This window comes from Pseudomonas sp. 21LCFQ010 (assembly GCF_024129905.1).
Taxonomy (GTDB): Bacteria; Pseudomonadota; Gammaproteobacteria; order Pseudomonadales; family Pseudomonadaceae; genus Aquipseudomonas.
Genome location: NZ_JAMYDZ010000021.1, coordinates 1 through 114,181, shown reverse-complemented (window position 1 = coordinate 114,181; position 114,181 = coordinate 1). Strand labels below are relative to the sequence as shown.

Here is a 114,181-nt window from a genome sequence, read left to right as displayed (position 1 = left end):
TGGAAAAGATCCGTGACCTGACCTGCCTGTCGGACATTCTGCCTACCGGCTTCCACGGTGCGGTGACCGCTGGCGTTGGCCCAGGCAGCACGGTCTATGTCGCCGGCGCCGGCCCTGTGGGTCTGGCTGCTGCCGCTTCGGCGCGACTGCTGGGCGCTGCCGTGGTGATCGTCGGTGACCTGAACCCTGCGCGTCTGGCGCATGCCAAGGCCCAAGGCTTTGAAATCGCCGACCTGTCGACCGACACCCCGCTGCACGAACAGATCGCCGCGCTGCTGGGCGAGCCGGAAGTGGACTGCGCAATCGACGCCGTGGGCTTCGAAGCCCGTGGCCACGGCCATGAAGGTGCCAAGCACGAGGCGCCGGCCACGGTGCTCAACTCGTTGATGCAGGTGACTCGCGTGGCGGGCAAGATCGGTATTCCGGGCCTGTACGTGACCGAAGACCCCGGTGCAGTAGACGCGGCGGCCAAAAACGGCGCCCTGAGCATCCGCTTCGGCCTGGGCTGGGCCAAGTCGCACAGCTTCCACACCGGCCAGACCCCGACCATGAAGTACAACCGCCAGCTGATGCAGGCGATCATGTGGGACCGTCTGAACATCGCTGAAATCGTTGGCGTGCAGGTGATCAGCCTGGATCAGGCACCGGCTGGCTACGGCGAGTTCGATGCAGGCGTGCCGAAGAAATTCGTCATCGATCCGCACAAAACCTTCAGCGCCGCTTGATGTAATTCGCGGCTGAAGCCGCTCCTACAGGAGCGGCTTCAGCCGCGATCCGCTTCATTCACCGCGATCCATTTCCTGCTTCAACTGCGCGATCCGCGCATTCTTCTCGACCCATAGCTGGTTGACCCAGGCCTGGACCTGGCCACGAAATTCAGGATCGTTCTCGTAGTCGCCCTGCCACAGTGCGGGGTCGAGCGCGCGGGTCTGGATATCGACAACCACCTTGGGCACGCTCCCGCACAGCAAATCCCAGAAACCGGGCGGCGGGCTGCCGGGGTAGACCACGGTCACATCGAGGATCGCATCGAGTTGCTCACCCATCGCCGCCAGCACAAAGGCCACGCCACCGGCCTTGGGCTTGAGCAGGTATTGATGCGGCGACTGCTGGGCGGCGTGTTTGGCCTGGGTAAAGCGGGTACCTTCCAGATAATTGACGATGGTTACCGGCTGGCGCTTGAACAGCTCGCAGGCCGCCTTGGTGATTTCCAGATCCTGGCCTTTGAGTTGCGGATTTTTGGCCAGGAAAGCCTTGCTGTAGCGCTTCATGAACGGATAATCCAGCGCCCACCAGGCCAGCCCCAGAAACGGCACCCAAATGAGCTCCTTTTTCAGGAAGAACTTGAAAAATGGCGTGCGGCGGTTCAGCGCTTGAACCAGCGCCGGAATGTCCACCCAAGACTGATGATTGCTGATCACCAGATAGGAAGTATCACGGCGCAGTTGTGCGGCGCCACGAATGTCCCATTGGGTGGGCAGGGTGAGTGCGAAAATGCGTTTATTGATCTCTGCCCAGGTTTCCGCGATCCACATCACGGCCTTGGAGCAGTGGTCGCGCATGTCACCCTGAAAGATCAGCTTGAGCAGGGCAAATGCCAGCAGCGGCCCGATCAGGATCAGGGTGTTGAGCAGCAGCAAGAGGGTGACGAAACAGCCAGTGAGGGCGCGGCGCATAGGCATCTCTGGGATATTGGCGGTCAGTCATGATAAATAGCCCGGCCTGACGCGCCAATGATACAGATGCTGACAAATGTTTCCGGTCGGCGAACCAAGCACGGCGCTGCTGTCTAAAACCGGACGCCAACCGGGCGCCCGATACTCTAAGGAGTCCTCCAAGTGAAGAACACTCTCGTGCTGTTGTCTCTGCTGGCGATGCCGGCTCTGGCGGCCGACCCGACCCTGTACGGCCGCTACGAGCACATCAAGATTGCGCAAGTGGGCGAAACCTTCAAGGCCAAGATGGACACCGGTGCGCTGACCGCTTCGTTATCGGCCAAGGATATCGAGCTGTTCCAGCGCGACGGCGAACAATGGGTGCGTTTTCGTCTGGCCGCTGACGGTGCCAGTAACAAGCTGTTCGAACACAAGGTCGCGCGGGTCAGCAAGATCAAAGGCCGTGCCGACGAAGACGACGAGGACGAAGACCGCATCGACCCGGCCAAGCGCCCGGTGGTCGAGTTGCAACTGTGCCTGGGCAAGCAGCAGCGCACCGTCGAGGTCAATCTGGTAGACCGCAGCCACTTCAACTATCCGCTGTTGATCGGCGCCAAGGCACTGCGTGAGTTTGATGCAGCGGTGGACCCGGCCAAGCGGTATACCGCCAAACAACCGGATTGCTGATCAGGCACCTTTAAAACTACCTACTGGCTGGGCGCCTGTGGCGCTACGCGCGCCAGCGCTGCGTTAAAAACACGCTCGGAATGCTCATGTACTCCAGTACACTCCGCTTCCTCGCTTGTTTTTGCCTTGCGCTGACTGCCTCGCCTACGTTTTAAAGGCACCTGATTGACGAACAGGGTGGGATCGCGCACCTTCTGTCGGTCCCGTTCAATGCCCGAAATCATGCCGCATATCCTGATTGTCGAAGACGAAGTCGCGATTGCCGACACCCTGATCTATGCCCTGCAAGGCGAGGGCTTCACCAGCACCTGGCTGAGCCTCGGCCAGGCCGCAGTGGAGCATCAGCGCCAGACCCCGGCCGACCTGATCATTCTTGATGTCGGCCTGCCGGATATCAGCGGTTTTGAAACCTGCAAACAATTGCGCCGCTTCAGCGATGTGCCGGTGATGTTCCTCACTGCGCGCAATGCCGAGATCGACCGGGTGGTGGGTCTGGAGATTGGCGCTGACGATTATGTGGTCAAGCCGTTCAGCCCCCGTGAGGTGGCGGCGCGGGTCAAGGCGATTCTCAAGCGCATGCTGCCCCGTGAACTGCCGGTGGCCGTGCCGGCGAGCGGCAACGGTCTGTTTCAGGTCGATCTGGAACGCTTCCAGATCAGCTATCGCCAGCAGCCGCTGAGCCTGACCCGTCATGAGTTTCGCCTGTTGCAATGCCTGCTGGAACAGCCCGAGCGGGTATTCAGCCGCGAGCAGTTGCTCGATGCCCTGGGGGTGGTCGCCGATGCCGGCTACGAGCGCAACATCGACAGCCACATCAAGAGCCTGCGCGCCAAGCTGCGGGCGGTCGCCGCCGATGCCGAGCCGATCCAGACCCATCGCGGTATCGGTTACAGCTTCAGCCCGGGCAACAGCTAAATGTCGCTGAGCATCCGGATATTTCTGGTCTACGCGGTATTCATCGCCCTGACCGGCTATTTCGTGCTCAGCACGGTGATGAAGGAAGTTCGCCCCGGCGTGCGTCAGTCAACCGAGGAAACCCTGGTAGACACCGCCAACCTGCTGGCGGAAATCTTCCGCGCTGACGTACGTGATGGCACGCTCGGGCAGAGCCGCTTCAACGAAGTGCTGCAGGATTACGGCGTGCGTCAGCCGCAGGCAACCATCTGGGAACTGCCGAAGGATCAGGTCAGCAACCGTATCTACGTGACCGATGCCAAGGGCGTCGTGTTGCTGGACTCCAGTGGCGAGGCGGTCGGCCAGGACTATTCGCGCTGGAACGACGTGTATCTGACCCTGCGCGGCCAATACGGTGCACGCTCGACTCGCAGCGACCCTGAAGACCCCAACTCGTCGGTGATGCATGTCGGTGCGCCGATTCGTGACCAAGGACAGATTATTGGTGTGGTGACTGTGGCCAAGCCCAATAGCTCGTTGCAGCCCTACATTGAGCGGGCCGAGCGACGTTTGCTGTGGTATGGCGGCGGGTTGATGGTGCTGGGCCTGCTGCTGGGGGCGTTGTTTTCCTGGTGGCTCAGCTCTGCGCTGCGGCGCCTGACCCGTTATGCCCAGGCGGTCAGCGAAGGGCGGCGCGCTGAGCTGCCGCATTACCGGGGCGGCGAGATGGAGCAGTTATCCACAGCGGTGGAGCGCATGCGCATCCAGCTCGAAGGTAAGGCCTATGTCGAGCGTTACGTGCATACCCTGACCCACGAACTGAAAAGCCCGCTGGCGGCGATCCGCGGCGCCGCTGAACTATTGCACGACGATATGCCGACGGCCCAGCGCCAGCGCTTTGCCGGCAATATCGAAGATGAAAGCCAGCGCATGCAGCAGTTGATCGAACGCCTGCTGAACCTGGCGATGGTCGAGCAGCGCCAGGAGCTTGAAGAGCGAGTGGCCTTGCCGCTGGCCGAACTGCTCGATGAACTGCTGCTGGCCCGCAGCCTGGCCGTCGAGCGCCTGGATCTGAAGGTCGAGCGACAGATCAACACCTCGCTGTGCCTGCACGGTGAACGCTTTCTGCTCAGCCAGGCGCTGGCCAACCTGCTGGACAACGCGCTGGACTTCACCCCGACCGGCGGGTTACTGCGCCTGGCGGCCGAACCCCGGGACGGGCGTATTTACCTCTCGCTGTTCAACACCGCCGAACCGATTCCCGACTATGCCTTGCCGCGTTTGTGCGAGCGCTTCTACTCCCTGCCGCGTCCGCATACCGGGCGTAAAAGCACCGGGCTGGGGCTGAACTTCGTCGCCGAGGTGGTGCAGCTGCATGGCGGCGAACTGCGGATCGAGAATGTGGAGGGTGGGGTGTTGGTGAGCCTGTGGCTGGCGTAGGAGCGGATTTATCCGCGAATGATGCTGTTCGCTGCTGAAGCAGCTCCTACGCAGACGATGCCGGTCCGACATGCCATACGTATTCCCACACAATCTCCACACAGCCCCCATCATCACCCCACATAGTCCGCGCAGACTGTCTCCCATAGCAAACAGGGAGAGTCCCCATGAATACAAGCATGAATCGAAGTCTGGCCATGAAGTTGGGCATGATCGCTTTGCTGATCATGCTGTTGTTGATTCCATTGATGATGATCGGCGGGCTGATCAGCGAGCGGCAGGCGCAGCGCGATACGGTGCTTGATGACATTGCGCGCAGTTCCAGTTACAGCCAGCAGATCACCGGCCCGGTGGTCGTGATTCCTTATCGGCGCAGCGTGCAGGTCTGGAAGGTCAAGGCGCAAAGCGATGAGCGCTACCAGGAAACCGAGATTGAACGCGGTTACCTGCACTTTCTGCCCGAGCGTTTCGAGGTGGACGGCAAGGTGCGCACCGAGCTGCGTTCACGCGGCATCTACGAGGCGCGCCTGTACCATGCGCAAAGCCAGATCAGCGGGCATTTCGCGTTGCCGGAAAAGCTTGGCCTGGATGACAGCTTCGAGGAGTACAGCTTCGAGCGGCCTTATCTGGCGGTGGGCCTGAGTGATATCCGCGGCATCGAAAATGCCCTGACCCTGCAGATGAACGGTCAGACGCTGGAGTTCGAGCCGGGCACGCGGCTGAGTCGTCTCGGTGAGGGGGTCAGTGCCACTCTGCCGGCCATTGACGGCAAGCAGCCGACCCGCCTGAGCTTTGCCTTTGACCTGAACCTGCAAGGCACCGGGCAGCTGAACGTCACCCCGGTGGGCAAGTCCAGCACGGTAAAACTGGTCGCTGACTGGCCGCATCCAAGCTTTATCGGCAACTACCTGCCGACCCAGCGGGAAGTCAGCGCAGCAGGGTTCAGCGCGCAATGGCAGACCTCGTTCTTCTCCACCAACCTTGAAGAGGCCTTCGACAAATGCCTGCGCAGCGATCAGTGCGCAGATTTGCACGGCCGCAGTTTCGGTGTGAGCTTCATCGATCCGGTGGATCAATACCTGAAGAGTGACCGAGCGATCAAATATGCCTTGCTGTTCATCGCCCTGACCTTTGCCGGCTTCTTTCTCTTTGAGGTACTCAAGAGCATGGCCGTGCACCCGGTGCAGTACGCTCTGGTGGGCGCGGCGCTGGCGCTGTTCTACCTGATGTTGCTGTCGCTGTCCGAGCATCTGGGCTTTGCCACGGCTTACCTGTTGTCAGCGGCTGGTTGCGTGCTGTTGATCGGCTTCTATGTCAGCCATGTGCTGCGTGGTGTGCGTCAGGGCGTGGGGTTTGCGCTGGGGCTGGCGGCGCTGTATGGCCTGCTGTACGGCTTGCTCAGTGCTGAGGACTACGCATTGTTGATGGGCTCGTTGTTGCTGTTCGGCCTGTTGGGCGTGTTCATGGTCCTGACCCGCAAGCTCGACTGGTACGGCATTGCGCCGGGCATCAGCCATAAACCGGCTGCGGAGCCGGCGCCATGAACGAAGAGTCGCTGTTGCGTCAGGAGCGCCGCCAGGCCAGGCGGCTGCTGGACGGGCTGATCGGTTTGCTGCCCGCAGCGCCGCGGGCAGCCGGGCAGGTGCTCAGGCCGAAGGCTGGGTGGCCTGCATCGAAGGCCGTTGGCTGACGTCGAAATACCAGTTGGCCAGGCGCGGGTAGCTGTTACGCCAGTTCAGGTCGGGCTGGCGGAAATCCAGGTAACCCAGTGCCGCCGCGACACTGATCGAGGCAATGTCGAAGGTGGCGCCCAGTTCGGTCAGCGCCTCTTGCTCGAAGTAGGTCAGGGTGCGTTCGATCTTGCTCTGCTGGTTGTCCAGCCATACCGGCCAGTGCAGCTCCTTGGGGCGCAGCGCGGTTTCGTAGCGGATCAGCAGAGCCGCATCAAGCAGCGCATCGGCCAGCGAGGCCAGGGTCAGGCGTCGCCAGCGCGCCGGGCCGTCACGGGCAATCAATGGCGTGCCGGTGTGCTGGTGGTCCAGGTAGTCGAGGATCACCCGGCTGTCGTGGATCACATTGCCGTCGGCCAGACGCAGCGCCGGGATCTTGCCCGCCGGGTTGTCATGGTTAAGCTCGGCAGAGGGGCTTACCGGAGTCAGGACCGTAGACTGCAATTGAACCTTGTCGAGCTGACCGGTTTCATGAAGCAGGATGACCACCTTGCGGGCAAACGGCGATGCCGGGTTGGTGTACAGGGTCATGGTAGGTGCTGACATGAATGATCCTCGATGGCGACAGAGTCATAGACTAGTCAGCAGCGGGAGGCTCTGCAATTGTTGGCTAGGGGTTGTTGCCGTTTCAGCGGTTGTGATGAAACGGCAACAGCCCCTAAAAGGAATGCGTTTGTATGCGCCTGCGCCACTGGCTCAGGCTTTGCTCCAGGCGGGCCGGGCTGTCGATGCCCTGGCGGCGGGCGTGGCTGAACAGGATCAGCGCCAGCTCGGCGGTCACCAGGGCATCGGCGCTGGCATGGTGACGCTCTTCGGCATGCAGGCCGAAGTGGCGGGTCCAGTCGTCCAGGCCGGCCTTGCGCAGGTTGGCCTGTTCGCAGAGCATCGGGGCAATCTCGGCAACGTCGAAAAAGGTATGCTGCAGGCGGTAGTCGAGGCTTTCCTTCAGGCCCCGGGCCAGCATGTGCTGGTCGAATGGCGCGTGGAACGCCAACACCGGGCTGTCGCCAACAAACTCCATGAAATCCAGCAGCGCTGCGACCGGTTCGCTGCCAGCGGCAATCGCGCTGGGCGCCAGGCCGTGGATCAGCACGGCGGGGCTGAGCTTGTGATCCACGCGTTGAATCGTGCATTCGAATAGCTGGCCCAGATCGATGGCGCCGTCCTCGATGACCACCGCCCCGATTGACAGCACCTGATCGCGGTTCATGTTCAGCCCGCTGGTTTCCAGGTCCAGCACCACCCAGCGCTGCTGGCGCAGCGGCCGCTCATCGAGCACTGCACCGCCCGCCAGTGCGGCCAGGCGCTGTTTCTGGTGTTCATCCAGAGGCGTTTTCTTGACGACGGGGCGTAGCCATTGGAACAGGTTCATAGTTGATAGCGCAGGCTCAGGCTCGATTGCAGGCGTTGAGCCTGACGGAAGGACTCACGCAGGATGCGCCGGTCCAGATGGTTGAGGGTGTCGGGGTCGATGCGGTTGGAGTACGGCAGATTCTGCCGGCTCTGCAACTGATGCTGTTGCATGCGGGTCTGCTGGATGAAGTGGTAGGCCTCTTCGTAGGCAGCGCCATCGAGCGGGTCGATGACCTCACGCTCGACCAGTTGACGCAGGCGCTCCAGGGTATTGATGGCTTCAATATTGTTGACCAGCGCCAGCAGGCGGGCGCCGTCGACGAACGGTGTCAGGCCTTCGGTCTTGAGGTCCAGGGTGTCTTTGTCGCTGCCCTTGCGGGCCAGCACGAAGTCCTTGAAGCGCCCGACCGGCGGACGCTGGCGCAGGGCGTTTTCGGCCAGCATGCGCTGGAACAGTCGGTTATCGGCGACCTGATCGAGAATGCTGCGGCGCAGGTACTCGCCGCCGCTTTCTTCGCCCCACACCACCCGCAGGTCGAAGTAGATACTCGACGCCAGCAGGTTTTCCGGGGTGGCTTCGCGGATGAACGCCGAGAAGCGCCGCGCCCATTCGCTGCGTGACAGGCACAGGTCGGGGTTGCCGGCCATGATGTTGCCTTTACAGAGGCTGAAACCGCACAGGGCCAGGCTCTGGTTGATACGCTCGGCGATCGGCAGCAGCAGGGCACGGATTTCGGCCGCCTGTTTGGCATCGCTGGCTTCAAACAGAATGCCGTTGTCCTGATCGGTGTGCAGGGTCTGCTCGCGACGGCCCTCACTGCCGAAGCACAACCAGCTGAACGGTATGCCGGGGTCGCCTTTTTCTTCCAGGGTCAGTTCGATGACCCGACACACGGTGTGATCGTTGAGCAGGGTAATGATCTGGGTAATCTGCGTGGATGAAGCCCCGTGGGCCAGCATCCGCTCGACCAGTTGCACGATATCGCCACGCAGATGCACCAGCGCTTCGATACGTGGCGCGTTACGGATGGTGCGCGCCAGATGGACCAGGTCGACCCGTTGCAGCGAGAACAGGTCGCGCTCTGAAACCACCCCGCACAGTCGCCCGTCGCGCACCAGACAGACATGGGCAATATGCCGGCCGGTCATGGCAATGGCCGCATCGAAGGCGCTGGCATCCGGGCTCAGGTAAAACGGCGAGGGACTCATGAACTGGCTGATGCCTTCGCTGAAGTCGGCATTTACGTCAGCCACCGCTTCACGTAGATCACGCAGGGTGAAGATGCCCAGCGGTGCCTGCCGTTCATCGACGATCACGATGCTGCCGACCTGTTGGTCATGCATCAGCTTCACCGCTTCGCGCATGGGCATGTCCGGGGCACACATGACCGGGTGACGCATGGCCAGTTCGCCCAGCCGGGTATTGAGCGAGTATTGAGTGCCGAGGGTTTCTGCGGCGCGTTGCTGGACTTGCTGATTGACCTGATCGAGCAGACTGCTGACGCCGCGCAAGGCGAAGTCGCGAAAGCAGGTCGACAATGAGAACAGCTTGATGAACGCCTGCTTGTTCAGTTGCAGACAAAAGGTGTCTTCGGCGGCCAGGTGTTCGGTACGGGTGGCGCGTTCGCCCAACAGCGCGGCGAGCGGGAAGCACTCGCCGCTGGTGATCTCGAAGGTGGTCTCGGTTCCACGCCGGGCCGAATGTGGGCGCTCACCGACCACTTGGCCTTGCTTGACGATATAAAAGTGCTCAACCGGGCCGTCGGCAGGCTTGATGATGCTTTCTCCAGCGCCATAAAAACGCAACTGGCACTGTTCGACCAGATACGCCAGGTGCGCGCTTTCCATCTGGTTGAACGGCGGGAACCGCTGCAGGAACTGCATGGTGCCGTGAATGTTCTGCAACACGGCGGTTTTTCCTGCTTCGGTGAAGGCATCTGCTTTACTCATGACGTGCACCGCTTTTTTTGTTATTCATGACCATGGTCGGTCGCTTGGCGTCCAGTGCCCATTGGACGTAAGTCTTAAGGACCAGACCCCGGCGCCTGCAAGGCGTCACAGGATCGTTATGAACGGCTGGCAGGATAAGCCCAGGCAATGATGAGATTTCCATGTCCGATCACGATATTCTCAGCGACGAAGAGCGCGACGCACTCAACGAAGTGATGTCTGCGCCTCAGTGTGATGTGCCGCAGCGTGTCCTGATCGTCGATGACGACACCGATGCGCGCGAAGTTCTGGCTGAGATTCTCAACCTCAATGACATCAGTTGCCTGACGGCGGCGGGCAGCAGCAGCGCTTTGCAACTATTGCAGAGCCGCGAATCGATCGGCCTGTTGATCACCGACCTGCGCATGGTGCCTTGCGACGGCCTGGAGCTGATCCGCAAAGTGCGCGACTCGGCACGTGCCGAACTGCCGATCATCATCGTCTCGGGCGATGCCAGCGTGCGCGACGCCATCGACGCCATGCACCTGAGCGTGGTCGATTTCCTGTTGAAACCGCTCAATACCAAGCAGTTGGTGAAGGTGGTGAAGCGGGAGTTGGGGATCGCTTGACCAGCAGGAGCGACCTTGGCCGCTCCCTCTTTGGTTGTGACTTGAAATACCGTGGGAACGAGCTTGCTCGTGAAGAGGCCAGTAACGCCGCAGCATCTGCTGTGGCTATCCCGGCCTCTCTGTCGCAATGCCGTCCAGACCAAGGTCGCTCCTACAGAGACCAGCGGTTACTTCTGGCTGGCCTTGAACTCCCGGCGCCGACGATGCAGCACCGGCTCGGTGTAGCCGTTAGGCTGTTTGGTGCCTTCAAGAACCAGCTCCAGCGCCGCCTGGAACGCAATGTTGCTGGCGAAGTCTGGCGCCAGCGGGCGGTACAGCGGGTCATTGGCGTTCTGCCGGTCCACGACAACGGCCATGCGCTCAAGGCTTTCCAGCACCTGCTCGCGGCTGACCACACCGTGGTGCAGCCAGTTGGCAATGTGCTGACTGGAAATACGCAGGGTGGCGCGGTCTTCCATCAGGCCCACGTCGTTGATATCCGGCACCTTGGAGCAGCCCACGCCCTGATCGATCCAGCGCACCACGTAACCGAGAATGCCCTGGGCGTTGTTGTCCAGTTCATTGCGCAGCTCATCGGCCGACCAGCCGGTGTCTTTGGCCAGGGGAATGCTCAGGATGTCATCGACCGAAGCTTGTTCGCGCTTGGCCAGCTCGCCCTGGCGGGCGAACACATCGACCTTGTGGTAGTGCAGGGCATGCAGTACCGCAGCGGTCGGTGAGGGCACCCAGGCGGTGTTGGCGCCGGCCAGCGGGTGGGCAATTTTTTGTTCGAGCATCGCCGCCATCAGGTCAGGCATGGCCCACATGCCCTTGCCGATCTGGGCCCGGCCTGGCAGGCCGCAGCGCAGGCCGATATCGACGTTGGCGTTCTCATAGGCACCGATCCATTTCTCGGCTTTCATCTGCGCCTTGCGCACCATCGGGCCGGCTTCCATGGAGGTGTGGATCTCGTCGCCGGTGCGGTCGAGGAAGCCGGTGTTGATGAACACCACCCGCTCGCTGGCCGCCTGGATGCAGGCCTTGAGGTTCAGCGTGGTGCGTCGTTCTTCATCCATGATCCCGACTTTCAGGGTGTTGCGTGCCAGGCCCAGTACCTGCTCGATGCGGCCGAACAGTTCATTGGTGAACGCCGCCTCTTCGGGGCCGTGCATTTTTGGTTTGACGATGTACACCGAGCCGCTGCGGCTGTTGGCCCGTGTGGTGTCGCCTTTGAGGTTGTGGATGGCGATCAGGCTGGTGATCAGGCCGTCGAGAATGCCTTCCGGCACTTCGTTGCCGTGCTTGTCGAGGATCGCATCGATGGTCATCAGGTGACCGACGTTACGGATGAACAGCAACGAACGACCATGCAGGGTGATTTCGCCGCCGTCCGGCGTGCTGTAGACGCGGTCGGGGTTCATGGTGCGGGTGAAGCTTTCGCCGCCCTTGGTGACCGTTTCGGCCAGGTCGCCTTTCATCAGGCCCAGCCAGTTGCGATAGACCAGGGTCTTGTCGTTGGCGTCCACGGCGGCGATGGAGTCTTCGCAGTCCATGATGGTGGTCAGCGCCGCTTCCATCAGGATGTCTTTGACCCCGGCGGCGTCGGTCTGGCCGATCGGGCTGCTGGCGTCGATCTGCAGTTCCAGGTGCAGGCCGTTGTGCTTGAGCAGGATGGCAATCGGCGCGCTGGCTTCGCCCTGGAAACCGATCAGTTGGGTGGGTTCGGCGAGTAAGGTCTGGCTGCCGTCTTGCAGCGTCACCACCAGCTTGCCGTCGATCAGGCTGTAGGCGGTGGAATCGACATGGGAGCCATTGGCCAGTGGTGTGGCCTGATCCAGCAGCGCGCGGGCAAAGGCGATGACCTTGTCGCCGCGTACCTTGTTGTAGCCCTTGCCGCGTTCGGCGCCGCCGTCTTCGCTGATGGCGTCGGTGCCGTACAGCGCGTCATACAACGAACCCCAGCGGGCGTTGGCGGCATTGAGCGCAAAGCGGGCGTTCATCACCGGCACCACCAGTTGCGGGCCGGCCATGCTGGCGATTTCCTCGTCGACGTTGCTGGTGCTGATTTGCACCGTTGCCGGCTCCGGCAGCAGGTAACCGATATCGCTCAGAAAGGCCTTGTAGGCGGCGGCGTCGTGCGCCTGGCCGGCCTGCTGCCGATGCCAGGCGTCGATTCGGGCCTGCAGCTCGTCGCGCTTGACCAGCAGTGCGCGGTTTTTCGGTGCCAGCTCGTGAATCAGTGCGTCCACCCCACTCCAGAACGCCGCAGTATCGACGCCGGTTCCGGGGACTGCTTCGTTCTGCACGAAGTCGAACAGTACCTTGGCGACCTGCAGGTCGCCGACTTGAACGTATTCAGTCATTGCACTTGCCTCACTTTGCTCAGCGGTATTGCGCCCCTTTGACGAGCACATTGATGATGGGGGACGGTTTATGTAGTGCGCGCTGGCGAATACTACATGATCATTCGCCGGGTGAACATGCGACTAAATACGTCACCAAGCGACTGGATTTTTCTTTCTGGTCACGAATGCTCGCCCCCAAGGTCGAACTGCAAGCCTTGCCTATACTGGCTTGACCATCGCCTGAATGAGGACTCGCCTGTGGATCATCTGGTCATTACCGTGGTTGCCCCTGACCAACCGGGGCAGGTTGAACGCATCGCCCACTGCATCGCCGAGCACGGTGGCAACTGGCTGGAGAGCCGCATGTCACGGCTGGCCGGGCAGTTTGCCGGCATTCTGCGAGTCGGTGTGCCGCCTGAGCAGCACGACGAACTGATCACCGCCCTGCATCAACTGGCCGCCTACGACATCCGCGTACTGCTGGCAGAAAGCATTGTGGAACCGGCTGGTAGCTGCAAACCGATCCAGATGTCGCTGGTCGGCAACGACCGGCCGGGGATCGTGCGCGACATTACCCGCCTGCTGGCCGGGCAAGGCGTCAACGTCGAAAAACTGGTGACTGACGTGCATACCGCACCGATGAGCGGCGAATGGCTATTTCGCGCCGACGCGGTATTGGGCGTGCCGCTGAGCCTGAGCCTGGATGAACTGCAGGCGAAGCTGGAGACCCTGGCGGATGATCTGATGGTGGAGCTGGTGTTGCGCGAGGAGGAGTGAGGCGGTTATTCAGCTTTTTCTTGCATGTGCCTGTGGATAACCTGGGGGTTCCCGGCGCCGGGCCTTGTGTGGCAAGGCTTGCCGAGCTTTGGTTAAAAAACCGGCAATTTCAAAGGCTTGTGCACAATTACATTGAGCGAGGCTGTGGATAAGGTTGGGGTAACCCTTTGCAGGCCTTGTGATTCAAGGTCTGCAAAGAGTTGTGCGTTTTTTGATCAGCGGCGTTTGCGCAAGCTGAGCCAGGCATCGACGCTGTAGATCGCCAGCCCGGCCCAGATAAATGCGAAGGTTACCAATGTGCTGGTGGCCAGATGCTCGCCATACACCAGCACCGCCAGCAGCATGACCAGGGTCGGGCCGATGTATTGCAGAAAGCCCAGGGTGGCAAACGGCAGGTGGCGCGCGGCGGCGTTGAAGCACACCAGCGGCACCAGTGTCACGGGACCTGCGGCGGCCAGCCACCAGATCATCGAACTGTCGATGATCGGCGGTTGCAGGCTGCTGGCGTCGGGGTGCAGCAACAGCCAGCCCAGGGCCAGCGGTACCAGCATCCAGGTTTCCACCACCAGGCCGGGCAGCGCCGCGACCGGGGCTTTCTTGCGGATCAGGCCGTAAAAGCCGAAGGTCAGTGCCAGGCTCAGGGAGATCCACGGCAGGCTGCCGACCTGCCAGACCTGTTGCGCGACACCGGTCGCGGCCAGGCCGACGGCCAGCCATTGCAGGCGGCGCAGGCGCTCACCGAGCAGTAACAGCCCCAGCAGCACGTTGACCAGCGGGTTGATGTAGTAGCCCAGGCTGGCTTCAAGCATACGACCGTTGTTCACCGCCCAGACGTAGATCAGCCAGTTGCTGGCGATCAATGTGCCGCTGAAGGCCAGCACTGCCAGGCGTTGCGGGTTGTCGCGCAGCTCGCGGAACCAGCCGGGGTGTTTCCAGACCATCAACAGCAGCGAGCCGAACAGTGCCGACCACAGTGCCCGGTGAATGATGATTTCCAGGGCCGGAACCGACTGGACGATCTTGAAGTACAGCGGGAACAGACCCCAGATGGTATAGGCCGTCAGACCCAGAATGTAGCCGCGACGCAGGTTGGCAGTTTGCATGATGGTCCTTGGTGCTGCCCTGTTGTGAGGGAGAGCCTGGCGATAAAACAGTGACGTCAAAACAGCTTCAGCGGCTCTTCACGCAACGCCGAGAGCTGTTCGCGCAGGGCCAGAATGTGATCGCCCCAGTACCGTTCGCTGCCGAACCAGGGGAAGCTGCGTGGAAACGCCGGGTCGTCCCAGCGCCGCGCCAGCCAGGCGCTGTAATGCATCAGGCGCAGGGCGCGCAGTGGCTCGATCAGGGCCAACTGGCGCGGGTCGAAGTCGTGGAACTCGCCGTAACCGTCGATCAGCTCCGAGAGTTGCCCCAGGCAGTCCTGGCGGTCGCCGGCCAGCATCATCCAGATGTCCTGCACCGCCGGGCCCATGCGGCAGTCATCCAGGTCGACGATATGAAAGATCTCGTCGCGGCACATCATGTTGCCGGGGTGGCAGTCGCCGTGCATGCGGATGTTGCTGTGGGGCGTTGCGGCGTAGGCGTCTTCGATGCGCTTGAGCAGGTCACGGGCGACGGACTCGTAAGCGGGCAGCAGGTCGCGGGGGATGCAATTGTTATTGAGCAGGTAGTCCAGCGAGTCGCGGCCGAAGTTCTGTACCGCGAGGGTTTCGCGGTGTTCGAAATCACGGGCGGCGCCGACCGCATGCAGGCGGCCGAGCAACTGCCCCAGTCGGTACAGATGATCGAGGTTGCCCGGCTCCGGGGCACGGCCGCCACGGCGCGGGAATAGCGTAAAGCGGAAGTCGCCATGCTTGAACAGGGTCTGGCCGTTATGCTGCAGCGGCGCGACCACCGGGACTTCGACAGCTTCGAGTTCGGCAGTGAAGCGGTGTTCTTCGAGAATCGCCTCGTCGCTCCAGCGCCCTGGGCGGTAGAACTTGGCAATCAGCGGCTGCTGGTCTTCGATACCGACCTGATAGACGCGGTTCTCGTAACTGTTGAGGGCCAGTATCCGGGCGTCGCTGAGAAAACCGATGCTCTCGACTGCGTCGAGAACCAGATCAGGGGTGAGTGCTGCGAAAGGATGGGACATGCGGACTCCTATGCGCAACGAACAGCTGCGTAGACCGCTGATGGTAACGCAGACAACGGCCCGGTAGGAGCGGCTTTAGCCGCGAAAGCTGCCGCCCGGGCAATACATCTTTCGCCTGGCGTGGGGCTATTCGCGGCTGAAGCCGCTCCTACATGTTGGGCGATGCCTCAGGCGCCGATCACACCGCCATCATCACGGGTGATGACCATCACCGAGGAACGCGGTTTGCCGCCCGGCAGGTGCTCGGGGAAGGTCGAGCCGCCATTTTCACCAGGGTGCTGGATGCCCACGAACATCGTTTTGTAGTCCGGCGTGAAGCTGATGCCGGTCACTTCACAGCCGATCGGCCCGACCATGAAGCGGCGGATCTCGCCGCTGGCCGGGTCGGCGCAGAGCATCTGGTTATTGCCCATGCCGGCAAAATCACCTTTGTTGCTGCTGTCGCCGTCGGTCTGAATCCACAACCGGCCCGCCGCGTCGAAGCTCAGCCCGTCAGGGCTGTTGAACATGTTCTGCGGCGTGACATTGCTCGATCCGCCTTGCGGCGTGCCGGCATGGACCGTGGGGTTGCCAGCCACCACGAACAGATCCCAGTCGAACGCCATCGCCGAGGCGTTATCGCCGTTTTCGCGCCAGCGCAGGATTTGCCCGTACTGGTTCTTGGCCCGCGGGTTTGGCCCGCCAACCGGCTGGCCGTCCTCGCCGCGCTTGGCGTTGTTGGTCAGGGTGCAATACACCTGGCCATCCTTGGGGCTGACCACGATCCACTCCGGGCGGTCCATGCGGGTGGCTTTGACCACGCTGGCGGCCAGCCGCGCATGGATCAGGACCTCGGCCTGGCTGTTGAAGCCGGCGGCGGCGTCCAGGCCGTTCTTGCCATGCGTCAGTTCGACCCAGCGGCCTTTGCCTTTGGGATGGTCGGGGTTGTTGTCGCCGTCATCGAACTGCGCGACATACAAGGTGCCGTGGTCGAGCAGGGTGCGGTTGGCCTGCGGATCGTCGTGGTTGATCTTGTCGCGGCTGATGAATTTGTAGATGAACTCACCACGCTCGTCGTCGCCCATGTAGACCACGGCGCGGCCGCCTTTGGTCTGCGCCAGGGCGGCGTTCTCGTGCTTGAAGCGGCCCAGGGCTGTGCGTTTGACCGGCGTGGACTTGGGATCGAACGGATCGATTTCCACCACCCAGCCGTGGCGATTGACCTCGTTGGGGTTCTTGGCCACGTCGAAACGCGGATCGTGCTGATGCCAGTTGATGTCCTTGCTGGCGGCCACTACACCGTAGCGTTTGAGGCCGGCATCGAACTTCTGCTGGGCATCGCTGCTGCCGAAGCAGTCGGTGAAGTTCTCTTCGCAGGTCAGGTAGGTGCCCCATGGGGTCTTGCCGTTGGCGCAGTTCTGGAAGGTGCCCAGCACGTGGCGACCGCTGGCGTCGGCGCTGGTTTTCAGCCAGTCGTGGCCGGCCGCCGGGCCACTGAGGGTGATCGGGCTGTTGCCGTGGATGCGCCGGTTATACGACGAGCCCTGAACGAACTGCCACTGGCCATTGCTACGTTTGATCTCGATGACCGAAACGCCCTCGCTGGCCAGCGCCTTGCGCACTTCTTCGGCAGACTCGGGGTTCTTGCCGTGCTCAAAGAGGTAGCGGTAGTTGGTGTATTCGTTGTTGATCGCCAACAGCGCGCGGTCAGGCTGGCCAGGCATCGGGAACAGGCTCATGCCGTCGTTGTTGTCGCCGAACTGCAGCTCCTGTGCTTCGGCTGTGCCCTTGCCAGTAGGGTCGAAGGCCGGGCCGTCCTTGTGCAGCGGCTGGCCCCAACTGATCAGCACCGACGAGCGGTAGCCAGGCGGCAGGCTGATGCTGTCATCGACACTGGCCTTGATGCTGTCGAACCCCAGCAGTTTGCTGTTGGCTTCGCTGACTCCGATGGCCAGAGCGCTGCGGCTGAGCAGGTCGCCGCCGAGAAACAGCGCGGCACCGGCCAGGGTGCCCGCACCGATAAAACTGCGGCGGGTGAGGCCGACCATTTTTTCGAGGTCGGTAGACTGGTTTTCTTCTAATAATTTCATCATCACGGCTCCCACGAATGTGGCCGTAACATTAAGTATTCAGTATTACTAAATTATGTCGACGGTATGACGCCCGGATGCTTCACACCACAGTGCCCAACAGCACTTGTGAGGGCAAAAACCGGGCCTGCACTGCGCTGCATGGGGCCAACCCCAGTGCCGCAAGCCGCTGCGGCGCAGCCAGGGCACAGAGCGTCTGACCATTGGCCAGGGCGATCCGCACTTCGCTGGGACCGTCGGGCGCATCGAGAATGCTTTGCAGCTGGCCGTGCAAGTTGTTGTAACCGGTTGTCGGCGCCTGTTCAGGGGCCAGCAGTTCGAGCCAGCCGGCCTTGATCAGGGCCATGACTTCGCTGCCGTTTTCCAGTTCCAGGCGCTGGGTGCTGTCATGGGTAATTTGCGCGTCGATGCATTCACCACCGGCCAGGGTCAGGCGCACAACATCATTGATGCCTTGCCGGGTAATGCTCTGGATGCTGCCGAGTAACTGATTGCGGGCGCTGGTGTGCAGGGTCAGACGGCTGAGCAATTGCAGGTCGCTGTCGTGTTCGGCGGCCTCCAGCACCTGAGCCTGCAGGGCTTGCAGGCGCTGATAAAGACGCAGGATACGTGCGCCTTCGACCGACAACCTGGCACCACCACCGCCGCGGCCGCCGACGCTGCGCTCGACCAGCGGCTTTTGCGCAAGATTGTTCAGCTCATCGATCGCATCCCAGGTGGCTTTGTAGCTCAGCCCGGCACTCTTGGCTGCGCGGGTGATCGAGCCTTGCTCGGCAATGTGCTGCAACAGCGCGAGGCGCTGTGGGCGACGCACCATGTATTGGCTCAGGGAAGACGATAGCGGCATGACCAGACGACCAGCAAAGCAGAGATTGCCAGAGTCTATGCCAAAACCTAGGGGCTGTTGCCGTTTCAGTACAGATTGCGTTGCAGCTCCAAATCGTGTCAGGCGAGGCGGAGGACGCAGGAAATGGTCACTCCCTTTTCAAGTCCTCCGACGAAGCATGACGCGATTTGGGGCGCAACCCGTAGGGCCGTGGCTGTTTTGTCGCCCCGTCTCCAACTGAATGAAGATTGTGCAAGCCGACAAAACAGACCTCGGCGCGGCTGTGATGAAACGGCAACAGCCCCTAGTGTTCAGTCCTCGGGCGCGGGTGTTCTGGCCAGGCAATACACATCCACCCGCCGCGCCCCGGCGCCGGTCAGCAGTTGCGCGAGGTTCTGGGCTGTGGTGCCGGTGGTCAGCACGTCATCGACCAGCGCCAGGTGCTTACCCTGTACCCAGTGACTGTCGGTCAGGCTGAAGGCACCTTGCAGATTCTGTTTGCGCGCTTTGGCACTCAGGCCTTGTTGTGAGGGCGTATCGCGGGTGCGCAGCAATTGCCGCGCTTGCACGGGCAGTTGCAACTGTTCACCCAGCCAGTTGGCCAGCATCGCCGACTGATTGAAACCGCGCTGGCGCAAGCGCTGCCTGGCCAGGGGCACCGGCAGTAACGCATCGGGTCTTGGCAGGCCTTCGTCGAAGCGATGTTGCAGGTATTGGCCTTGTAACTCTGCCAACAGCTTGCCCAATGGCCACTGCTGGCGATGCTTGAAGCGGGTGATCAGCCGGTCGACGACAAACTCGTAGGTCCAGGCCGTGATGACCTGGCTGAACGCCGGTGGCCGTTGATCGCACTGCGCGCAACATTCGCCAGCCCCGTAGCCTGATCCTGTCAGCGGCAGCGCGCAACACAGGCAATGATCGCCCAGCCAGGGCAGCTCGGCTTCGCAAGCCACACAGATGGCCAGCGATGTATCGCTGGGCTCATCGCATAACAAACAGAATTGAGTGAAATTTAACCAGATGTAAACCTGTGTTTCTTTGTGTGGTTGACATGGCATGGCCGTTCCCTAATCATTCCGAAAAATCTCGCCGGACAACCGTGTCGTGTCTGTGGTCTTTCGCCCGGGCGCAGAGTCCGTTCAATAAAAGGAGCCGCCGATGAGCGCCAGCACTACAGCTACCCTGCGTCACGACTGGACTTTAGCCGAGGTCAAGGCGCTGTTCGTACAGCCATTCAATGACTTGCTGTTTCAGGCGCAGACCGTGCACCGTGCGCACTTCGATGCCAATCGGGTTCAGGTCTCGACCCTGCTGTCGATCAAGACCGGCGCGTGCCCTGAAGACTGCAAGTACTGCCCGCAGTCCGGCCACTACAACACCGGCCTCGACAAGCAGAAGCTGCTTGAAGTGCAGAAGGTGCTTGAGGAAGCGGCACGGGCCAAGGCGATTGGCTCGACCCGTTTCTGTATGGGCGCGGCCTGGAAACATCCGTCAGCCAAAGACATGCCCTACGTGCTGGAAATGGTCAAAGGCGTAAAGGCCATGGGCCTGGAAACCTGCATGACGCTGGGCAAGCTCGACCGCGAACAGACCGAAGCCCTGGCCGATGCGGGCCTTGACTACTACAACCACAACCTCGACACCTCGCCGGAGTTCTACGGCAGCATCATCACCACCCGCACCTACAGCGAGCGCCTGCAGACCCTGGCCTATGTGCGCGACGCGGGCATGAAAATCTGTTCTGGTGGCATTCTGGGCATGGGCGAGTCGCTGGACGACCGGGCCGGCCTGCTGATCCAGTTGGCCAACCTGCCCGAGCATCCGGAGTCGGTGCCGATCAACATGCTGGTCAAGGTTGCCGGCACACCGCTGGAAAACGCTGAAGACGTCGATCCGTTCGACTTCATCCGCATGCTGGCCGTGGCGCGCATCCTGATGCCCAAATCCCACGTGCGCCTGTCGGCGGGCCGCGAAGCGATGAACGAGCAGATGCAGGCACTGGCGTTCTTTGCCGGGGCCAACTCGATCTTCTACGGCGAGAAACTGCTGACCACCGGCAACCCGCAGGCTGACCGCGACATGCAGTTGTTCGCCCGCCTGGGCATCAAGCCCGAAGAGCGTGAGGAGCATGCCGACGAAGTGCATCAGGCCGCCATCGAGCAGGCACTGGTGGAGCAAAAGAGCAGTTCGATGTTCTACAACGCCGTCTCGGCCTGACCGATATGGGCTTTGACCTAAGTGCCCGCCTGGCGGAGCGGCGCGCCGCGCAGTTGTATCGTCAGCGCCCGCTGCTGCAAAGCCCGCAAGGGCCGCTGGCGGTGGTCGACGGCCAGGCGCTGCTGACCTTTTGCAACAATGACTACCTCGGGTTGGCCAGCCATCCAGAGGTGGTCGCTGCCTGGCAGGCCGGTGCCGAGCGCTGGGGTGTCGGCGGCGGGGCTTCGCATCTGGTGATCGGTCACAGCAGCCCGCATCACGAGCTGGAAGAGGCTCTGGCCGAGTTCACCGGGCGCCCGCGCGCCTTGCTGTTCTCCAATGGCTACATGGCCAATCTGGGGACGGTCACCGCCTTGGTGGGGCAGGGCGACAGTGTGCTCGAAGACCGCCTTAATCATGCGTCCTTGCTCGATGCCGGGCTGCTCAGCGGTGCGCGGTTCAGCCGTTACCTGCACAACGACGCGCAAAGTCTCGCGGCGCGTCTGGACAAGGCCGTGGGTGACAGCCTGGTAGTCAGCGACGGGGTGTTCAGCATGGACGGCGACATTGCCGACCTGCCGGCCCTGGCGCGTACCGCTAAAGCTCGCGGCGCCTGGCTGATGGTTGACGATGCCCATGGCTTTGGCCCGCTGGGGGCCAATGGCGGAGGTTGTGTCGAGCACTTTGGTTTGGGTATCGACGATGTACCGGTGCTGATCGGTACGCTGGGCAAGGCGTTTGGCACCAGCGGGGCGTTTGTTGCGGGCAGTGAAGAGCTGATCGAGACGCTGATTCAGTTTGCCCGGCCATACATCTACACCACCAGCCAGCCGCCGGCGCTGGCCTGTGCCACGCTCAAGAGCCTGCAACTGCTGCGCAGTGAACACTGGCGGCGCGAGCACCTCAATGCCTTGATCGCGCAGTTCCGTCAGGGCGCCGAGCAAATCGGCCTGACCCTGATGGACAGTTTTACACCGATCCAGCCGATCTTGATTGGCGATGCCGGACGGGCCTTGCGCCTGTCGCAGATGTTGCGCGAGCGCGGCCTGCTGGTGACTGCGATCCGCCCGCCCACCGTGCCGGCCGGCAGTGCCCGTTTGCGGGTCACTCTGAGCACGGCCCACACATCCGAGCAGGTGCAGCTATTGTTGCAAGCACTGGCGCAGTGCTGGCCACTGCTGGGTGTGGATGAAACGATGGAGCAGGCTCATGCGTGATCGTCTGGTGTTGTTGCCCGGTTGGGGCTTGGGTGTCTCGCCGCTGGAGCCGCTGGCTGCCGCCTTGCGCGGCCTGGATGAGCACCTGAAAGTCGAGGTCGAGCCGTTGCCGCAAACGGGCAACGCGGATTTATCGGCGTGGCTCGATGAACTGGACGATGGCCTGCCTGACGATGTGTGGCTGGGCGGCTGGTCGCTGGGCGGCATGCTCGCCGCCGAGCTGGCGGCGCGGCGTGGCGAGCGTTGTTGCGGTTTGCTGACCCTGGCCAGCAACGCCTGCTTTGTGCCGCATGGCGCCTGGCCGCATGCGATGACGCCGGCTGACTTTGCGGCGTTTCTCAGCGGTTGTGAACACGACCCCGACGTGACCCTGCGCCGCTTCAGCCTGTTGTGCAGCCAGGGCAGCGCCGACCCGCGCGGCCTGTCGCGGCAGCTCAAGGCCGCGGCGCCCAATGCCTCGAAGCAAGCGTTGCTCGATGGCCTCAGGCTGCTGGAGCGGCTCGATACCCGTGAAGCGTTGCAGAGCTATCGTGGCCCGCAATTACACCTGTTTGCCGGTAACGATGCGTTTGTGCCCGCTGAAGCGGCAAGCGATCTATTGGCCTTGTTGCCAGATGTGGAGGTTGGCGTGATTGAACAGGCCAGCCATGCATTTATTCTGGAAAACCCCCATGGAGTGGCGGCGGCAATCCGGGCCTTTTTACATGAGTCCGATGATGACTGATCTTTGTGCCGTGCGTGGGCTCGGCCTGCCAGACAAACAACAGGTCGCCGCATCATTCTCCAAAGCGGCGGGCAGTTACGACAGTGTGGCCGACTTGCAACGAGCGGTCGGGCAACACCTGTTGAGGGGGATTCCTCAGGCACTGACGCCTGCGCAGTGGCTGGACCTGGGCTGCGGCACCGGGTACTTCAGCCGCGCATTGGCGCAGCGCTTCCCGGCTGCGCAGGGCATGGCGCTGGATATTGCCCAAGGCATGCTGCGCCATGCACAGCCCCAGGGCGGCGCTGCACATTTTGTCGCTGGCGATGCGGAAAATCTGCCGTTGCACGGTGGCCGTTTCGATTTGCTGTTCTCCAGCCTGGCCGTACAGTGGTGCGGCAACTTCGCTGCGGTATTGAGCGAGGCGCGGCGGGTATTGCGGCCCGGTGGGGTGTTTGCATTCTCCAGCCTGTGCGTCGGCACTCTGCATGAGCTGCGCAGCAGTTGGCAGCAAGTGGACGGTCAGGTGCACGTCAATCGCTTTCGTGAGCAGCACGACTACCAGCGCTTGTGTGACGCCAGCGGCTTGCGTATTCGCAGCCTGGAAGTGCTACCCCACGTGCTGCACTACCCGGATGTACGCAGCCTGACCCATGAGTTGAAAGCGCTGGGTGCCCACAACCTCAATCCGGGCCGGCCGACCGGGCTGACCGGGCGGCAACGGATGCAAGGTTTGCTGCAGGCCTACGAAGCGTTTCGCCAGCCACAGGGGCTACCGGCCACCTATCAGGTGCTTTACGCGGTTCTGGAAAACCAGCCATGAGTTCAGCTTTTTTCATTGCTGGCACCGACACCGATGTCGGCAAGACCACCGTGGCGGCCGGCTTGCTGCGTGCGGCGCGGCACGCCGGGTTGAGTACCGTGGCCGGCAAGCCGGTGGCGTCCGGTTGCACGCGCACCGCCGATGGCCTGCGCAACAGCGATGCCTTGGCGTTGCTTGGCGAATGCTCGCTGCCGCTGGACTACGCCGAGGTCAACCCATTGGCCCTGGAACCGGCCATCGCCCCGCATCTGGCCGCGAGGGAAGCAGGGGTGCAGCTTGAGCTGGCCAGTCTATTGCCCGCCATGCAACGCTTGCTCGCGCGCCAGGCCGACTTCACCTTGATCGAAGGCGCTGGCGGCTGGCGGGTGCCGCTCAATGACCGCGAATATTTGTCCGATCTGGCGATGGCCTTGAAGCTGCCGGTGATTCTTGTGGTGGGCGTGCGCCTGGGCTGCATCAACCATGCGGTGCTAAGCGCCGAAGCGATCCTGCGCGACGGCCTGCCATTGGCCGGTTGGGTGGCAAACATTGTCGATCCGGGCACCTCGCGTCTGCATGAAAATCTGCAGACCTTGAGCGAACAATTACCGGCGCCCTGTCTCGGCCAAGTGCCGCGTCTGGAGCAGGCGAACAGCGAAAATGTTGCCAGATATTTACACCTGGATCGCCTTGGGCAAGGCATCTGCCTGATCTAGAAGGACTTTTGCTTTTGCTCAAGATTGAGCCTATTGCCAGGCGTTGTGCCATTAGTCTTTTTATCGGGCCTTTTGCCTTTATTGCTGGTTCAATAGGCTTGTTTGTAACTCTGAGCTGAGGATTGGCTTATGCAAATCTCCTTGAGCAACACGTTTTATCCAGGCTTGACCGCTATTCAGGTCGGGCAGGATCGTGTCGATCAGGCGGCCACCCAGATCGCCAGTAGCGGTATCGAAGTCTCCGGCCGTAGCCAGTCTTCGGATTTCCAGCTGGAAAACCTGCGCTCCGTCGACCGTAGCCAGCGTTCCGATCTGCCCGCCAATATTGTCGAGCTCGCGGCCGGCAAAGCGCAGGTTGAAGCGGGCGCTGCTGCGCAGCGCGCAAGCAATGAAGCGCTGGGCACCCTGATCGACACCTACGCCTGACCCTGGGGCCTGATTTTCAGGCCAGCCCCATCGAGAGGGTGAATATGAAACGCCGTGCCTTTGTGCACGGCGTTTTCGTTTCCGGCCTTTGTCCGGTTCGCCCTGTGTATCGTCCCCGCAACCCCTACTCGCTCAACTAGACTTGAATGCATGTTGCCAGCATCGCTGCGGGCCTTGTCGTGCGTGGTCGATCGTGACGTTAGACCGATGGTGAGTGGCACGCTATTGACAAGGTGCGGGTGTAAACGTAAGTTTCAAACAACTGTTTGATCGGTGGGCGGCCGCGATCATCAGCTGGACAACAATGTTTCCAGCATGACCGGCCAGTCATTCATTCCGGGATTCACCAGCAGAGGTTTTCGCTATGCCAGATTACAAAGCCCCCTTGCGTGATATTCGTTTCGTACGTGATGAACTGCTGGGTTATGCGGCGCACTATCAGAGCCTGCCTGGCTGCGAGGACGCCACGCCCGATACGGTCGACGCCATCCTTGAAGAAGGCGCCAAGTTCTGTGAGCAGGTGCTGGCACCGCTGAATCGGGTCGGTGACACCGAAGGCTGTACCTGGAGCGAGTCTGGCGTGAAAACGCCAACCGGTTTCAAACAGGCTTATCAGCAATTCGTCGAAGGCGGCTGGCCGAGCCTGGCCCATGATGTCGAGCATGGCGGCCAGGGCCTGCCGGAGTCTCTGGGTCTGGCGGTCAGCGAACTGGTGGGGGAAGCCAACTGGTCGTGGGGCATGTACCCCGGTTTGTCGCATGGCGCGATGAATACCCTGTCGGCCCACGGTACGGCTGAACAGCAGCACACCTACCTGACCAAGCTGGTCTCCGGTGAATGGACCGGCACCATGTGCCTGACCGAACCGCACTGCGGCACCGACCTGGGCATGCTGCGCACCAAGGCCGAGCCCCAGGCCGACGGCAGCTACAAGGTCAGCGGCACCAAGATTTTCATTTCGGCCGGTGAACACGACATGGCCGACAACATCGTGCACATCGTGCTGGCCCGCCTGCCGGATGCACCGGCTGGCACCAAAGGCATTTCGCTGTTCATCGTGCCCAAATTCCTGCCTGACGCCCAAGGTGCCATCGGCGCGCGCAATGCCGTCACCTGTGGCTCGCTGGAGCACAAGATGGGCATTCACGGCAACGCCACCTGCGTGATGAACTTCGACGGTGCGACAGGTTTCCTGATCGGCCCGGCGAACAAGGGCCTGAACTGCATGTTCACCTTCATGAACACCGCGCGCCTGGGCACTGCACTGCAGGGCCTGGCGCACGCCGAGGTGGCGTTCCAGGGTGGCCTGAAATACGCCCGCGAGCGTCTGCAGATGCGTTCGCTGACCGGTCCCAAGGCACCAGATAAAGCCGCCGACCCGATCATCGTGCACCCTGATGTACGGCGCATGCTGCTGACCATCAAGGCGTTCGCCGAAGGCAACCGGGCGATGGTGTACTTCACCGCCAAGCTGGTGGACATCGTCAAGTACAGCCAGGACGAGGAGCAACGCAAGTCGGCCGACGCGCTGTTGGCGTTCATGACCCCGATTGCCAAGGCATTCATGACCGAGGTGGGCTTCGAGGCTGCCAACCATGGCGTGCAGATCTATGGCGGTCACGGCTTCATCGCCGAGTGGGGCATGGAGCAGAACGTGCGCGACAGCCGCATTTCGATGCTCTATGAAGGCACCACCGGCATCCAGGCCCTCGACCTGCTCGGTCGCAAGGTACTGATGACCCAGGGCGAGGCGCTCAAGGGCTTCACCAAGATCGTCCACAAGTTCTGCCAGGCCAACGAAGGCAACGAAGCCCTGTCGGCGTACATCGCCCCGCTGGCGGCGTTGAACAAGGAGTGGGGCGAGTTGACCATGAAGGTCGGCATGGCCGCCATGAAAGACCGCGAAGAAGTCGGCGCCGCTTCGGTGGATTACCTGATGTTCTCCGGTTACGTCTGCCTGGCTTACTTCTGGGCCGACATGGCCCGCCTGGCCGCGGAGAAGATTGCCGAGGGTACGGGCGACGAGGCGTTCTACAAAGCCAAACTGCAGACTGCGCGCTTCTATTACCAGCGTATCCTGCCCCGCACCCGCAGCCATGCCGCAGCGATCCTGTCTGGCGCTGCCAACCTGATGGAAATCAGTGAAGAGGACTTCGGTCTGGCTTACTGAGTCCGGATTCGGCTCCGCCCAGCAATACCGGAAACGCCCCCGTTCACACGAGCGGGGGCGTTTTATTTTTTCTGGGCAGATGTCCGGGTAACAACCGCTGTTAGATAACCTTCATATATCCCTGATAAACCTTTTGAGTTTCCTGCCGTTACAGCACTTAGTTAACTAATTGGTTCGGTTGTATGCATTGCTTGCCGAATGTGGGCACAATGACATCATGCTGAGCGATTGCTCGATGCCGAGTAGGAGACATCCCCCTTGTTGCATCCATCTGCTGCACGACTGAGTCACTTCCTGCCCGCCGGCAGCCTGTTCCTGGCTGGGCTGGCAGCGGCCTATGTCAAAGACCTGAGTGTGTTCTTCACCTCACTGTTCAACGTCCTGCCGACCCTGGTGCTGCTGCTGGGCGGTGCCTATTGCGCGGTCTACCGGCGTCAGCGCGAGTTGTCGTTGATGGTGACGGTGTACATTGCCTATTTTCTGCTCGACACCCAGACGGACTTCTACCGTGACAACGGCAGGGTCCGCGAAGATGCGGCGGTGATTTTCCACCTGACCTGCCTGCTACTGCCGGTGATGTATGCGCTGTACGCGGCCTGGGAGGAGCGCACTCACCTGTTTCAGGACATCGTGGCCCGTCTGGCGGTGCTGCTGGTGGTCGGCAGCGTTGCCTTGGGCCTGGAGCAGAGCTATCCGAATGAAGTGCAGAACTGGCTGGCGGACATTCGCTGGCCGGCCTTGCACGGCTCGTGGATGAGCCTGATCCAGCTGTCGTACCTGATGTTTATCATCGGCTTCGGCGTGTTGATCTGGCAGTATCTGAGCAAACCCAGGCCGCTGCATGCCGCGCAACTGGTCGGTTTGCTGGCGCTGTTCTGGGCACTGCCCAAGACCTTCATCCTGCCGTTCACGCTCAATATCATGTGCAGCCAGGTGATGCTGATGATTGCGGCAGGCGTGGCCCATGAGGCGTATCAGATGGCGTTCCGCGACGAGCTGACCGGCTTGCCGGGGCGACGCGCGCTCAATGAGCGGATGCAGCGCCTGGGACGCAACTATGTGCTGGCCATGAGCGACGTGGACCACTTCAAGAAATTCAACGACACCCACGGCCATGATGTGGGCGATCAGGTGCTGCGTCTGGTGGCCAGCAAACTGTCGAAAATCACCAATGGCGGCGGCAAGGCTTACCGCTACGGTGGTGAAGAATTTGCCATTGTGTTTGCCGGCAAGGCGCTGGAAGAGTGCCTGCCGCACCTTGAGGTGATTCGCGAGACCATTGCCCACTACGAGATCCAGTTGCGCAACAAGGAGAACCGGCCGCAGGACGATCAACAGGGGCGGCAGCGGCGCGGTGCTGCGTCGGCCAGCAGCGTGTCGGTCACCGTCAGTATCGGGGTGGCCGAGCGCCAGCCTGAACACCGCACACCTGAAGAAGTACTCAAGGCCGCCGACCAGGCGCTGTATGCCGCCAAGGGCGCCGGACGCAACTGTGTGATTGCGCATGGGCAGACTGCCAAACGCGGAGCGGTGCGCAGCCCTGACCCCGTTGGCTGAACAGCAGCAAAGACAAGTGGACACGGGCCGTGATGGGCGGCGCCGTGTTTTTTTCGGCCTGCCATTTTGCGTGACTGATAAATACCTTGTGGTCACAAACGGACCCTATGTGTCGTAATGGTTGTTCGGCTAAACTCGGGCTTCGAACGCCTTGACCGGTCTGTGGCAGGTCCGGTTTCCAGGCTCAGATCTTTTGCTTCCCGTTTGCGAGGTGTGCCATGGCTGACTACAAAGCGCCGCTGCGTGATATGCGCTTCGTCCTCAATGAGGTCTTTGAGGTTTCCCGACTCTGGGCCAGTTTGCCGGCATTGGCCGACACTGTGGACACCGAAACCGTCGAGGCGATTCTTGAAGAAGCCGGCAAGGTCACCAGCCGCAGCATTGCGCCCCTGAGCCGTAACGGCGACGAAGAGGGCTGCCGCTGGAACGACACCGTGGTCAGTACGCCAACCGGCTTTGTCGATGCCTACCGCACCTATGCCGAGGGCGGCTGGGTGGGCGTGGGTGGCAACCCCGAGTTTGGTGGCATGGGCATGCCCAAGGTGGTGTCGGCGCAGGTCGAAGAAATGCTCAACTCCGCGAGCCTGGCGTTCGGTCTGTACCCGATGCTGACCTCAGGCGCGTGTGTCTCGCTCAATACCCATGCCAGTGAGGCGCTCAAGGCGCAGTACCTGCCCAACATGTACGCCGGTGTCTGGTGTGGCTCGATGTGCCTGACCGAAGCCCACGCCGGGACTGACCTGGGAATCATCCGCACCCGCGCCGAGCCGCAGCCCGACGCCAGCTACCTGATCAGCGGCAGCAAGATTTTCATTACCGGCGGTGAGCACGACCTGACCGAGAACATCATCCATCTGGTCCTGGCCAGGCTGCCCGATGCGCCAGCCGGCCCCAAGGGCATTTCACTGTTTCTGGTGCCCAAGTTTCTGGTCAATGACGACGGCAGCCTGGGGGCGCGCAACCCGGTCAGTTGCGGTTCCATCGAACACAAGATGGGTATCCAGGCTTCTGCCACCTGTGTGATGAATTTCGACCAGGCCCGTGGCTGGCTGGTGGGTGAGCCGCACAAGGGCCTGGCGGCGATGTTCACCATGATGAACTACGAGCGTCTGGGGGTCGGCATCCAGGGCTTGGCATCCGGCGAGCGCTCCTACCAGAACGCCATCGAATATGCCCGTGACCGTCTGCAAAGCCGTGCGCCGACGGGCGCGCAGAACCGCGACAAGGTCGCCGACCCGATCATCGTGCACCCCGACGTGCGGCGCATGCTGCTGACCATGAAAGCCCTCAACGAGGGTGGGCGGGCATTTTCCACTTATGTGGCGGTACAACTGGACATCGCCAAATACAGTGAAGAGCCGCAGCAGCGTGAGCGCGCCGAACAACTGGTGGCGTTGCTGACCCCGGTGGCCAAGGCCTTTCTCACCGATGTCGGTCTGGAAACCACTGTTCACGGCCAGCAAGTGTTCGGCGGCCACGGTTACATTCGCGAGTGGGGCCAGGAGCAACTGGTGCGTGATGTGCGCATCACCCAGATCTACGAAGGCACCAACGGCATCCAGGCGCTGGACCTGGTGGGGCGCAAGATCGTCGGTTCTGACGGTGCCTGGTACCGGGTGTTTTCCGAGGAGGTTCGGCAGTTCATCGACAGCGGCGAAGCGCCTGCGGAATTCGTCAAGCCGCTGGCAAATGCCTTGCAGACCCTCGACGACCTGACTCAATGGATACTTGACCGCGCGCGCAGCAACCCGAATGAAATCGGCGCTGCGTCAGTGGAGTATCTGCATCTGTTCGGCTACACCGCCTATGCCTGGCTGTGGGCGCGCATGGCTCTGGTCGCACAAGCCAAAGAAGCTGAAGATTCGTTCTATGCCGGCAAGCTGGCGACTGCGCGTTTCTATTTTGCTCGCTTGTTGCCGCGTATTCATTCACTCGCCGCTGCGGTACGCGCAGGCAGTGAATCGCTGTACCTGCTGGACGCCGAGCAATTCTGATAATGATTCTCATTGGTGTAAGCCATGGCTTACACAACGTGGCGGCAAATCGCCTCTTTCGATAAAAAGGATCCAAAGTTAAATTAGCCACATGGACGTTGCGCAGGATGCGCACTAGATAACAGGGACACGTAAGGGATACCTGCCAGGATGGCGGGAAGAAAGGGAAGTCAGGGAAACAGTCTGGAAAACCCCGCTGCGGCGGGGTTTTCTTTGTGCACGTGTTTTTGTTCCGGGTCGGGTGATGGCGGTCTGCCAGAAGCTACGGAACCACTGACAGCGGCCAAGGGTCGATTGAATACAGGCCATCAAGGCCCTTCAATCAGGAGCTTACCCATGGACATCATCCGCATTATCATCGCCATTCTGCTGCCTCCACTGGGCGTGTTCCTGCAAGTCGGTTTCGGCGGCGCGTTCTGGCTCAACATCCTGTTGACCCTGCTGGGTTACTTCCCTGGCATCATCCACGCGGTGTACATCATCGCCAGCCGCAAGTAACCTGCCGCGCCGCTTTCAGGCCTGGTCCTGGCCAGGCCCGAAGGCGCTTCAGTGCAGGTCGATCCAGTGCTTCTGGCTGGCTCTCCTGATGAAGTCATCAACGTCGGTACCCGTTTCCGGAAGGTTAGGGAAACGGGTATGCAGAATCTCGATGATCTGCTCGACCGTGTGCCGACCATCAATCAATTCGCCAACCCGTGCCGCGTCATCGTCCAGGCGGATCATGCCGCCGGGACGAAACAGCAGTACATGGCCATGTCGATCAGGAGCCCGCTCCAGGCTGCAGCCTGTGTGCCAGTGCGGGGTGAGTGTGCGATCGGCTTTCATGGAGTGATCCTCTGCTGACAGACACTTTGCTCGTGACCGGCCGGGAGGCCGATCATCAATCCTCACTTGCAGTGTAGTCGCGCAATGCAATGACGGCGGCTCAGTTTTTCAACAGTCGCTCATACAGATCAGGGCGGCGATCAGCGGCGTAATTGTTTAAATCCTTGGCGTTATCGATGCCTGAGCGTTGCAGGTCAGCGATCAGCAACGCTTCGTCCTCGCCTGCCAGCAACGGGCGGCAGCCCTGCGGCCCGTTAAGGCTGCTCAGGCCGCAATAGTGAATTTCGCCCTCGCTACCGCAGTAGTTGGCATACGCCAGGTAGCACTGGTTCTCGAAGGCGCGGGCGCGCACCGTCACCTCACACACGAAGTCATAGGGCGCCATATTGGCGGTGGGCACCACGATCAGGTCGGCACCGGCCAGCGCGAGATGACGCGCCGTCTCCGCAAACTCCACGTCGTAGCAGATCAGCAGCCCCAGCCGCCAACCGTGCAGTTCGACCACCGCACAGTGCGCGGCCCCGGCGCTGAACATGGTTTTATCCAGCTCACCGAACAGGTGGGTCTTGCGATAGTTGACCAGCCGGTTGCCGGCCGCGTCGATCAGTTGCGCGGCGTTATACAGCAGGCCGTCCGCGCCCCGCTCCGGGTAGCCATAGACAATCGCCACACCGCTTTGCCGGGCAATCGTCGCGACCTGTTCGGCCGCCGGGCCGTCTGCGGCTTCGGCCAGGCGTTCGACGGCCTGACGGCCGATGTTGTAACCGCTGAGGAACATCTCCGGGCAGACCAGCAACTGTGCGCCAGCACGGCTGGCGGCCTGTGCCTGGGCGGCCAGCCGCGCCAGATTGGCATCGATGTCCAGGGGCAGGGGCGGGCATTGGTAAATCGCGATCCGCATGCTAAACCTCGGTGTCAGTCGCCCAGCGCAATGGGGCCGATTTCATCGAACACATCGCCTGGGCCGGGGTTGTCGGCGGGGGACTTGCCGCCAAAGTGGTTCATGATGCCCCACACCGCATTGAGCGAGGTCTGCACCGCACCCTCGACCCAGGCCGGGGTCCAGGATATGTCATCACCGGCGAGGAACATGCCGCGGTGTTCGGCGGGCATGTCGTGCTGCATGAAGTGCGCGTACATCCGCTGGTTATAGCGGTAATGGCCGGGCAGTGCGCCTTTGAAGGCACCCAGGAAATGCGGATCGGCCTCCCACGAAACGGTAATCGGGTCGCCGATGATGTGCGCGGCGATATCCACCTTCGGGTAAATCTTCTTCAGCGCATCCAGGGCCAGACGCACGCGCTTGTCGATCGGCTGTGGCAGCATTTTCAGTGCATCGCTCATCCACGAGTAGGACAGGCAGATCACTCCTGGTTTGTCGTCGCCGTTGTCAAACAGGTAGGTGCCACGGGTCAGACGGTCGGTGAGGGTCATGCTCATCAGGTCGCGGCCGGTTTGCGGGTCTTTGTCTTTCCAGAAGGGCCGGTCGACCATCACAAAGGTTTTCGACGACTGCATGTAGCGGGTACGGTCCAGGGCCATCCACATTTTCTGCGAGAACAACGACTCTTCGCATTCGATCTGGGTGGTCAGCAGCCAGCTCTGGCAAGTGGTCAGTACTGCCGGGTACAGACGCGTGTCGCCCCAGTTGTCGGTGATCGCCAACTGGCCGTCGGAGGCGCGGGCGATGCGTTTGACGCCAGGGCGCGGCGCGCCATGGTGCAGTGACGACAGGCTGGTGCCGGCCGGCCAATGGGCGCAGTGCTGCGGCACATGGCGCCAGATGCCCAGCGGCACCTGTTGCACGCCACCGACAATCAAGTGCTGGTCTTCATCGCAGTTGGTCATTACCACGCGGAAAATTTCCAGCATCGAGTTGGGGAAGTCCGAGTCCCAGCCACCGGTGCCGAAACCGACCTGGCCGAACACTTCGCGATGGTAGAACGACAGTTTGGCAAAGGCTTTCGAGGTGGCCACGAAGTCGTAAAAGGTGCGGTCGTCCCACAGCGGTACCAGTTCATTCCACAACGCCTTGAGGCGTGGCACATTGCGTTCGCGGATCGCCTGCTGGATTTCGGAAAACCGCGCGCCGCTCTCCAGGGCGTCGGCCCAGGCGTCGGCCACTTCCTGAAACAGGGCGGGCAGGTCGCTGAGGCTTTGCGCATAGTAGGTATTGCCTTCCAGATCCACCACCGTGCTGCCGGAGGCCGGGGTCAGCGGGTTGGGAAATGGCTGGGTCTGCAGGCCGAGTTTGTCGACATAGTGATAGAACGCCGTGGACGAGGCCGGAAAGCGCATGCCTCCCAGTTCGGCAATGATGCCTTCAGCGCCTTCGAATGGCTGGGAGCGCAGCCGCCCGCCCATCTGCGAAGCCTCGTAGACCACCGGCTTGAGGCCCAGCTTCATCAGCTCATAGGCGGCGACCATGCCGGCGATGCCGGAGCCGATGATCGCCACTTCACGGCCATGATGATGCTCCGGGATGCTGCCCAGCCCGGCGGGGTGGGTGATCCACTCGTCGAAGGCAAAAGGGAAATCCGGACCGAACATAGTGATCGGTTGTTGACCGTCTGCACGATGACGAGGGTGATTCATGGCTGTCCCTTAATGGTGGCGATGGCACGGGTAAGGACAGTCTAGGCAGGCATGAGCACGTTAATAAGACGAAAACTGTCGTCGCTCTGTGCGTCGGTGATGCAATCTGACGACCTGCTTGCGTACTATGACGAAAACGCCATTCAAACCGGCTGGCCGCGGTCGATCTTGCTGCTGAGAATGATCGAGGTGGTGGTCTTTTCCACCCCCTCGACACTGCCGATCAGGTCGAGCAACTGGTCCAGTTGCTCCGGGGATTCAGTGCGTAGCCAGGCAACATAGTCGAACTCGCCACTCACCGCGCACAGTTGCTGGACTTCGCTGAGGGTCGCGAGGCGACGCAGCACGTCCTTGCCGGCTCGCGGCCTGACGGTGATGCCGACGTAGGCCTGCAGGCCGCCATCGACCACTCGCTGACCCAGCCGTACACCGTAGCCGGTGATGACCTTGCTCTTTTCCAGGCGTGCCAGCCGCGACGTCACGGTGGTGCGCGCGATGCCCAGTTGGCGGGCCAGCACGGCCACGCTTTCGCGGGCGTTGAGCTGCAAAGCGGCGATCAACCGGTGGTCAAGATCATCAAGAACGGGCGGGCGGCTGGCGGACAAGGGCGTCTCCTTACAATGCGCCGCATGGTACGGGGTGTTGCCTGCCGGTCACAACTTCCAGCGCCGGGAGGTCTTGGCCAGACGTGCCTGCAATTGATCGAGCGTGTGGCTCAGGCGCTGGCTCATCAGCAGATAACCGGTCAGTTCGGCGGGAACGTCACCGGGCAGCTGCAAGGTTTCAAAGCTGCGGTTGAGGTGTTCGGTCGCGCCGGTCTGCAACGCCCTGGCCATGCCCAGCAGGCGGCGGCGGTTCTGCCGGTAGTCGGCATCCAGTAGCGCCCGGGTGAGCGGGTCAGGGTTGGCCGGGCGGGTATTGGCGAGGATTTCCAGCAGGCTCAGGCACATCCGGAACTGGCTCTGGATGGTGTCCAGCTCGACCATGGAAATCTTCACCTCCTTGGACACCGACGGCAGCAGCGAGCGCAGTTGCAGCATGGTCGCGTTGAGGCTGGCGGTGAGCGTGAGGTGTTCATCGGCGTTGACCGCCTGGCCATGGCTGATCCGCCCATACACCTTGGCGCAGTCACGCAGGCCGCTGGCCAGGTTATAGCGCCAGGAGAACACCGCATACAGCGGCAGGGCAAACGAGAACGCCAGCGCCAGACCGATACCGATCAGAATATCCACCGTGCGCCACAGCCCGTCGCTGATCGGGTTGACCCCATGGCCTGCGACGATGAACAGCGTGATCGCTGACAGGAGCGCGGTATAGCCGCCCTTGCCGATGGCGTGGTAGGCGAAGAATCCGCACATCACTGACATCAGGGTGTAGGTCAGCAGCGGCATTTCCAGATAACCCTGCTGGACCACCACGCACAGCCCAAGGCCTGCGCCGATCAGGGTGCCATAGGCACGTTCCACGGATTTCTTGCGGATATTGCCATGATGCTGCAGGCCGCCGATCACGATCAGCATGGTCACCGAGGCCCATTCGCCATGTGGCAGGTTCAACCCGCTGGTGAGCAGGATCGACACCAGCAGGCCGACCGAGATTCGGGCGGCATGGATCAGCCGGGCGTGTCGGTAGCGGCGATAAGGATCAAGCAACGGGCGTAGTACAGGGCGAAGCCAGGCGGGGATGGAAGCAGTGCGAGGAAAGGGCATGCGGGGGCGTACCATCAACTGAGGTCAGTGGAGTAGGCCATAACCGGTGCAGCGCTGCCAGAGGCTGGCAGCGCTTGTATTGGCGCGATTGTGAAACCGGTCAGACCTTGAAACGGGAAATCATGGTGTTAAGGCCGACCGCCAGGCTCGATAGTTCCTGGCTCGCGGCGCTGGTCTGGTTGGCGCCAGCCGAGGTCTGCATCGACAGGTCGCGGATGTTCACCAGGTTGCGGTCCACTTCGCGGGCCACCTGGGCCTGTTGCTCCGAGGCGCTGGCGATCACCAGATTGCGCTGGTTGATCGAATTGATCGCTTCGGCAATACCCTCCAGCGCCTGGTTGGCGGCCTGGGCCACGTCCAGCGTTGCGGTGGCGCGCTGGCGGCTGCTTTGCATCGCATCCACGGCGCGTTCCGAACCGGTCTGGATACCGCCGATCATTTTCTCGATCTCCTGGGTCGACTCCTGGGTGCGGTGCGCCAGGCCGCGCACCTCATCGGCCACCACGGCAAAGCCGCGTCCGGCCTCGCCGGCCCGGGCGGCTTCGATGGCGGCATTGAGCGCCAGCAGGTTGGTCTGCTCGGCCACCGAGCGGATCACGTCCAGCACCTTGCTGATGTCGTTGACCTGGCTGGCCAGTTGTTCGATTTCCTGGGAGGTGGTCGACACATCGCCGACCAGATGCTCGATCGACTCCAGCGCCTGATTGACCTTCTCGCGGCCCTGGGCGGTGCTCTTGTCCGCGCCTTTGGAGGCTTCGGCGGTGATCACCGCGTTGCTGGCCACTTCCTCGACCGCCGCGGTCATTTCATTCACCGCAGTGGCGGCTTGCTCGATCTCGGCATTCTGCTTGTGCAGGCCGCGGCTGGCGTCTTCGGTTACCGAGTTGAGCTCTTCGGAGGCCGAGGCCAACTGGTTCGACGAGGCGGCGATCTGGGTAATGGTGTCACGCAGGTTGTGCTGCATGATGTTCAGGGCGTTCAGCAACTGTGCCGGTTCGTCGTGGCCCGAGACCTTGATGTCGCGGGTCAGGTCGCCGCTGGCCACCCGGTTGGCGGCGGTCACTGCGTCGGCCAGCGGGCTGACGATGCTGCGGGTCAGTACCCAGGCAATCACCGCCATGGCCAGCAGAATCGCCAGCAAGGCGACGATGATGACGGCAAAGGCTTCATCGAAAACATCACTGCTGAGCTTGGCTGCACTGACGGCACCATCGGCGTTGTAGCGCACCAGTTTCTTCAGGGAGGCCATCATGTTGTCGGCGTACTCGACCAGCGGGCCGTTGATCAGATCCACCGCCTCTTGCTTGCGTCCGTCCTGCAGCGTGGCAAGCACCTTGGTCTGCAACTGGTGATAGCGGTCACTGGTGGCTTTGAAGTCATTGAACAAAGCACGGTCTTCTGGCACCTGAATGGTGTCTTCATAGCTTTTGACAACCTTGGGAATGGCGTCGTTGATACCGCGGATCATGCTGAAGGTCCGCTCGCGCTCGGCGCTGTCGTCTTGCAGGATGGCGCGCAGGGTGAGTGCCCGAACGCGCCCCAGATCAGTGCCGAGGTCTCCCAGGGCAATGACCGCCGGCAACCAGACCTCCCTGACTTCGTCGGTCGCAGTATCCATACGTTTGGCCTGGAACAGAGCGGTCACGCCCATGCCCAGCACCAGCGCCCCGAGCAATAGAAAAATGGCTGCGGCCCGCGTGCCGACTTTCAAGTCCCTCAAGTTCATGTTTAGTCCTTCATGGCAGTTTTAAAGTGTGGCTTGCAAATGATTCTGGGGATCTCAGACGGCGGCCTGGATACAGCCCTGAACTATTCCCGCGTGATCTGTAAGGCAAATAACGGCATGACTGGCCAGATATTTCCTAACGTACGTCACGCGGTTTGGTTGAATCGATTAGCTGGATTTCACCCGGCGCAACCGCCACGCTCAGCGGCTCGCGCATGCGCAGGCAATGAACGCCCACAGACCCGCCAGGGCCTGTCATTGCTCAGGTGTGAAATCATTCGAGACGCCGTGGCTCAAGGCCAGGCTGCTTGATGTTGTTCGTGTTCGAACAAGCAGGTGTGCCGGACGAGCTTTCTTGTATGATCGTTCAATGATGGCCAATTGCTTCTTTCAGTACAAGTAAAAAGATGTTTCTTCGTTGTACTGCAGGCATGCGACTTATGTCGGCTATACATCGGCTTTATTTAGGGTTTTCTACAATAACTAGTTAACGCCTCTATATCGGTGTTTTCCGACGTTACTAGGACGTTAGTGCCAATATTTGTAAGTTATTCCCGGTCTTGCTGGAAAGTCGCTGGCAGCGACAGGCGCTGCGATCAGTACGCCGGGTGGTCAACAAATACCAGCTGCGACTCTTGGGTGTATTGATGGGGGCTTTCCATGTCGACTGATGTGTATTTCACGTTGGTCACTACCAGGCCGATCCTGCCGCCGGGACCGCCCACCGAGAAGACATTGAGGAATACCCGATTGCCCCAACACTCGCGTTGCACTTCTGGGCCGCAATTGCCTGTGTTGTCTTGTTCACCAGCGCTGTACAACGTTCGCGGCTCCCAGCCCTCAAAGGCCACCAGAGAATAGCTGCCGGCTGAACTGCCCTGGCCGGAACCGGCGCCGCCAATGATGAGCACCGACTGACTGCTGCCGTAGTCGTCGAGCAGGCGGATCTTGTTGTATTGCCCGCCGAAGTCTTCAAGCGCTCGCGCCTGCTTGAGGGTCGGGCGCACCAGCAGATAACCGGCCTGAAAATTCCTGCCTGCGTTTTCATAAGATACCGACGCCAGATAAGCCTGCTCGTTGTTCGGCAACGCCACGGGAACCACATTTTCGACTTGCACGCCCATCTGCTGCACTTCAGCAGGCGCCCAGGCGGTGATCTGTTTGGCAGAGGGTGGAGTGGCGCCCAGAATGGGCAATGAAAGGCTCAGGGCAAAGGTGGCAACGATCAGTGTACGCATGACGACTCCCTTGAATGCAGAAATGGTTCCCTGTGTCGCCATGGGCTGGCGCAACAGGGAACATACAAGGGATGAGGAGGTAGGGCCAGTGTCTGCCACTTTGTAGCCGAGATCTCTAGTTTTCGTAGGCAGATACCTGTTCTTGTAGCCGAAGGCTTGTTTCCGAATTCATGCAGTAAACTTGCAGACTACGCGGGGCTGACCTGTGAAGCGGAGGGTTTCCTAATCATGGAATTGGTGACTCGATGGAAAAGACCATGAGCGTTGTGGTGTTTGAGCGAAAGCATCTTGTGTTCAATCAGGCCACCGAGGTTTTTGAAAGCGCTAACGACGCTATGGCCTGGATGTTCAGGCCGACCCGTGCCTTGGCAGGCAAGTCACCTGAAATGCTGTGTGAAACAGACGTCGGCGTCTGTCAGGTCCTACGCCTGCTCAATGCCATTGAGTGGGGCGGCGTCTGTTAAGTCGTTTGCGTACCGCTACAGATCAGCCTCCCCGCACTTGCAATTGATGTGCTTGCTTACCAGTCACTCCCCTGCCCGAGCAACTCCAGCGCATGATGACGCAGCTCCAGTAACCTTGGATCATCCCGCCGACGCGGGTACGGCCGGTCGACCTTGAGTTCGGCCAGCACCCTGGCCGGGCGGGCCGAGAACACCAGCACGCGGTCACACAGCAGCAATGCCTCTTCGACGTCGTGGGTGACCAGCAGCGAGCTATAGCGTTGCTGCTGCCACAGGCGAATCAGCTCGCCCTGCATGGCGATGCGGGTCAGTGAATCAAGCTTGCCCAGCGGCTCGTCGAGCAGCAGCAGGCGCGGTTCGTTGATCAGGGCGCGGGCCAGGGCGGCGCGCTGTGCCATGCCGCCGGAGAGCTGGCGTGGGTAGGCGTCGCGAAATTCCAGCAGTCCGACCTTGCCAAGAGTCTCATCGACCCGGTGCTTCTGGGTCTTGAGCTGGCCTCGGGCTTGCAGGCCGAGCGCAACGTTGTCCCACACGCTGCGCCACGGGTAGAGGGTCGGGTCCTGAAACACCAGCACCCGCGAGTGATGTGGCCCTGGAATCGCCGCGCCGTCGGCCTGCAACTGGCCGCTTTGCAGCGTCTCCAGGCCGGCGACCAGGCGCAACAAGGTCGACTTGCCACAGCCTGACGGCCCCAGCAGACCAACGCTTTCGCCCGGCGCCAGTTGCAGGTCGACCTTGTCGAGCACCGGCAGGCGGCTGTCGCCAAGGTCGAAGGCATGGCTCAGGCCGCGAATATCCAGGGCCATGCCAATGTCCTGGGTCTGAATTGCCGCTGCACTCGCTACCATTGAACCGCTCCTTTCTGCCACGACAACACCCGGTCACGCACCTTGAACAGCAGGGTGATCAACCCCGAGCACAGCAGCGCCATGACGATCAGCGCGGCGTACATGTTGGCGTAAGCGGCCCAGCCCTGCGCCCATTGCAAGTACCAGCCAAGGCCGGCCTTGACGCCCATCATCTCCGCCACTACCAGCACCGAGAACGACGCACCCAGGCCCATGAACAGGCCAACGAATACGTTGGGCAGTGCGGCGGGAATCGCCACGCGCAGGATCAGAAAGCGTGAATTGGCGCCAAGCGTACGGGCCACTTCGTAGTACGCCTTATCGACCCCGGCCACGCCCGACCAGGTCAGCACCGTGACCGGAAACCAGGTTGCCAGAGCAATCAGGAACACGCTGGCGCTCCAGCTGGTGGGGAAGAAGAAAAAGCAGATTGGCAGCAGTGCGGTGGACGGCACCGGGCCGAGGATGCGCAGTACCGGGTGCACCCAATAGCCGATGCGTTGCGACCAGCCGATCGATACTCCGGCGATGAAGCCAGTCACGCCACCCAATACCACGCCGTTGAACAGCAACCACAACGAGTGCAGCAGGCTTTCACCCAAGCGTGGCCAGTCATCGACAAACACCTCGATCAGCGCTTGCGGCGGGGCAAAGAACGGCACCGGCAGCAGAACGATCTTGGCGGTCACCAGCACCCAGACGCCCAGCAGCAACGGCAACACCACCAGCCAGGGACCTGCCGGTTTTAGAACCCTGACCAGCCGCGTGAACACGCCGGGTAACACGACGAACAGGGTCAGCAGCAGGGCGACGGCGCCGGCACCGAGGGCCAGTTCGCGAGTGAAGGGCCAGGGGCGTCCGCCGTCCGGGTACAAGCCGGTGAACAGCGCGAAGGCCAGCCAGGCAGCGGCGGCCAGCAGCCCGCTGCGCCACAGCGCAACGCTTGTGGGCTGGGCGGTTTGGGTCTGCTCAAGCGAATACGTCGGCATGGATACTCTCCGCGAATTGCGCAGGATCGGTACGCGGCTTCAGAACTTCGACCTGCTTGAGGTCGCGGGCGTACACGGCGATTTCCTGCTCGAAGGTCTTGCCCACCGAGTAGTAACCGTGGGTGTGCTCGGTGAGGATGGCGCGCACCTCTTGTTTGTTGGTGTTGAGCGCGAACTTGAGGAATTCATCGGCCACCGCATCGGGGTTTTTGAAGGCCCAGGCATGGGCCTGCAAAATCGAGTGAGTGATCGCAGCGGCAACCGGCTGCTCGTTGCGCGCCAGCTTGCCGCTGACCCCGACCACGCAGCAGCTCATGTTGGCGTATTCCTCAATCATGTTGGTCGCCAGCTCACGGAACGCCGGTTGCTGCTTGACCCGGTACATGATCGGGTCGGAACCGCTGGCGGCCTGAATCTCGCCTTTCTCCAGCGCCACACTGAGCAGGTCGATAGGGTAGACCCGCCAGGTCACGTCACGGATCGGGTCCACCCCATGGCGCTTGAGCATCAGCGAGAAGAAGTTCTTGTCGGCGGCGGCCATGTCGGTCACGCCGATGGTCGTGCCTTTGAGCGAGGCCAGATCCTGTGGGCCATCCTTGAGGGTCAACAGGCGCAGGCAGCCACCGTGGGTGCCGGCAGTCAGCTTGACGTCAAAGCCCTGTTCCAGTGCCTTGAGCCAGCGCAGCGCCATGCCGGTGGCGGCGTCGGCCTTACCGGTGGCCATCGATTCGAGCAGCACTTCGGTGGAATTGCCGAAGTTGACGAACTCAACATCCAGGTTATGCCGTTTGAAGATGCCCTGGCTGTCAGCGACCGCCACCGGGGCCAGGCAGACAGCATTGAGGTTGGTGGCGATCTTGACCTTGCGCGGCTCGGGCAGCACCCAGCGCGTGCTGTCCAGATCCAGCCCGCTGCCTGTTGGCGCAGTGCCGTGCCCGGCATGACCTGCATGGCTGCTGTCAGCAAACCCCAGCCGACTGACCAGCGCCGCCGCCGTGGCGGTGCCGGCCATGGCCAGAAGACGACGGCGATTGATGGACGTGATGCTCATGGAGCCTCCGGTGGCGAATGAAAGGGGCCAGGAGGCGATGCGCATGCCTTATGAAGAAAATCGCCATTCCCTGAATGAATTACACGTTATCGGTAATAATCATCATCAGGGAAATTCAATTTAGGAATAACCTAATATGCAAGTTGTTTTGCCGTGAAGGGCTCCGGGGCGACGCAAAACTGTAGGAGCCGCTTCAGCGGCGAAAGCTGCGGCGCTGAAGCGGGTCGCCGGCCTGCCGTGCTTACCGGGCAATCGCCAGTGCCACGCCTTGCCCGCCGCCAATACACAGTGTCGCCAGGCCCTTCTTCGCATCGCGGCGGATCATTTCGTGCAGCAAGGTCACCAGCACCCGGCAGCCTGAGGCGCCAATCGGGTGGCCCAAAGCGATGGCGCCGCCATTGACGTTGACCTTGCTCGCGTCCCAGCCCAGTTCCTGACCCACCGACAGCGCCTGCGCTGCGAAGGCTTCGTTGGCTTCGATCAGGTCCAGCTCGTTCAGTTGCCAGCCGGCCTTGTCCAGGCAGCGACGGGTTGCCGCCACCGGGCCGATGCCCATGATCGCAGGATCGACCCCGGCGTTGGCGTAGGCTTTGATGCTGGCCAGCACCGGCAGGCCGAGTTCCGCCGCCTTGGCTGCGCTCATCAGCAGCACCGCAGCGGCGCCGTCGTTGAGGCTGGAGGCGTTACCTGCGGTGACGCTGCCGTCCTTGCGAAACGCCGGGCGCAGCTTGGCCAGCGACTCGGCACTGGTCTCGGCGCGGGGTTGTTCGTCGGTGTCGAACAGCCGGGGTTCGCCCTTTTTCTGCGGGATCGAAACCGGGGTGATTTCATCCTTGAAGCGTCCGGCCTCAATAGCTGCGATTGCCTTGTGCTGCGAGGCGGCGGCAAAGGCGTCCTGGGCTTCGCGGCTGATGCCGTACTTTGCCACCAGATTTTCGGCAGTGATGCCCATGTGGTAATCGTTGAAAGCGTCCCACAGACCGTCGGTGATCATGCTGTCGACCATCTGGGCGTGGCCCATGCGCAGCCCGGTGCGCGCCGCTGGCAGCACGTAGGGCGCCAGGCTCATGTTCTCCATGCCGCCCGCGATGATCACTTCGGCATCGCCGCAGCGGATCGCCTGGGCGCCCAGATGAATGGCCTTGAGCCCCGAGCCACAGACCTTGTTCAGGGTCAGCGCCGGTACGCTGTGCGGCAGGCCGGCCAGGATCGATGCCTGACGTGCGGGGTTCTGGCCGCTGCCGGCGGTCAGCACCTGACCGAGGATCACTTCATCGACCTGCGCGGCGTCCAGCCCGGTCTGCTCCAGCAGCCGGCGGATGACCAGCGCGCCCAGCTCCGGCGCGGGAATGCCGGCCAGGGCACCCTGAAAGCTGCCGATGGCGGTGCGGGTCGCCGCAACGATGACCACGTCTTGCATGATGCTTCTCCTGTGCAGAGGCTGCTTTTTGTAGGTATGAGTACCCCAGTGTCGAGCCTGGAAAATGATTTGTTAAATTTGTTTTTCTTCTGAATTGTTTTACAAAGCTGATTAATGCCCCTAAAGCTGAGTAGCGGAAATCAGAAACTGCTGAAACGCCCGCGCCGGTTCGCTGAAGGTCAGGTCGCGGCCCCAGATCAGGCCCAGCTCCATGGGCGGAATATTGCCGGCCACCGGGCGCACCTCGATCTTTTTACCCTCCAGCGACCAGGGACGATAGACCATGTCCGACAGGATGCTGACTCCGAAGCCATGGGCCACCAGGCCGCGCAAGGCTTCGATCGACGAGGTGCGGAACACCACTTTCGGTTGCAGGCCGGCCGCCTGCCAGTAGCGCAGCGCCGAGCTTTCGCCTTCATCCACGGTGGCCATGATGTAGGCATGCCCGGCGATGTCAGCCAGGCTCACCGACTCCACTTGCAGCAGCGGGTGGCCGCTCGGCAGCCACATCTGTCGCCGTGAGCGCATCAGCACATGGCGCTCGAACGGCAGGGCGCTGTCGACGTTGGAAACAATGGTCAGGCCCAGCTCCAGCGAGCCGTCGGCAATGCCCTGCTCGATGCCCGGCGTGTCCATGTCGATCAGATCGATCTCGACTTGTGGATAACTGCGTTTGAAGCGTGCCAGCAGGTTCGGCAGGAAGTAGCCCAGTACCGTGTAAGACGCGCCCACGCGCACTGTGCCTTGCAGGTTATGGCTGAGCAGCAGCGGATGGCTGACCGCATCTTGCAGGGTGTCGAGAATGTGCCGGGCGTGCTGATAAAACTTGTGCCCTTCGGCGGTCAGGCTCACCCCGTGGGCCAGGCGTTCGAACAGTCGCACACCCAGCATGTCTTCCAGCTGGCTGACCGCCGTGGTGATGGCCGACTGCGAAACGTGCACGGTCAGGGCGGCCTGGGAAAACTGCCCGAGTTCGGCGGCGGCGACGAAATAGCGCAATTGGCGCATGGAGATATCGTTTCGGACTGACATGTGTTTTTCAGATACCTCGATGCATTTTTTATAAATTTACGATAGCGGATCGGCGCTTCTAGACTCCAGAAAAACAAGCTCCACCAAACCACTCCAGAACAAACCGGCGGGCCGAACCCTACAGCCTCCCGGATAACAAGAATCGGAGGATTGGCCGTGACCGCATCGCTGACCGTGCTCGACGACAAATACACCCAGACCCAGGGCAAAGCCCTGATGACCGGCATCCAGGCGCTGGTGCGGCTGCCATTGATGCAGCGCCAGCGCGACCTGGCCGCCGGGCTGAACACCGCAGGGTTTATCTCCGGTTACCGTGGCTCGCCGCTGGGCGGCTTCGACCAGGCGTTGTGGAAAGCCCGTGAGCATCTGCAGGCGCAGCACATCAAATTCCAGCCTGGCCTCAACGAAGACCTCGCCGCCACCTCGTTGTGGGGTACTCAACAGGTCAACATGTTCGACGGCGCGCGCTACGACGGTGTATTCGGCATCTGGTACGGCAAGGGGCCGGGTGTTGACCGCTGCGGCGATGTGTTGCGGCATGCCAACGCAGCAGGTTCTTCGGCCTTCGGTGGCGTGCTGGCGATTGCCGGTGATGACCACGGCGCCCGCTCATCGTCGCTGCCGCATCAGACCGAGCACATTTTCAAGGCGGTGATGATGCCGGTGCTGGCGCCTTCCGGCGTGCAGGAGTACCTCGATTTCGGCCTTCACGGTTTCGCCATGTCGCGCTACAGCGGTTGCTGGGTGGCGATGAAGGCGGTGGCCGACACCGTTGAAAGCGGCGCCGTCGTAGACCTGAGCCTGGACCGTGTGCAGCCGGTGCTACCCGACTTCGAACTGCCCGAGGGTGGCCTGAATATCCGCTGGCCTGACCCGCCGCTGGCCCAGGAAAAACGCCTGCTCGAACACAAACTGTACGCCGCCGCCGCTTATGCGCGGGCCAACGGCCTGGACCGGATTGTCATGGATGCGCCCAAGGCGCGGATCGGCATCGTCACCTCGGGCAAATCGTACCTGGACGTTTGCCAGGCGCTGAAGATTCTCGGTATCGATGAGGCGCGCGCCGCGCAGATCGGCCTGCGCATCTACAAGGTCGGCATGGTCTGGCCGATGGATGCCGAAGGCGTACGGCACTTCGCCGATGGCCTGGAAGAGATCGTCGTGGTCGAAGAAAAACGCCAGATGATCGAGTACCAGCTCAAGGAAGAACTCTACAACTGGCGCGAAGACGTGCGCCCGCGCATCGTCGGCAAGTTCGACGACAAGGGCGAGTGGACCCGGCCGCATACCGACTGGCTGCTGCCAGCGATTGGCGACCTGACCCCGTCGCAGATCGCACGGGCGCTGGCGCGGCGTATTTTGCGCCACCACCAGAGCGGCGAGTTGCAGGTGTGCCTGGCGGTGCTTGAAGCGCAACTGTCGACCGGCCAGCGCTTCGCAACCCTGATGGACCGGGCGCCGCATTACTGCTCGGGCTGCCCGCACAACAGTTCGACCAAGGTGCCGGAAGGCAGCCGGGCGCTGGCGGGCATTGGTTGTCACTATATGGCGGCATGGATTTATCCACAGACCCGCACCTTCAGCCAGATGGGCGGCGAGGGCGCCGCGTGGATCGGCCAGGCGCCGTTCACCGACACGCCGCACGTGTTCGCCAACCTGGGCGATGGCACCTATTTCCACTCCGGCCTGCTGGCGATCCGGGCTGCGGTCGCGGCCAACATCAACATTACCTACAAGATTCTGTACAACGACGCCGTGGCGATGACCGGCGGCCAGCCGGTGGACGGTAGCCTCAGTGTGGCGCAGATCTCCCGGCAACTGGCTGCCGAAGGGGTCGGGCGCATCGTGGTGGTGACCGACGACACCGAGCGCTATCGCGATGTCCAGGATCTGGCACCGGGTGTGCCGGTGTGGCGCCGCGACCGCATGGATGAACTGCAAAAAGAACTGCGCGAATTCAGCGGGGTGTCGTCGATCATCTATGACCAGACCTGTGCCGCGGAAAAACGCCGGCGGCGCAAACGCGGCAAATTCCCCGATCCGGCGCGTCGGGTGGTGATCAACCAGGCTGTGTGCGAAGGCTGCGGCGATTGCAGCAGCCAGTCGAACTGCATGTCGGTGACCAGTGTCGAGACCGAGTTCGGCAACAAACGGGAGATCGACCAGTCGTCGTGCAACAAGGACTTCACCTGCCTGGGCGGCTTCTGCCCAAGCTTCGTCACCGTCGAGGGCGGCGCCTTACGCAAGCCCAAAGCGCTGGGCCAGGGCGAGGCTGACCAATGGCCGCTGCCGGCGCCGGTAACGGCATCGCTGCTACAGCCCTACAGCATTCTGATCACCGGGGTAGGTGGCACCGGGGTGGTGACCATCGGCGCGCTGCTGGGCATGGCTGCGTTCATCGAGGGCAAGGGCACCCTGAGCCTGGACATGGCCGGCATGGCGCAGAAGGGCGGCGCAGTGTGGTCGCACCTGCGCATCGCCGACCGCCAGCACGACCTGCATGCACCGCGCATCGCCGAAGGCGAGGCCAGCCTGTTGCTGGGCTGTGATCTGGTGGTCAGTGCCAACCACGAAACCCTGTCGAAAGTCCGCCAGGGTGTGACCCATGCGCTGGTCAATTGTGAAGAAAGCCTGACCGGCGCTTTTGTGCGTAACTTCGCCGCCCAAGCAGAAACCGGCGATTTGCAGCGCCACCCCGACGCGCAGTTCCGTACCCCGGAAATGACCGCGCAGATCCGCGAAGCGGTGGGCGATGAGCAGGCACTGTTCGTCCAGGCCAGCCAGCTGGCGACCGCGCTGATGGGCGATTCCATTGCCACCAACACCTTCATGCTCGGCTTTGCCTGCCAGCAAGGCTGGCTGCCGGTGGGCATCGAAGCCCTGCAGCAGGCCATTGAACTGAACGGCACCGCCGTGCCGTTCAACCTGGCGGCATTCACCTGGGGCCGCCGTGCAGCGGTGGACCTGCCACGGGTACAAGCACTGATCGCCGATCAGCGCGCGCCCAAGCTGGCCAGGACGCTGGACGAGCAAGTGGCGCGTCGTGTGGCGTTTCTTACTGATTACCAAGACGCTGCCCTGGCCGCTCGTTACAAAGATCGGGTGGATGCTTTTGCTGCCGCCGAGACCCGGCTGGCCGGCCAGCCCGGCGCGTTGAGCGAGGCGGTGGCGCGTTATTACTTCAAGGTGCTGGCGATCAAGGATGAGTACGAGGTGGCCCGGCTGTTCACCCAAGGCGACTTTCTCAAGCAGATTGAATCCACCTTTGAAGGCGACTACAGGTTGCACTTTCACCTGGCTGCGCCTTTGCTGAATAAAAGCGCGGCGGGTGTGCAAGGCAAGAAAACCAGTTATGGCCCCTGGATGCTTAAGGCCTTCGGCTGGCTGGCGCGGTTGCGTCGGGTACGCAACACCTGGCTCGACCCCTTCGCCCATACCCATGAGCGCAAGACCGAGCTGGCCTGGCTGCGCAGTTATGAAGCCATACTCGATGAACTGCTCGGCGGCCTGCGCAGCGACAACCTGGCGCTGGCCAGCCAACTGGCGGCGCTGCCCGATGCGGTGCGCGGTTATGGCGCGGTGAAAGAGCGGTATCTGGGCCATGCTCAACTCAAGCGTGAGCGCCTGCTGGATGAATGGCGCAACGGCCCGCAGTTTCATGCTGCAACGCAGGGCCAGGGCGAACGGATTGATACCGTGCAGCTGTAAACGGCACCCAACCCATAATCATAAGAACGGAGACACACCATGATCCCAGGACTGAATTTTTTCCTCGGCGAGGAAATCGACATGCTCCGCGACTCAGTCGCGGCCTTTGCCGCCAAGGAGATCGCCCCGCGTGCCGCAGAGGCTGATCGCAGCGACCAGTTCCCGATGGATCTGTGGCGCAAATTCGGTGACATGGGACTGCTGGGCCTGACCGTCAGCGAAGAGTACGGCGGCACCGGCATGGGCTATCTGGCGCACATGATCGCCATGGAAGAAATCTCCCGCGCCGCAGGCGGCATCGGGCTGTCTTACGGCGCGCACTCGAACCTGTGCGTCAACCAGATCAACCGCAATGGCAGCGATGCGCAGAAGCGCCGCTTCCTGCCCAAATTGATCAGCGGCGAACACATCGGCGCGCTGGCCATGAGCGAACCCAACGCTGGCTCTGACGTGGTGTCGATGAAACTGCGTGCCGACAAAAAGGGCGACCGCTACGTGCTCAACGGCACCAAGATGTGGATCACCAACGGCCCGGATTGCGATGTACTGGTGGTCTACGCCAAGACCGACCTGAGTGCCGGTGCCAAAGGCATGACCGCGTTCATTCTGGAAAAGGGCGCACCGGGGTTCTCGGTGGCGCAGAAGCTCGACAAGCTCGGCATGCGCGGCTCGCACACCGGCGAGTTGGTGTTCCAGGATGTCGAGGTGCCGCAAGAAAACATCCTCGGCGCTGTGGGCGAAGGCACCAAGGTGCTGATGAGCGGCCTGGACTACGAGCGCGCGGTGCTGTCCGGCGGCCCGTTGGGGCTGATGCAGGCGGCCATGGATGTGGTGGTGCCGTACATTCACGACCGCAAGCAGTTCGGCCAGAGCATCGGCGAGTTCCAGCTGATCCAGGGCAAGATCGCTGACATGTACACCACCCAGCAGGCCTGCCGCGCCTACCTGTATGCGGTGGGCAAGCACCTCGACGCGCTGGGCAGCAGCCACGTGCGCCAGGTGCGCAAGGACTGCGCCGGGGTGATTCTCTACACCGCTGAAAAAGCCACCTGGCTGGCCGGTGAGGCGATCCAGATTCTCGGCGGCAACGGCTACATCAACGAGTTTGCGGTGGGCCGGCTGTGGCGCGACGCCAAGCTGTATGAGATCGGTGCTGGCACCAGCGAAATCCGCCGCATGCTGATCGGCCGCGAGCTGTTCAACGAGACGATGTGAGTGAGGCCGTCATGACTATCCTGCAGACGCAAATCAACACCCGTTCACCTGAATACCTCGCCAACCAAGCGGCCATGCAGGGCCAGGTTGAGGCGCTGCATAGCCTGCTGGCCAGCATTCGCGAAGGCGGTGGCGCCAAGGCTCAGCAGCGCCACACATCACGCGGCAAGCTGTTGCCCCGTGAACGCATCGACCGCCTGCTCGACCCCGGTTCGCCGTTTCTGGAAATCGGTCAGTTGGCCGCTTATGAGGTGTATGGCGAAGACGTGCCGGCAGCCGGATTGATCGCCGGTATTGGCCGGGTCGAAGGCGTCGAGTGCATGATCATCGCCAATGATGCCACCGTCAAAGGCGGCAGTTATTACCCGCTGACCGTGAAAAAACACCTGCGCGCCCAGGCCATCGCCCGCGAAAACCGCCTGCCGTGTCTGTACCTGGTTGACTCCGGTGGCGCCAACCTGCCGCGCCAGGACGAAGTGTTCCCGGACCGTGAGCACTTCGGGCGGATCTTCTTCAACCAGGCCAACCTCAGTGCCCAGGGCATCGCGCAGATCGCCGTGGTCATGGGCTCGTGCACCGCAGGTGGTGCCTATGTGCCGGCGATGAGCGACGAGACCATCATGGTCCGCAACCAGGCGACCATCTTTCTGGCCGGCCCGCCGCTGGTCAAAGCCGCCACCGGTGAGGTGGTGAGCGCCGAAGATCTTGGCGGTGCCGATGTGCACTGCAAGACCTCCGGGGTCGCCGACCATTACGCCGAAGACGACGCCCATGCCCTGGCCCTGGCGCGGCGCTGCGTGGCCAACCTCAATTGGCGCAAGCTTGGGGCGTTGCAGGCGCTGGCACCGGTCGCTCCGCGCTATGGCGCCGAGGAGCTGTACGGAATTGTTCCGGCAGACCCGAAACAACCGTTCGACGTGCGCGAAGTGATCGCGCGGATTGTCGATGACTCGCAGCTCGACGAATTCAAGGCACTGTTCGGCGCCACCTTGGTGTGCGGCTTTGCGCGGATCGGCGGCTACCCGGTGGCGGTGCTGGCCAATAACGGCATTTTGTTTGCCGAAGCCGCGCAGAAAGGCGCGCACTTTATCGAACTGGCCTGCCAGCGCGGCATCCCCCTGGTGTTCTTGCAGAACATCACCGGCTTTATGGTCGGCCAGAAATATGAAGCCGCTGGCATCGCCAAGCATGGCGCCAAGCTGGTCACCGCAGTGGCCTGCGCCAGCGTGCCGAAGTTCACGGTGATTATCGGCGGCAGCTTCGGTGCCGGTAACTACGGCATGTGCGGCCGTGCCTTTGACCCGCGCTTTTTGTGGATGTGGCCCAATGCACGAATTGGCGTGATGGGCGCCCAGCAGGCGGCGGGCGTGCTGGTGCAGGTCAAACGTGAGCAGGCCGAGCGTGCCGGCCAGGCGTTTTCCGACGCCGACGAGCAACAGTTGCGCCAGCCGATCGTCGAGCAGTACGAGCGCCAGGCCGCCGCCACTTACTCCAGCGCACGGCTGTGGGACGACGGCGTCATCGACCCGGCGCAGACCCGCGAAGTGCTGGCCCTGGCGATTTCCGCCAGCCTCAATGCACCGATCGAAGCGACCCGCTTCGGCGTGTTCCGCATGTGACGGGAGGAGCGCTGATGAACGCATTCAACACCATCGAGCTGGTTCACGAGCCACGCGGCATCGCGACCCTGTGGCTGAACCGCCCGGACAAGCACAACGCCTTCAACGCCGCGATGATCGACGAACTGATTCAGGCGCTGCGCCAGGTCGGTGATGACGATGACGTGCGGTTTCTGATCCTGCGCGGGCGCGGCAAACACTTCTCGGCCGGTGCCGACCTGGCCTGGATGCAGGCCAGCGCCCGGCTCGACTACGCCGCCAACCTCAAGGATGCCCATCAGCTCGGTGAGTTGATGAACCTGCTGTATCGCCTGCCGTGCCCGACCCTGGCCGTGGTGCAGGGCGCAGCGTTTGGCGGTGCGGTGGGGCTGGTCGCCTGTTGCGACATCGCCATTGGCAGCACGGACGCGCTGTTCAGCCTCTCGGAAGTGCGCATCGGCCTGGCGCCTGCGGTGATCAGCCCGTACGTGGTGCAGGCGCTCGGTGAGCGCGCCAGCCGTCGCTATGCGCTGAGTGCCGAACGCTTCAACGGCGAGCGTGCCCGTGAACTGGGCCTGCTTGCCGAGTGCTACCCCGACGGGCAACTGGACAGTGCGCTGGCGCAGTGGACCGCCAACCTGTTGCTCAACAGCCCGCACGCGATGCGGGTGTGCAAAGCGCTGCTGCACGACGTGGGCAGTGGTGAACTCAGCGATGGCCTGCGTCAGCGTACCGAGAGCGTGATTGCCGGCATTCGTGTCAGCGAAGAAGGCCAGGAAGGGCTGGGCGCCTTTCTCGACAAGCGCAAACCCGCGTGGCAGTGAGCCGCCCGTCAACCGACTGAGCACACCGATATGAACACAACAACAATCAATACCCTGCTGGTTGCCAACCGTGGCGAAATCGCCTGCCGGGTGATGCGCACCGCCAAGGCGCTGGGCATCACCAGCGTGGCCGTGCACAGTGCCATCGACCGCAACGCCCGCCACGTGCGCGAGGCGGATGTGGCCATCGACCTGGGCGGCGCCCGGCCTGGCGAAAGTTACCTGCTGGCCGACAAAATCATTGCAGCGGCCCGTGCCAGCGGCGCCGATGCCGTGCACCCCGGCTATGGTTTTCTGTCTGAGAACGCCGCCTTTGCCAAGCGTCTGGAGGACGCCGGGCTGGTGTTTCTCGGCCCACCGGCCAGCGCCATCGAAGCCATGGGCAGCAAGTCCGCTGCCAAAGCCTTGATGGAAGCCGCCGGGGTGCCGCTGGTGCCGGGCTATCACGGTGAAGACCAGGACCTGGAAACCTTTCGCAGCGCCGCCCAGCGCATCGGTTACCCGGTGCTGCTCAAGGCTACGGCGGGCGGTGGCGGCAAGGGCATGAAAGTGGTCGAGCGCGAAACCGAACTGGCCGAAGCGCTGGCCTCGGCGCGGCGTGAGGCGCAGTCGTCGTTTGGTGACGCACGCATGCTGGTGGAAAAGTACCTGCTGCAACCCCGCCATGTGGAGATCCAGGTGTTTGCCGACCGTCACGGCCACTGCCTGTACCTCAACGAGCGCGACTGTTCGATCCAGCGCCGCCACCAGAAGGTGGTCGAAGAAGCACCGGCACCGGGCCTGACCCCGGCATTGCGCAAGGCGATGGGCGAAGCGGCAGTGCGCGCCGCCCAGGCCATCGGTTATGTCGGCGCCGGGACGGTCGAGTTTCTGCTCGATGCCCGCGGCGAATTCTTCTTCATGGAAATGAACACCCGCCTGCAGGTCGAACACCCGGTGACCGAAGCGATCACCGGCCTGGACCTGGTGGCCTGGCAGATTCGCGTGGCCCGCGGTGAGCCGCTGCCGATCACTCAGGAGCAAGTGCCGCTCAACGGCCATGCGATTGAAGTACGCCTGTATGCCGAAGACCCGGAAGGCGGTTTTCTGCCGGCCAGCGGTCATCTGGCGCTGTATCGCGAAGCCGCACCAGGAGCGGGGCGCCGGGTTGATAGCGGGGTGCAGGAGGGTGATGACATTTCGCCGTTCTACGACCCGATGCTGGCCAAGCTGATTGCCTGGGGCGAGAACCGCGAAGAAGCCCGGCAGCGGCTGCTGGCGATGCTGGCTGAAACCGTGGTGGCCGGGTTCAAGACCAACCTTGTGTTCCTGCAACGTATCCTCGCCCACCCGGCGTTTGCCGCTGCCGAACTGGACACCGGGTTCATCGAGCGGCATCAGGCGCAACTGCTGCCGGCGCCCGCACCCTTGCCCGATGCTTTCTGGCAACAGGCTGGCGCCGCTGTGCTGGCCAGTGAACCGGCCCGGCTGCGAGCAGACGACCCGCATTCACCCTGGGCGGCGCGCAATGCCTGGCGCAGTGGCTTGCCGGCTGTAACCGGTCTGGTCCTGAGCTCTGGCGAAGCGCTGCGGGAGGTGAAAGTCAGCCCGGACACAGCCCCGCCGCGCAGCGTGTTGCGTGAAGGTGACACGCTGTACCTGCGTTGGGGGCTTGAATGGCTGGCGGTCAAACGCTTTGATCCGATTGCCAATGCTGCCGCTGGCCATGAGCAACAGGCAGGGCTGGTCGCGCCGATGAATGGCAGCATCGTCAACGTGCTGGTCGAGGTCGGCCAGCGTGTCGAAGCCGGCACGCAACTGGTGGTGCTTGAAGCAATGAAGATGGAACACAGTATCCGCGCCCCCGAGGCTGGAGTGGTCAAGGCGCTGTATTGCCAGGAAGGTGAATTGATTGCTGAAGGCACTGTGTTGGTGGAGCTGGAAACTCATGATTAGAGAGTCCTGTGTAGGCGGTCACCCGCGGCCTTGTCACCGCTGCGCAGGACCGGGCGGGCGGCGATCCGCTTTAGCCGGGAAGCCTTCGCGGCTAAAGCCGCTCCTACGGGATGCGCCAGGGAGATCATCATGAACCTGCCGCAACACGTTCGGCTGGTCGAAGTCGGCCCCCGCGACGGGCTGCAGAACGAAGCCCGGCCCATTGCCGTGGCTGACAAGGTCCGGCTGGTCGATGACCTGTCGGCGGCCGGGCTGGGGCATATCGAGGTGGGCAGTTTTGTCTCGCCCAAATGGGTGCCACAGATGGCCGGCAGCGCCGAGGTATTTGCCGGTATCCACCCGCGAGCCGGCGTAACGTACAGCGCCCTGACCCCGAACCTGCGCGGCCTTGAAGCCGCCATTGAAGCCGGAGTGCGCGAAGTGGCAGTGTTTGCTGCCGCCTCCGAGTCGTTCTCGCAGCGCAATATCAACTGCTCGATCAGTGACAGCCTTGAGCGCTTCGTACCGGTCATGCAACTGGCCGCGCAGCAGGGTATCCGCGTGCGCGGTTACGTGTCCTGTGTGCTGGGTTGCCCTTACGAGGGTGATATCGCGCCGACCGCCGTGGCGAATGTCAGCAAGGCGCTGCTGGATATGGGCTGCTATGAAATCTCGCTGGGCGACACCATCGGCGTTGGTACGGCCACGGCCACCCGCCGGTTGCTCGACGTGGTGGGGCGGGTGGTGCCACGTGAGCAACTGGCCGGGCATTTTCATGACACCTATGGCCAGGCGCTGACCAATATCTACGCCAGCCTGCTCGAAGGTATGGCGGTGTTCGACAGCTCCGTGGCCGGCCTGGGCGGTTGCCCCTATGCCAAGGGCGCGACCGGCAATGTCGCCAGCGAAGACGTGGTTTATCTGCTTAATGGGCTTGGCATTGAAACCGGCATTGAACTTCGAGCGCTGGCCGAGGCGGGGCAGCGAATCTGTACCTTGCTGGGGCGGGTCAATGGCTCGCGGGTGGCGACGGCGTTGCTGGCGAATAGTTGTTAACGCCAAACAGCGATGCTGTGAGTCAACGTCCAGAGTGCGCACCGGTTCTCGAAGCAAGCGGGCTGGCCTACATGTTTTGCAAAGCGTGACTAGACTGTGAGCAAACGTGCACGTAGCGATGCGGCCGTTTACCACGGCCCTTTGGCTGGGGCGGTCCGTTGCAGACATGGAGGTAGATGTGCCGTTAGCGCAGGATGAGTCGCTGGAAATTCTGGTGGTCGACGACCAGCAAGATATCCGTGAAGAAATGGTCGAGCTGCTGGAAGACCTGGATCGGCCCGTACGCTGCGCCGGTTCCGGGGACGAGGCGCTGGAATGTGTGAGCCGGGGCAACATCGGCCTGGTCCTGATGGATGTCGAGATGCCGCGCATGGGCGGTTTCGAAGCTGCCCGGCGCATGCGCGCCGAGCCGCAAAGCCGTTACACGCCGATCATCTTCATTTCCGGGTTGCGCCAGACCGATGCCGTGCTCAATGAGGGCTATACCTCCGGCGCGGTGGATTTTCTGACCAAGCCGGTACAACCGGCGGTCCTGTTGCACAAGGCCAGGATATTGCTGGAACACGAACAATACCGGCGCAGCCTGCTGCGGCTGACCCAGCAACTGGAACAGGAGCGCGCCTTCAACGCCTCGATCCTCGACAACACCGCCGAGGGTATTCTGGTGGTCGGTGATGACGGCCGGGTGCGTTACGCCAACCCGGCCATCACCCGCATGCTCGGCTGTTCCAGTGAAGAACTGCAAGGCAGCGACCTGCTGTCGTGGGTCGAGTCGCCGCACGAAAACAACTGGCAGACCTCGGTGTTCCATGACTCGCGGCAACGCGGCGATAACCTGCGCCTGCACGACGCCAACCTGCGCGGCCGGGACGGTAGCAACATCCCGGTGGCGATGTCCTGCTCGCCGTTACCGGGCGAGCAACAGAGCATGACCGTGCTGGCAGTGGACATGTCGGTGGTTCGTGACCTGCACCGGCAACTGGAGCTGCAGGCAATCACCGATGCCCTGACCGGCCTGCTCAACCGTCGTGGCTTCATGCAGGCACTGCACGGCGCCGTGTCCCGCACCCAGCGCACCGGCTCGCTGAGCGCCTTGCTGTATCTGGACCTCGATGGCTTCAAACTGATCAACGACACCCTGAGCCATGAAAAGGGCGACGAAGTGCTGCGCTGGGTCAGCGTCCAGATGCAAGCCTGCCTGCGCCCCTATGACCGCCTGGCGCGCATTGGCGGCGATGAGTTCGCGGTGATCGTCGACAGCATGCACACCCCGGCCGACGCGGCGGCCATTGCGCAGAAACTGATCGAACAGGTCACGGTGGATGAGGGACCGTTTCGCCTGGGTGCGAGCATCGGGATTGCATTTATCCCGTCCAGCGGCAACCACGTTGAAGACATCCTGCGTGCGGCCGATGCGGCGATGTACGCTGCCAAGCGCGGGGGCAAGGGCCAGTACCGGTTTCATGAGACGGTAGATAATGTGATTACTTGATTTGGCCCAGCCTCGGTTAGACCGGTGGGAGATTCTATGGTCTAGGGGAAGCCCTTCAGTCTTGTTGTGAATGTTCCACAGCATTCGTCGGCTGAGCCGACTCCCACCGAGTTAGCGTCGTACCTACTACTTGAGCACGGCACACACTCGGTGGGAGCTGGCTTGCCAGCGAAGACGTCGGCACATTCGAAACAGATGCAGTGCCTTCAACGGCCTCTTCGTCGGAGTGCCGCCCAGACCAGGGTTGCTCCTACATACGCTGTGTGATTCGGCACTTCGGAAACGCTGTGCAGCCCCAGAACTGCTCTCCTGCATTCGCGCCGGATTTAACCGCGCGAATCACCAGCGCATTGCCACACTTGGGACACTGCCGCTCAGCCCCCGGATCACTGCGCCGCTTGAGGTTCTGCACATGCTCACGATGAGTGGCCAGGGTCGGCGCGCGGCGACCGGTTTGCAGCCTTTGCAGCATGGCATCGACTTCCACCTCGCTGAACACCGGCTGCCGGAATGATTTGATATAGCGGAAAAAACCGCCGCCCTGCGTCACGTTGGCAGGCATTGGGGTTTTGAAGGTACTGGCGCCGACAAAGGTAATGACCGAATGCAGATGCTCGGGGCCGACCTCAAGGGTGGCCTCCAGCGCTTTCAGATGTTTGTAGTTCTGCCGCAACGGGTTCTGGAATTTGAACGTGCGTTGGTAGATTTTCTGCGTCCACTGCGGCTGGTGCTCACCGCCGAAAATCCAGCCCTTCATGTTCTTGGTCTCCAGCACAAAGATGCCGTAGGCCGAGACAAAGATATGGTCGATTTGTGTAGTGCCGTCGGGTGTGTCGAGCGTGATGTTATGCAGCCGATGGTAGGCTTGCTTGTCCAGTCGCCAGTGGGCAGCCAGACGCACCAGCCACTCGCCAAAATGCCCTTTGGCCCATGGCGACCTGAGCAGAATGACTAATAACGCGAACGGAACAAGCCAGCTCAATGTGCCCCAGAGCTGGGCGATGACAGGGGTGAAGTCCATTTTCTGACCGTTTAATGATCCTTGTGAGGCTGGATCTTAACGGAAGGCTGGGTGATGGCGCGATGATGTTGTAGCGAGCGGCTTGCGGACTATTCAGGCAAGGGCTGCCAACTGTGCCAAGGTCTCGGGATACTGCTGAACCAGTCGGATCAACGTGGTCGCTTGCGCATTCGGCTTGGCCCGACCCTGTTCCCAGTTCTCCAGCGTACGCGGGTTGGTGCGCAGGTACATGGCAAACACCGGGCGGGACATATTCAGTTGCTGGCGGATTTCCACGAGTTCGCCGCTGGTGAGTGCCCGGAGCGTAGGCAGTGGGGTCGGCTTGTGTTGTCGTTCGCGCGCGAGCGCATCAAAGCCTTCGACCAGCTCCGCAAAAATGTCTCGTTTCATTGGCTGTCCTTGCATCGATTTTGGTTTGTAGCAGTAATGCCGATCACTTAAGCGCGCTGCCACTCAGTGGGCTTGCCGGCGAAGGTTGCGGTAAGTCCGCAGCAATCTGATAACGAGTACTACGCCCACCACCCGGCAGCCGCACAAGACAGCCCTTTTCCATCAGGTCACTCAAGTGCCGTGTGGCGGTAGCCTTGGAAACCTTGGCAACGGCCTGGTATTGCGCTGCACTGATGCCCTCTTCAAAGCCCCGCTCACCACCATCGAGCAGGCGGTTAAGCACTTTGATTTGCTCTGCCGACAGGGCCTGATCACGATGCGCCTGCCAGAAGCGGGCCTTGGCCAGTACCCGATCGATCCGGGCCAAGGCTTGTTCCAGGCTGTTCAGCAGCGTGCTCAGGAACCATTGCAGCCACGCGGTGATATCCAGGCTGCCTTTCTGGCTGGCCTCAAGAATGCGGTAGTAACCGGCGCGATCTTCCAGAATGCTCGCCGACATTGCATAAAAGCGGATGGCCTGCTGCTCGCTTTGGGCCAGGGCCAGGTCGGTGATGGTGCGCGTCAGGCGGCCATTGCCGTCATCGAACGGGTGAAGGGTGACAAACCAGAAATGGGCGATACCGGCGCGTAGCAACGGATCAAGCTGGCTATCGCTGCGGCTGTTCTCGAACCACGCAAGAAACGTATCCAGTTGCTGCTCCAGTCCCTCACGAGGTGGCGCCTCAAAGTGCACGGTAGGCCGATCAAGCCGGCCGGAGACAACCTGCATCGGCTCATGGCCGCGCAACGTGCCGATACCGAGCGGGCGAGCTAACAATCCCTCATCAACCGGGAACAGCCAGCGGTGCCAGGCAAACAGCCGCTGCAGATCAAGCGGTTGTGAAGACGTGCCGGTGGCATCCACCAGCAACTCGGCCAACCCTTCAGAGCGAGGCGACACCGGACCTTGCTCGTTAATGCCCAAGCGCCGGGCCAGAGAGGAACGCACCGAGCCAGCATTCAACTGCTCGCCCTCAATGGCTGACGAGGCAATGATATTGCGCAACATGGCATCCAGACGGCTCTGCGCCTCGGCATCCGCACTGACGGCACCGACCATACCGAGCAAACGACCCTGAGCCATCGTGCAGGCACGCAGCAGCGGCGCCAGTGTGTCGGCTTGCCAATTAAAATGCGGCCATTGGGGCTGCTGCCAGATCCAGAAGGGGGCCTGCATAGCATTCTCGCTCATGAGCCGATTAGAGAGCCTATTCGGCTCATCGAATGAGCTGATAGTGCTGGATATTCGGCTCACTGTCTAACGTACATCCGCAACAGCCAACTGCTCACGTATCTCACTAGCCGTTAAACCTCGGGTTTCCACCATCATGCCCGGCGCCCGAATCCTGGCAATCTCCGCATCGGTCAGCCCGAGACTGCGCAAACTGTCCGCCCAACGCTGCAAGCGAGCCGGTGCCGTATGTCGCGCATTCGGCCCTTTGGCGCGCAGGCAGGCTTTGCATGTGTCGTCAGGAGAAGGCCGGTTGGCCCAAGTGCCGGGGCGTCGGTACTCGAACAGACCGCAGTCGCATCGGCATAGCCAGACCGTGCCTTTGCCGGAGCGGCTGGAGCGATACCAGGCGATTGCCGTCAGGGTGCCGCGACGCTTGCCGGTGTGATCGGCGGCGTTGTCGGGGCGGGGTGAGAGGGTGGGTAGATGGTTGAGAGTGATTGGGGATATGTGATGGCTCATGAACTCCTCCTTGGATGGACGATGAGGATGGCTAAGCGCTTTTGATCTTGGGGGCGAGAAGCACAGCCGAGGAATATGCATTAAAAAAACAAAATAGGGTGTATAGACCCGATTGGGGTCAGTATAGGTACTTCTGCTGGATGCGTGCAACCTGTCCAATACTCTCTTTTGCGAGCGGGTAGCATGGAAATTCAGCAGGCCTTTGGCCTTGTTTTCGAGCGGATACGAAAACGGCACGGCGTGACGAAAGAGCAATTCCTCGGCATCGCGAATCCGAAGTACGTACGGACGCTGGAGCAAGGCGTGGTTAACCCAAGCCTGGGCAAGGTTTGGCAGATGAGCGCGAAGCTAGAGGTACCGGCAGAGATTCTGATGGCACTGGCTGCCGGGGAGGCCGCTGGATTGACTGAGGAAGAGTCGATCAGGGTGCTTAAGGAAAATGCGGATAAGTATCTGGCTGATCGACAGGCGATTCTGGCTCGAAAGTGAGGTGTAGATAACGTGTCGCTGTTTTGGATTTTTGGCAACACATTGCCGAGTCATGTCGTTGGCGGCGCTGAGGGACTCGGCTCTGGCTGTGAGAAGTCCGGTGCTGGGTAGCGCCTTCAAGCATTCCATCCGTCGAAACAGGCAACAATATGCATTGTTATACGCATAATATGGCGTATATTGAATGGGCACATCCCAAGCCCATTACGACCTACGAAGATGAATCGAGGTAAAAGCGCATGAGTTCACTCTTAAACCGGGCTGATCAAGCGGTATCCGCTACGGCAATGGTTCGAGGCTTCAGTGCGAAACTCAAGGAGGTTACAAGCGGCGAAGTAACCCACCTGGTAATTTTCAAGGATAACGAGCCAGCGGCAGTCTTGGTGGGTGTTGATGCCTATCAGGCCTTGCAAGATGAGCTCGAAGACCTTCGCTCTGAACGCATCGCCATTGAACGCTTGTCCAGGCTGGACAACCAAAACACAGTGAGCCTTGAGGATATGGAGGCTCTCTTCGAGTAGGCAGCGGTCAATGAATTGGAATGTTCGGTTTCTCGACGAAGTTAAGCAGGACCTGACCCATTTAGGTCATGCAGAAGCAAAAAGGGTCCTCAAGGTAATCCGAGAGCGGATCGCTGAAGGCGAGCCGGATAAGATTGGGAAGCCCCTGAGGGGGGTTCTTGCTGGCTACCGCCGGATTCGCACGGGCGACGTTCGTATCATCTACAGGATCGAGGGCAGTGAAATTGTCCTGGTCTCGTGCGTAGGTGCTCGGCGGGATGATGAAGTGTATGAGGCTGCCAGTAGGCGAATCTGATCCAAACAAACCCGCTTCGGCGGGTTTTTTTATAGCCACTCTGCATGATCCATATGTCATAGATCAGATGATTGCAGGGGAAGGTGCGAAAGAAACGGGGATGAAACGGGGAAAAATAGGGCTTCGAAAACACAAATGGCTTGCGCCTATTCAGCGCAAGCCATTGATTTTCTGGTGGGCCCACACGGACTCGAACCGTGGACCAAAGGATTATGAGTCCTCTGCTCTAACCAACTGAGCTATAGGCCCTTTTGCAGGTCGCGGATTATAACGGTGCTTGGCGGGCGGCACCATCGGCATTTTCCAAAAACCTCGTTACAACACATTTTTCCTGAAAATCCTCCGCCGCCAGCGGGGCGCCGATGAGTGGCCCCTGGAGCTGCCGGCAGCCTTCCGCTTCCAGCACCCGCCGTTGTTCCGGGGTTTCGATGCCTTCGGCGATGACGGTCAGTTGCAGGCTATGGCCCAGGGCGATGATGGCGCGGACGATGGCGGTGTCGTGGCGGTCTTCGGGCAGGCTGCGGATGAAGCTGCGGTCGATTTTCAGGGCGTCCAGCGGCAGGCGTTTAAGGTAGCCCAGTGAGGAATGGCCGGTGCCGAAGTCGTCGATCGCCAGGCGGATGCCCAGGCGTTTGAGGCTGTGCAGCACGCTGAGGGTGTGTTCGGGCTGGTTCATGATGCTTTGTTCGGTGATTTCCAGTTGCAGGCTGGCAGGTTTCAGGCGAAAGGCGCTGAGCAGTTGCAGAATCCGCTCGGGCAGTTGCGGCTGGCGCAGTTGGGCGCTGGTCAGGCTGATGGCCAGCGGGCCGAAGCCGGGTTGTTGTTTTTGCCAGTGCTGCAGTTGTCGGCACGCGGCTTCCATCAGCCATTCGCCGATCTGGCGGCTGCTGCCGCTGGCTTCGGCCAGTGGCATGAAGTGTTCGGGCGTCAGCAGGCCGAGTTGTGGGTGGTTCCAGCGCAGTTGCACGGCGGCGCCGCTCAGGCGCTGGTCGGGCAGGCTGATGCGCGGCTGGAAGCTCAGGCTTAGCTGGTGGTTGTCGATGGCCTGTTGGAGTTGCTGTTCCAGGGCGATGCGCTCGCGGCGGCGTACGCTGAGGTCGTGGCTGTAGCGTTCCACGCAGTTACGGCCTTTGGCTTTGGCGCGGTACATGGCGGCATCGGCGTTCTTGAGCAGGGTGGGACTGTCCAGGCCGTCATCGGGGAACAGGCTGATGCCGATGCTGGCGCCGATCACCAGTTGGTGTTCGCCAGCGGGCAGGGGCGTTTGCAGGCCGGTCAGCAGTTTGTTGGCGATGCTCTGGGCGTCGCTGGCTTGTAGCAGGCCGGGCAACAGAACCACGAATTCGTCGCCGCCCAAGCGGGCCACGGTATCGATGTCACGCAGGTTGTCTTTGAGGCGCTGGGCCAGACTTTTTAGCAGCAGGTCACCGACGGCGTGGCCGAGGGTGTCGTTGACGGGTTTGAAGCGGTCCAGGTCGATGAACAGCACCGCGCCGAGGCTGGCGGAGTCCTGGCTGTGTTGCAGGGCGCTGCTCAGGCGGTTTTCGAACAGGGTGCGGTTGGGCAGACCGGTCAGCGGGTCGTGGTGGGCCTGGTGGTCGAGGCGGGCGGCGGAGCGTTTGAGGTCGGAGATGTCGGCAAACACAGCGATGAAGTGGCTGATAGTGCCGTCGGCGTCGCGTTGGGTGTTGATGCTCAGCCAGCTGGGGTAGGTGTCACCGTTCTGGCGGCGGTTGCAGATTTCGCCTTGCCATTGGCCTTCGGCGTTGAGCTTGTGCCACATGGCAGCGAAGAACGCGCTGTCGTGCTGGCCGGAGGCGAGCAGGCGGGGTGTCTGGTTGAGGGCTTGTTGTTCGCTGTAGCCGGTGATGATGCTGAACGCCGCGTTGACCGCCAGGATGCGCTGGCGGGTGTCGGTGATCATTACCGCAGCGGTACTGTGTTCAAAGGCCGTGGCGGCGAGCTGGAGGCGTTTGTCTGGCTCGTGGGCCAGTGCGGCAGGTAAGGGTGCCGGGGAACTGTCGATTGACGGGCAAGCGTCGAGGTCGAGTATAAGTCCATGCATGAATGCACATCCTTGTTGAAGCGGGCGAGTGAGGCCGGCTACAACAGGGGGCCGGTGCGCACAGGTTTTTTGCCCGTGGCGTACATAGGTGTAGGACATATTTGCCGGGCTTGCCGGGTAAATGATGATTGGTGGGATTGGGGAGGTATGTAAGAGCTGCTTTGCTGCGAAGCTTCGCGGATAAAACGGATCGCCGCCCGGCCGGTCCTACAGGGTTATGGGTAGGGCTCAGAAACGCAAAACCCCCGGCAAGCCGGGGGTTCTGGTGAACGCTGAAGCGCTTACTCGTCCAGGAACGAGCGCAGGTGCTCGCTACGGGTCGGGTGGCGCAGCTTGCGCAGCGCCTTGGCTTCGATCTGACGGATACGCTCACGGGTCACGTCGAATTGCTTGCCGACTTCTTCCAGCGTGTGGTCGGTGTTCATGTCGATACCGAAACGCATACGCAGGACTTTGGCTTCGCGGGCGGTGAGGCCCGACAGCACTTCGCGGGTGGCTTCCTTGAGGCTCTCTACGGTCGCCACGTCAATTGGCGACTGCATGGTGGAGTCCTCGATGAAGTCGCCCAGATGCGAATCTTCGTCGTCACCGATCGGGGTTTCCATGGAGATCGGCTCTTTGGCGATCTTCAGTACCTTGCGGATCTTGTCCTCAGGCATTTCCATGCGCTCGCCCAGCTCTTCCGGGGTCGGTTCACGACCCATTTCCTGCAGCATCTGCCGGGAAATACGGTTGAGCTTGTTGATCGTTTCGATCATGTGCACCGGAATACGGATGGTGCGCGCCTGGTCGGCAATCGACCGGGTGATGGCCTGACGGATCCACCAGGTGGCGTAGGTCGAGAACTTGTAGCCGCGACGGTATTCGAACTTGTCCACCGCCTTCATCAGACCAATGTTGCCTTCCTGGATCAGGTCGAGGAATTGCAGACCACGGTTGGTGTACTTCTTGGCGATGGAGATCACCAGACGCAGGTTCGCCTCGACCATTTCTTTCTTGGCGCGGCGGGCCTTGGCCTCACCGATCGACATGCGACGGTTGATGTCCTTGATTTCAGCAACGGTCAGGCCGGTTTCTTCTTCAAGGTCGCGCAGCTTCTGCTGGCAACGCTTGATGTCAGGCTGGAAGCGCACAATGGCTTCGCCATGCTTGCTCTTGCTGTTGGCCAGCGAGTCGCTCCAGGCCAGGTCAACTTCGTTGCCAGGGAACTGGCGCAGGAAGTCGGCACGTGGCATGCGGGCATCACGCACACACAGTTGCATGATGGCGCGCTCTTGGGCACGCAGGCGCTCCAGAGCACCACGGACGCGTTCGACCAGCACTTCGAATTGCTTCGGCACCAGCTTGATCGGCATGAACAGATCAGCCAGGGCCAGCATTTCAGCGATGGCCTGCTTGTCGTCACGGCCTTTTTTCAGGGCCTTGAGGGCGATTGCCAACTGGTCGGCAACAGCACCGAAACGCTGCTGGGCAACGACCGGGTCCGGACCGCTCTCGGCCTCTTCCTCGTCGTCGCCGCTTTCGGACTCTTCGTCTTCGTCGTCGTCACCTTCGGCAGCCTTGGCGGTCTTTTCGTCCATTGGCGGCGGCACTTCGGCTGGCGGCGCAATGCCGTCATCCGGGTCGATGTAGCCGCTCAGGACGTCGGACAGCCGACCGCCTTCGCTGGTGACGCGAGTGTATTCGGAGAGGATGTATTCGACGGTGCCAGGGAAATGGGAGATAGCGCCCATGACTTCCCGGATACCTTCCTCGATGCGTTTGGCGATTTCGATCTCGCCTTCGCGGGTCAGAAGCTCGACCGTACCCATTTCGCGCATGTACATGCGCACCGGGTCGGTGGTGCGGCCGATGTCGCTTTCTACCGCCGCCAACGCTGCGGCGGCTTCTTCAGCGGCTGCTTCGTCGGTGTCGGCATCGGCCAGCATGAGGGCGTCTGCATCCGGAGCACTCTCGTGGACCGGGATCCCCATGTCGTTGATCATGCGGATGATGTCTTCCACCTGCTCAGGATCTGAAATATCCTCAGGCAAGTGGTCGTTGACCTCTGCGTAAGTCAGATACTTCTGCTCACGACCCAGGGTGATCAACTCTTTAATACGAGACTGCTGTTGCGCTTTTCCGGACATAACACCCTATCCACTGAAGGTCTTGGCGGGCAAAAAACAAGCCGAGGATTATACCCGAGCTAGGACCTCACGCGCCAGTTGAGGTCGGGTTTTGTGTCTGCTCTTTGCGACAAAGCAGACTCAAGAGCTGGATTTTTTCATCTGCAGTCAGCCCGGTCTGCTTTTCCTTGGTGATCAAACGGTCCAGGAGTCGCTCGCGTTGGCGGGCGGTTAACCTAGTTATAGTGTCGAAAAACTGTTGTTCAAGGTTGTCGGCCTCGATCAACCATTCCTTTTCGGCCAGTGCGCGCAGCAAACGGCCCTGTTCGGTGCCGTGCCAGCGGGCTATCAACTGTAACGACCGCAACCCCGGATTCTTTTGCCGGGCTTCGATCAAAGCGACCAGCAGCTGCGCCTGGAAATTGTCTTCATCGGCAAACCGGCTCGCATTGTCGACCTTTTCGGCCAGTTCCGGGTGGTGCAGCAAGGTGCGCAGGGCGGTCTGCATCGGTTGCTCGACCGTAACCGGCGTGCGCGGCTTGCGTTGTTCAAAGTCCTGACCCTGGCCTTTCTTGTTCCAGGGCTTGCCGTCCCATTTTTTCTGATTCTGACGACCGGCACCGCCGCGACCTCTGGGCGGCGTCCACTGCGGCTCCTGATCGTAGGCTTCATAGCCGCCCGCCGGAGCAAAGTCGGCGTAGTCAGGCATGCCGTTGTAGTCAGCATGGCTGTCATGGGCCGGCATGCTCTGCGCCGGGGCATTGTGCGCCATCTGGCTCATGGCCTCGCCGCTGAGCCCGGTAATCTCGCTAAGGCGCTGGCGCATCAGGGTGCGCAGGTTGGCGCCGGGGACTTTTTCGATCAGCGGCGCGGCCAGCGTTACCAGGTGTGCCTTGCCCTCCAGTGAGCGCGGATCGGCCTCATGGGTCAGTTGTTCGAAAAAGTAATCAGCCAGCGGTTGTGCATGCTGGTTGATCCGCGCCTTGAAGGCGTCCGTGCCTTCGGCGCGCACCAAGGTGTCCGGGTCTTCGCCTTCGGGCAGAAACAGAAAGCGTGCCTTGCGCCCGTCCTGCAGGCTCGACAGCGTCGCTTCCAGTGCGCGCCAGGCGGCATTGCGACCGGCCTGGTCGCCGTCGAAGCAAAACAATACGCTGGGCACCACGCGAAACAGCCGCTTGAGGTGTTCTTCGCTGGTGGCGGTGCCCAGCGTGGCGACGGCATTGCGCAAGCCTTGCTGGGCCAGGGCGATGACGTCCATGTAGCCCTCGACGACGATGATTTCGTCGAGGTTGCGATTGAATTTGCGCGCCTCATACAGGCCGTACAGTTCCTGGCCTTTGTGAAACACCGGGGTTTCCGGTGAGTTCAGGTACTTGGGCTTGTCGTCGCCGAGCACCCGGCCACCAAAGGCGATCACCCGACCTCGGCTGTCGCGGATCGGAAACATCACCCGGTCGCGGAAGCGGTCGTAACGCTTGCCGGTCTCGGTGTTTTCGATCAGCAGTCCTGCGTCGATCATCACCTTCTGTTGCAGGCTGTCACTGCTCAGGTGTTTGTAGAGGTTGTCCCAGCCGGGTGGGGCAAAGCCCATGCCGAAGTCGCGGGCGATTTCACCCGACAGGCCGCGGCCTTTGAGGTAATCGACGGCAGCTTTGCGCGCCGGGTGGTTTTTGAGTGCCTGGCGGTAGAACTCGGCGGCGGCTTCCAGCAACGGGTACAGCGGCGAATCGGTTGGCTGGCGCGGTTTCTGGCCGCGCACGCTCTGCTCGCGCGGCACTTCCATGCCGGCGGCCTTGGCCAGTTCTTCGACAGCCTGGGGAAAATCCAGGTTGTCGTGGTCCATGATGAAGCCCAGCGCGTTACCGCCCGCGCCACAACCGAAGCAGTAGTAGAACTGCTTGTCGGGGCTGACGCTGAACGACGGGCTCTTTTCCTTGTGGAACGGGCAGCAGGCCACATGGTTTTTGCCGGCCTTCTTGAGTTGCACGCGCGAACTCACCACGTCGACGATATCGGTGCGGTTCAGGAGGTCGTCAATGAAACTCTGGGGAATCAACCCGGCCATGGCGTTCTCATCAGGCGAAATGCGGTGTTACAGCGCTCGTCATTGTGCGGTATGAATGACGTCAATGCACTCGGCCCTGATACGACAGGGAGCTTTGTTGAGGTGCTTTTTTGAAAGATGCGCTTGAGCCGGCCCTGGTGTGGCCGGTTGAAACGTAGCCCCGTTGGCTTTAAGCGAGAAAAGTCGCGAGGGCATAACGTCTTTGTGCGTTGAAGCGCTTTACAGGAAAACGCATCGCACGGCCTGGAGTCAGGCTGGAAGTGCGCTGACCAAACCCGCTTGCTCAGGCAATGCCTGGTGGGTTTTGTCAGTAAACAACAACTGCCGACAGCCCGGCTTATGGCCGGGCAAGGCAGAAGCTTGCGGCGTCAGTCTGTATTAGTACAGACGAACGGCGCGGCGCTGTTCGCGCTGAACTTTCTTGGCGTGACGCTTTACGGCTGCCGCTGCTTTGCGCTTACGCTCTGCAGTTGGCTTCTCGTAGAATTCACGGCTGCGAACTTCAGCCAGAACACCGGCTTTTTCGCAGGAGCGCTTGAAACGACGCAGAGCTACGTCGAAGGGTTCGTTCTCTTTTACTTTGACGGCTGGCATCCAGAGCTACCTTCATTCATTACCGGGGGGCAACGCTTCGTGCAAACGTTGCACTGAATACGTCGGTTTTTAAGGGTTGCGGATGTTACCCCTTCGTCAGCAGGAATGCAAAGCCTCTGATCGAAAAGCACTGGTCGGCATGCAGGTCGGCGACTATGATGCGCGCCTTCTTGAGGCTGAGCGCTCAGGCTTTTGCGCGGTCTCGTCAAGTTTGCCCCCCTGAAAAGGCGCACCCCATGCTAGTACTGGGATTAGAAACTTCCTGCGATGAAACCGGCGTCGCATTATACGACAGCGAGCGCGGCCTGCTGGCCGACGCGCTATTCAGCCAGATCGACCTGCACCGGGTGTATGGCGGTGTGGTGCCCGAGCTGGCCTCGCGCGATCACGTCAAGCGCATGCTGCCGCTGATTCGTCAGGTGCTGGCCGAAGCCGACTGCGTGGCCACCGATATCGACGCCATTGCCTACACGGCCGGCCCCGGGCTGGTCGGCGCGTTGCTGGTCGGTGCGTCGTGTGCGCAAGCGCTGGCGTTTGCCTGGGACATTCCGGCGCTGGGCGTGCATCACATGGAAGGCCATCTGCTGGCACCGATGCTTGAAGCCCAGCCACCCGAGTTTCCGTTCGTTGCTTTGCTGGTTTCCGGTGGTCACACCCAACTGGTCCGGGTCGATGGCATCGGTGAATACGAACTGATGGGCGAGTCGCTGGATGACGCGGCCGGTGAAGCCTTCGACAAGACCGCCAAGATGATGGGCCTTCGCTACCCTGGCGGCCCGGAAATTGCCCATTTGGCGAGCAAAGGCGTGCCAGGGCGTTTTACTTTTCCGCGGCCGATGACCGATCGTCCGGGCCTGACGTTCAGCTTCAGCGGCCTGAAAACCTCGGCGCTCAACACCTGGCAGCAGTGCCAGGCGTCTGGCGACGACAGCGAACAAACCCGTTGCGACATCTCGCTGGCCTTCCAGCAGGCGGTGGTGGACACTTTGACCATCAAGTGCAAGCGGGCACTCAAACAGGCCGGGCTCAAGAGCCTGGTGATCGCCGGTGGTGTGAGCGCCAACAAGGCGCTGCGTGCGTCGCTGGAGAGCATGCTGGGTGAGATGAACGGCCAGGTTTTCTACGCACGGCCACAGTTCTGTACGGACAACGGCGCGATGATCGCCTATGCCGGCTGCCAGCGGTTGCTGGCCGGGCAGAAGGAAGGGCTTGGGATCAGTGTTCAGGCCCGCTGGCCGATGGAGCAGTTGCCGAGCCTGTGAGCGGGCGACGTGCAGCGGTTTCGGTGCTGATCAATTTTCATACGGGCATTCAAAAATGTCGTTCGCGTCCTTCGAGCAGGTCGCGTAGATTGCCGCGATGACGCCAGACAATCAGCAGGGTCAGGACGCTGACTGGCAGCAGCACTCTGGGTTCCTGCCAGGCCAGCAGTGGCAGGGTCAGGGGCGTGGCGATCAATGCCGCCAGCGAGCTGGTGCGGGTCAGATGAAAGGTCAGTAGCCAGATGAGCGCAGCCAGCAAGGCCGCCGGCGGATACAGCCCGAGCAGCATGCCGGCGGCGGTGGCGACACCCTTGCCACCCTGAAAGCGGAAGTACAGCGGAAACAGATGCCCCAGCACCGCGCAGACACCGATCCAGGCCTGCTCGTTGTGGCTCAGGCCGCAGTAGTCGGCGATCAGCACAGGCAACAGGCCTTTGCAAAGATCGCCCGCCAGCGTCAGGATGGCGAGTTTCTTGCCGGCCAGGCGCAGCATGTTGGTTGCCCCGGCGTTGCCTGAGCCGCTGGCACGTGGGTCCGGGCTGCCAGTGAGGCGGCTGAGCAGGATGGCGAAGGACAGTGAGCCGAGCAGGTAGGCGAATATCGCCAGTAACCAAAACATGCTAACCATTCCGGGCGAGGATGCCCTGATTCTAACGGCGCATCGCGCCCTTGTCGTGCAGTGGAGAGTAGTGCTTGGACAGAGTGTTCATCGAAGGGCTGGAAGTTGACACCGTCATCGGCGCCTACGATTGGGAGCGCAGCATTCGTCAGTGCCTGCGTCTGGACTTGAGTTTCGCCTGGGATAACCGCCCGGCAGCCGAGAACGACGACCTGAGCAAGGCACTGGATTACGCCAGTGTGTCCGAGCGCATCCAGGCTTTTGCTGCGCAGAGCCAGTTCCAGTTGGTCGAGACGTTTGCCGAACGGCTGGCCGAGGTGTTGATGAGTGAGTTCAACATTCCGTGGTTGCACATCAAACTGACCAAGCCCGGCGCCGTTGCCGCCGCCAAGGGTGTGGGCGTGGAGATCGAGCGCGGATGTCGCTGACGCGGATTTTCCTGGGCCTGGGCAGCAATATCGAGCGCGAACGGCACCTGGCAGCCGGGCTTGATGCCCTGGCCGGGTTTCTTACCGACCTGAGTTGCTCGCCCGTGTTCGAAAGCCATGCGGTGGGGATCAAGAGCGGGCCGTTCATCAATCTGGTGGTTTCGGCGCTGACTGATCTGCCGCTGATTGAACTGGACCGCCGGTTGAAATTCATCGAGGCAGATAACGGCCGTTACGCGCCTGATCGCGTCGGTTTGCCGCTGGATATCGACGTGTTGCTGTACGGTGATCTGGTCGGCAATTTCGACGGGCTGATCCTGCCGCGCGCTGAAATTCTCAAAAATGCCTTTGTCTTGTGGCCGTTGTCATTGATCGCCCCGGAGCGTGTGCATCCGGGAACTGGGCAGTCGTTTGTCGAGCTCTGGGCCGGCGCCCAGATCGACCAGCAATTGTGGCCGGTGGCGTTTGAATGGCGGGGGCAGGCTTTGACGCCACCGGAGCTGCTTGAGACCGCTCTGTCGCACGGTAAACACGGCGCATCGCAGGAGCCGCTTTAGCGGCGAAGCCTTCGCGGCTGAAGCCGCTCCTACGGGGGCAGATGTTTACCGCAAGAGCAGCCGGGCGGCGCTCTGTTTCAGCCCTGAAGTCCTTGCTGATACTCGGCCTTGTAGATCTTCAGCCGATCCAGCCTTGCTTCTTTCAGCGCATTGCCCAGTTCCTGGCCTTTGAGGCCTTTTTCCAGTAGCGGTTGTACCGACACGGCGCGTGCGGTTTCGGCGGCGCCCTGCAGGTAGCTTGCCTGTGGATAATCGCGCTGTTCGAACCCCAGCCGGCCGCGAGCGTCCATTTCGCAGGCGCAGATAAACTCCTGGAACCGCTGCGGGCGCCGGTACACGTCGAAGCTCTGCAGCAGCTCCAGCAGGGTCGAGGGCTTGAGTTCCAGTGCCCGGTGGCCAAGGGTATGGTACTGGCCGACCAGCAGCGCCAGTTCCTGGCATTCTCGCGGCGCGCGCAGGCGTTCGTTGAGCGCCTTGATCAGCGGCAGGCCGGTGTGTTCATGGGCGATGTGGCGGGGCCATTCGCTTTCCGGGGTGACGCCTTTGCCCAGGTCATGCAGCAAGCAGGCCCAGCGTACGCTCAGTGGTTGCTGGTGCCGTGCGGTCTGTTGCAAAACGCTCAGTACATGCTCACCGGTGTCGATCTCGGGGTGATGTGCCTCGGGCTGCGGTACGCCAAACAAGGCTTCGACCTCTGGCATCAGTTCTTTGAGCGCGCCGCAGTCGTGCAGCACACGAATGAACACCTCAGGGTGGTCCTCCATCAGGGCGCGGGAGATTTCTTTCCAGCTGCGCTCCGGCGTCAGTGCCTGAAGTTCGCCCGACTCGCTGAGCTGACGCATCAGGTCCATGGTTTCGGGCGCGATGCTGAACCCATGACCGGCGTAACGTGCCGCAAAGCGGGCGACGCGCAGCACGCGCAGCGGATCTTCGGCAAAGGCCGGGGACACATGACGGAGTATGCGGGCTTCAAGGTCGTGCTGGCCGCCGTAGGGGTCGGTCAGGTTGCCGTCCTTGTCTTCGGCCATCGCGTTAATGGTCAGGTCGCGACGGATCAGGTCCTGTTCCAGCGTAACCTCGGGGCTGGCATGAAAGACGAAGCCGCCGTAGCCGACCCCGCTCTTGCGCTCGGTACGCGCCAGGGCATGTTCTTCACCGGTCAGGGGATGGAGGAATACCGGAAAGTCCGTGCCCACCGGGCGATAGCCCTTGATCAGCATTTCGTCGCTGGTCGCGCCCACCACGACCCAGTCGATATCGGTGACGGGTTGCCCCAGCAAGCGGTCGCGCACGGCGCCGCCGACTTTATAGATCTGCATAAGAACCTCCGTAAGCCCGACAGGATAAACCCTGTGTGGGGCTGACGGAGGTTAAAAGTGCATGACGATCTTTCTGAAACCTCCCAAAACGACCTGCTGGCTGCCTCGCTTAGGTTGTTGCAGCCGCCCTTTCAGAGGTGGTGGACCACCGCCAGATCCAGGCGCGGGTATTCGCTTTCGGCACCCTCGCCACGGGGCGGCACGTGATGGGTCTTGACCACCTGGTCGCCCTGCAGGGTTTCCAGATGCACGTCAAAGCCCCACAGGCGATGCAGGTGCTTGAGTACCTCGTCAGTGGACTCGCCCAGCGGCTTGCGGTTGTATTGCTGATGGCGCAGGGTCAGCGAGCGGTCGCCGCGTCGGTCGATGCTATAGATCTGCACATTGGGTTCGCGGTTGCCGAGGTTGTACTGCGCGGCCAGGGTTTCGCGGATGGTGCGGTAACCGTCCTCGTCATGAATGGCCGGCACCAGCAGTTCATCTTTCTGGTCGTCGTCCATGATGCTGAACAGCTTCAGGTCGCGCATGACCTTGGGTGACAGGTACTGGAGGATGAAGCTCTCGTCCTTGAAGCTGCTCATGGCGAACTTGATGGTGCTCAGCCAGTCGCCACCGGCAATGTCCGGGAACCAGCGGCGGTCTTCTTCGGTGGGGTTCTCGCAAATTCGGCGGATATCCTGAAACATCGAGAAGCCCAGGGTGTAGGGATTGATACCGCTGTAATAGGGGCTGTCAAAACCCGGCTGATAGATCACGCTGGTGTGCGATTGGAGGAACTCGAACATGAAGCCGTCGGTGACCAGGCCCTCGTCGTAGAGGTCGTTGATCAGTGTGTAGTGCCAGAAGGTCGCCCAGCCTTCGTTCATCACCTGGGTCTGGCGCTGTGGATAGAAGTACTGCGCGATCTTGCGCACGATGCGCACCACCTCACGCTGCCAGGGCTCCAGCAATGGGGCGTGTTTCTCGATGAAGTAGAGGATGTTTTCCTGCGGCTCGGCCGGGAAGCGGGCGTTGTCTGACTGGCTGTTTTTCCCTGCGTTTTTCGGGATGGTGCGCCACAGGTCGTTGATCTGCCGTTGCAGGTGTTCTTCACGGTCTTTTTGCCGGCGGCGCTCTTCCTCGGCGGAGATCGGATACGGCCGCTTGTAGCGGTCCACGCCGTAGTTCATCAGTGCGTGGCACGAGTCGATCAGGTCTTCGACGGCATCGATACCGTGGCGTTCTTCGCACTGAGTGATGTACTGCTTGGCGAACACCAGATAATCGATGATCGAGCTGGCATCGGTCCAGGTGCGAAACAGGTAGTTGCCCTTGAAGAAACTATTGTGCCCGTAGCAGGCGTGGGCCACCACCAGTGCCTGCATGCAGATGGTGTTCTCTTCCATCAGGTAGGCGATGCACGGGTCGGAGTTGATGACGATCTCGTAGGCCAGGCCCATTTGCCCGCGGGAATAGGATTTCTCGGTGCTCAGGAACTGCTTGCCGTAGGACCAGTGATGGTAGCCCAGCGGCATGCCGACCGAAGCGTAGGCGTCCATCATCTGTTCGGCAGTAATAACCTCGATCTGGTTGGGGTAGGTGTCCAGGGCGTAACGGTCGGCAATACGGCTGATTTCACGGTCGTAGGCCTGGATCAGTTCGAATGTCCACTCTGACCCCGTGGAGAGGGGCTGGCGTTTCTGATCTCTAGCGGTCATGTCACTAACCTGCGCTGGAAGAGTTCACGGAATACCGGGTAGATATCACCGGCGGAAACCAGTTGCTGTTGGGCGAAGGTGTCGGCGAACTCTTCGCCGATGCGTTCGTATTCGAACCACAGTGCCTGGTGCTCGCGCGGGGTGATCTCCACGTAGGTGTAGTACTGCACGAACGGCATGATCTGCTTGGTGAGAATTTCCCGGCAAATGGGCGAGTCGTCGTTCCAGTTGTCGCCATCGGAAGCCTGTGCGGCGTAGATGTTCCACTCGCTGGCCGGGTAGCGCTCGGCCATGATCTCCTGCATCAGTTTCAGAGCGCTGGAAACGATGGTGCCGCCGGTTTCGCGTGAATAGAAAAACTCTTCTTCGTCGACTTCCCGGGCACTGGTGTGGTGACGGATGAACACGACTTCGATCTTGTCGTAGTTACGCTTGAGAAACAGGTACAGCAGGATGAAGAAGCGCTTGGCGACGTCCTTGGTGGCCTGGGTCATGGAGCCGGATACGTCCATCAGGCAGAACATCACGGCCTTGGAGCTGGGGTTGGGTTGCTTGACCAGCAGGTTGTATTTGAGGTCAAAGGTATCCAGGTAAGGAACGCGACGAATACGGCCCTTGAGCCGTTCTATTTCTGTTTCAAGTTCCTGGATATCGCCGAAGTTGTCCGGCTCTTCCAGCTTGATTCGCTCAAGTTCAGCCTGGGCCTGCTTGAGCTTGGCGCGGCTGCTGCCGGACAGCGCAATGCGCCGCGCATGAGCCGAGCGCAGGGTGCGGATGATGTTGATGCGTGAAGGGTTGCCCTCGTTGCTGATCCCTGCACGTACGGTCTTGAAGGTGTCGGTGCCGGTAAGGTTGCGCTTGACCAGATTGGGCAGCTCGAGGTCTTCGAACATGAACTCCAGAAACTCTTCCTGAGTGATCTGGAACACGAACTCGTCCATGCCTTCGCCGCTGTTGCTGGCCTTGCCGGCCCCTTTACCGGCGCCACCGCCTTGCGGCCGGGCGATGCGCTCGCCTGCGGTGAATTCCTTGTTGCCGGGATGCACCACGGTCTGTTTGCCGCCGCGCCCGTGGTGCAGCACTGGCTCGTCGATATCGCGGCCAGGAATGCTGATCTGTTCGCCATGTTCCATATCGGTGATGGAACGACGGCTGACGGCTTCTTCCACCGCCTTCTTGATGTGGTCACGGTAACGCCGCAGGAAACGCTGGCGGTTCACCGTGCTCTTGTTCTTGCCATTGAGGCGTCGGTCGATCACATAGCTCATACGGGCCCCTTAGGGGAGCTGCAAGCTCCAAGCTACAAGCTGCAAGTTAGACTGTCGAAACGCCGGCTTCACGCGACCATCGGTCAGTGCGTCGAACCTGTGAGGACGACGCACTGACGTGCTGGCCACTCGAAGCTTGTCGCTTGTGGCTGTCTTATTGCGATTTGCGTACGCGCAGGTACCACTCGGAGAGTAGCCGTACCTGTTTGTCGGTGTAGCCCCGCTCGACCATTCGAGTGACGAAGTCGTTGTGTTTCTGTTGGTCCTCTTTGCTGGCTTTGGCGTTGAAGCTGATGACCGGCAGCAGGTCTTCGGTGTTGGAGAACATTTTCTTCTCGATCACCACCCGCAGCTTTTCATAGCTCAGCCAGGTCGGATTCTTGCCATTGTTGTTGGCCCGCGCACGCAGGACGAAGTTGACGATTTCGTTACGGAAATCCTTCGGATTGCTGATGCCGGCCGGTTTCTCGATCTTTTCCAGTTCTTCGTTGAGGGCCACGCGATTGAGGATCTCGCCGGTTTCCGGGTCGCGATATTCCTGATCCTGAATCCAGAAGTCCGCATACAGCACGTAGCGGTCAAATATGTTCTGCCCGTATTCGCTGTAGGACTCAAGGTAGGCGGTCTGGATTTCCTTGCCGATGAACTCGATATAGCGCGGTGCCAGGTATTCCTTGATGAAGCGCAGATAACGCTCGCGGGTTTCGGCCGGGTATTGTTCCTGCTCGATCTGCTGTTCGAGCACGTACAGCAGGTGAACCGGGTTGGCAGCCACTTCATGCGGGTCGAAGTTGAACACTTTGGACAGGATCTTGAAGGCGAAACGGGTCGAAAGACCGGTCATGCCCTCATCGACACCGGCGCTGTCGCGGTACTCCTGAATCGACTTGGCCTTGGGGTCGGTGTCCTTGAGGTTTTCGCCGTCGTACACGCGCATCTTGGAGTAGATGTTGGAGTTCTCAGGCTCTTTGAGGCGCGACAGGGTGGTGAACTGCGCCAGCATCTTGAGCGTATCCGGCGCGCAGTGAGCGTTGGCCAGGGAGCTATTGATCAGCAGTTTCTCGTAGATCTTTATTTCATCGCTGACGCGCAGGCAGTACGGCACCTTGACGATGTAGATCCGGTCGATGAATGCCTCGTTGTTCTTGTTGTTACGGAAGCTGTGCCACTCCGACTCGTTGGAGTGAGCCAGCAGGGTGCCGTTGAACGGAATCGCGCCCAGACCTTCGGTGCTGTTGTAGTTACCTTCCTGGGTAGCGGTGAGCAGCGGGTGAAGGACCTTGATCGGCGCCTTGAACATCTCGACGAATTCCATCAGGCCCTGGTTGGCACGGCACAGCGCGCCCGAATAGCTGTAGGCGTCAGCGTCGTTCTGCGGGAATTCTTCAAGCTTGCGAATATCGACCTTGCCCACCAGGGCAGAGATGTCCTGGTTGTTCTCATCCCCCGGCTCGGTCTTGGCGATACCGATCTGGTTGAGAATCGAGGGGTAGAGTTTGACCACCTTGAACTGGCTGATGTCACCGCCGAATTCAGCCAGCCGTTTGGTGGCCCAGGGCGACATGATGGTGCTCAGGTAGCGACGCGGAATGCCGAAGTCCTCTTCGAGAATTTCGCCGTCCTCGGCTGCGTTGAACAGCCCCAGTGGCGACTCGAATACCGGCGAGCCCTTGATCGCATAGAAGGGCACTTTCTGCATCAGTTGTTTGAGTTTCTCGGCCAGGGACGATTTACCGCCGCCCACTGGACCCAGCAGATAGAGAATCTGTTTCTTTTCTTCCAGGCCTTGGGCGGCATGGCGGAAATACGACACGATCTGCTCGATGCACTCTTCCATTCCGTGGAAGTCGGCGAAGGCCGGGTAACGTCTGATGACCTTGTTGGAGAACACCCTCGACAGCCGCGAATTGGTGGAGGTGTCCACCAGTTCAGGTTCCCCAATGGCCATCAGCAGTCGCTCTGCTGCCGAAGCATAGGCGCTGCGATCCCGTTTGCAGAGCTCAAGGTACTCCTGTAATGAGAGCTCTTCCTGCCGTGTGGTTTCGAAGCGTTGTTGGAAGTGGCTAAAAATACTCATGACGTCACCTCGCTCGATACGTTGAGCCGGCGGCGGATCGTCAGTCGATGCTGGCGGCAGCTGAGTCTCCAGATGCCGTTACCCCCCAGAACACCATAAAAGTAACTACCGATGACCCACGCGCCGGTGTACCGGCTCTCCCCGGATTACGGATGGCCTGAGGGTAAGGATAGTTGGGTTTCGCAAAGGTACAGGAGCGATATGCTCACAGGGCCCTCAACCGTTCGTCGGTTTCGGGCCCCAGCCCGCGCAGAATGCGGGGTGAGCCTTATGAAATTTTTTTTCAGTCAGCCTTGCGCGGTTTCGCCCGGATAGGTGCTGCGCCACAGTTCGAAACCGCCGTCCAGGCTGTAGACGTCCGAGAAGCCCTGGCTGACCAGATAGGCCGCTGCACTCTGGCTGGAGTTGCCGTGGTAGCAGACCACGATCACTGGCTGGTCGAGGTCGGCCTTGGCAATGAAGTCGGCCAGCGAGTGGTTGTCCAGATGCCGGGAGCCGGCGATATGGTTGCTGGCGAAGGTTTGCGGGTCGCGGATGTCGACCAGTGCCGCGCCCTGTTCGCGCAGGCCCTGGGCCTGCTCGGGGGCGATACGTTTGAATTCTGTCATGTCGGAGGCTCCTGGGCGTTGATGAGGCGGGCGGGTGTCGGCGTGATCGGGTTGGGGGCGACCGCCCGGCCATTATGATCGCAATCGCAGCGGTGGCGCGCCAGCGTGTCGAGGTTGAGCAAAGTCATGCTGCCGCCCCACACGCAGCCGCTGTCCAGAGCAAAGACGCCAGGCTCGTCGCAGCGGCCCTCGAGCGCCGCCCAGTGGCCGAAGACGATCTTCACCTCACGGGTCTTGCGTTGCTTGTGGCTGAACCAGGGCGCGTAGCCGGGCATCGCGGTGTCGATGCCTTCCTTGCCCTTGAGGTCGAGCTTGCCCTCGCTGGTGCAGAAGCGCATGCGGGTAAAGTAATTGGTGATGACCCGCAGGCGCGTGGTGCCCTCCAGGTCGTTGTCCCATTTGGCCGGCTCATTGCCGTACATATGCGCCAGAAACGGTTCGTACTGCTTGTCGTCGCGCAGCGCCTGTTCGACTTCGGCGGCCAGCCGGAGGGCTTTTTTCAGTGACCACTGTGGCGGGATGCCGGCATGGGCCATGGCGATATTACGCTCGGCGTCATAGTGCAGCAGCTTCTGGCGGCGCAGCCAGTCGAGCAGCATCTGGCCGTCGGGTGCGTCGAGAATTTCGCTCAGGGTATCGGACTTTTTCAGGCGTTCGGTCCTGCGCGACACGGCCAGCAGGTGCAAGTCGTGATTGCCCAGCACGCAGGTCACTGAGTCGCGCATGGCGTACAGGTAGCGCAGGGTTTCCAGTGACTGCGGGCCGCGGTTGACCAGGTCGCCGACCAGCCAGAGATTGTCCTGGCCAGGCGTGAAGCGGACTTCTTCAAGCAGGCATTTGAGCGGCTCAAGGCAACCTTGCAGGTCGCCGACGGCGTACACCGCCATCAGTGCAGGGCGCCCGGCACGGCCAGGCGGAACGGGACGATCACGGCATCGAAGCGCTTGCCGTCCTCGGCGAGCATCTGGTAACTGCCCTGCATGTTGCCCACCTTGGCCGGCATCACGGTGCCGCTGCTGTAGGTGTGGCTCTGTCCGGGCTGGATCAGTGGTTGCTGACCGACCACGCCGTCGCCGCGTACTTCTTCGACATTGCCGTCACCATCGGTAATGATCCAGTGGCGTGACAGCAGCTTGGCTGGCAGCAGGCCATTGTTGTGGACAGTGATGGTGTAGGCAAAGGCGAAGCGGCTCTGCTCGGGATTCGATTGTTCAGCGAGGTAGCGGGTTACGACGCTTACATCAATCTGGTAGCGAGGGTCGGACATGCAGTGGGCCTTGAATGCAAAGGGCGGAAAACTCAAGCACTGGCTCAGTTTAGGGTCTGTTGCCATCCCATCACAACCGCGCCGAGGCCTGTTTTGTTGGCCAGTATAGGCGCCACTCTGTTGGAGTGCGTGTAACAAAACAGCCACGGCCCTACGGGTTGCGCGCCAAATCGCGCCATGCTTCGTCGAAGGACTTGAAAAGGGAGCGACCATTTCCTGCGTCCTTCGCCTCGCCTGACACGATTTGGCGCTGCAACGCGGCCTGCGCTGAAACGGCAACAGACCCTACGCCATGTACGGAGAAAGTCATCGGCAGCGATGCTCCCCGTACCGGTCTTTGGGGTCAGTGCGCCTGGCTTTTTTCGCTGAGCTGATCAGCCAGACGGACGAACGCCGCCAGGTCGAGCTGCTCGGGACGCAGGCTGCCGTCTACGCCTGCGGCCTCGATGTCTTCGCTGCTGAGCAGCAGTTTGAGGGTGTTGCGCAGGGTCTTGCGGCGCTGGTTGAAGGCTTCGCGGACGATGCGTTCGAGCAGCCGGTGATCCTTGGCAGGGTGCGGCAGGGTCTCGTGCGGGACCAGCCGTACGATGGCCGAGTCGACCTTGGGCGGCGGGTTGAACGCGCCGGGGCCGACGTTGAACAGGTGTTCGACGCGGCAATGGTATTGGACCATGATCGACAGGCGACCCCAATCACCACCGCCAGGGCCGGCGGCCAGACGCTCGACGACTTCTTTCTGCAACATGAAGTGCATGTCGCGGATCAGCGCCGAATTGTCCAGCAGGTGGAAAATCAGCGGTGTCGAGATGTTGTACGGCAGGTTGCCGACCACTCGCAGGCTGTGCGGCGTCGCGCCCAGGCTGTTGAAGTCGAACTTCAGTGCATCGCCCTGATGCAGGTTGAAGTTGGTCTTGCCGGCGAACTGATGATTGAGGATCGGGATCAGGTCCTTGTCCAGCTCAATCACGTCAAGCTGTGCCCCGCTGCCCAGCAGGCCTTCGGTCAATGCGCCCTGGCCAGGGCCGATTTCCAGCAGGCGGTCTTCGGGGCGGGCACGGATGGCGCGCAGGATACGGTCGATAACTCCGGCGTCGTGCAGGAAGTTCTGGCCAAAGCGCTTGCGCGCCCGGTGTTGGTATTGCTCGGTCATGAATGGGTCTCGGCCATCTGGTAGGCGGTTTGCAGAGCCACGAACAGGCTGCCGGTGTCGATCCGGCCGGTGCCGGCCAGATCCAGTGCGGTGCCGTGATCGACCGAGGTGCGGACGATCGGCAGGCCCAGGGTCACGTTGACCGCAGCGCCGAAGCCTTTGTACTTGAGGACCGGCAAGCCCTGATCGTGATACATCGCCAGCACCGCGTCGCAGTGCTCCAGATATTTGGGGGTAAACAGGGTATCGGCCGGAAGCGGGCCGCGCAGGTCGAAGCCCTCGTTGCGCAGGCGCTCCAGCGTAGGTTCAATGATGTCGATTTCTTCGCGCCCCAGGTGCCCGCCCTCGCCAGCGTGGGGGTTGAGGCCGCAGACCAGAATGCGCGGTGTGCTGATGCCGAACTTGCCGACCAGATCGTTGTGCAGGATGCGGGTCACGCGCTCCAGGCGTTCTGCAGTGATGGCATCGGCCACTTCGCGCAGAGGCAGGTGAGTGGTGACCAGCGCGACACGCAGATCGCCGGTCGCCAGCATCATCACCACTTGTTCGGTGTGGGTCAGTTCTGCAAGAAACTCGGTATGCCCGGAAAAGGCGATACCGCCTTCGTTGATCACGCCCTTGTGCACGGGGGCGGTGATCATGCCGGCGAAATGGCCGTCGAGGCAGCCTTGCGCGGCACGGGTCAGGGTCTGCAGGACGAACGCGGCATTGGCCTTGTCGAGCTGGCCGGTGCGCACCGGTGCCGCCAGTGGTGTGTCCCAGACATACAGGCTGCCAGCAGGCGCGGGCGTGTCAGGAAAGGCGTCAGCGCTGACCGGCAGCAGCTCAACGGCCAGCCCCAGTTGCGCGGCCCGCTCAAGGAGCAGGTCGCGGCTGGTGATGGCGATCACAGGGTGTGGCTGGGGCTGCGCGGCGATCAGCAGGCAAAGGTCAGGACCAATGCCGGCCGGCTCGCCGGGCGTCAGGGCGAAGCGGCGTGGCTTCACTGAGTGGCCTGGGCAGCGCCAGGAAGTTTGATTTCCACGTAGGCTTCGTCGCGGATCTGACGCAGCCAGGTTTGCAGCTCTTCATCGTACTTGCGGTTGCGCAGGGCATTGAGTGCCTGCTGCTCGCGGGCCTGGCTGGTGGCGTCAGTCGAGCGACGTCCCAGCACTTCCAGTACGTGCCAGCCATAGGCGGTCTTGAACGGTTTGGACAGCACGCCTTGCGGCGTCTCGTTCATGACCTGGCGGAACTCTGGAACCAGCGAGTTGGGGTCGACCCAGTTCAGGTCGCCGCCGTTGAGCGCCGAGCCAGGGTCTTCCGAGAAGCTTTTTGCCAGCTCTGCGAAGTCTTCACCGGCCTCGATACGGTCATACAGCTTGCCGGCCAGACGACGGGTTTCGGCTTCGCTGCGGATTTCGCTTGGCTTGATCAGGATGTGGCGAACGCGGACTTCGTCACGCAGTTGTACCTGGCCTTCACCGCCGCGCTTGTCGAGCAGCTTGAGGATAATGAAGCCGCCGGGGGTCCGCGCAGGCGGCGTGATCTCGCCGGGTTTCATCGAGCTGAGCATGTCGCCGAACGGCGGCGGCAATTGAGCAGCTTTACGCCAGCCCATGTCACCGCCGTCCAGGGCGTTCTCGGTTGCCGAGCGAGTAATGGCCAACTGGGCGAAGTCTGCGCCTTTCTGCAGTTGTGCGTAGATATCCTGGGCCTGACGTGCCGCTGCCTGGATATCGGCAGAGGAAGCACTGTCAGAGGTGGCGATCAGGATATTGGCCAGGTGCAGGTCTTCAGACATTTGTGCCTTGCCCAGGTCCGAAGCGAGGAAGTTCTTCACTTCCTGTTCCGAGACCTGGATACGCTCGGCCACCCGGCGCTGACGCACGCGGCTGATGATCATCTCGCGGCGGATCTGTTCACGGGCATCGTTGTACGACAGGCCGTCGTGGGCCAGCGCAGCACGGAACTGTTCGATGCTCATGCCGTTGCGCTGGGCGATGGTTTCGACCGCCGAGTTGAGTTCTTCGTCGCTGATGCGAATGCCGGCGCGATCACCCATCTGCAGTTGCAGGTTTTCCAGAATCAGACGGTCGAGGGCCTGTGGCTGCAGCGCTTCGGCAGGCGGTGTGCCACCACCGCGCTTGGCGATGGTTTGCTGGACTTCGCGCACGCGCTGGTCGAGCTGGCTTTTCATGATGACGTCGTTATCGACGATGGCCACTACGCTGTCGAGCGGTTGGACGGCCGCATGGGCCGCACCGCTCAGCAGCAGGGCGCCCAGCATCAGCGGGCGCAGGCAGTTACAGAGCTTTGTCTTCACGTTCACGATAACCTTGAATGCCGTTGTTCAGGAAGCTCTCGACCTTGGCGCCTGTGACGCCACCGAGGCCCTTCAACACAATTTGCAGGAACACGCCACGGTCGCCTTTCTCGTTCTGAGGGGCTTCCTGGCTGTATTCGTCGTAGTCGACCCAGTAGCGGCTGACCAGCCGCAGCTTCCAGCAGCAGCTGTCATATTCGAAGCCGCCGAAGGCTTCCAGGGTGCGGTCACGGTTGTAGTCATACTGCCAGCGGCTGATCAGGCTCCACTGCGGCACGATTGGCCAGATGACCGAGAAATCGTGCTGCTGGATCTTGTAGTAGTCCTTCACGTAGCCAGGGGTGCCCGGCGTGCCGTAGTCACCGCCGCCCACGCTCCAGCGACCAGTGTTCTGGTCGTAGCGCACCAGGTCATTACGGTAGCGGTAGCCGGCGTTGATGATCTTGCCCGGGTTGTCTTCAGGCTGGTAATGGAACATCGCGCTGCCCGAACGGGTACTGCGGCTGTCCGGGTCCCAGTTGAAGTCGGACGAGAAGCGCCAGTCGCGGTTGAAGCGGAACTCGTATTCCAGGGCATAAGGCGAAACGTTGGCCTGGGCGTCGTCGCGGTCGGCGAACACCACGCCTGGCAGTTGCACCTTGCGGTCGCGGAAATACAAGGCCTGGCCGATGCTGAAGCGTTGGCGCTCGAAGCCGTTGTCTTCGATCCAGCGGTTGGTCACGCCCAGCGACAGCTTGTTCTCGTCACCGATGCGGTCGGCGCCGACGAAGCGGTTGTCGCGGAACAGCGAGCTGTAGTTGAAGGTGGTTTCAGCCGTGTCGAACACCGGAATGTCGGTCTGGTCCTTCTCCGGTACGTAGAGATAGAACAGGCGAGGTTCGAGGGTCTGACGGTAGTCCTTGCCGAACAACTGGGTGTCGCGGTCGAAGTACAGGCCGCTGTCGACGCTGAACACCGGAACGCTGCGGTTCTGGCTGCTGCTGTACTGCTCGTCGGCCAGCAGGCTGTTCTGGCCACGGTTGTCGAGGTCCAGGTCGTACTGGGTGTAGACGTACTTGAGCTTGGGCGTGACGAAGCCCCAGGTCCAGTTCAGCGGCAGGCTGACCGATGGTGCCAGGTTCAGACGGTCGCCGTTGGCGCGGGCCAGGCCTGTGACGTTGTTGTCCAGGCGCGGGCTGGCATTGCCGTTTTCGTCGATGAAGCTGCCGTTGCGCAGGTCACGTTCGAAGCGTACCAGCTCGGTTTGATAATCGAACTGCAGGCCGCCCGGGTTGTACGGCAGGGTGCCGTTCAGGGTCAGCTGTGGCAGACGGTTGTAAGGCGTGATGTTGGCCACGGTGGCCAGCTTGTAGGCCTGTGCGTTGAGTTGCGCGGTGTAGCTGTCGCCGCGGTAGGTCAGCACGCCTTGCTGGTTGATGTAGTCGGTTTTCGACACGCCAATCTGGTCGGTCTGCAGGTCCTGGAAGTAGTACGGATCGCTGATGTCGGTGTAGTCGACCTTGGTCATCCAGCGCGAATCCAGACCACCCTTGTGCTGCCAGTTGATCATCCAGCGGGTCTTGTCGTAGTCGGTCTGCAGCTTGCGCTCGTCTTCTTCGTCGTTGAGCCAGGCGCCGCCGAACTGACCTTCGCTGCTCTTGGTCAGGTAACGGAATTCGCCTTCCATCAACAGGCCACGCTTGCTCATGTAGCGTGGGTACAACGTGGCGTCGTAGTTAGGCGCCAGGTTGAAGTAGTACGGCGTAACCAGCATGAAGCCGGTGTCGCTGCCGGTGCCGATGGTCGGCGGCAGGAAACCGGACTGGCGACGGTCGTCGATCGGGAAGTAGATATACGGTGTGTAGAGGACCGGTATGTCTTTTACCCGCAGGGTGACGTTGGTCGCGGTGCCGAAACCGGTGGCCGGGTTCAGCGTGATGTTATTGCCTTTGAGCGTCCAGGCATTGCTGCCCGGTTCGCAGGAGGTATAGGTACCGTCCTTGAGGCGAATGATGGCGTTCTCGGAGCGCTTGGCGTACTGCGCATTACCGCGGATGTGCGAGTCGTGCAGGACGTATTCGGCGTTGTCGACCTGGGCTTCACCGGTGTCGAGTTGCAACTCGGCACGGTCGCCGACGATCAGCGCGCCTTTGTCGCGCAGGCGTACGTTGCCGGTCAGCTCGCCACGGTTTTCAGCCTGGTGCAGAGCGGCCTCCTGGGCCTCGATCTGCATGCTGCCCTGGCGCATGACCACGTCACCGGCCAGCGAGGCGATCTGCTCTTGCTGCTGGTAGCGCGAAGCCTTGGCACCGATGAAGGTCGGCGCCTCGTTCTTTGGCGTGGTGTCGTCCATGCCCGGGCGCAGCGGCTCGACATAGGCACCGGCACAATAAGGCGCGGTTTCGGCCAGCTGCGCAGGTGTCAGCTTCTCGCGCGGTACCCAGTCAAGGTGGCTGTAGTCGGCACTGCGCGACTTCAGGCCTTTGCCTTTGGCTTGGGTAACCTGTTGGGCGGCGGGCTCTGCTGTCGAGGCGCTGTCGGACACAACGGTGCCGCTGCCGGCGCTGACGGCCGTGGCGGTGTGTGCAGGACGGGGCGGCAATGGCGCAGCGCTGGATTTCGGCGCGCAGTTCCAGGCTCCCGAAGCGGACACCGAACAGTCATACTGGTCGGCGGCAACCACGGAGGTGGAAACCAGAGGTTGCATCGCCAGCAGACTGCCGGTTACCAGCAACGGAAATTTTTTACGAAACGCGGGGGATTTCAATGCCATCTTATTAGTCCGGGCTTCCTGCGCGCCATCTGCCCGCGTGGGGCCGCACGCCTTTCGATGGGCTGAAAAAGATCCCGGATGATAAAGCATGACCCGCTTGACGGCTAGCGCCGTCGGAGACCCTTGTAATGCCAGATCAAGATATACGTCTGCAAAAGCTCAAAGTTTGGCTCGATGAACAGTTACCGCTGCTGTTTCAGCGTCATGGTTGGGGCGATGTTCCTGCGGCGAGCCTGACCGCAGCCAGCAGTGACGCCAGTTTTCGCCGTTATTTCCGCTGGCAGGCTGGCGACCGCACGCTGATCGTGATGGACGCGCCGCCGCCGCAGGAAAACTGTCGGCCGTTCGTTGATATCGCGCAACTGTTGGCAACTTCCGGTATCAACGTGCCGGTTATCCATGCCCAGGACCTGGAGCAGGGGTTTCTGTTGCTCAACGATCTGGGCCGGCAGACTTACCTGGATGTGATCAACGAACACAATGCCGATGAGCTGTTCGAGGACGCCATCGCTGCCTTGCTCGCCTTCCAGCAACTGCCGATGGACGCGCCGCTGCCCAGCTATGATGTGGCGCTGTTGCACCGCGAGCTGGAGCTGTTCCCGGAATGGTATGTGAAGCACCATCTGGGTATCGAATTCAGCACGGCGCAGCAGGCGGCCTGGCAACGCGTCAGTACCCTGTTGATCGACAGCGCGCTGGCCCAGCCCAAGGTCCTGGTGCATCGTGATTTCATGCCGCGTAACCTGATGCTCAGCGCGCCTAACCCTGGCGTGCTGGACTTTCAGGATGCGGTCTACGGCCCGGTGACTTATGACGTCACCTGTCTGTTCAAGGATGCCTTCCTGAGCTGGCCTGAGCAGCGTGTGGCTGGCTGGTTGCAGCAGTATTGGGACAAGGCTCGTGAGGCGGGTATTGCAGTGCAGTCCGAATTTGCCGAGTTTCAGCGCGCCAGCGACCTGATGGGCGTGCAGCGGCACCTGAAAGTCATCGGTATTTTTGCCCGAATCTGCCATCGCGATGGCAAACCGCGTTACCTGAGCGACGTTGCGCGCTTCTTCTCTTATATAGAGGCGGTGCTGGCCAGACGGCCGGAGCTGAGCGAACTGGGGCAACTACTGGCTGAGCTGCGTCAACCTGGCGAAGCGCCGGCCTGAGCATTTCTGGCTGATCATTGAAGAGGGCCTGATGAAAGCGATGATTCTCGCCGCCGGTAAAGGCGAGCGAATGCGTCCACTGACACTGACCACCCCCAAGCCGCTGGTGCGTGCTGCCGGGGTGCCGTTGATTGAGTATCACTTGAAGGCGCTGCATGCAGCGGGCATCCGTGAGGTGGTGATCAACCACGCCTGGCTGGGGCAGCAGATCGAGGATTACCTGGGCGACGGCCAGCGTTATGGTCTGAGCATTGGCTACTCCCCGGAAGGCGAGCCGCTGGAAACCGGAGGTGGAATCTTCCGGGCCTTGCCGTTGCTGGGCAATGAGCCTTTCGTGGTGGTCAATGGTGATGTCTGGACCGATTACGACTTCAGCCAATTGCGCCGCAAGATCGACGGCCTGGCGCATCTGGTGATGATCGATAACCCGCCGCATCACCCTGATGGCGACTTCTCTTTGCTGGGTGAGCAACTGGCTGAGGAGCATTGCGCTGATGAGCGCACCGATGCCCGGCGCCTGACCTACAGCGGTCTTTCGATCATTGATCCGGCGCTGTTTGCCGGTTGTCAGGCGGGTGCCTTCAAACTTGCCCCGCTGCTGCGCGAGGCGATGCGTGCCGGTCGGGTGACTGGCGAGCATTTTCACGGGCACTGGGTGGATGTCGGCACCCTTGAACGGCTGGCAGAAGTCGAGCAACTGCTGGCAGGCAACGCCTGATGCTGTGGCCGGGCACAATTATCGGTGCGGGCGCGGGCTATGCGCTGGCCAACATTCCGGGCGCCTTGTTGGGCGCGTTGCTGGGGCAGGTCATTGATCGGCGCCTGAAGCTGCGCAACTGGGCGTATTTGCGTGAGCGGCTGGGTGGCCGGGCAGCGATTCACGACGCTGACTTGCTGTTCGTCCTGCTGGGGCGCCTGGCCAAGAGCGAGGGCCGGGTGGTGCCCAGCCATATCCATCAGGCACGCAATGAGATGGACCGGCTGCGCTTCAACGAGGCCGAGCGCCTGCGAGCCATCGAGGCGTTCAATCGGGGCCGCGATGGCAAGGAAGGGTTGCGCGGTTATCTGCGTAGCCTGCGCAGCGAGCCGGAAACCGGCGAGGCGTTGTTGCGCGCCTGTTGGCGCATGGCCTGGGCGGACGGCAAGGTGGCGCGCATCGAGCAGGAAATGATCGCGGCCTGGGGGCAATGGCTGGGTTGGTCACCGGTACGGATGCAGACCCTGGCGGCCGAGTACGACCCGATGAAGCGTAACCGGGTCAGTGCCAGTGACGAGTATCAGCAGGCGCTGACGTTACTGGGTGTGGAGGCCGATGCTGACCAGAAAAGCGTCAAACGAGCTTATCGACGTCTGCTCAGTCGCCATCATCCGGACAAGCTTGAAGGCGCCGGGGCCAGTTCCATGAGGGTCCGGGAAGCCACGGAAAAGACCCGCGAACTGCACAGCGCCTATGCCTTGATCAAGACACGGCGCGGTTTCCGTTAGGGTCGCGCCGCGTTCATCAGCGGGGCCGGTTACTCGGCCTGCACCCAGCCGCGGACCCGGCGGAACACCTGTTCCTGTTCGGCCTCGGAAATACCCGCCATATTGACCAGATTTATCTGCGTAAAGCCTGGGCCTTTGCTGCGCTTGCTGACTTGCAGGCGCTCTTCGGCGGCGCGCGAGGGCTGGTTCTTGTAGACGAAATCGGCGGTTTTGACCTTCAGGGTCGGGATGATTTCCGGCAACGAGAGCGTTGCATTGACAGGCTCCCGGGCGGCGATCATGACCAGTTTGTGCACTTGCGCGGTGGAGCGCTCGTTGACGAAGCGAGCGGCCCAGTAGGCGCCGCTGCCGTGGCCGAGCAGGATAATCTGGCGGGCCTGGTGTTGCTGGGCGAAGGCAATTGCGCTGTCGATGCGTGCCAGCACGCGTTCGGCTTCAGCCTCCGCGAGCGCTTTTGCCGCTGCGGCCAGTGCGTCTTGCGCCTGTTGGCGTGCCTGCTCACTGTCGGCTTCGGTTGCTGGCTGGGCAGCGTCCTTGGCCGGTTCCTTGGCAGCCTCTTTGGCCGGTTCAGCCGATCCCGGTTGCGCGGCGTCGGCCGCTTGTGGCTCGCGGGCCTGCAAGGCCGGGTCCTGGATGTCAGGCATCGCCAGGCTCAGGCTGGCCCAGCCGACATCGGGGAATTTGCGCCGCATGGGGCCGATCACATCCGGCCAGTCCGGCGACTCGTCGGCGCCCGGGACGATGATCACCATACCTTGCGGGTCGTCGCTATTGGCCGGCTTCCACAGAGCCAGGAAGGTGGTATCGCCGGCCTGCAGTTGTTGCAGGTCCTGACGTGGCAACTGACGCTCCAGGGCTTGGGCTTCTTCTTGCTCGCGCGGCAGCGGGGCCGGCCGCTCGGCCGTCGTTTCGGCCGGCGCGGTTTCGCTGGCTGGCGCGGGGTCGGCAGCCATCGCGGGCATGATGTGCGTCAGGTTCAGTGACAGCAACAGCGCAGGAAACATTGCGCGAAGGAGGTAGGGCATTGAATATTCCAGGCCAGTATCAAATGCTGGCAACCTGACAAGGCAGCAGCGTACAGGTGGGTTTGCCTGTCCGGGTATGGGAACAGACGAGAATGAAGCCTTGATGATAGCGGTTGTGCGTGGTTTTTTTATCGGCAGTCTGACGCTGCTCTTGATGCTGGCCACGCTGCCAGTGCGAGCGGATGAGCCTGAGCCTTCGTTCTGGGCGCCCCTGACCCGCGAACAGCGTGCCTGGCTTGACCAGCATGGCCCGTTGCGCGTGGGTTTATTGCTGCGTGCACCTTACGCGCAGTTTGATCAGCGGCTGCAGCAGTTGTCCGGGGCCAACGTCGACCTGATGAAGTCGGTGGCCAGCGCACTGCGGGTGGAGCTGGTGTGGCGGACCTATCCGGATCAGGCGGCCATGGAAAAGGCCCTGAAGGATGGCGAGCTGGATCTGGCCCCAGGTTTGATGCAGACCCCGGCCGGGCTGCGCCACTGGCTGTTCTCTGATCCTTACCTGCGGGTTTCGCAACTGCTGGTGGGGGAGCGCGACGGTGGCGGGACGGTGGACCTTGATACTCTGGATGAGCGTTCGCGGGTGGCGGTGCGCATGCCCGGTGCTACGGCGGATTATCTGCGCAGCAACTTTGCTCATCTGAACCTGCAAGGCGTGCCGCTGGAGCGTCAGGCGCTGCAACTGTTGCTCAGTCAGCAGGCGCGTTACGCGGTGGTGGACGAAGCGCAACTCAGCCGCCTGTTTCGTGAGCCCGAGTTCGCCGGCCTGGCGATTGTCGGCGATATCGGCTTGCCGCAGTTGTTGCGCATCGGCTCGCGGCGTGACTCGCCGGAGCTGGCGGCAATCGTCAGCGAAGCGCTGCTGGCGATTCCGGCCAAGGAGCTGGACCAGTTGCATACCCGCTGGATGCCGCTGACCTCATCGCGGTTCACCGAGTCCACGGGCTTGTGGAAGAACCTGTGTCTGCTGCTGTTGGCGCTGTTGCTCGCCAGTGCGGCGATTGTCGTGTGGCAGCGGCGCATGCAGCAGAGCCTGGAGCGGCAGTTGCTCGATGCCCGGGAAGACATTACCCGGCGCCTGGCCAGTGAGGAGGCGTTGCGCCTGGCGCAGTTCTCCATCGACCAGAGCACCGTAGGGATTCTCTGGGTCAATTGGGACAGCCGGGTGCGCTACGCCAATCATGCTGCCGAAACCATGCTGGGTTATGCCGCAGGCAAAGTGGTCGACCGGCCTTTGATCGATTTTGAGCCTGGCCTGCACATGGATCGCTGGCTGAACCTGTGGCGTAACGCGCGCTCCAGTGAAGACAGCCCGCAGGTGTTCGAGACCAACTGCATCCGCGCCGATGGCAGCGTGTTGCCGACCGACGTGTCGCTGAGCTTCCTGCGCTTTCGCGAGGCCGAGTACCTGGTGGTGTTTCTTAGCGATGTCAGCGAGCGACGCCGTGCTCACGAGCAGCTACGCGAGTTGTCAGCGCACCTGGAAAGCGTGCGTGAGGAGGAGAAGGCGCGGATTGCCCGTGAGGTGCATGACGAACTGGGGCAGATGCTCACCGTGCTTAAACTGGAAACTTCCATGTGCGAGCTGGCCTATGCGGATCTGGACCCAGGGCTGGGCGAGCGCCTTAACAGCATGAAACGCCTGATCGCCCAGTTGTTTCAGCTGGTGCGTGATGTCGCCACGGCGCTGCGCCCGCCGATTCTGGATGCCGGAATCGCCTCGGCCATCGAGTGGCAGGCGCGGCGTTTCGAAGAGCGTACCCAGATCCCGTGCCTGGTGCAGGTGCCGGATAACCTGCCGGCGCTCAGTGATGCGCGTGCCGTCGGTCTGTTCCGTATCCTTCAGGAGGCGTTGACCAATGTCATGCGCCATGCCGCTGCGCACTCGGTTCAGATCAGCCTGACCCTGGCCGATAACCTGTTATGCCTGAGCATCGCTGATGACGGTAAAGGCTTCGATCCGCAGACCGAGCGGCCGGCGTCTTTCGGTCTGGTCGGCATGCGTGAGCGGGTGCTGATGCTGGGCGGCAGTCTGGAGCTGGACAGCGAACCGGGCGAGGGCACAACCTTGCATATCTATATCCCCATCCCGCAGCAGGAGTGAGCACTGTGATTCGTGTACTGGTAGCCGAAGACCACACCATCGTGCGCGAAGGCATCAAGCAGCTCATCGGTCTGGCCAAGGACATGCAAGTGGTTGGCGAAGCCAGCAACGGCGAACAGTTGCTGGAGACTTTACGTCAGGTGCCTTGCGAGGTGGTGTTGCTGGACATCTCCATGCCCGGCGTCAACGGTCTGGAAGCCATTCCACGGATTCGCGCGCTGAACAATCCACCGGCAATCCTGATGCTGTCAATGCATGATGAAGCGCAAATGGCCGCCCGGGCACTGAAGTTCGGTGCGGCGGGGTACGCGACCAAGGACAGCGATCCGGCATTGCTGCTGACCGCGATTCGCCGGGTGGCGGCCGGTGGGCGCTACATCGACCCGGAACTGGCCGACCGCATGGTGTTTGAGGTCGGTCTGACTGACAGCCGACCACTGCACTCGTTACTGTCCGAACGCGAGTTTTCGGTGTTCGAGCGTTTGGCTCAGGGCGCCAACGTCAACGACATTGCCCATCAGTTGGCCCTCAGTAGCAAGACCATCAGTACCCACAAGGCGCGGCTGATGCAGAAACTCAACGTCAATTCGGTGGCCGAACTGGTCAAATATGCGCTGGAGCACAAGCTGCTTTAACCCTGCACTTATCTGTAACCGACTGGGTAGGAGCGGCTTCAGCCGCGAATAATCGCGACGGTTCGCGGCTAAAGCCGCTCCTGCGAGGTTCAAGGCAATTTTGCATATTCAATAGCGTCATCCGTGTAGGGCGATCCCTACAAATCACCTTCCATCGCGCTTAGCTCATTCTCTCCGCGCTGCCGATTTGCGTGGCCTATGGCCTGCACTAATCTTGAACTCACGCAGTCATAGTCATAACAAAGGTGTGGGTAATGAGCGACGTCGATTCAAGTGCTGGGGCCAATGATGTTCTGGTCAGCTTTCGTGGTGTGCAGAAGAGCTACGATGGCGAATCACTGATCGTCAAAGACCTGAACCTGGATATTCGCAAAGGCGAGTTCCTGACCCTGCTCGGGCCATCCGGCTCGGGCAAGACCACCAGCCTGATGATGCTGGCCGGCTTCGAAACGCCGACCGCCGGGCAAATCCTGCTTAACGGCCGGGCCATCAACAACGTGCCACCGCACAAGCGCGACATTGGCATGGTGTTCCAGAACTACGCGTTGTTCCCGCACATGACGGTGGCCGAGAACCTGGCATTCCCGCTCTCGGTGCGTGGCCTGAGCAAGACCGATATCGGCGAGAAGGTCAAACGTGCCTTGGGCATGGTCCAGCTCGACGCCTTCGCGCATCGTTACCCGACCCAGATGTCCGGTGGTCAGCAGCAGCGTGTGGCGCTGGCCCGTGCGCTGGTGTTCGAGCCGCAACTGGTGCTGATGGACGAACCGCTGGGGGCCCTCGACAAGCAGTTGCGTGAACACATGCAGATGGAGATCAAGCACCTGCACCAGCGTCTTGGCGTGACCGTGGTCTACGTGACCCACGACCAGGGCGAGGCGCTGACCATGTCCGACCGCGTGGCGGTATTCCATCAAGGCGAAATCCAGCAGATCGACGCCCCGCGCACGCTCTATGAAGCGCCGAAAAATACTTTTGTAGCCAACTTCATTGGCGAGAACAACCGCCTCAATGGCCGTCTGGTCAGCCAGGAAGGTGAGCGTTGCGTAGTGGAGCTGAGCCGTGGCGAGAAGGTTCAGGCGCTGGCGGTGAACGTCGGCCAGAGCGGCGACCCGGTGACGCTGTCGATCCGCCCTGAGCGCATCAGCCTCAATGGCCGCAGTGAGAGTTGCGCCAACCGTTTCTCTGGCCGGGTGGCCGAATTCATCTACCTGGGCGACCACGTCCGGGTGCGTATGGAGGTCGCCGGTAAAACCGACTTCTTCGTCAAACAGCCAATCGCCGAACTCGACCCTGCCATGCGCGTGGGCGATGTCGTGCCGATCGGTTGGCAGATCGAGCACGCCCGTGCGCTCGATCCGCTGCAGCAAGTGCACTAAAACCCTGAACAGAGACGATCCATCGTCCTCACTCATTGCTTAACCAACACTGCCCGTGGAGAGAAGAATAAATGCTCAAACCATTGAAGTTCACCGCTATTACGCTGGGAATGATGTGTGCAGCGCACGCCATGGCAACCGATCTGACCGTTATTTCCTTCGGCGGCGCCAACAAGGCCGCCCAGGAAAAAGCCTTCTATGCCCCGTGGGAGAAGGCTGGCAACGGCAAGATCATTGCAGGTGAGTACAACGGTGAAATGGCCAAGATCAAGACCATGGTCGACACCAAGAGCGTGTCCTGGGACCTGGTAGAGGTTGAGTCGCCGGAGCTGGCACGCGGTTGCGACGAAGACATGTTCGAAGAGCTGGATCCGAAGCTGCTGGGTGATGCTGGCAAATACGTCAAAGGCGCGATTACCACCTGTGGCGCAGGCTTCTTCGTCTGGTCCACGGTCCTTGCCTACAATGCCGATAAAGTCAGCACCGCACCGACCAGTTGGGTTGATTTCTGGGACACCAAGAAATTCCCGGGCAAGCGCGGCCTGCGCAAAGGCGCCAAGTACACCCTGGAATTCGCCCTGATGGCCGATGGTGTGGCACCGAAAGATGTCTACACCGTACTGGCCAGCAAAGACGGCCAAGACCGCGCCTTCAAGAAACTCGACGAGCTCAAGGCAAATATTCAGTGGTGGGAAGCCGGTGCCCAGCCGCCGCAATACCTGGCCTCGGGTGACGTTGTCATGAGTTCGGCCTACAACGGTCGTATTGCTGCGGTGCAGAAAGAAAGCAACCTGAAAGTGGTGTGGAACGGCGGCGTGTATGACTTCGACGCATGGGCCATTCCGAAGGGTTCGAAAAATGCCGAGGCGGCCAAGAAGTTCATTGCCTACACGTTGGGCGCCGAACAGCAGAAGACTTATTCGGAAAACATCGCTTACGGCCCGGCCAACACCGACGCTGTGAAGCTGCTGGACAAGACCATTCTGGCTAACATGCCGACCACCGAAGAAAACATCAAAGACCAGGTGCAGATGAACGTTACGTTCTGGAACGACAACGGCGAAACCCTGGAACAGCGCTTCACTGCCTGGGCTGCCAAGTAAGCGTCCGCCCCTGCGTAAGACCGGGGGTATTTCCTGTCAGGGGAATGCCCCCCTCGTTAAAAGATTTCGGAGTTCGCTATGGCCACCGCCGTGCCCCTGTCTGAAGGCGCCAGTCCCAACCTCAAGCAACGTCTGGCTCGTGCCGAACGGGTCAACCGTTTCAAGGCTCAGGCATTGATCGCGCCGCTGGTTATATTTCTGCTGTTGGTGTTTCTGGTGCCGATTGCTGCGCTGCTTTACAAGAGCGTGGGTAACCCAGAGGTCGTTGAAGCACTGCCTACCACCATCGTTGAGGTGGACAAGTGGGATGGCAAAGGCCTGCCGCCGGAAGCGGCGTACAAGGCGTTGAGCCTGGACCTGGCCGAAGCCCGCAAGAATTCGACTGTAGGTGAGCTGTCCAAGCGCCTGAACCAGGAACTGGCCGGTTATCGCAGTCTGTTGAGCAAGACCTCCCGTGCGCTGCCGTTCGCGACTGAACCGGTGTCGTACAAAGAAGCACTCGAAGCGCTGGACGAGCGTTGGGGCGACCCGGCCTATTGGCAGGCGATTCGTCGTAACACCAGTAGCGTCACCCCATATTACCTGCTGGCAGCGCTCGATCACCGTATCGACGATGTTGGCGAAGTGGCCCCGGCCTCACCGGATCAGGCCATCTACCTGGATATTTTTGCCCGCACCTTCTGGATGGGGCTGGTGATCACCGCCATCTGTCTGGTGCTGGCTTACCCGCTGGCTTACCTGCTGGCCAGCCTGCCGTCGCGGCAGAGCAACTTGCTGATGATTCTGGTGCTGTTGCCGTTCTGGACCTCGATCCTGGTGCGGGTGGCGGCGTGGATCGTGCTGCTGCAATCGAGTGGCTTGATCAACAGTGCGCTAATGGCCATGGGCATTATCGATAAACCGCTGGAGCTGGTGTTCAACCGGGTCGGGGTGTACATCGCCATGGTGCATATCATGCTGCCGTTCATGATCCTGCCGATCTACAGCGTGATGAAAAACATCTCGCCGAGCTACATGCGTGCGGCGATTTCGCTGGGTTGCCACCCGTTCGCCAGTTTCTGGCGGGTGTACTTCCCGCAGACCTACGCCGGGATCGGTGCTGGTTGCCTGTTGGTGTTCATCCTGTCGATCGGCTACTACATTACTCCGGCGTTGCTGGGCAGCCCGAACGATCAGATGGTCAGCTACTTCGTTGCCTTCTACACCAACACCAGCATCAACTGGGGCATGGCGACAGCGCTGGGCGGCCTGCTGCTGCTGGCGACCATCTTGCTGTACCTGATCTATAGCTGGTTGGTCGGCGCCAGCCGCCTGCGTCTGAGCTGAGGAGAATCGCCATGCTGACCCCTTACACTTCGCCCGTCGAGCGCATCTGGTACTACAGCCTGCGCATCCTCTGCGCGCTGATTCTGCTGTTTCTGGTGCTGCCGGTGCTGGTGATCGTGCCGCTGTCGTTCAACTCCGGAAGCTTTCTGGTCTACCCGCTGCAAGGGTTCTCGCTGCAGTGGTATGAAAACTTCTTCGAGTCAGCCGAGTGGATGCGCGCCCTGAAAAACAGCCTGATCGTCGCCCCGGCAGCGACCTTCCTGGCCATGGTGTTCGGCACCCTGGCTTCGATCGGCCTGACCCGTGGCGATTTCCCCGGCAAGCCGCTGGTCATGGCCCTGGTGATTTCGCCCATGGTCGTGCCGGTGGTGATCGTGGGTGTTGCCAGCTACCTGTTCTTCGCGCCATTGGGGCTGGGCAACAGCTACACCGCGCTGATCCTGGTGCATGCGGTACTGGGTGTGCCGTTCGTGATCATTACTGTGTCGGCCACTTTGCAGGGCTTTAACCATAACCTGGTGCGTGCCGCCGCCAGCCTGGGCGCTTCGCCGCTGACCGCGTTTCGCCGCGTGACCCTGCCGCTGATCGCCCCTGGCGTGATCAGTGGCGCGCTGTTCGCCTTCGCCACCTCGTTCGACGAGGTGGTGGTGACCCTGTTCCTCGCCGGCCCCGAGCAAGCGACCCTGCCCCGGCAGATGTTCAGCGGCATCCGCGAGAACCTTAGCCCGACCATCGCCGCTGCCGCGACCTTGCTGATCGGCTTCTCCGTGGCCCTGTTGCTGGTGCTGGAATGGTTGCGCGGGCGCAGCGAGAAACTGCGCACCCAGGCGGAATAAAGCAGCCACAAGCTGCGAGCTTCAAGCGGCAAGCAAGAGCGGTCCGTGGTGAAGGCTGCTCTTGCTTATGGCTTGCAGCTTGCGGCTTGAAGCTGCTACTGGGGTACAATGCGCGCCACCGTGATTCAGTCCAACAGGTGCGCCATGCAGCCCTTCGTTATTGCTCCATCGATTCTTTCCGCCGACTTCGCCCGCCTCGGGCAGGATGTCGACAGTGTCCTGGCCGCTGGAGCCGACTTCGTGCACTTCGATGTAATGGACAACCATTACGTGCCGAATCTGACCATCGGCCCGATGGTATGCAGCGCTTTGCGCAAGTATGGCGTCACCGCGCCGATCGATGTGCATCTGATGGTCAGCCCGGTCGATCGCATCATCGGCGACTTCATCGAGGCCGGTGCCAGTTACATCACTTTCCACCCCGAAGCCAGCCAGCATGTTGATCGGTCCCTGCAACTGATCCGTGACGGTGGCTGCAAGTCGGGCCTGGTGTTCAACCCGGCCACGCCATTGAGCGTGCTGGAGTACGTGATGGACAAGGTCGACATGATCCTGCTGATGAGCGTCAACCCAGGCTTCGGCGGGCAGAAGTTCATTCCCGGTACGCTGGACAAGCTGCGTCAGGCACGTGCGCTGATCGACGCATCGGGCCGTGACATTCGTCTGGAAATCGACGGCGGCGTGAACGTGCAGAACATCCGCGAGATCGCTGCCGCCGGGGCCGATACTTTCGTGGCCGGCTCGGCAATCTTCAATGCCCCGGACTACAAGCAAGTCATCGATAAAATGCGCAGCGAGCTGGCAGCGGCCCGCCCATGAGCGGCTTCGAGCAGCTTTTTCCAGGCCAGTTGCCGAAACTGATCATGTTCGATCTGGACGGCACCCTGGTCGACTCGGTGCCCGACCTGGCCGTGGCAGTCGACAAGATGCTGCTGGGGCTTGGGCGTCCGGCGGCGGGGCTGGAGGCTGTACGGGCCTGGGTTGGCAATGGCGCACCGGTGCTGGTGCGCCGTGCCCTGGCCGGGGATATCGAGCATGCGAGCGTCGATGCCGGGTTGGCCGAACAGGGGCTTGAACTGTTCATGCAGGCCTATGCCGAGAAGCATGAACATACCGTGGTGTACCCCGGTGTGCGCGAAACCCTGAAGTGGCTGCAGAAGAAGGGCGTGGAAATGGCCCTGATCACCAACAAGCCGGAGCAGTTCGTCGCGCCGCTGCTTGATGAGATGAAACTGGGGCGGTTTTTCCGCTGGATCATCGGCGGCGATACCCTGCCACAGAAAAAACCCGACCCGGCGGCGTTGTTTCAGGTCATGAAAATGGCCGGAGTAGACGCCTCCCAAGCACTGTTCGTGGGCGATTCGCGCAGTGATGTGCAGGCGGCCAAGGCGGCCGGGGTTGCCAGTGTCGGCCTGACCTATGGTTACAACCATGGGCGACCGATTGCCGAGGAGTCGCCGTCGCTGGTGATTGATGATCTGCGCAAGCTGATTCCCGGTTGCCTGGACATGGGCGCTGAGATACTGTTGCCCGACATTGAACATCCCTCGCAAAGAGATTCCATCGTGGTGGTCACTCGCAAACTCTGGATGAAAGTCATCAAGGCCCTGGCCCGCTGGCGCTGGCGCGCCTGACTTGTTCCTGGCCGCGCATGCGGCACGTTTGCCATGGGCAACTTGCCCGACTGACTGTTTATCCTCATACCACGAGGCGTTTCATGAACCGCGAAGAATTCCTGCGTCTGGCCACTGAAGGCTACAACCGTATCCCGTTGGCCCTCGATACACTGGCCGATTTCGATACTCCCTTGTCGATCTATCTCAAACTGGCTGACCAGCCCAACTCCTATTTGCTGGAGTCGGTGCAGGGCGGCGAGAAGTGGGGGCGTTACTCGATTATCGGCCTGCCGTGCCGCACGGTATTGCGCGTCTATGGCCACAAGGTCAGCGTGACCCGCGATGGCGTCGAGATCGAGAGCCTGGAGGTTGAAGATCCGCTGGCGTTCGTTGAGACCTTTAAGGCCCGCTATAACGTGCCGACCCTGCCGGGGTTGCCGCGTTTCAATGGGGGGCTGGTCGGTTACTTCGGTTATGACTGTGTGCGCTATGTCGAAAAACGTCTTGCCACCTGCCCGAACCCGGACCCGCTGGGCGTGCCCGATATCCTGCTGATGGTTTCCGATGCGGTAGTGGTATTCGACAATCTGGCCGGCAAGATGCACGCCATCGTGCTGGTCGACCCGGCGCAGTCCGATGCTTATGAAAACGGTCTGGCCCAGCTTGATGCGTTGATGGAAAAGCTCCGCCAGCCGATCACCCCGCGTCGTGGGCTGGACCTGTCGCGTCCGCCGGCCGCCGAACCTGCGTTCCGCTCAAGTTACACCCAGAGCGACTATGAGCGGGCCGTAGACACCATCAAGCAGTACATCCTGGCAGGCGATGTGATGCAGGTGGTGCCGTCGCAGCGGATGTCCATCGACTTCAAGGCTGCGCCTATCGATCTGTATCGGGCGCTGCGTTGCTTCAACCCGACGCCGTACATGTACTTCTTCAACTTTGGCGACTTCCATGTGGTGGGCAGCTCACCGGAAGTGCTGGTGCGGGTCGAGGACAACCTGGTCACCGTGCGACCGATTGCCGGGACCCGTCCGCGTGGCGCGAACGAAGAAGCCGACCGGGCGCTGGAAGAAGACTTGCTGTCCGACGACAAGGAAATTGCCGAACACCTGATGCTCATCGATCTGGGGCGTAACGACACGGGGCGGGTTTCTGAAATCGGCACCGTGAAACTGACCGAGAAGATGGTCATCGAGCGTTATTCCAACGTGATGCACATCGTCTCCAACGTCACAGGCCAGCTCAAGAGTGGCCTGACGGCCATGGATGCATTGCGGGCGATCCTGCCGGCCGGCACCCTGTCAGGGGCGCCGAAGATCCGTGCCATGGAAATCATCGACGAACTGGAGCCGGTCAAGCGCGGCGTCTACGGCGGTGCGGTGGGTTACCTGGCGTGGAACGGCAACATGGACACCGCCATCGCTATCCGCACCGCAGTGATCAAGGATGGCGAGCTGCACGTGCAGGCTGGTGGCGGCATCGTGGCCGACTCGGTGCCGGCGCTTGAATGGGAAGAAACCATCAACAAACGCCGCGCCATGTTCCGCGCCGTTGCTTTGGCTGAGCAGCAGTAGGAGGGGCCGGGTGGCGCTCCGCTTGTAGGACCGGCTTTAGCCGGGAAGAAACGGTTAACGATTCCCGGCTAAAGCCGGTCCTACAGCTCCCGCTCGCTTCAGAAATCCAGACTCACTCCGACACTGACCCCTTGCTGGGTCAGTTCGTCGTTCTTGCGCCAGTTGTAATTGGCGTGCAGGCTCAGGTCGCGACTGATTTTATGTGCCACCCCAAGGCTGGCGCGGTTGAGGTTGCGCTGAGGCTCATAGCCTTGTAGCTCGAAGTTGATCGACGACAGGCTGGTCAGGGCCATGCGCAGTTGTTGCGGGTCGGTTTCGAACTCGCGCTCGTGGGCGATTTCGCCGAACACTTGGGTGGCATTGCTCAATTGCCATTTGCCCAGCAGGCCGACCCCGGCGCGCTTTGAGGTGCGCTCTTGATCGTCGATGGTCAGGGCGGTCGAGCCATTACCGCGCTCGCGATAGCCATCCACGTTCACCCGGGCATAGTCGGCGCTGATGAACGGCGACAGGTGCCAGGGGCGGTTGGCGCCGGCCAGGTCATAGCCCAGTCGTGCACTCAACGCCCACAGGTGACCGTCGGTGTCACCTTTTTGCTGGGCTTCGGCGACGCCCAGAGCGAATTTGCGCTCGGCCCGATCATAGTCGAGACGCCCGCCGGACGCGGCCAGATCGCCCCACAGGTTGTTGGCCTGGTACTGCAGGAAAGCGCTGACGATATAACCATTGAGGCGGTAGTGCGAATCAAGCGCTCCTGCTTTCAAACTCTGCCGATAGGCTCCGGCAACCAGGCCGCTGCGCCAGTGCTCGGCAAACCGGTAGCTGCCGCCGAGGGTCAGGTTGTAGCCGCGGCCATCGGCTTGGGCGCCGCTGCTTTGGGCGTCGATATCCAGATGCTGACCGCCGGCGGCGACGAGGCTGCGCCACTGGCCAATCGGTTGCCATGCACCGAAGTCTGCCAGCCATTGCGCGCGCAGCTCATCCTGTTGGCTACGCAAGGTGCTGTGACCCATTTCCGGCAGCAGGGTCAGTTCCCAAGGTGCAGAGAGGATCGACCAGCCGTAATCGGCGAGCAGTTGTTGTGCTGCGGTGGTGGGGTGTACGCGGTCATTGAAAAACAGCTTGCTCGGGTCCGGGCTGCTGCCGTTCAGGCCGTAGATCGGGTTGGCTGTGCAGCTGTCGCCGCTGAAGCAGGTGCCGATCAGATTGGTATTGGCTGCAAAGCCGTAACGGGCCGGGTCGGCCAGGGTTTCGCTGATGAACAGCGGAATGTTCAACGGGATGATCTGCGCATCGATCTGCGCCAGTTGCGCGACCAGCTGGCTGTTGAAGGCGGAACTGAGTTGAGAGACCAAAGGTTGTGCCGGATTGCCGCTGAAGGCCGGAGTCTGGCCGATGTCCGGCAGCAGCCAGACCATGATGTAGCGTGCACCGGCCTGCTGCAGTGCTTGGGCGCTGTCGGCCAGGCGGCCACCGGCGGCCCGCGCATCGCTGGCACTCAGTACCCGGCCCTGGAGGAAGTCGTTGCCGCCGCCAGTCAGGTAATACAAGGCATCGGGATCAGCGCGAAAGTTATTGCCGGGCAGGTAGCCCGGCCGGGTGCGCAAGGTGGTTCCCGAGTTGGGGTCGACCACGCTGGACTGCGAGGTGATGGCCGCCAGGATCTGGTCAGTGCGATACCCGCCGACCGCCCAATTGTTGCCGTCGGGCAGACCCAGGGCGGCGTTGAGCGGTGAAGTCGAGGCATTCAGATCGGCAGGCGCAATGCCGAGCATCATGCCCAGCAGGGTCGAAGAGCTGTAGCCGGTCATTTCACCGCTGCCGTAGGTCGGACCAGTGCGGTTGGTAAACCGCAGGCTCGCGCCGCTGGGGCCGGCGAGATCCGGGAATTGCCCGGCATCGGCCAGGCTGTCGCCGAAGACGAACAGGGTCGAGTAAGGCGCTGCGGTGCCCAGCGTCGGCAGGCAGCCCAGTGATAGCAGGCAAGCCAGCAGCGGCTTGCGCAACGAGGAAAACGGCGAGACGAGTGAGCGCATGGTAGCCATCCGTGTTGTTGTTTTTTATCGGCCCCAGACACCCTAGCAAGCATTGACACAGTTGCCAGGCCGATGGCCGGTTACGCGCAGGATTGGGCGTAATACACAATGGCTGACCGGGTAAATGGCGCACGGCTGTGCTGATGCGCTTTAACTGTCGGTTTCTGATGGGATATTGCGTCGGTTTTCTTGCGTACAATGATTGCGCGGTGTGACCCGGTACGCTAATGTCCCGAAACGTTTAGAAGAGACTCCTTCCGTGACGACTGTCAGCAAACTCTTGATGCGCGTTATCAAGGCTCACGCCCGTTGGCGTTGGCGCGCCTGACTATTCTCCTTCCGGCCACGCCGGACTCGTAACAATGTGCCCTCGTAATCTGTCTGCTGGTCCGCCCCGGATGCCTGATCATCCTGGTGATGGTGACCTGTGAGCGACGACCTGCGCGGGGCGGTTTCAAAGTCAGCGAATTCAAGAGGTGAGCTACATGCTGCTGATGATCGATAACTACGACTCCTTTACCTACAACGTCGTGCAGTACCTGGGTGAGCTGGGTGCCGATGTCAAAGTGATCCGCAACGACGAATTGACCATTGCCCAGATCGAGGCGCTCAACCCTGAGCGCATCGTGGTATCGCCAGGGCCTTGCACGCCTAACGAGGCTGGCGTGTCGCTTGAAGTGATCCGTCACTTTGCCGGTAAGCTGCCGATTCTCGGTGTCTGCCTGGGCCATCAATCGATCGGTCAGGCGTTTGGTGGTGATGTGGTGCGCGCCCGCCAGGTGATGCACGGCAAGACCAGCCCGGTGGCCCATGAAGACCTGGGCGTGTTCAACGGCTTGAACCAGCCACTGGTGGTGACCCGTTATCACTCGCTGGTGGTCAAGCGCGAGACCTTGCCTGATTGTCTGGAAGTCACCGCTTGGACGACACAGGCCGATGGCTCGGTCGACGAGATCATGGGCCTGCGGCACAAGACGCTGAATATCGAGGGTGTGCAGTTTCACCCCGAGTCGATCCTCACCGAGCAGGGTCATGAGCTGTTCGCCAACTTTCTCAAACAGACCGGCGGCAGTCGTCAGGCATAAGGAATTCCCATGAGCAGCACAATCAATATCAAGACTGCCCTGGACCGGGTGGTCAATCATCTGGACCTGAGCACTGAAGAAATGAGCCAGGTGATGCGCGACATCATGACCGGTCAGTGCACCGAGGCGCAGATCGGCGCGTTCATGATGGGCATGCGCATGAAAAGCGAGAGCATCGATGAAATCGTCGGCGCTGTCTCGGTGATGCGTGAGCTGGCCGGCCAGGTGCAGTTGCAGACGCTGGAGCGGGTGGTCGACATTGTCGGCACCGGTGGCGATGGCGCGAATATCTTCAACGTATCCACTGCCGCTTCGCTGGTGATCTCCGCTGCTGGCTGCACCGTGGCCAAGCATGGCAACCGTGCGGTGTCGGGCAAAAGCGGCAGTGCCGACCTGCTGGAAGCTGCCGGTGTCTATCTGAACCTGAGTCCGGTGCAGGTCGCTCGTTGCATCGACAGTGTGGGCATCGGCTTCATGTTCGCGCAAATGCACCATGGTGCCATGAAGTACGCCGCCGGCCCCCGGCGCGACCTGGGGCTGCGCACCCTGTTCAACATGCTTGGCCCGTTGACCAACCCGGCCGGTGTGCGTCATCAGGTGGTGGGCGTGTTTACCCAGGCTTTGTGCCGGCCGCTGGCCGAGGTGTTGCAGCGCTTGGGTAGCAAGCACGTACTGGTGGTGCACTCTCAGGATGGTCTGGACGAATTCAGCCTGGCAGCGCCAACCTTTGTCGCTGAATTGAACAACGACCAGATCACTGAGTACTGGGTCCAGCCCGAGGACCTGGGGATCAAGAGCCAGAGCCTGTATGGCCTGGTAGTCGACAGCCCGCAAGCGTCGCTGGAACTGATTCGTGATGCGCTGGGGCGACGCAAGACCGAGAGCGGGCAAAAGGCTGCCGAAATGATCGTGCTCAATGCTGGCGCGGCACTTTACGCCGCTGATCATGCCTACAGTCTCAAAGAAGGCGTGGAGTTGGCTCACGATGCGTTGCACACTGGTCTGGCCCGGGAAAAACTCGAAGAGCTGGGCGCTTTTACCGCCGTATTCAAGCTGGAGAATGAAGGATGAGCGTGCCGACGGTTCTGGAAAAAATCCTGGCCCGCAAGGCTGAAGAAGTCATTGCCTGTCGTGCCCGGGTCAGCCTGGCCGAACTGGAACAACAGATTGCCAGGGGCGATGCACCGCGTGGCTTTGCCAATGCATTGATAGAACAGGCCAGGCGCAAGCAGCCGGCAGTGATTGCCGAGATCAAAAAGGCCTCACCGAGCAAAGGCGTGATCCGCGAAGATTTCAAACCTGCCGAAATCGCGGTCAGTTATGAGCAGGGCGGGGCGACCTGCCTGTCGGTTCTGACGGACATCGACTTCTTTCAGGGCGCTGATGCGTATCTGCAGCAAGCCCGTGCGGCGTGCAAGCTGCCAGTGATCCGCAAGGATTTCATGATCGACCCGTATCAGGTGGTCGAGGCCCGTGCGCTGGGCGCCGACTGCATCCTGCTGATCGTTTCGGCCCTGGATGACGGGCGCATGGCTGAACTGGCCGCAACTGCCAAGGGCGTTGGTCTTGATGTCTTGGTCGAGGTTCATGACGGTGACGAGCTGGAGCGTGCACTCAAGACTCTGGATACCCCGCTGGTGGGCATCAACAACCGTAACCTGCACACCTTCGACGTTAGCCTGGAAACCACGCTGGACCTGCTGCCGCGCATTCCGCGTGACCGTCTGGTAATTACTGAAAGCGGGATTCTCAATCGCGCCGATGTCGAGCTGATGGAAATCAACGACGTGTATTCGTTCCTAGTCGGCGAGGCGTTCATGCGTGCCGAGCAGCCGGGCACCGAGTTGCAGCGTCTGTTCTTCCCCGAGCGCGGTGCAGCGCCCAGCGCTATCGGGCCGGTGATTGACTGACCCGGTGGCCGGCATGATCGTCGAGGCAGGTGTAGAGCAAGGTCTGCAGGCTGAGCTGGACCTGCTTGGCGCGGTGTGCGCCGGTGAGGCCGAGCATGGCCTGCTGTTCTGGCGTCCTGACCGGCAGGCCTTGGTCATGCCCCGGCGCATGAGCCGACTGGCCGGGTTCGACGAGGCTTGTAAGGTTCTGGCCGAAAGCGGTTGGCCGGTCTTGCTGCGTGAGACCGGCGGTGAGCCGGTGCCGCAATCACCGGCCACGGTGAACATTGCGCTGGTCTATGCCCAGCCTGCGACGGATGTGGATCGCGACCGCATCGAGACGGCTTACCTGCGGTTATGCCAGCCAATGCTGAAGGTGCTTGCGGCGTTCGGTGGCCAGTCATCGTTGGGCGAGGTTGAAGGCGCATTTTGTGACGGGCGTTACAACGTCAATCTCAATGGCCGCAAGCTGGTGGGCACTGCCCAGCGCTGGCGCCAGGCCCAGGGTGGAGCACGTCCGGTGGTGTTGGTGCACGGCGCATTGCTGCTGGACAACCAGCGTGACGAGATGGTGGCAGCGGTCAATCTGTTCTATCAAAGCTGCGGACTGGCGCCGCGAGTGCAAGCCAGCAGTCATATTGCACTGCGTGAGGTCTTTAGCGATGACCGGTTGCTTGAGCAACTGGCCGCAGCCTATCGGCAATTGCTCGCCGGGTTGTAACCTGCCTCAGCGGGTGCCGAACACCACCATGGTCTTGCCCTTGACGTGAACCAGGCGTTGTTCTTCCAGTGACTTGAGTACGCGCCCGACCATTTCTCGCGAACAACCCACGATACGGCCGATTTCCTGGCGGGTGATCTTGATTTGCATGCCGTCCGGGTGAGTCATGGCATCGGGTTGCTTGCACAGGTCCAACAGGGTGCGTGCCACCCGCCCGGTGACATCCAGAAACGCCAGGTCTCCGACCTTGCGCGTGGTATTGCGCAGGCGTTCGGCCATCTGGGCGCCCATGGTGTAGAGAATCTCCGGCTCTTGCTGGCTCAGCTCGCGGAATCTGGCGTAGCTGATCTCGGCGATCTCGCACTCGGTCTTGGCCCGCACCCAGGCGCTACGCGGCGACGCATGGCCAAGAGGCTCGAACAGACCCAGCTCACCGAAGAAGTCGCCGCTGTTGAGGTAGGCGACGATCATTTCCCGGCCTTCGCTGTCTTCGATCAGAATCGTCACCGACCCTTTAACGATGAAGAACAGCGACTCCGAAGGGTCGCCTGCGCAGATAATGTGGCTTCTGGCCGGGCAGCGGCGGCGTTGGGCGTGCGTCAGGAGCTTGTCGATGCTCTTGAGTTTTGGATTGAGGGCGATGACGGCCATGCGTATTTCCCGAAAAAGTCTTGCGCCAGATTGCTTGTTATTGATTATCGGCCAAATCGTCATTCTCCCCAGCACGATGAGAGCACTTTGGCATTATTTCCGAAGTTTCCTACACATCTACCTTTAAAGTCATGACTTATATAGGCGGGCGGGAGTAAACACCCGGCTTGCACTCAACGCGCAACAGCCCCTAATCTGGCGACCCTTTTTTCCAGCAGTGGAGTCTGGCGATGAAAGCACGCATTCAATGGGCTGGCGAAGCCATGTTCCTCGGCGAGTCGGGCAGTGGTCATGTGGTGGTGATGGACGGCCCGCCGGAGGCCGGAGGCCGTAACCTTGGGGTACGGCCGATGGAGATGGTGCTGATCGGGCTGGGTGGTTGCAGCAATTTCGACGTGGTGAGTATTCTCAAGAAGTCCCGCCAGCCGGTCGAAAGCTGCGAGGCGTTTCTGGAAGCCGAGCGCGCTTCGGAAGATCCGAAGGTCTTCACCCGCATTCATCTGCACTTTGTGGTCAAGGGCCGAGGTTTGAAAGAAGCCCAGGTCAAGCGTGCCATCGAACTGTCGGCAGAGAAGTACTGCTCGGCCTCGATCATGCTGGGCAATGCCGGGGTGAAAATTACCCACGACTACGAGATCGTCGAGTTGGGCTGACTTTCATGAAAAAAGGCGCTGTCGAAGCGCCTTTTTTCTGTTTGTCATGTCAGATCCGGTAAGTGGTCTTGGTCATGACCTTGGCCACCAGACTCATGCCGAACTTGACCGGCGTCGGGAAGCGAAAACCGCCTGCATCGAGTGCCGTTTCAGCATGATGGGCTTCATCGATGCGCATCTGTTCGAGGATGGCCCGGGACTTTTCGTCTTCGTTGGGAATCTGTTCGAGATGCTCGTCCAGGTGCTTGCAGACCTGATCTTCGGTCGCGGCGACGAAGCCGAGGCTCATCCGGTCGCTGATTAGCCCGGCAGCGGCGCCAATGCTGAACGACAGGCCGTAGAACAACGGGTTAAGCACGCTGGTATGGCTGCCCAACTGGTGAATGCGTTGCTCGCACCAAACCAGATGGTCAATCTCTTCTTCGGCGGCATGCTCCATGGCCTTGCGTACTTCGGGCAGCTTGGCGGTCAGGGCCTGACCCTGGTACAGCGCCTGGGCGCAGACTTCGCCAGTGTGGTTGATACGCATCAGGCCGGCGATGTGCCGGGTTTCGGTCTCGTCCATCTTGTGCTCCGGCCTCACGATGGCCGGCGATGGGCGCGAAGAGTGACCGCTTGAAGGAAGCAGGGTGCGCATGGCGCTGTCTGCCTGCAGCAGCAGTTTGTCGAGCACAGAGTAGTGGCGTTCGGTTGCCATGGGCACCTCCGAAGATATCGATTGGCCCCAGTCTACTGCAATCCTGCCCCTGAGGCTTGAGGCGGATCATCCTGCCGCGATGTGACTGATTGACGACAGGATGCAGCCGCTGGTCGTGCACTCAGCCCGGAGGCCAGTTCATCTGACGTTGACCCAGTACGTGCATATGAATGTGATAGACGGTCTGGCCGCCGAGTTCATTGCAGTTCATCACGACGCGAAAGCCGTCTTCGCAGCCCAGTTCTTTGGCCAGCCGCTGTGCGGTGAACAGAATGTGCCCGGCCAGGGCTTTATCTTCTTCAGCCAGATCGTTGAGGGTGCGGATCGGTTTTTTCGGGATGACCAGAAAATGCACTGGCGCTTGCGGGGCGATGTCGTGGAAGGCCAGAACCTGATCATCTTCGTAGATGATCTTCGCCGGGATTTCCCGATTGATGATCTTGGTAAAGATTGTCTCCACAGCCATGAACTCCTTGAGGGTGGGTGGGCCTTGCCGCAGTGTACTGAGGCGTTATTGCTTCGTCAGTAATTCAGGCAGCGCTTTCTGTTGAGCAAACCGCTGATCCGGCGGGTCAGCCAGCGTGAGGCCAGCCGTGGCCCGAATGTGCGCAGCTTGTTACGCCAGCCGGGCACGATGATTGCGCAATTGCGCTCCAGCGCGCGCACGGTATACAGCGCCAACTCTTCCGGGGTCATCATCTTGCGGTCGTCGGCGCGAACCTGGGCTGTGCGCCAGAAGGCCGTACGGGTCGGGCTGGGACAGAGTACCGAGACCTTGACTCCGTTTTTGTGGCCCTCTTCGCGCAGGGCTTCGGAAAAATGCAGTACATACGCTTTGCTGGCAGCATAGGTGCTCATCCACGGGCCTGGCTGAAAACCTGCCATGGCGGCGATGTTGAGAATCTGCCCGCCGCCATGCAAGGCCATCAGATTACCCACGGTGTGGCACAGACGGGTCAGGGCAAGGATATTCAGGTCGATCAGGTCCTGTTCGGCGGCCCACTCCTGACCCAGGAACGGCCCACAGGTGCCGATCCCGGCGCTGTTGACCAGCAGGTCGATCTGATGAGGGCTGTCTTCGAGTTCCAGCAGGAATCCGGATAGACGCAATGGTTCGCCCAGGTCGCAAGCCCGGAACAGGACTTCGATACCGAAACGCTGGGTGAGCTCCAGGGCGATGCTTTCCAGCAGGTCACGCCGACGGGCCACCAGAATCAGGTTGTGACCCCGGCGTGCCAGAGCTTCGGCCATGGCCAGGCCTATGCCGCTGGTGGCGCCGGTGATCAGGGCGTAACGGGTCATGCAGGTCTCCATCGAACATCGTGCGTCGGCTTGTCTGCGGCTTACAGGCTTTGTCTTGAGCTCTGCGGGCTGACTGATATCGACTGCGCAGAATGACTGGAGGTCACTTCCATATGCTCTTTGAGCGACTTGAACATCCCGGCCCCGGTGAACAGGACAACCACAAACAGCAAAGCAAGGGCTGCCAGCCACAGACCGGTGATCACTTTGACCGTGGTGCTGTTGGCGGGCGGCGGCGGGCCATAGGCGTTGACGCCCTTGCTGCCTGGCATCAGGCACATCACCAGCGGGAAGAAACTGCCGACGACAGGCACCAGATTAAGCAACATGCACCAGCCCGACCAGCCGATGTCATGCAGTCGCTGGACACCCATGGGAATCAGCGCCGCTGCGATGCCGACACCGACCAGCAGCATCGCGACACTGCCGGCGCCATCAGAGGCGCTCATCATCAACCCGGCCAACAAAGACAGCGGGCTGGTGATCACCAGTACCAACAGCGACCAGGCCAGGTAACGCAGGCGGCCGATGCGCCCGCTCAGGCTGAAGACTTTGAGTTCAGCATAGGCCGACGGGGTATCGACCTGGGCTTTGGGTGGCGCATAGGGCGAGAGCGTGTCGGCGTCGATCGCTGGGCGGGCTTGCGGAACCGGCTCGACCTTGTCCAAGCTCAGGCTGATATCGGGCTCGGGCTCTATACGTGCCTGGACGCCGGCCTCTTGCAGTGCCTGCAGATAACGCTCGGCATCCGCCAGCGCCAGACCTTGCTTCAACGCAACGGGCTGGCCACTGAACAGGGAGGCGACGGCCGCCACCTCAGTCTTGAACAACTGGGCGAGATTGAGTTGCGCGGTTTCGAGCTGTACGCCCTCGCGCAATTGTCCGTCGAACACGATTCGGTAGTGGGGGGCGGCCATGCAAGGCTTCCTTATCGAATATCAAAAGATTGCGGTGACCAAACGACGGCACAGGTGGCGCTTGGTCTGTGAGCTATATCGACGCTGGTCTAGAAAGGTTTGACGACCACCAGAATGACGATAGCCAACAGCAGCAATACAGGAATTTCATTGAACCAGCGGTAAAAAACATGGCTGCGGCCCTTTTCACCGCGGGCAAAGCGTTTGATCTGGGCACCACATACATGGTGATAGCCGACCAGCAGGAACACCAGGGTCAGTTTGGCATGCAGCCAGCCTTGGCTAAGCCAGCCGGGGTTGAGCCAGACCAGCCAGGCGCCGAGCAGCAGCGCGACGATCATTGCTGGCCCCATGATACCTCGGTACAGCTTGCGCTCCATGACAATGAAACGCTCACGGCTGGTGCTGTCTTCGCTCATGGCGTGGTAAACGAACAGGCGCGGCAGGTAAAACAGGCCGGCAAACCAGCAGACAATGGCGACAATGTGCAGCGCTTTGATCCATAAATAGAGCATGTTAGTGGTTCTCCAGGTTCACGGTGGCCGAATAGTAGGGGGCGTGTGGCCTTACGTCACGTTGTCAGTTGTCGCATGGGGTGAATCGCTGGCCCGCGTCACTGCGACGATCGGGCATGCTCTGGCCGGGTCACTGCTGTTGCTATAGTTGACCTGTTTTCTAGGACAAGCGGATAATGTGCTCATTACGCATTACGACGGCTTTAGCCGGGAGAGATCTGACATGAGCGTGGAAAGCTTCACTCCAGTGGCCCTGGAATTCACCCCTGGTGCCGCGCACAAGGTGAAAACCCTGGTTGATGAGGAAGGCAATGATCGCCTGAAACTGCGGGTGTTCGTGACCGGCGGCGGCTGCTCGGGCTTCCAGTACGGCTTTACCTTCGATGAAGACGTTGCCGACGATGACACTATCGTCGAGCGTGAGGGCGTAAGCCTGGTGGTCGACCCCATGAGCTTCCAGTATCTGGCTGGCGCTGAAGTGGACTATCAGGAAGGTCTGGAAGGTTCGCGTTTCGTGATCAAGAACCCTAACGCCACGACAACCTGCGGCTGTGGTTCGTCTTTCTCGATCTGATCGCCCACAACAAAAAGCCGCGCTGATGCGCGGCTTTTTTGTGGGCGTTCGGTCAGGCCGGGTAAATCGCGCCCAGGACACGCAGCCCGCGGGCACCGGTCACCGTCGGCCGATTGGCCGGCACGCTTTCCAGGCAGCAATGCGCCAGCCAGGCAAACGCCATGGCTTCGACCCAGTCTGGATCGACCCCGAATTGAGCGGTACTGCTGACCCGTGTATTGGGCAGCAGGCTGGCGAGTCGGTCCATCAGCGCCTGATTGTGCGCACCACCACCACACACCAACAGCTCGATGGTTCCCGACTGGGCGCCCTGTAGCGACTGGGTGATGCTGCGTGCTGTGAGCTCCAGCAGGGTAGCCTGGACATCGTGTGCGGGCAGTTCTGCAAAAGCCTGCAAATGCCGCTTCAGCCAGCCCAGGTTGAAGACTTCACGGCCCGTGCTTTTCGGGCCTTGGGTAAGGAAGAACGGATCGCTGAGCAGTGCCTGTAACAGTGGCTGATGGACTTCGCCACTTGCAGACCACTCGCCATTGCGGTCGTAAGGCAGATTGCGCTGAGCCTGAATCCAGGCATCAAGCAAGACGTTACCCGGCCCGCAGTCAAAGCCGGACACCGGACGATCGGACTCGATCAGGGTCAGGTTGGTAAAGCCGCCTACGTTAAGTACTGCACGACGATCCTTGTTATCGTCGAACAGCGCTTCGTGGAACGCCGGCACCAAGGGCGCGCCTTGGCCTCCGGCCGCGACATCGCGACGGCGGAAGTCGGTCACCACGGTGATTTCGGTGAGTTCGGCCAGCAAGGCCGCGTTGCCTATCTGGATGCTGAAGCCGCGCGCCGGCTCATGGCGAATGGTCTGGCCATGGCTGCCGATGGCGCGAATCTGCCCGGCCACCAGTTTCTGCTCGTTCAACAGAGCCTGTACGCCTTGGGCAACCAGCCTTACCCACTTCTGTTCGACGATCGCTGCTCGTGCCAGCTCGTCATCGCCGGGGGAGCAAAGGCCGAGCAGTTCGGCACGAAGATCCTCCGGCATGGGGATGTAATGCGTCGCCAATAGCTTGGGACGCTGATCCTGCTCAAGCAGAGCGATATCGATTCCGTCGAGGCTGGTGCCCGACATGACGCCGATATAGAAGTGGGCCATGGTTTACCTTTTGTTCAGCGCCAGTTTGCTGGCTTTATCCTGATCCATACGCGCCATCAGCGGCTGACTCATCTGCAGGAAACGCTGCTTTTCGGCCTTGGCGATAGGTTCTGCCATTGGCAGTTTCTGACCCAGCGGATCGACGTGTACGCCGTTGACCTGGAACTCGTAGTGCAGGTGCGGGCCGGTCGACAGGCCGGTGGTTCCAATATAGCCGATGACCTGACCTTGCTTGACGCTGCCGCCGGTCTGGACGCCTTTGGCAAAGCCCTGCATGTGACCGTACAGGGTGCGGTAGGTATCACCATGCTGAATGATCACGGTATTGCCGTAGCCACCGCGGCGTCCTGCAAGCAGCACTTTGCCGTCGCCGGTAGCCTTGATCGGAGTGCCCCTAGGGGCGGCGTAGTCAACACCCTTGTGGGCACGGATCTTGTTCAGGATCGGGTGCTTGCGGCCAGCCGAGAACACCGAGCTGATGCGCGCGAAATCAACCGGCGTGCGGATGAAGGCTTTGCGCATGCTGTTGCCTTCGGCGGTGTAGTAGTTCGCGTTACCTTGTTTATTGACGTAGCGCACTGCGGTGTAGGTCTTGCCGCGGTTGGTGAAGCGGGCGGCGAGAATGTTGCCGTTACCGATGCTCTTGCCGTTGATGACCTTCTGCTCGTACACCACATCGAACTCGTCGCCTTTGCGCAGATCCTGGGCGAAGTCGATGTCGTAGCCGAAGACTTCGGCCATTTCCATGGTCATGGCGTGGGACAGGCCGGCACGTTGCGCCGATTGCGAAAGCGAGCTGTTGATCACGCCGTGGGCATAGGCGTTACGCACATCCGGCTTGCTGACTTCACGATCGAACGTATAGCCGCTGGCGCTTTTGGACAGGCTGATGGATTCCAGTTCGCTGAGCTTGCTGTGCAGCTTGTTGAGCTGACCATCGGCAGACAGTTCGAATTGCAGGATCTGACCGTTTTGCAGTTTGCTGAATTGCTTGGCCTGTTTGTCGCTGGCCAGCAGTTCATGGACCGCAGTGGCCGGCAACCCGACCTTCTCGAACAGGGTCGACAGGGTATCGCCCTTGGCTACGACCACTTCACGGTGATTGGGATCTTTCAGGGCCGGAGCGGTTGCCAGCTGGCCTTGCTCGGACTGGCCTTCCGGAATGACGGTTGCTGTTTCGTTTTCGCTGTCAGCCGATTCGACCTGGGCGAATGGCGAATCTGCGCCCTGGGGTGTGGCTTCGGCGCTGTTTGTAGCGTCTTCATGCTGTGCATGCTGTTCGGCAGGCATTTCCAGATCAAGACTGAGATTGGTGCGTTTTGCTTCGACTTCGCTGGATGGAAAAACCAGCAGCGCCAGGCTGAGGAGGGCTGCGATACCGCTTGCAGCCAGTAGATGGCTCTTCGGGTAAAGCGGCGGCGCTTTAGGCGGAGTGTCGTTCATGGGCTATTTGACTTTGAAAAAGGTGAAATGGAAAAGATGAATGACATGATGAAGATGAAATAACTGTATAAAATATAACCAAATCCGGCGCGAAGCAACCCTGACCGAGAGACGGTCGGGTGGAGCGCCCGTGTGCCGGGCAAAAACTTGTAATTGGGCGCTGATCTTGTAAGGTTGGTTCCCTTCTGAATTGGGGGTGATATGAAATCGGTTGAAGAGCAGTTGGCGCTGATCAAGCGCGGCGCGGATGAGCTTCTGGTCGAGGCGGAGCTGGTAGAAAAGCTCAAGCGTGGCCAGCCACTGCGGATCAAGGCCGGTTTTGACCCTACTGCCCCTGATCTGCATCTGGGGCATACGGTGCTTATTAATAAGCTGCGTCAGTTCCAGGACCTGGGGCATCAGGTGATCTTCCTGATCGGTGACTTCACCGGCATGATCGGTGACCCGAGCGGCAAGAGCGCCACCCGTCCACCGCTGACCCGTGAGCAGGTGCTGGATTACGCCGAGACCTATAAGGCGCAGGTGTTCAAGATCCTCGACCCGGCCAAGACTGAAGTGGCCTTCAACTCGACCTGGATGGATAAGCTCAGCCCGGCTGATTTCATTCGCCTGGCGTCGAACTACACCGTTGCGCGGATGCTTGAGCGCGATGACTTCGACAAACGCTATACCGGCAACCAGCCGATCGCCATTCATGAGTTTCTGTATCCGCTGGTTCAAGGCTATGACTCGGTTGCCCTGCGCGCTGACGTCGAGCTGGGCGGTACCGATCAGAAATTCAACCTGTTGATGGGGCGTGAGCTGCAGCGTTCCTATGGTCAGGAGGCTCAGTGCATTCTGACCATGCCGTTGCTTGAAGGTCTGGATGGCGTGAAGAAGATGTCCAAGTCCTTGGGTAACTATGTAGGGATCCAGGAGGCGCCGGGCGTCATCTATAACAAGCTTGTGTCTATTCCGGATGCACTGATGTGGCGCTACTTCGAGCTGCTGAGCTTCCGCTCGATGGAAGAGATCAATGCATTCAAGGCTGAAGTCGAGGCGGGTGCCAACCCGCGTGACATCAAGATCAAACTGGCTGAAGAGATTGTTGCGCGGTTCCATGGCGAGGAAGCTGCCGCCACTGCGCATCGTTCTGCAGGCAATCGCATGAAAGATGGCGAGCTGCCTGAAGATCTGCCAGAGGTCATCGTTACTTCCAGTGAGGATCTGCCGATTTCTGCCGTCCTTAATAAAGCAGGGCTGGTGAAGAATGCTGCCGGTGCACGTGATCTGCTGGCGGCCGGTAGCGTGAAGGTCGATGGTGAGGTGGTTGATCGCGGCTTTATATTCAAGCTTGGCGCTACTCATGTTTGTCAGGCGGGCAAGAAGGCCTTTGCGCGTATTTCCCTGAATCGCGAATAATTTTGAAATAAGTGTTGACGGGTTTTCAGATGTCCTTATAATGCGCACCACTTCCAACGCGGAATGAACGAGAAACTCCTTGGTAATCAACGAGTTAGGAGTTCAGAAAGGGTTGGAGGCGGTGCGAGCCTCCTGGCTCCGGCGGTGAAAAAGGCAGTTGACAGCAACTTAGGATGCTGTAAGATTCGCCTCCCGCTGACGAGTTAATCGAAAGATGCTTGGCACGCTGTTCGGTTTTAGCGTTTCGAAGTTTTGAATGAGTTTGAAGCTTCTGAAAATAAACGCTTGACAGAACAAGAGGTTAGCGTAGAATGCGCGCCTCGGTTGAAGCGAAAGGCTCAACCAACCGCTCTTTAACAATTGAATCAAGCAATTCGTGTGGGTGCTTGCGCTGT

General features: G+C 61.1%; 101 protein-coding genes, 1 tRNA gene and 1 pseudogene. 50 read left to right on the top strand and 53 right to left on the bottom strand.

Annotated elements, in window-relative coordinates; translation table 11 throughout:
- The coding region (locus NJC38_RS21415) for a zinc-binding dehydrogenase (protein WP_366856065.1) at positions 1–725 on the top strand (725 nt) is incomplete at its 5' end.
- A 54-nt stretch (positions 726–779) separates the two neighbouring features.
- On the opposite strand, the gene NJC38_RS21410 is transcribed toward NJC38_RS21415, so the two are convergent.
- On the bottom strand, positions 780–1,676 hold the full coding sequence (locus tag NJC38_RS21410; protein WP_253116996.1) for an acyltransferase: 897 nt from the start codon (positions 1,674–1,676) through the stop codon (positions 780–782).
- A 162-nt stretch (positions 1,677–1,838) separates the two neighbouring features.
- Between NJC38_RS21410 and NJC38_RS21405 the strand changes: the two genes are divergently transcribed.
- The 4 genes from NJC38_RS21405 (at position 1,839) to creD (ending at position 6,220) form a co-directional block, all read left to right on the top strand.
- The gene (locus tag NJC38_RS21405; protein ID WP_253116995.1) at positions 1,839–2,342 is read left to right on the top strand and encodes an ATP-dependent zinc protease; all 504 of its coding nucleotides are present in this window, start codon (positions 1,839–1,841) and stop codon (positions 2,340–2,342) included.
- Positions 2,343–2,564: 222 nt separating this feature from the next.
- Positions 2,565–3,257 carry a two-component system response regulator CreB gene (gene creB, locus NJC38_RS21400; protein ID WP_253117000.1) on the top strand — a complete coding sequence of 231 codons (693 nt, stop codon included), beginning with the start codon at positions 2,565–2,567 and terminating at the stop codon, positions 3,255–3,257.
- Positions 3,258–4,676 (top strand): two-component system sensor histidine kinase CreC, encoded by a 1,419-nt coding sequence (creC, locus tag NJC38_RS21395; RefSeq protein WP_253116994.1) that lies wholly within the window; start codon positions 3,258–3,260, stop codon positions 4,674–4,676.
- 179 nt (positions 4,677–4,855) lie between these two features.
- Positions 4,856–6,220, top strand: a complete 1,365-nt coding sequence (gene creD / locus NJC38_RS21390; protein ID WP_045484448.1) for a cell envelope integrity protein CreD — start codon at positions 4,856–4,858, stop codon at positions 6,218–6,220.
- 102 nt (positions 6,221–6,322) lie between these two features.
- Here creD and NJC38_RS21385 read toward each other — a convergent pair whose 3' ends face one another.
- The 3 genes from NJC38_RS21385 to NJC38_RS21375 all read right to left on the bottom strand — a co-directional run bounded on the left by NJC38_RS21385 (position 6,323) and on the right by NJC38_RS21375 (position 9,709).
- A complete protein-coding gene (locus tag NJC38_RS21385) occupies positions 6,323–6,952 on the bottom strand; it encodes a glutathione S-transferase family protein (RefSeq protein WP_253116993.1) in 630 nt (209 codons plus the stop codon).
- Positions 6,953–7,064: 112 nt separating this feature from the next.
- A complete protein-coding gene (locus NJC38_RS21380; RefSeq protein ID WP_253116992.1) occupies positions 7,065–7,778 on the bottom strand; it encodes a 3'-5' exonuclease in 714 nt (237 codons plus the stop codon).
- Positions 7,775–9,709 (bottom strand): putative nucleotidyltransferase substrate binding domain-containing protein, encoded by a 1,935-nt coding sequence (locus tag NJC38_RS21375; protein ID WP_253116991.1) that lies wholly within the window; start codon positions 9,707–9,709, stop codon positions 7,775–7,777. Before NJC38_RS21375 ends, NJC38_RS21380 begins: the two co-directional genes overlap by 4 nt.
- 161 nt (positions 9,710–9,870) lie before the next feature.
- Between NJC38_RS21375 and NJC38_RS21370 the strand changes: the two genes are divergently transcribed.
- Positions 9,871–10,317: a response regulator gene (locus NJC38_RS21370; protein WP_253116990.1), complete on the top strand. Its 447-nt coding sequence runs from the start codon at positions 9,871–9,873 to the stop codon at positions 10,315–10,317.
- 167 nt (positions 10,318–10,484) lie between these two features.
- Here the strand turns inward: NJC38_RS21370 and NJC38_RS21365 are convergent, their stop codons facing one another.
- On the bottom strand, positions 10,485–12,659 hold the full coding sequence (locus tag NJC38_RS21365) for a malate synthase G (protein ID WP_253116989.1): 2,175 nt from the start codon (positions 12,657–12,659) through the stop codon (positions 10,485–10,487).
- 240 nt (positions 12,660–12,899) lie between these two features.
- On the opposite strand from NJC38_RS21365, the gene NJC38_RS21360 reads away from it, so the two are divergent.
- On the top strand, positions 12,900–13,418 hold the full coding sequence (locus tag NJC38_RS21360) for an ACT domain-containing protein (protein WP_045484436.1): 519 nt from the start codon (positions 12,900–12,902) through the stop codon (positions 13,416–13,418).
- Positions 13,419–13,633: 215 nt separating this feature from the next.
- Here the strand turns inward: NJC38_RS21360 and rarD are convergent, their stop codons facing one another.
- The 5 genes from rarD to NJC38_RS21335 all read right to left on the bottom strand — a co-directional run bounded on the left by rarD (position 13,634) and on the right by NJC38_RS21335 (position 19,505).
- Positions 13,634–14,521, bottom strand: a complete 888-nt coding sequence (gene rarD, locus NJC38_RS21355) for an EamA family transporter RarD (protein ID WP_045484427.1) — start codon at positions 14,519–14,521, stop codon at positions 13,634–13,636.
- A 56-nt stretch (positions 14,522–14,577) separates the two neighbouring features.
- Positions 14,578–15,552 carry a serine/threonine protein kinase gene (locus NJC38_RS21350; protein WP_253116988.1) on the bottom strand — a complete coding sequence of 325 codons (975 nt, stop codon included), beginning with the start codon at positions 15,550–15,552 and terminating at the stop codon, positions 14,578–14,580.
- A gap of 167 nt (positions 15,553–15,719) precedes the next feature.
- Positions 15,720–17,621: a PhoX family phosphatase gene (locus NJC38_RS21345; protein WP_253116999.1), complete on the bottom strand. Its 1,902-nt coding sequence runs from the start codon at positions 17,619–17,621 to the stop codon at positions 15,720–15,722.
- A gap of 82 nt (positions 17,622–17,703) precedes the next feature.
- Positions 17,704–18,468, bottom strand: a complete 765-nt coding sequence (locus NJC38_RS21340) for a TOBE domain-containing protein (protein ID WP_253116987.1) — start codon at positions 18,466–18,468, stop codon at positions 17,704–17,706.
- Positions 18,469–18,758: 290 nt separating this feature from the next.
- Positions 18,759–19,505: a ComF family protein gene (locus NJC38_RS21335; protein WP_253116986.1), complete on the bottom strand. Its 747-nt coding sequence runs from the start codon at positions 19,503–19,505 to the stop codon at positions 18,759–18,761.
- A 100-nt stretch (positions 19,506–19,605) separates the two neighbouring features.
- Here NJC38_RS21335 and bioB point away from each other — a divergent pair, with 100 nt between their 5' ends.
- From bioB to NJC38_RS21285, 10 genes are all read left to right on the top strand, one after another.
- A complete protein-coding gene (gene bioB / locus NJC38_RS21330; RefSeq protein ID WP_045484415.1) occupies positions 19,606–20,664 on the top strand; it encodes a biotin synthase BioB in 1,059 nt (352 codons plus the stop codon).
- A 5-nt stretch (positions 20,665–20,669) separates the two neighbouring features.
- Positions 20,670–21,860 (top strand): 8-amino-7-oxononanoate synthase, encoded by a 1,191-nt coding sequence (bioF, locus tag NJC38_RS21325; RefSeq protein WP_253116985.1) that lies wholly within the window; start codon positions 20,670–20,672, stop codon positions 21,858–21,860.
- The gene (locus NJC38_RS21320; protein WP_253116984.1) at positions 21,853–22,584 is read left to right on the top strand and encodes an alpha/beta fold hydrolase; all 732 of its coding nucleotides are present in this window, start codon (positions 21,853–21,855) and stop codon (positions 22,582–22,584) included. Before bioF ends, NJC38_RS21320 begins: the two co-directional genes overlap by 8 nt.
- Positions 22,577–23,386: a malonyl-ACP O-methyltransferase BioC gene (gene bioC, locus NJC38_RS21315; protein ID WP_045484405.1), complete on the top strand. Its 810-nt coding sequence runs from the start codon at positions 22,577–22,579 to the stop codon at positions 23,384–23,386. Before NJC38_RS21320 ends, bioC begins: the two co-directional genes overlap by 8 nt.
- Positions 23,383–24,081 carry a dethiobiotin synthase gene (gene bioD / locus NJC38_RS21310; RefSeq protein ID WP_253116983.1) on the top strand — a complete coding sequence of 233 codons (699 nt, stop codon included), beginning with the start codon at positions 23,383–23,385 and terminating at the stop codon, positions 24,079–24,081. The genes bioC and bioD overlap by 4 nt, the downstream gene beginning before the upstream one ends.
- Positions 24,082–24,210: 129 nt before the next feature.
- Entirely contained in the window at positions 24,211–24,507 is a 297-nt protein-coding gene (locus NJC38_RS21305) for a pyrroloquinoline quinone biosynthesis protein PqqE (protein WP_253116982.1), read from the top strand.
- A 364-nt stretch (positions 24,508–24,871) separates the two neighbouring features.
- A complete protein-coding gene (locus NJC38_RS21300) occupies positions 24,872–26,677 on the top strand; it encodes a phenylacyl-CoA dehydrogenase (protein WP_045484390.1) in 1,806 nt (601 codons plus the stop codon).
- A 258-nt stretch (positions 26,678–26,935) separates the two neighbouring features.
- On the top strand, positions 26,936–28,234 hold the full coding sequence (locus NJC38_RS21295; protein ID WP_253116981.1) for a GGDEF domain-containing protein: 1,299 nt from the start codon (positions 26,936–26,938) through the stop codon (positions 28,232–28,234).
- A 218-nt stretch (positions 28,235–28,452) separates the two neighbouring features.
- On the top strand, positions 28,453–30,228 hold the full coding sequence (locus NJC38_RS21290) for an acyl-CoA dehydrogenase C-terminal domain-containing protein (RefSeq protein WP_045484384.1): 1,776 nt from the start codon (positions 28,453–28,455) through the stop codon (positions 30,226–30,228).
- Positions 30,229–30,564: 336 nt separating this feature from the next.
- Complete coding sequence (locus NJC38_RS21285) at positions 30,565–30,726, top strand: YqaE/Pmp3 family membrane protein (RefSeq protein WP_045484381.1); 162 nt, start codon at positions 30,565–30,567, stop codon at positions 30,724–30,726.
- A gap of 48 nt (positions 30,727–30,774) precedes the next feature.
- Here the strand turns inward: NJC38_RS21285 and pqqD are convergent, their stop codons facing one another.
- From pqqD to NJC38_RS21250, 7 genes are all read right to left on the bottom strand, one after another.
- Positions 30,775–31,053: a pyrroloquinoline quinone biosynthesis peptide chaperone PqqD gene (gene pqqD, locus NJC38_RS21280; protein WP_045484378.1), complete on the bottom strand. Its 279-nt coding sequence runs from the start codon at positions 31,051–31,053 to the stop codon at positions 30,775–30,777.
- 100 nt (positions 31,054–31,153) lie between these two features.
- A complete protein-coding gene (locus NJC38_RS21275; protein ID WP_253116980.1) occupies positions 31,154–31,954 on the bottom strand; it encodes a carbon-nitrogen hydrolase family protein in 801 nt (266 codons plus the stop codon).
- 14 nt (positions 31,955–31,968) lie between these two features.
- Positions 31,969–33,648: an FAD-dependent oxidoreductase gene (locus NJC38_RS21270; RefSeq protein WP_253116979.1), complete on the bottom strand. Its 1,680-nt coding sequence runs from the start codon at positions 33,646–33,648 to the stop codon at positions 31,969–31,971.
- Between the two features lie 143 nt (positions 33,649–33,791).
- Positions 33,792–34,253 (bottom strand): Lrp/AsnC family transcriptional regulator, encoded by a 462-nt coding sequence (locus NJC38_RS21265; protein ID WP_045484369.1) that lies wholly within the window; start codon positions 34,251–34,253, stop codon positions 33,792–33,794.
- 48 nt (positions 34,254–34,301) lie between these two features.
- A complete protein-coding gene (locus NJC38_RS21260) occupies positions 34,302–35,357 on the bottom strand; it encodes an FUSC family protein (RefSeq protein WP_253116978.1) in 1,056 nt (351 codons plus the stop codon).
- Positions 35,358–35,457: 100 nt separating this feature from the next.
- Positions 35,458–37,083, bottom strand: a complete 1,626-nt coding sequence (locus NJC38_RS21255; RefSeq protein WP_253116977.1) for a methyl-accepting chemotaxis protein — start codon at positions 37,081–37,083, stop codon at positions 35,458–35,460.
- 596 nt (positions 37,084–37,679) lie between these two features.
- Positions 37,680–38,321: a hypothetical protein gene (locus NJC38_RS21250; RefSeq protein ID WP_253116976.1), complete on the bottom strand. Its 642-nt coding sequence runs from the start codon at positions 38,319–38,321 to the stop codon at positions 37,680–37,682.
- A 245-nt stretch (positions 38,322–38,566) separates the two neighbouring features.
- Between NJC38_RS21250 and NJC38_RS21245 the strand changes: the two genes are divergently transcribed.
- Positions 38,567–38,785: an MbcA/ParS/Xre antitoxin family protein gene (locus NJC38_RS21245; protein WP_253116975.1), complete on the top strand. Its 219-nt coding sequence runs from the start codon at positions 38,567–38,569 to the stop codon at positions 38,783–38,785.
- Between the two features lie 56 nt (positions 38,786–38,841).
- Here NJC38_RS21245 and NJC38_RS21240 read toward each other — a convergent pair whose 3' ends face one another.
- The 5 genes from NJC38_RS21240 to NJC38_RS21220 form a co-directional block, all read right to left on the bottom strand.
- Positions 38,842–39,633, bottom strand: a complete 792-nt coding sequence (locus NJC38_RS21240) for an ABC transporter ATP-binding protein (protein WP_253116974.1) — start codon at positions 39,631–39,633, stop codon at positions 38,842–38,844.
- Complete coding sequence (locus NJC38_RS21235) at positions 39,627–40,622, bottom strand: ABC transporter permease subunit (protein WP_253116973.1); 996 nt, start codon at positions 40,620–40,622, stop codon at positions 39,627–39,629. The genes NJC38_RS21240 and NJC38_RS21235 overlap by 7 nt, the downstream gene beginning before the upstream one ends.
- Positions 40,603–41,673 (bottom strand): ABC transporter substrate-binding protein, encoded by a 1,071-nt coding sequence (locus NJC38_RS21230; RefSeq protein ID WP_045484349.1) that lies wholly within the window; start codon positions 41,671–41,673, stop codon positions 40,603–40,605. The genes NJC38_RS21235 and NJC38_RS21230 overlap by 20 nt, the downstream gene beginning before the upstream one ends.
- Before the next feature lie 241 nt (positions 41,674–41,914).
- Positions 41,915–43,093, bottom strand: a complete 1,179-nt coding sequence (locus NJC38_RS21225) for an acetyl-CoA C-acetyltransferase (RefSeq protein WP_045484346.1) — start codon at positions 43,091–43,093, stop codon at positions 41,915–41,917.
- 120 nt (positions 43,094–43,213) lie between these two features.
- The gene (locus tag NJC38_RS21220) at positions 43,214–44,125 is read right to left on the bottom strand and encodes a LysR family transcriptional regulator (RefSeq protein ID WP_253116972.1); all 912 of its coding nucleotides are present in this window, start codon (positions 44,123–44,125) and stop codon (positions 43,214–43,216) included.
- A 156-nt stretch (positions 44,126–44,281) separates the two neighbouring features.
- Here NJC38_RS21220 and NJC38_RS21215 point away from each other — a divergent pair, with 156 nt between their 5' ends.
- The 7 genes from NJC38_RS21215 (at position 44,282) to NJC38_RS21185 (ending at position 55,932) form a co-directional block, all read left to right on the top strand.
- Positions 44,282–47,833 (top strand): indolepyruvate ferredoxin oxidoreductase family protein, encoded by a 3,552-nt coding sequence (locus NJC38_RS21215; protein WP_366856281.1) that lies wholly within the window; start codon positions 44,282–44,284, stop codon positions 47,831–47,833.
- 39 nt (positions 47,834–47,872) lie between these two features.
- Positions 47,873–49,048: an isovaleryl-CoA dehydrogenase gene (locus tag NJC38_RS21210; protein ID WP_253116971.1), complete on the top strand. Its 1,176-nt coding sequence runs from the start codon at positions 47,873–47,875 to the stop codon at positions 49,046–49,048.
- 11 nt (positions 49,049–49,059) lie between these two features.
- Positions 49,060–50,667 (top strand): carboxyl transferase domain-containing protein, encoded by a 1,608-nt coding sequence (locus NJC38_RS21205; protein ID WP_253116970.1) that lies wholly within the window; start codon positions 49,060–49,062, stop codon positions 50,665–50,667.
- A gap of 14 nt (positions 50,668–50,681) precedes the next feature.
- Positions 50,682–51,470 (top strand): gamma-carboxygeranoyl-CoA hydratase, encoded by a 789-nt coding sequence (locus NJC38_RS21200; protein ID WP_045484334.1) that lies wholly within the window; start codon positions 50,682–50,684, stop codon positions 51,468–51,470.
- A gap of 30 nt (positions 51,471–51,500) precedes the next feature.
- Positions 51,501–53,405, top strand: a complete 1,905-nt coding sequence (locus tag NJC38_RS21195; protein ID WP_253116969.1) for an acetyl/propionyl/methylcrotonyl-CoA carboxylase subunit alpha — start codon at positions 51,501–51,503, stop codon at positions 53,403–53,405.
- Between the two features lie 129 nt (positions 53,406–53,534).
- Positions 53,535–54,440 (top strand): hydroxymethylglutaryl-CoA lyase, encoded by a 906-nt coding sequence (locus tag NJC38_RS21190; protein WP_253116968.1) that lies wholly within the window; start codon positions 53,535–53,537, stop codon positions 54,438–54,440.
- Between the two features lie 178 nt (positions 54,441–54,618).
- Positions 54,619–55,932, top strand: a complete 1,314-nt coding sequence (locus NJC38_RS21185) for a diguanylate cyclase (protein ID WP_253116967.1) — start codon at positions 54,619–54,621, stop codon at positions 55,930–55,932.
- Positions 55,933–56,182: 250 nt separating this feature from the next.
- On the opposite strand, the gene NJC38_RS21180 is transcribed toward NJC38_RS21185, so the two are convergent.
- From NJC38_RS21180 to NJC38_RS21165, 4 genes are all read right to left on the bottom strand, one after another.
- The gene (locus tag NJC38_RS21180; protein WP_253116966.1) at positions 56,183–56,953 is read right to left on the bottom strand and encodes an NERD domain-containing protein; all 771 of its coding nucleotides are present in this window, start codon (positions 56,951–56,953) and stop codon (positions 56,183–56,185) included.
- A 93-nt stretch (positions 56,954–57,046) separates the two neighbouring features.
- Entirely contained in the window at positions 57,047–57,343 is a 297-nt protein-coding gene (locus tag NJC38_RS21175) for a transcriptional regulator (protein WP_253116965.1), read from the bottom strand.
- Positions 57,344–57,386: 43 nt separating this feature from the next.
- Positions 57,387–58,559 carry a Fic family protein gene (locus NJC38_RS21170; protein WP_253116964.1) on the bottom strand — a complete coding sequence of 391 codons (1,173 nt, stop codon included), beginning with the start codon at positions 58,557–58,559 and terminating at the stop codon, positions 57,387–57,389.
- A gap of 81 nt (positions 58,560–58,640) precedes the next feature.
- Positions 58,641–59,075, bottom strand: a complete 435-nt coding sequence (locus tag NJC38_RS21165) for a hypothetical protein (protein ID WP_253116963.1) — start codon at positions 59,073–59,075, stop codon at positions 58,641–58,643.
- A gap of 183 nt (positions 59,076–59,258) precedes the next feature.
- Here NJC38_RS21165 and NJC38_RS21160 point away from each other — a divergent pair, with 183 nt between their 5' ends.
- The 3 genes from NJC38_RS21160 (at position 59,259) to NJC38_RS21150 (ending at position 60,380) form a co-directional block, all read left to right on the top strand.
- On the top strand, positions 59,259–59,564 hold the full coding sequence (locus NJC38_RS21160) for a helix-turn-helix transcriptional regulator (RefSeq protein ID WP_253116962.1): 306 nt from the start codon (positions 59,259–59,261) through the stop codon (positions 59,562–59,564).
- A gap of 287 nt (positions 59,565–59,851) precedes the next feature.
- A complete protein-coding gene (locus NJC38_RS21155) occupies positions 59,852–60,085 on the top strand; it encodes a type II toxin-antitoxin system Phd/YefM family antitoxin (RefSeq protein ID WP_366856289.1) in 234 nt (77 codons plus the stop codon).
- Positions 60,086–60,095: 10 nt separating this feature from the next.
- Positions 60,096–60,380 (top strand): type II toxin-antitoxin system RelE/ParE family toxin, encoded by a 285-nt coding sequence (locus NJC38_RS21150; protein WP_253116960.1) that lies wholly within the window; start codon positions 60,096–60,098, stop codon positions 60,378–60,380.
- Positions 60,381–60,552: 172 nt separating this feature from the next.
- Here NJC38_RS21150 and NJC38_RS21145 read toward each other — a convergent pair.
- The 5 genes and pseudogenes from NJC38_RS21145 to rpsU all read right to left on the bottom strand — a co-directional run bounded on the left by NJC38_RS21145 (position 60,553) and on the right by rpsU (position 67,212).
- Positions 60,553–60,629: transfer RNA gene (locus NJC38_RS21145), tRNA-Ile, on the bottom strand.
- A 16-nt stretch (positions 60,630–60,645) separates the two neighbouring features.
- A pseudogene (locus NJC38_RS21140) lies at positions 60,646–62,352 on the bottom strand (EAL domain-containing protein); the annotation flags it as partial.
- A 374-nt stretch (positions 62,353–62,726) separates the two neighbouring features.
- Positions 62,727–64,574: an RNA polymerase sigma factor RpoD gene (rpoD, locus tag NJC38_RS21135; RefSeq protein WP_045484316.1), complete on the bottom strand. Its 1,848-nt coding sequence runs from the start codon at positions 64,572–64,574 to the stop codon at positions 62,727–62,729.
- A gap of 67 nt (positions 64,575–64,641) precedes the next feature.
- Entirely contained in the window at positions 64,642–66,618 is a 1,977-nt protein-coding gene (gene dnaG / locus NJC38_RS21130; protein ID WP_253116959.1) for a DNA primase, read from the bottom strand.
- A 378-nt stretch (positions 66,619–66,996) separates the two neighbouring features.
- Entirely contained in the window at positions 66,997–67,212 is a 216-nt protein-coding gene (rpsU, locus tag NJC38_RS21125) for a 30S ribosomal protein S21 (protein ID WP_003255575.1), read from the bottom strand.
- A gap of 236 nt (positions 67,213–67,448) precedes the next feature.
- On the opposite strand from rpsU, the gene tsaD reads away from it, so the two are divergent.
- Entirely contained in the window at positions 67,449–68,474 is a 1,026-nt protein-coding gene (gene tsaD, locus NJC38_RS21120) for a tRNA (adenosine(37)-N6)-threonylcarbamoyltransferase complex transferase subunit TsaD (protein ID WP_045484309.1), read from the top strand.
- A 49-nt stretch (positions 68,475–68,523) separates the two neighbouring features.
- On the opposite strand, the gene plsY is transcribed toward tsaD, so the two are convergent.
- Entirely contained in the window at positions 68,524–69,093 is a 570-nt protein-coding gene (gene plsY / locus NJC38_RS21115; RefSeq protein ID WP_045484306.1) for a glycerol-3-phosphate 1-O-acyltransferase PlsY, read from the bottom strand.
- A gap of 74 nt (positions 69,094–69,167) precedes the next feature.
- Here plsY and folB point away from each other — a divergent pair, with 74 nt between their 5' ends.
- Together folB and folK are read left to right on the top strand one after the other, a co-directional pair.
- Positions 69,168–69,521, top strand: coding sequence for a dihydroneopterin aldolase (folB, locus tag NJC38_RS21110; RefSeq protein WP_045484303.1), 354 nt, complete (start codon positions 69,168–69,170; stop codon positions 69,519–69,521).
- Entirely contained in the window at positions 69,512–70,078 is a 567-nt protein-coding gene (gene folK, locus NJC38_RS21105) for a 2-amino-4-hydroxy-6-hydroxymethyldihydropteridine diphosphokinase (RefSeq protein ID WP_253116958.1), read from the top strand. The genes folB and folK overlap by 10 nt, the downstream gene beginning before the upstream one ends.
- A gap of 77 nt (positions 70,079–70,155) precedes the next feature.
- Here the strand turns inward: folK and NJC38_RS21100 are convergent, their stop codons facing one another.
- The 11 genes from NJC38_RS21100 to NJC38_RS21050 form a co-directional block, all read right to left on the bottom strand.
- The gene (locus tag NJC38_RS21100; RefSeq protein ID WP_253116957.1) at positions 70,156–71,397 is read right to left on the bottom strand and encodes a multifunctional CCA addition/repair protein; all 1,242 of its coding nucleotides are present in this window, start codon (positions 71,395–71,397) and stop codon (positions 70,156–70,158) included.
- Positions 71,398–71,528: 131 nt separating this feature from the next.
- Positions 71,529–73,094, bottom strand: coding sequence for a SpoVR family protein (locus tag NJC38_RS21095; protein WP_045484293.1), 1,566 nt, complete (start codon positions 73,092–73,094; stop codon positions 71,529–71,531).
- Positions 73,091–74,362, bottom strand: a complete 1,272-nt coding sequence (locus tag NJC38_RS21090; protein ID WP_045484290.1) for a YeaH/YhbH family protein — start codon at positions 74,360–74,362, stop codon at positions 73,091–73,093. The genes NJC38_RS21095 and NJC38_RS21090 overlap by 4 nt, the downstream gene beginning before the upstream one ends.
- 154 nt (positions 74,363–74,516) lie before the next feature.
- A complete protein-coding gene (locus NJC38_RS21085; protein ID WP_045484288.1) occupies positions 74,517–76,439 on the bottom strand; it encodes a PrkA family serine protein kinase in 1,923 nt (640 codons plus the stop codon).
- 287 nt (positions 76,440–76,726) lie between these two features.
- Positions 76,727–77,047, bottom strand: coding sequence for a thiosulfate sulfurtransferase GlpE (gene glpE / locus NJC38_RS21080; protein WP_045484283.1), 321 nt, complete (start codon positions 77,045–77,047; stop codon positions 76,727–76,729).
- The gene (locus NJC38_RS21075; protein ID WP_045484280.1) at positions 77,044–77,934 is read right to left on the bottom strand and encodes a symmetrical bis(5'-nucleosyl)-tetraphosphatase; all 891 of its coding nucleotides are present in this window, start codon (positions 77,932–77,934) and stop codon (positions 77,044–77,046) included. Before NJC38_RS21075 ends, glpE begins: the two co-directional genes overlap by 4 nt.
- Positions 77,934–78,314 (bottom strand): Co2+/Mg2+ efflux protein ApaG, encoded by a 381-nt coding sequence (gene apaG, locus NJC38_RS21070; RefSeq protein ID WP_045484278.1) that lies wholly within the window; start codon positions 78,312–78,314, stop codon positions 77,934–77,936. Before apaG ends, NJC38_RS21075 begins: the two co-directional genes overlap by 1 nt.
- Positions 78,315–78,657: 343 nt before the next feature.
- The gene (gene rsmA, locus NJC38_RS21065; protein ID WP_045484275.1) at positions 78,658–79,464 is read right to left on the bottom strand and encodes a 16S rRNA (adenine(1518)-N(6)/adenine(1519)-N(6))-dimethyltransferase RsmA; all 807 of its coding nucleotides are present in this window, start codon (positions 79,462–79,464) and stop codon (positions 78,658–78,660) included.
- Complete coding sequence (pdxA, locus tag NJC38_RS21060; RefSeq protein ID WP_253116956.1) at positions 79,461–80,450, bottom strand: 4-hydroxythreonine-4-phosphate dehydrogenase PdxA; 990 nt, start codon at positions 80,448–80,450, stop codon at positions 79,461–79,463. The genes rsmA and pdxA overlap by 4 nt, the downstream gene beginning before the upstream one ends.
- Positions 80,447–81,769, bottom strand: a complete 1,323-nt coding sequence (locus NJC38_RS21055) for a peptidylprolyl isomerase (protein ID WP_253116955.1) — start codon at positions 81,767–81,769, stop codon at positions 80,447–80,449. The genes pdxA and NJC38_RS21055 overlap by 4 nt, the downstream gene beginning before the upstream one ends.
- Positions 81,750–84,521 carry an LPS-assembly protein LptD gene (locus NJC38_RS21050; RefSeq protein WP_045484266.1) on the bottom strand — a complete coding sequence of 924 codons (2,772 nt, stop codon included), beginning with the start codon at positions 84,519–84,521 and terminating at the stop codon, positions 81,750–81,752. The genes NJC38_RS21055 and NJC38_RS21050 overlap by 20 nt, the downstream gene beginning before the upstream one ends.
- Before the next feature lie 128 nt (positions 84,522–84,649).
- On the opposite strand from NJC38_RS21050, the gene NJC38_RS21045 reads away from it, so the two are divergent.
- From NJC38_RS21045 to NJC38_RS21035, 3 genes are read left to right on the top strand one after another with little or no spacing between them, the layout of a single operon-like run.
- Positions 84,650–85,675 carry a phosphotransferase gene (locus NJC38_RS21045; protein WP_253116954.1) on the top strand — a complete coding sequence of 342 codons (1,026 nt, stop codon included), beginning with the start codon at positions 84,650–84,652 and terminating at the stop codon, positions 85,673–85,675.
- A gap of 31 nt (positions 85,676–85,706) precedes the next feature.
- Entirely contained in the window at positions 85,707–86,393 is a 687-nt protein-coding gene (gene murU / locus NJC38_RS21040) for an N-acetylmuramate alpha-1-phosphate uridylyltransferase MurU (protein WP_253116953.1), read from the top strand.
- On the top strand, positions 86,393–87,160 hold the full coding sequence (locus NJC38_RS21035; RefSeq protein WP_253116952.1) for a TerB family tellurite resistance protein: 768 nt from the start codon (positions 86,393–86,395) through the stop codon (positions 87,158–87,160). The genes murU and NJC38_RS21035 overlap by 1 nt, the downstream gene beginning before the upstream one ends.
- A 29-nt stretch (positions 87,161–87,189) precedes the next feature.
- Here NJC38_RS21035 and NJC38_RS21030 read toward each other — a convergent pair whose 3' ends face one another.
- Complete coding sequence (locus NJC38_RS21030) at positions 87,190–88,185, bottom strand: alpha/beta hydrolase family protein (protein WP_253116951.1); 996 nt, start codon at positions 88,183–88,185, stop codon at positions 87,190–87,192.
- Positions 88,186–88,288: 103 nt separating this feature from the next.
- Between NJC38_RS21030 and NJC38_RS21025 the strand changes: the two genes are divergently transcribed.
- From NJC38_RS21025 to trpE, 9 genes are all read left to right on the top strand, one after another.
- Entirely contained in the window at positions 88,289–90,286 is a 1,998-nt protein-coding gene (locus NJC38_RS21025) for a transporter substrate-binding domain-containing protein (protein ID WP_253116950.1), read from the top strand.
- Positions 90,287–90,291: 5 nt separating this feature from the next.
- Positions 90,292–90,921, top strand: coding sequence for a response regulator transcription factor (locus tag NJC38_RS21020; protein ID WP_045484244.1), 630 nt, complete (start codon positions 90,292–90,294; stop codon positions 90,919–90,921).
- Positions 90,922–91,175: 254 nt separating this feature from the next.
- Positions 91,176–92,300: an ABC transporter ATP-binding protein gene (locus NJC38_RS21015; protein WP_045484241.1), complete on the top strand. Its 1,125-nt coding sequence runs from the start codon at positions 91,176–91,178 to the stop codon at positions 92,298–92,300.
- 71 nt (positions 92,301–92,371) lie between these two features.
- Positions 92,372–93,403 carry a polyamine ABC transporter substrate-binding protein gene (locus NJC38_RS21010; protein ID WP_253116949.1) on the top strand — a complete coding sequence of 344 codons (1,032 nt, stop codon included), beginning with the start codon at positions 92,372–92,374 and terminating at the stop codon, positions 93,401–93,403.
- A 78-nt stretch (positions 93,404–93,481) separates the two neighbouring features.
- The gene (locus tag NJC38_RS21005) at positions 93,482–94,729 is read left to right on the top strand and encodes an ABC transporter permease (RefSeq protein WP_045484236.1); all 1,248 of its coding nucleotides are present in this window, start codon (positions 93,482–93,484) and stop codon (positions 94,727–94,729) included.
- Between the two features lie 11 nt (positions 94,730–94,740).
- A complete protein-coding gene (locus tag NJC38_RS21000; protein WP_045484232.1) occupies positions 94,741–95,565 on the top strand; it encodes an ABC transporter permease in 825 nt (274 codons plus the stop codon).
- 144 nt (positions 95,566–95,709) lie between these two features.
- On the top strand, positions 95,710–96,384 hold the full coding sequence (gene rpe / locus NJC38_RS20995) for a ribulose-phosphate 3-epimerase (protein ID WP_045493903.1): 675 nt from the start codon (positions 95,710–95,712) through the stop codon (positions 96,382–96,384).
- Positions 96,381–97,199 (top strand): phosphoglycolate phosphatase, encoded by an 819-nt coding sequence (locus NJC38_RS20990; RefSeq protein WP_045484229.1) that lies wholly within the window; start codon positions 96,381–96,383, stop codon positions 97,197–97,199. Before rpe ends, NJC38_RS20990 begins: the two co-directional genes overlap by 4 nt.
- 83 nt (positions 97,200–97,282) lie before the next feature.
- Positions 97,283–98,755, top strand: a complete 1,473-nt coding sequence (trpE, locus tag NJC38_RS20985; protein ID WP_045484226.1) for an anthranilate synthase component I — start codon at positions 97,283–97,285, stop codon at positions 98,753–98,755.
- 98 nt (positions 98,756–98,853) lie between these two features.
- On the opposite strand, the gene estP is transcribed toward trpE, so the two are convergent.
- Positions 98,854–100,791: an esterase EstP gene (gene estP, locus NJC38_RS20980; RefSeq protein WP_253116948.1), complete on the bottom strand. Its 1,938-nt coding sequence runs from the start codon at positions 100,789–100,791 to the stop codon at positions 98,854–98,856.
- Between the two features lie 485 nt (positions 100,792–101,276).
- On the opposite strand from estP, the gene NJC38_RS20975 reads away from it, so the two are divergent.
- Genes NJC38_RS20975 through NJC38_RS20960 form a run of 4 tightly spaced genes read left to right on the top strand, consistent with a single transcriptional unit; the run spans position 101,277 to position 104,486 of the window.
- On the top strand, positions 101,277–101,876 hold the full coding sequence (locus NJC38_RS20975; RefSeq protein ID WP_253116947.1) for an aminodeoxychorismate/anthranilate synthase component II: 600 nt from the start codon (positions 101,277–101,279) through the stop codon (positions 101,874–101,876).
- A gap of 21 nt (positions 101,877–101,897) precedes the next feature.
- Positions 101,898–102,947 carry an anthranilate phosphoribosyltransferase gene (gene trpD / locus NJC38_RS20970; protein WP_045493900.1) on the top strand — a complete coding sequence of 350 codons (1,050 nt, stop codon included), beginning with the start codon at positions 101,898–101,900 and terminating at the stop codon, positions 102,945–102,947.
- Positions 102,944–103,786 (top strand): indole-3-glycerol phosphate synthase TrpC, encoded by an 843-nt coding sequence (trpC, locus tag NJC38_RS20965; RefSeq protein ID WP_253116946.1) that lies wholly within the window; start codon positions 102,944–102,946, stop codon positions 103,784–103,786. Before trpD ends, trpC begins: the two co-directional genes overlap by 4 nt.
- 13 nt (positions 103,787–103,799) lie before the next feature.
- A complete protein-coding gene (locus tag NJC38_RS20960; RefSeq protein WP_253116945.1) occupies positions 103,800–104,486 on the top strand; it encodes a lipoate--protein ligase family protein in 687 nt (228 codons plus the stop codon).
- A gap of 6 nt (positions 104,487–104,492) precedes the next feature.
- Here the strand turns inward: NJC38_RS20960 and crp are convergent, their stop codons facing one another.
- Positions 104,493–105,137: a cAMP-activated global transcriptional regulator CRP gene (crp, locus tag NJC38_RS20955; protein ID WP_045484213.1), complete on the bottom strand. Its 645-nt coding sequence runs from the start codon at positions 105,135–105,137 to the stop codon at positions 104,493–104,495.
- 230 nt (positions 105,138–105,367) lie between these two features.
- Here crp and NJC38_RS20950 point away from each other — a divergent pair, with 230 nt between their 5' ends.
- Complete coding sequence (locus tag NJC38_RS20950) at positions 105,368–105,790, top strand: OsmC family protein (protein ID WP_045484210.1); 423 nt, start codon at positions 105,368–105,370, stop codon at positions 105,788–105,790.
- Between the two features lie 49 nt (positions 105,791–105,839).
- Here the strand turns inward: NJC38_RS20950 and coq7 are convergent, their stop codons facing one another.
- The 5 genes from coq7 to hemJ form a co-directional block, all read right to left on the bottom strand.
- Positions 105,840–106,487 (bottom strand): 2-polyprenyl-3-methyl-6-methoxy-1,4-benzoquinone monooxygenase, encoded by a 648-nt coding sequence (gene coq7, locus NJC38_RS20945; RefSeq protein WP_045484207.1) that lies wholly within the window; start codon positions 106,485–106,487, stop codon positions 105,840–105,842.
- Positions 106,488–106,608: 121 nt separating this feature from the next.
- Positions 106,609–106,947 carry a histidine triad nucleotide-binding protein gene (locus NJC38_RS20940; RefSeq protein WP_253116997.1) on the bottom strand — a complete coding sequence of 113 codons (339 nt, stop codon included), beginning with the start codon at positions 106,945–106,947 and terminating at the stop codon, positions 106,609–106,611.
- Positions 106,948–107,009: 62 nt separating this feature from the next.
- Positions 107,010–107,789, bottom strand: a complete 780-nt coding sequence (locus tag NJC38_RS20935) for an SDR family oxidoreductase (protein ID WP_045484204.1) — start codon at positions 107,787–107,789, stop codon at positions 107,010–107,012.
- Between the two features lie 41 nt (positions 107,790–107,830).
- A complete protein-coding gene (locus NJC38_RS20930; RefSeq protein WP_253116944.1) occupies positions 107,831–108,706 on the bottom strand; it encodes a DUF805 domain-containing protein in 876 nt (291 codons plus the stop codon).
- A gap of 89 nt (positions 108,707–108,795) precedes the next feature.
- Positions 108,796–109,221 (bottom strand): protoporphyrinogen oxidase HemJ, encoded by a 426-nt coding sequence (hemJ, locus tag NJC38_RS20925; RefSeq protein WP_045484200.1) that lies wholly within the window; start codon positions 109,219–109,221, stop codon positions 108,796–108,798.
- A gap of 223 nt (positions 109,222–109,444) precedes the next feature.
- On the opposite strand from hemJ, the gene erpA reads away from it, so the two are divergent.
- A complete protein-coding gene (erpA, locus tag NJC38_RS20920; RefSeq protein ID WP_045484197.1) occupies positions 109,445–109,795 on the top strand; it encodes an iron-sulfur cluster insertion protein ErpA in 351 nt (116 codons plus the stop codon).
- 52 nt (positions 109,796–109,847) lie between these two features.
- Here erpA and NJC38_RS20915 read toward each other — a convergent pair whose 3' ends face one another.
- Both NJC38_RS20915 and NJC38_RS20910 read right to left on the bottom strand, forming a co-directional pair.
- A complete protein-coding gene (locus NJC38_RS20915) occupies positions 109,848–110,942 on the bottom strand; it encodes an anhydro-N-acetylmuramic acid kinase (protein ID WP_253116943.1) in 1,095 nt (364 codons plus the stop codon).
- 3 nt (positions 110,943–110,945) lie between these two features.
- Entirely contained in the window at positions 110,946–112,385 is a 1,440-nt protein-coding gene (locus NJC38_RS20910; RefSeq protein WP_253116942.1) for a peptidoglycan DD-metalloendopeptidase family protein, read from the bottom strand.
- 201 nt (positions 112,386–112,586) lie between these two features.
- Between NJC38_RS20910 and tyrS the strand changes: the two genes are divergently transcribed.
- Positions 112,587–113,786, top strand: coding sequence for a tyrosine--tRNA ligase (gene tyrS / locus NJC38_RS20905; protein WP_253116941.1), 1,200 nt, complete (start codon positions 112,587–112,589; stop codon positions 113,784–113,786).
- Positions 113,787–114,181 lie beyond the last annotated feature (395 nt).

Bases quoted from the DNA above. Each gene is read 5' to 3' on its own strand.
- NJC38_RS21410 (WP_253116996.1), bottom strand. From the start codon at position 1,676: ATGCGCCGCGCCCTCACTGGCTGTTTCGTCACCCTCTTGCTGCTGCTC.
- creB (WP_253117000.1), top strand. From the start codon at position 2,565: ATGCCGCATATCCTGATTGTCGAAGACGAAGTCGCGATTGCCGACACC.
- creC (WP_253116994.1), top strand. From the start codon at position 3,258: ATGTCGCTGAGCATCCGGATATTTCTGGTCTACGCGGTATTCATCGCC.
- creD (WP_045484448.1), top strand. From the start codon at position 4,856: ATGAATCGAAGTCTGGCCATGAAGTTGGGCATGATCGCTTTGCTGATC.
- NJC38_RS21385 (WP_253116993.1), bottom strand. From the start codon at position 6,952: ATGTCAGCACCTACCATGACCCTGTACACCAACCCGGCATCGCCGTTT.
- NJC38_RS21380 (WP_253116992.1), bottom strand. From the start codon at position 7,778: ATGAACCTGTTCCAATGGCTACGCCCCGTCGTCAAGAAAACGCCTCTG.
- NJC38_RS21375 (WP_253116991.1), bottom strand. From the start codon at position 9,709: ATGAGTAAAGCAGATGCCTTCACCGAAGCAGGAAAAACCGCCGTGTTG.
- NJC38_RS21370 (WP_253116990.1), top strand. From the start codon at position 9,871: ATGTCCGATCACGATATTCTCAGCGACGAAGAGCGCGACGCACTCAAC.
- NJC38_RS21365 (WP_253116989.1), bottom strand. From the start codon at position 12,659: ATGACTGAATACGTTCAAGTCGGCGACCTGCAGGTCGCCAAGGTACTG.
- rarD (WP_045484427.1), bottom strand. From the start codon at position 14,521: ATGCAAACTGCCAACCTGCGTCGCGGCTACATTCTGGGTCTGACGGCC.
- NJC38_RS21350 (WP_253116988.1), bottom strand. From the start codon at position 15,552: ATGTCCCATCCTTTCGCAGCACTCACCCCTGATCTGGTTCTCGACGCA.
- NJC38_RS21345 (WP_253116999.1), bottom strand. From the start codon at position 17,621: ATGAAATTATTAGAAGAAAACCAGTCTACCGACCTCGAAAAAATGGTC.
- NJC38_RS21340 (WP_253116987.1), bottom strand. From the start codon at position 18,468: ATGCCGCTATCGTCTTCCCTGAGCCAATACATGGTGCGTCGCCCACAG.
- NJC38_RS21335 (WP_253116986.1), bottom strand. From the start codon at position 19,505: ATGCCATGTCAACCACACAAAGAAACACAGGTTTACATCTGGTTAAAT.
- bioB (WP_045484415.1), top strand. From the start codon at position 19,606: ATGAGCGCCAGCACTACAGCTACCCTGCGTCACGACTGGACTTTAGCC.
- bioF (WP_253116985.1), top strand. From the start codon at position 20,670: ATGGGCTTTGACCTAAGTGCCCGCCTGGCGGAGCGGCGCGCCGCGCAG.
- NJC38_RS21320 (WP_253116984.1), top strand. From the start codon at position 21,853: ATGCGTGATCGTCTGGTGTTGTTGCCCGGTTGGGGCTTGGGTGTCTCG.
- bioC (WP_045484405.1), top strand. From the start codon at position 22,577: ATGACTGATCTTTGTGCCGTGCGTGGGCTCGGCCTGCCAGACAAACAA.
- bioD (WP_253116983.1), top strand. From the start codon at position 23,383: ATGAGTTCAGCTTTTTTCATTGCTGGCACCGACACCGATGTCGGCAAG.
- NJC38_RS21305 (WP_253116982.1), top strand. From the start codon at position 24,211: ATGCAAATCTCCTTGAGCAACACGTTTTATCCAGGCTTGACCGCTATT.
- NJC38_RS21300 (WP_045484390.1), top strand. From the start codon at position 24,872: ATGCCAGATTACAAAGCCCCCTTGCGTGATATTCGTTTCGTACGTGAT.
- NJC38_RS21290 (WP_045484384.1), top strand. From the start codon at position 28,453: ATGGCTGACTACAAAGCGCCGCTGCGTGATATGCGCTTCGTCCTCAAT.
- NJC38_RS21285 (WP_045484381.1), top strand. From the start codon at position 30,565: ATGGACATCATCCGCATTATCATCGCCATTCTGCTGCCTCCACTGGGC.
- pqqD (WP_045484378.1), bottom strand. From the start codon at position 31,053: ATGAAAGCCGATCGCACACTCACCCCGCACTGGCACACAGGCTGCAGC.
- NJC38_RS21275 (WP_253116980.1), bottom strand. From the start codon at position 31,954: ATGCGGATCGCGATTTACCAATGCCCGCCCCTGCCCCTGGACATCGAT.
- NJC38_RS21270 (WP_253116979.1), bottom strand. From the start codon at position 33,648: ATGAATCACCCTCGTCATCGTGCAGACGGTCAACAACCGATCACTATG.
- NJC38_RS21260 (WP_253116978.1), bottom strand. From the start codon at position 35,357: ATGCCCTTTCCTCGCACTGCTTCCATCCCCGCCTGGCTTCGCCCTGTA.
- NJC38_RS21255 (WP_253116977.1), bottom strand. From the start codon at position 37,083: ATGAACTTGAGGGACTTGAAAGTCGGCACGCGGGCCGCAGCCATTTTT.
- NJC38_RS21250 (WP_253116976.1), bottom strand. From the start codon at position 38,321: ATGCGTACACTGATCGTTGCCACCTTTGCCCTGAGCCTTTCATTGCCC.
- NJC38_RS21245 (WP_253116975.1), top strand. From the start codon at position 38,567: ATGGAAAAGACCATGAGCGTTGTGGTGTTTGAGCGAAAGCATCTTGTG.
- NJC38_RS21240 (WP_253116974.1), bottom strand. From the start codon at position 39,633: ATGGTAGCGAGTGCAGCGGCAATTCAGACCCAGGACATTGGCATGGCC.
- NJC38_RS21235 (WP_253116973.1), bottom strand. From the start codon at position 40,622: ATGCCGACGTATTCGCTTGAGCAGACCCAAACCGCCCAGCCCACAAGC.
- NJC38_RS21230 (WP_045484349.1), bottom strand. From the start codon at position 41,673: ATGAGCATCACGTCCATCAATCGCCGTCGTCTTCTGGCCATGGCCGGC.
- NJC38_RS21225 (WP_045484346.1), bottom strand. From the start codon at position 43,093: ATGCAAGACGTGGTCATCGTTGCGGCGACCCGCACCGCCATCGGCAGC.
- NJC38_RS21220 (WP_253116972.1), bottom strand. From the start codon at position 44,125: ATGTCAGTCCGAAACGATATCTCCATGCGCCAATTGCGCTATTTCGTC.
- NJC38_RS21210 (WP_253116971.1), top strand. From the start codon at position 47,873: ATGATCCCAGGACTGAATTTTTTCCTCGGCGAGGAAATCGACATGCTC.
- NJC38_RS21205 (WP_253116970.1), top strand. From the start codon at position 49,060: ATGACTATCCTGCAGACGCAAATCAACACCCGTTCACCTGAATACCTC.
- NJC38_RS21200 (WP_045484334.1), top strand. From the start codon at position 50,682: ATGAACGCATTCAACACCATCGAGCTGGTTCACGAGCCACGCGGCATC.
- NJC38_RS21195 (WP_253116969.1), top strand. From the start codon at position 51,501: ATGAACACAACAACAATCAATACCCTGCTGGTTGCCAACCGTGGCGAA.
- NJC38_RS21190 (WP_253116968.1), top strand. From the start codon at position 53,535: ATGAACCTGCCGCAACACGTTCGGCTGGTCGAAGTCGGCCCCCGCGAC.
- NJC38_RS21180 (WP_253116966.1), bottom strand. From the start codon at position 56,953: ATGGACTTCACCCCTGTCATCGCCCAGCTCTGGGGCACATTGAGCTGG.
- NJC38_RS21175 (WP_253116965.1), bottom strand. From the start codon at position 57,343: ATGAAACGAGACATTTTTGCGGAGCTGGTCGAAGGCTTTGATGCGCTC.
- NJC38_RS21170 (WP_253116964.1), bottom strand. From the start codon at position 58,559: ATGCAGGCCCCCTTCTGGATCTGGCAGCAGCCCCAATGGCCGCATTTT.
- NJC38_RS21165 (WP_253116963.1), bottom strand. From the start codon at position 59,075: ATGAGCCATCACATATCCCCAATCACTCTCAACCATCTACCCACCCTC.
- NJC38_RS21160 (WP_253116962.1), top strand. From the start codon at position 59,259: ATGGAAATTCAGCAGGCCTTTGGCCTTGTTTTCGAGCGGATACGAAAA.
- NJC38_RS21155 (WP_366856289.1), top strand. From the start codon at position 59,852: ATGGTTCGAGGCTTCAGTGCGAAACTCAAGGAGGTTACAAGCGGCGAA.
- NJC38_RS21150 (WP_253116960.1), top strand. From the start codon at position 60,096: ATGAATTGGAATGTTCGGTTTCTCGACGAAGTTAAGCAGGACCTGACC.
- rpoD (WP_045484316.1), bottom strand. From the start codon at position 64,574: ATGTCCGGAAAAGCGCAACAGCAGTCTCGTATTAAAGAGTTGATCACC.
- dnaG (WP_253116959.1), bottom strand. From the start codon at position 66,618: ATGGCCGGGTTGATTCCCCAGAGTTTCATTGACGACCTCCTGAACCGC.
- rpsU (WP_003255575.1), bottom strand. From the start codon at position 67,212: ATGCCAGCCGTCAAAGTAAAAGAGAACGAACCCTTCGACGTAGCTCTG.
- tsaD (WP_045484309.1), top strand. From the start codon at position 67,449: ATGCTAGTACTGGGATTAGAAACTTCCTGCGATGAAACCGGCGTCGCA.
- plsY (WP_045484306.1), bottom strand. From the start codon at position 69,093: ATGTTTTGGTTACTGGCGATATTCGCCTACCTGCTCGGCTCACTGTCC.
- folK (WP_253116958.1), top strand. From the start codon at position 69,512: ATGTCGCTGACGCGGATTTTCCTGGGCCTGGGCAGCAATATCGAGCGC.
- NJC38_RS21100 (WP_253116957.1), bottom strand. From the start codon at position 71,397: ATGCAGATCTATAAAGTCGGCGGCGCCGTGCGCGACCGCTTGCTGGGG.
- NJC38_RS21095 (WP_045484293.1), bottom strand. From the start codon at position 73,094: ATGACCGCTAGAGATCAGAAACGCCAGCCCCTCTCCACGGGGTCAGAG.
- NJC38_RS21090 (WP_045484290.1), bottom strand. From the start codon at position 74,362: ATGAGCTATGTGATCGACCGACGCCTCAATGGCAAGAACAAGAGCACG.
- NJC38_RS21085 (WP_045484288.1), bottom strand. From the start codon at position 76,439: ATGAGTATTTTTAGCCACTTCCAACAACGCTTCGAAACCACACGGCAG.
- glpE (WP_045484283.1), bottom strand. From the start codon at position 77,047: ATGACAGAATTCAAACGTATCGCCCCCGAGCAGGCCCAGGGCCTGCGC.
- NJC38_RS21075 (WP_045484280.1), bottom strand. From the start codon at position 77,934: ATGGCGGTGTACGCCGTCGGCGACCTGCAAGGTTGCCTTGAGCCGCTC.
- apaG (WP_045484278.1), bottom strand. From the start codon at position 78,314: ATGTCCGACCCTCGCTACCAGATTGATGTAAGCGTCGTAACCCGCTAC.
- rsmA (WP_045484275.1), bottom strand. From the start codon at position 79,464: ATGACCGAGCAATACCAACACCGGGCGCGCAAGCGCTTTGGCCAGAAC.
- NJC38_RS21050 (WP_045484266.1), bottom strand. From the start codon at position 84,521: ATGGCATTGAAATCCCCCGCGTTTCGTAAAAAATTTCCGTTGCTGGTA.
- NJC38_RS21045 (WP_253116954.1), top strand. From the start codon at position 84,650: ATGCCAGATCAAGATATACGTCTGCAAAAGCTCAAAGTTTGGCTCGAT.
- murU (WP_253116953.1), top strand. From the start codon at position 85,707: ATGAAAGCGATGATTCTCGCCGCCGGTAAAGGCGAGCGAATGCGTCCA.
- NJC38_RS21035 (WP_253116952.1), top strand. From the start codon at position 86,393: ATGCTGTGGCCGGGCACAATTATCGGTGCGGGCGCGGGCTATGCGCTG.
- NJC38_RS21030 (WP_253116951.1), bottom strand. From the start codon at position 88,185: ATGCCCTACCTCCTTCGCGCAATGTTTCCTGCGCTGTTGCTGTCACTG.
- NJC38_RS21025 (WP_253116950.1), top strand. From the start codon at position 88,289: ATGATAGCGGTTGTGCGTGGTTTTTTTATCGGCAGTCTGACGCTGCTC.
- NJC38_RS21015 (WP_045484241.1), top strand. From the start codon at position 91,176: ATGAGCGACGTCGATTCAAGTGCTGGGGCCAATGATGTTCTGGTCAGC.
- NJC38_RS21010 (WP_253116949.1), top strand. From the start codon at position 92,372: ATGCTCAAACCATTGAAGTTCACCGCTATTACGCTGGGAATGATGTGT.
- NJC38_RS21005 (WP_045484236.1), top strand. From the start codon at position 93,482: ATGGCCACCGCCGTGCCCCTGTCTGAAGGCGCCAGTCCCAACCTCAAG.
- NJC38_RS21000 (WP_045484232.1), top strand. From the start codon at position 94,741: ATGCTGACCCCTTACACTTCGCCCGTCGAGCGCATCTGGTACTACAGC.
- rpe (WP_045493903.1), top strand. From the start codon at position 95,710: ATGCAGCCCTTCGTTATTGCTCCATCGATTCTTTCCGCCGACTTCGCC.
- NJC38_RS20990 (WP_045484229.1), top strand. From the start codon at position 96,381: ATGAGCGGCTTCGAGCAGCTTTTTCCAGGCCAGTTGCCGAAACTGATC.
- trpE (WP_045484226.1), top strand. From the start codon at position 97,283: ATGAACCGCGAAGAATTCCTGCGTCTGGCCACTGAAGGCTACAACCGT.
- estP (WP_253116948.1), bottom strand. From the start codon at position 100,791: ATGCGCTCACTCGTCTCGCCGTTTTCCTCGTTGCGCAAGCCGCTGCTG.
- NJC38_RS20975 (WP_253116947.1), top strand. From the start codon at position 101,277: ATGCTGCTGATGATCGATAACTACGACTCCTTTACCTACAACGTCGTG.
- trpC (WP_253116946.1), top strand. From the start codon at position 102,944: ATGAGCGTGCCGACGGTTCTGGAAAAAATCCTGGCCCGCAAGGCTGAA.
- NJC38_RS20960 (WP_253116945.1), top strand. From the start codon at position 103,800: ATGATCGTCGAGGCAGGTGTAGAGCAAGGTCTGCAGGCTGAGCTGGAC.
- crp (WP_045484213.1), bottom strand. From the start codon at position 105,137: ATGGCCGTCATCGCCCTCAATCCAAAACTCAAGAGCATCGACAAGCTC.
- NJC38_RS20950 (WP_045484210.1), top strand. From the start codon at position 105,368: ATGAAAGCACGCATTCAATGGGCTGGCGAAGCCATGTTCCTCGGCGAG.
- coq7 (WP_045484207.1), bottom strand. From the start codon at position 106,487: ATGGCAACCGAACGCCACTACTCTGTGCTCGACAAACTGCTGCTGCAG.
- NJC38_RS20935 (WP_045484204.1), bottom strand. From the start codon at position 107,789: ATGACCCGTTACGCCCTGATCACCGGCGCCACCAGCGGCATAGGCCTG.
- NJC38_RS20930 (WP_253116944.1), bottom strand. From the start codon at position 108,706: ATGGCCGCCCCCCACTACCGAATCGTGTTCGACGGACAATTGCGCGAG.
- hemJ (WP_045484200.1), bottom strand. From the start codon at position 109,221: ATGCTCTATTTATGGATCAAAGCGCTGCACATTGTCGCCATTGTCTGC.
- erpA (WP_045484197.1), top strand. From the start codon at position 109,445: ATGAGCGTGGAAAGCTTCACTCCAGTGGCCCTGGAATTCACCCCTGGT.
- NJC38_RS20915 (WP_253116943.1), bottom strand. From the start codon at position 110,942: ATGGCCCACTTCTATATCGGCGTCATGTCGGGCACCAGCCTCGACGGA.
- NJC38_RS20910 (WP_253116942.1), bottom strand. From the start codon at position 112,385: ATGAACGACACTCCGCCTAAAGCGCCGCCGCTTTACCCGAAGAGCCAT.
- tyrS (WP_253116941.1), top strand. From the start codon at position 112,587: ATGAAATCGGTTGAAGAGCAGTTGGCGCTGATCAAGCGCGGCGCGGAT.